General features: G+C 51.2%; 121 protein-coding genes and 11 tRNA genes (1 of these 132 running past the window's edge). 59 read left to right on the forward strand and 73 right to left on the reverse strand.

Annotation, left to right across the window (positions count from 1 at the left end; genetic code table 11):
- Positions 1–4 precede the first annotated feature (4 nt).
- Positions 5–829 carry an AraC family transcriptional regulator gene (locus tag ACO0LN_RS10455; protein WP_422973447.1) on the reverse strand — a complete coding sequence of 275 codons (825 nt, stop codon included), beginning with the start codon at positions 827–829 and terminating at the stop codon, positions 5–7.
- A gap of 182 nt (positions 830–1,011) precedes the next feature.
- Here ACO0LN_RS10455 and ACO0LN_RS10460 point away from each other — a divergent pair, with 182 nt between their 5' ends.
- From ACO0LN_RS10460 to ACO0LN_RS10475, 4 genes are all read left to right on the forward strand, one after another.
- Positions 1,012–1,170 (forward strand): hypothetical protein, encoded by a 159-nt coding sequence (locus tag ACO0LN_RS10460; protein ID WP_422973449.1) that lies wholly within the window; start codon positions 1,012–1,014, stop codon positions 1,168–1,170.
- A gap of 55 nt (positions 1,171–1,225) precedes the next feature.
- On the forward strand, positions 1,226–1,627 hold the full coding sequence (locus ACO0LN_RS10465; RefSeq protein WP_422973451.1) for a DUF3224 domain-containing protein: 402 nt from the start codon (positions 1,226–1,228) through the stop codon (positions 1,625–1,627).
- 200 nt (positions 1,628–1,827) lie between these two features.
- Entirely contained in the window at positions 1,828–2,328 is a 501-nt protein-coding gene (locus tag ACO0LN_RS10470; RefSeq protein WP_422973453.1) for a phage tail protein, read from the forward strand.
- Between the two features lie 141 nt (positions 2,329–2,469).
- The gene (locus ACO0LN_RS10475; RefSeq protein WP_422973455.1) at positions 2,470–3,264 is read left to right on the forward strand and encodes an ImmA/IrrE family metallo-endopeptidase; all 795 of its coding nucleotides are present in this window, start codon (positions 2,470–2,472) and stop codon (positions 3,262–3,264) included.
- Positions 3,265–3,431: 167 nt separating this feature from the next.
- Here the strand turns inward: ACO0LN_RS10475 and ACO0LN_RS10480 are convergent, their stop codons facing one another.
- The 8 genes from ACO0LN_RS10480 to ACO0LN_RS10515 all read right to left on the reverse strand — a co-directional run bounded on the left by ACO0LN_RS10480 (position 3,432) and on the right by ACO0LN_RS10515 (position 13,391).
- Positions 3,432–4,586 (reverse strand): DUF1624 domain-containing protein, encoded by a 1,155-nt coding sequence (locus ACO0LN_RS10480; RefSeq protein ID WP_422973457.1) that lies wholly within the window; start codon positions 4,584–4,586, stop codon positions 3,432–3,434.
- Positions 4,586–6,670 carry a TonB-dependent siderophore receptor gene (locus ACO0LN_RS10485; protein ID WP_422973459.1) on the reverse strand — a complete coding sequence of 695 codons (2,085 nt, stop codon included), beginning with the start codon at positions 6,668–6,670 and terminating at the stop codon, positions 4,586–4,588. The genes ACO0LN_RS10480 and ACO0LN_RS10485 overlap by 1 nt, the downstream gene beginning before the upstream one ends.
- Positions 6,671–6,940: 270 nt before the next feature.
- On the reverse strand, positions 6,941–7,642 hold the full coding sequence (locus tag ACO0LN_RS10490; protein ID WP_422973461.1) for a DUF3299 domain-containing protein: 702 nt from the start codon (positions 7,640–7,642) through the stop codon (positions 6,941–6,943).
- 12 nt (positions 7,643–7,654) lie between these two features.
- Positions 7,655–8,965: an ABC transporter permease gene (locus tag ACO0LN_RS10495; RefSeq protein WP_422973463.1), complete on the reverse strand. Its 1,311-nt coding sequence runs from the start codon at positions 8,963–8,965 to the stop codon at positions 7,655–7,657.
- Complete coding sequence (locus ACO0LN_RS10500; RefSeq protein WP_422973465.1) at positions 8,965–9,690, reverse strand: ABC transporter ATP-binding protein; 726 nt, start codon at positions 9,688–9,690, stop codon at positions 8,965–8,967. The genes ACO0LN_RS10495 and ACO0LN_RS10500 overlap by 1 nt, the downstream gene beginning before the upstream one ends.
- Positions 9,684–10,199, reverse strand: coding sequence for a DUF2796 domain-containing protein (locus tag ACO0LN_RS10505; RefSeq protein ID WP_422973467.1), 516 nt, complete (start codon positions 10,197–10,199; stop codon positions 9,684–9,686). The genes ACO0LN_RS10500 and ACO0LN_RS10505 overlap by 7 nt, the downstream gene beginning before the upstream one ends.
- Positions 10,196–11,458 carry a zinc metallochaperone GTPase ZigA gene (gene zigA / locus ACO0LN_RS10510; RefSeq protein ID WP_422973469.1) on the reverse strand — a complete coding sequence of 421 codons (1,263 nt, stop codon included), beginning with the start codon at positions 11,456–11,458 and terminating at the stop codon, positions 10,196–10,198. Before zigA ends, ACO0LN_RS10505 begins: the two co-directional genes overlap by 4 nt.
- Before the next feature lie 1,066 nt (positions 11,459–12,524).
- The gene (locus ACO0LN_RS10515) at positions 12,525–13,391 is read right to left on the reverse strand and encodes an oxidoreductase (RefSeq protein WP_422973471.1); all 867 of its coding nucleotides are present in this window, start codon (positions 13,389–13,391) and stop codon (positions 12,525–12,527) included.
- Positions 13,392–13,566: 175 nt separating this feature from the next.
- Between ACO0LN_RS10515 and ACO0LN_RS10520 the strand changes: the two genes are divergently transcribed.
- The gene (locus ACO0LN_RS10520; RefSeq protein WP_422973473.1) at positions 13,567–14,529 is read left to right on the forward strand and encodes a LysR substrate-binding domain-containing protein; all 963 of its coding nucleotides are present in this window, start codon (positions 13,567–13,569) and stop codon (positions 14,527–14,529) included.
- A gap of 258 nt (positions 14,530–14,787) precedes the next feature.
- Here the strand turns inward: ACO0LN_RS10520 and ACO0LN_RS10525 are convergent, their stop codons facing one another.
- Positions 14,788–16,398: an FAD-binding protein gene (locus ACO0LN_RS10525; protein ID WP_422973475.1), complete on the reverse strand. Its 1,611-nt coding sequence runs from the start codon at positions 16,396–16,398 to the stop codon at positions 14,788–14,790.
- Between the two features lie 571 nt (positions 16,399–16,969).
- Here ACO0LN_RS10525 and ACO0LN_RS10530 point away from each other — a divergent pair.
- The 11 genes from ACO0LN_RS10530 to ACO0LN_RS10580 all read left to right on the forward strand — a co-directional run bounded on the left by ACO0LN_RS10530 (position 16,970) and on the right by ACO0LN_RS10580 (position 19,371).
- Entirely contained in the window at positions 16,970–17,215 is a 246-nt protein-coding gene (locus ACO0LN_RS10530) for a hypothetical protein (protein ID WP_422973477.1), read from the forward strand.
- A gap of 118 nt (positions 17,216–17,333) precedes the next feature.
- Positions 17,334–17,410 (forward strand) — tRNA-Pro (locus ACO0LN_RS10535).
- 156 nt (positions 17,411–17,566) lie between these two features.
- Positions 17,567–17,641: transfer RNA gene (locus tag ACO0LN_RS10540), tRNA-His, on the forward strand.
- 23 nt (positions 17,642–17,664) lie between these two features.
- Positions 17,665–17,749 (forward strand) — tRNA-Leu (locus ACO0LN_RS10545).
- Between the two features lie 266 nt (positions 17,750–18,015).
- Positions 18,016–18,092: transfer RNA gene (locus tag ACO0LN_RS10550), tRNA-Pro, on the forward strand.
- Positions 18,093–18,284: 192 nt separating this feature from the next.
- Positions 18,285–18,359 (forward strand) — tRNA-His (locus ACO0LN_RS10555).
- Between the two features lie 24 nt (positions 18,360–18,383).
- Positions 18,384–18,468: transfer RNA gene (locus ACO0LN_RS10560), tRNA-Leu, on the forward strand.
- 14 nt (positions 18,469–18,482) lie between these two features.
- A tRNA-Ser gene (locus ACO0LN_RS10565) sits at positions 18,483–18,569 on the forward strand.
- 47 nt (positions 18,570–18,616) lie between these two features.
- Positions 18,617–18,701 (forward strand) — tRNA-Leu (locus ACO0LN_RS10570).
- Positions 18,702–18,966: 265 nt separating this feature from the next.
- A tRNA-Pro gene (locus ACO0LN_RS10575) sits at positions 18,967–19,043 on the forward strand.
- A 245-nt stretch (positions 19,044–19,288) separates the two neighbouring features.
- Positions 19,289–19,371, forward strand: a tRNA-Leu gene (locus ACO0LN_RS10580).
- 277 nt (positions 19,372–19,648) lie between these two features.
- Here ACO0LN_RS10580 and ACO0LN_RS10585 read toward each other — a convergent pair.
- From ACO0LN_RS10585 to ACO0LN_RS10630, 10 genes are all read right to left on the reverse strand, one after another.
- The gene (locus ACO0LN_RS10585; protein ID WP_422973479.1) at positions 19,649–20,356 is read right to left on the reverse strand and encodes a hypothetical protein; all 708 of its coding nucleotides are present in this window, start codon (positions 20,354–20,356) and stop codon (positions 19,649–19,651) included.
- Positions 20,357–20,492: 136 nt separating this feature from the next.
- Positions 20,493–21,086, reverse strand: coding sequence for a DUF6988 family protein (locus ACO0LN_RS10590; RefSeq protein WP_422973481.1), 594 nt, complete (start codon positions 21,084–21,086; stop codon positions 20,493–20,495).
- A 112-nt stretch (positions 21,087–21,198) separates the two neighbouring features.
- Complete coding sequence (locus ACO0LN_RS10595) at positions 21,199–21,990, reverse strand: DNA adenine methylase (protein WP_422973483.1); 792 nt, start codon at positions 21,988–21,990, stop codon at positions 21,199–21,201.
- On the reverse strand, positions 21,950–22,147 hold the full coding sequence (locus ACO0LN_RS10600; protein ID WP_422973485.1) for a Com family DNA-binding transcriptional regulator: 198 nt from the start codon (positions 22,145–22,147) through the stop codon (positions 21,950–21,952). The genes ACO0LN_RS10595 and ACO0LN_RS10600 overlap by 41 nt, the downstream gene beginning before the upstream one ends.
- A gap of 121 nt (positions 22,148–22,268) precedes the next feature.
- Complete coding sequence (locus tag ACO0LN_RS10605) at positions 22,269–22,490, reverse strand: hypothetical protein (RefSeq protein WP_422973487.1); 222 nt, start codon at positions 22,488–22,490, stop codon at positions 22,269–22,271.
- Positions 22,483–24,393, reverse strand: a complete 1,911-nt coding sequence (locus ACO0LN_RS10610; RefSeq protein ID WP_422973489.1) for a hypothetical protein — start codon at positions 24,391–24,393, stop codon at positions 22,483–22,485. Before ACO0LN_RS10610 ends, ACO0LN_RS10605 begins: the two co-directional genes overlap by 8 nt.
- A 3-nt stretch (positions 24,394–24,396) precedes the next feature.
- A complete protein-coding gene (locus tag ACO0LN_RS10615; protein WP_422973491.1) occupies positions 24,397–24,786 on the reverse strand; it encodes a hypothetical protein in 390 nt (129 codons plus the stop codon).
- Positions 24,783–25,607: a LamG domain-containing protein gene (locus ACO0LN_RS10620; RefSeq protein WP_422973493.1), complete on the reverse strand. Its 825-nt coding sequence runs from the start codon at positions 25,605–25,607 to the stop codon at positions 24,783–24,785. Before ACO0LN_RS10620 ends, ACO0LN_RS10615 begins: the two co-directional genes overlap by 4 nt.
- 161 nt (positions 25,608–25,768) lie before the next feature.
- Entirely contained in the window at positions 25,769–26,938 is a 1,170-nt protein-coding gene (locus ACO0LN_RS10625) for a hypothetical protein (protein WP_422973495.1), read from the reverse strand.
- An 11-nt stretch (positions 26,939–26,949) separates the two neighbouring features.
- Positions 26,950–28,923, reverse strand: a complete 1,974-nt coding sequence (locus ACO0LN_RS10630) for a hypothetical protein (RefSeq protein WP_422973497.1) — start codon at positions 28,921–28,923, stop codon at positions 26,950–26,952.
- A gap of 296 nt (positions 28,924–29,219) precedes the next feature.
- Here ACO0LN_RS10630 and ACO0LN_RS10635 point away from each other — a divergent pair.
- From ACO0LN_RS10635 to ACO0LN_RS10665, 7 genes are all read left to right on the forward strand, one after another.
- A tRNA-OTHER gene (locus ACO0LN_RS10635) sits at positions 29,220–29,355 on the forward strand.
- 216 nt (positions 29,356–29,571) lie between these two features.
- Complete coding sequence (locus tag ACO0LN_RS10640; protein ID WP_422973499.1) at positions 29,572–31,716, forward strand: SMP-30/gluconolactonase/LRE family protein; 2,145 nt, start codon at positions 29,572–29,574, stop codon at positions 31,714–31,716.
- A gap of 546 nt (positions 31,717–32,262) precedes the next feature.
- Positions 32,263–32,679 (forward strand): hypothetical protein, encoded by a 417-nt coding sequence (locus ACO0LN_RS10645; protein ID WP_422973501.1) that lies wholly within the window; start codon positions 32,263–32,265, stop codon positions 32,677–32,679.
- 324 nt (positions 32,680–33,003) lie between these two features.
- The gene (locus ACO0LN_RS10650; RefSeq protein ID WP_422973503.1) at positions 33,004–33,573 is read left to right on the forward strand and encodes a hypothetical protein; all 570 of its coding nucleotides are present in this window, start codon (positions 33,004–33,006) and stop codon (positions 33,571–33,573) included.
- Complete coding sequence (locus ACO0LN_RS10655; RefSeq protein WP_422973505.1) at positions 33,542–34,333, forward strand: transglycosylase SLT domain-containing protein; 792 nt, start codon at positions 33,542–33,544, stop codon at positions 34,331–34,333. The genes ACO0LN_RS10650 and ACO0LN_RS10655 overlap by 32 nt, the downstream gene beginning before the upstream one ends.
- 414 nt (positions 34,334–34,747) lie before the next feature.
- Positions 34,748–35,314, forward strand: a complete 567-nt coding sequence (locus ACO0LN_RS10660) for a hypothetical protein (RefSeq protein WP_422973507.1) — start codon at positions 34,748–34,750, stop codon at positions 35,312–35,314.
- 20 nt (positions 35,315–35,334) lie between these two features.
- Positions 35,335–36,081 (forward strand): transglycosylase SLT domain-containing protein, encoded by a 747-nt coding sequence (locus ACO0LN_RS10665; protein WP_422973509.1) that lies wholly within the window; start codon positions 35,335–35,337, stop codon positions 36,079–36,081.
- A gap of 303 nt (positions 36,082–36,384) precedes the next feature.
- Here ACO0LN_RS10665 and ACO0LN_RS10670 read toward each other — a convergent pair whose 3' ends face one another.
- The 6 genes from ACO0LN_RS10670 to ACO0LN_RS10695 form a co-directional block, all read right to left on the reverse strand.
- Positions 36,385–36,942: an NUDIX hydrolase gene (locus ACO0LN_RS10670; RefSeq protein ID WP_422973511.1), complete on the reverse strand. Its 558-nt coding sequence runs from the start codon at positions 36,940–36,942 to the stop codon at positions 36,385–36,387.
- Between the two features lie 228 nt (positions 36,943–37,170).
- Positions 37,171–38,121 carry a hypothetical protein gene (locus tag ACO0LN_RS10675; RefSeq protein WP_422973513.1) on the reverse strand — a complete coding sequence of 317 codons (951 nt, stop codon included), beginning with the start codon at positions 38,119–38,121 and terminating at the stop codon, positions 37,171–37,173.
- A gap of 483 nt (positions 38,122–38,604) precedes the next feature.
- Positions 38,605–40,281, reverse strand: coding sequence for a hypothetical protein (locus ACO0LN_RS10680; protein ID WP_422973515.1), 1,677 nt, complete (start codon positions 40,279–40,281; stop codon positions 38,605–38,607).
- Positions 40,282–40,686: 405 nt separating this feature from the next.
- The gene (locus ACO0LN_RS10685; protein ID WP_422973517.1) at positions 40,687–41,466 is read right to left on the reverse strand and encodes a putative DNA-binding domain-containing protein; all 780 of its coding nucleotides are present in this window, start codon (positions 41,464–41,466) and stop codon (positions 40,687–40,689) included.
- A gap of 11 nt (positions 41,467–41,477) precedes the next feature.
- Positions 41,478–42,320, reverse strand: a complete 843-nt coding sequence (locus ACO0LN_RS10690) for a DUF692 domain-containing protein (RefSeq protein ID WP_422973519.1) — start codon at positions 42,318–42,320, stop codon at positions 41,478–41,480.
- A gap of 199 nt (positions 42,321–42,519) precedes the next feature.
- On the reverse strand, positions 42,520–42,789 hold the full coding sequence (locus ACO0LN_RS10695; RefSeq protein ID WP_422973521.1) for a hypothetical protein: 270 nt from the start codon (positions 42,787–42,789) through the stop codon (positions 42,520–42,522).
- 407 nt (positions 42,790–43,196) lie between these two features.
- Here ACO0LN_RS10695 and ACO0LN_RS10700 point away from each other — a divergent pair, with 407 nt between their 5' ends.
- Both ACO0LN_RS10700 and ACO0LN_RS10705 read left to right on the forward strand, forming a co-directional pair.
- The gene (locus tag ACO0LN_RS10700; RefSeq protein WP_422973523.1) at positions 43,197–43,940 is read left to right on the forward strand and encodes a ubiquinone/menaquinone biosynthesis methyltransferase; all 744 of its coding nucleotides are present in this window, start codon (positions 43,197–43,199) and stop codon (positions 43,938–43,940) included.
- Positions 43,941–44,682: 742 nt separating this feature from the next.
- Complete coding sequence (locus ACO0LN_RS10705; RefSeq protein ID WP_422973525.1) at positions 44,683–45,252, forward strand: hypothetical protein; 570 nt, start codon at positions 44,683–44,685, stop codon at positions 45,250–45,252.
- A gap of 129 nt (positions 45,253–45,381) precedes the next feature.
- Here ACO0LN_RS10705 and ACO0LN_RS10710 read toward each other — a convergent pair whose 3' ends face one another.
- Both ACO0LN_RS10710 and ACO0LN_RS10715 read right to left on the reverse strand, forming a co-directional pair.
- Positions 45,382–45,609, reverse strand: a complete 228-nt coding sequence (locus ACO0LN_RS10710; protein ID WP_422973527.1) for a hypothetical protein — start codon at positions 45,607–45,609, stop codon at positions 45,382–45,384.
- Positions 45,610–45,972: 363 nt separating this feature from the next.
- A complete protein-coding gene (locus ACO0LN_RS10715) occupies positions 45,973–46,917 on the reverse strand; it encodes a LysR substrate-binding domain-containing protein (protein WP_422973529.1) in 945 nt (314 codons plus the stop codon).
- Positions 46,918–47,069: 152 nt separating this feature from the next.
- Between ACO0LN_RS10715 and ACO0LN_RS10720 the strand changes: the two genes are divergently transcribed.
- Positions 47,070–48,293, forward strand: coding sequence for a YbfB/YjiJ family MFS transporter (locus ACO0LN_RS10720; protein WP_422973531.1), 1,224 nt, complete (start codon positions 47,070–47,072; stop codon positions 48,291–48,293).
- A 700-nt stretch (positions 48,294–48,993) separates the two neighbouring features.
- Here the strand turns inward: ACO0LN_RS10720 and ACO0LN_RS10725 are convergent.
- From ACO0LN_RS10725 to ACO0LN_RS10735, 3 genes are all read right to left on the reverse strand, one after another.
- Positions 48,994–50,295: a dicarboxylate/amino acid:cation symporter gene (locus ACO0LN_RS10725; RefSeq protein WP_422973533.1), complete on the reverse strand. Its 1,302-nt coding sequence runs from the start codon at positions 50,293–50,295 to the stop codon at positions 48,994–48,996.
- A 53-nt stretch (positions 50,296–50,348) separates the two neighbouring features.
- Positions 50,349–51,782: an aspartate ammonia-lyase gene (gene aspA, locus ACO0LN_RS10730; RefSeq protein ID WP_422973535.1), complete on the reverse strand. Its 1,434-nt coding sequence runs from the start codon at positions 51,780–51,782 to the stop codon at positions 50,349–50,351.
- A gap of 388 nt (positions 51,783–52,170) precedes the next feature.
- Positions 52,171–53,100, reverse strand: a complete 930-nt coding sequence (locus tag ACO0LN_RS10735) for a hypothetical protein (protein WP_422973537.1) — start codon at positions 53,098–53,100, stop codon at positions 52,171–52,173.
- An 867-nt stretch (positions 53,101–53,967) separates the two neighbouring features.
- On the opposite strand from ACO0LN_RS10735, the gene ACO0LN_RS10740 reads away from it, so the two are divergent.
- From ACO0LN_RS10740 to ACO0LN_RS10755, 4 genes are all read left to right on the forward strand, one after another.
- Entirely contained in the window at positions 53,968–54,876 is a 909-nt protein-coding gene (locus ACO0LN_RS10740) for a hypothetical protein (RefSeq protein ID WP_422973539.1), read from the forward strand.
- Between the two features lie 142 nt (positions 54,877–55,018).
- Positions 55,019–55,618: a hypothetical protein gene (locus tag ACO0LN_RS10745; RefSeq protein WP_422973541.1), complete on the forward strand. Its 600-nt coding sequence runs from the start codon at positions 55,019–55,021 to the stop codon at positions 55,616–55,618.
- A gap of 232 nt (positions 55,619–55,850) precedes the next feature.
- Complete coding sequence (locus ACO0LN_RS10750; protein WP_422973543.1) at positions 55,851–56,648, forward strand: lysostaphin resistance A-like protein; 798 nt, start codon at positions 55,851–55,853, stop codon at positions 56,646–56,648.
- Positions 56,649–57,003: 355 nt separating this feature from the next.
- The gene (locus ACO0LN_RS10755) at positions 57,004–57,303 is read left to right on the forward strand and encodes a hypothetical protein (protein ID WP_422973545.1); all 300 of its coding nucleotides are present in this window, start codon (positions 57,004–57,006) and stop codon (positions 57,301–57,303) included.
- A 236-nt stretch (positions 57,304–57,539) separates the two neighbouring features.
- Here the strand turns inward: ACO0LN_RS10755 and ACO0LN_RS10760 are convergent, their stop codons facing one another.
- Entirely contained in the window at positions 57,540–58,445 is a 906-nt protein-coding gene (locus ACO0LN_RS10760) for a LysR family transcriptional regulator (protein ID WP_422973547.1), read from the reverse strand.
- Between the two features lie 185 nt (positions 58,446–58,630).
- Between ACO0LN_RS10760 and ACO0LN_RS10765 the strand changes: the two genes are divergently transcribed.
- Both ACO0LN_RS10765 and ACO0LN_RS10770 read left to right on the forward strand, forming a co-directional pair.
- On the forward strand, positions 58,631–60,106 hold the full coding sequence (locus ACO0LN_RS10765; protein WP_422973549.1) for an aspartate/glutamate racemase family protein: 1,476 nt from the start codon (positions 58,631–58,633) through the stop codon (positions 60,104–60,106).
- A gap of 43 nt (positions 60,107–60,149) precedes the next feature.
- Positions 60,150–61,055, forward strand: a complete 906-nt coding sequence (locus ACO0LN_RS10770) for an amino acid ABC transporter substrate-binding protein (protein WP_422973551.1) — start codon at positions 60,150–60,152, stop codon at positions 61,053–61,055.
- A 29-nt stretch (positions 61,056–61,084) separates the two neighbouring features.
- Here the strand turns inward: ACO0LN_RS10770 and ACO0LN_RS10775 are convergent, their stop codons facing one another.
- Both ACO0LN_RS10775 and ACO0LN_RS10780 read right to left on the reverse strand, forming a co-directional pair.
- Positions 61,085–61,546, reverse strand: coding sequence for a hypothetical protein (locus ACO0LN_RS10775; RefSeq protein WP_422973553.1), 462 nt, complete (start codon positions 61,544–61,546; stop codon positions 61,085–61,087).
- A 470-nt stretch (positions 61,547–62,016) separates the two neighbouring features.
- Positions 62,017–62,547 (reverse strand): hypothetical protein, encoded by a 531-nt coding sequence (locus tag ACO0LN_RS10780; RefSeq protein ID WP_422973555.1) that lies wholly within the window; start codon positions 62,545–62,547, stop codon positions 62,017–62,019.
- A 639-nt stretch (positions 62,548–63,186) separates the two neighbouring features.
- On the opposite strand from ACO0LN_RS10780, the gene ACO0LN_RS10785 reads away from it, so the two are divergent.
- The 3 genes from ACO0LN_RS10785 to ACO0LN_RS10795 are packed head-to-tail and all read left to right on the forward strand — an operon-like array spanning position 63,187 to position 64,263.
- Positions 63,187–63,492 (forward strand): hypothetical protein, encoded by a 306-nt coding sequence (locus ACO0LN_RS10785; protein WP_422973557.1) that lies wholly within the window; start codon positions 63,187–63,189, stop codon positions 63,490–63,492.
- Positions 63,493–63,532: 40 nt separating this feature from the next.
- A complete protein-coding gene (locus tag ACO0LN_RS10790) occupies positions 63,533–63,880 on the forward strand; it encodes a hypothetical protein (protein ID WP_422973559.1) in 348 nt (115 codons plus the stop codon).
- A 20-nt stretch (positions 63,881–63,900) separates the two neighbouring features.
- Positions 63,901–64,263 carry a hypothetical protein gene (locus tag ACO0LN_RS10795; RefSeq protein WP_422973561.1) on the forward strand — a complete coding sequence of 121 codons (363 nt, stop codon included), beginning with the start codon at positions 63,901–63,903 and terminating at the stop codon, positions 64,261–64,263.
- Positions 64,264–64,302: 39 nt separating this feature from the next.
- On the opposite strand, the gene ACO0LN_RS10800 is transcribed toward ACO0LN_RS10795, so the two are convergent.
- On the reverse strand, positions 64,303–65,850 hold the full coding sequence (locus tag ACO0LN_RS10800; protein WP_422973563.1) for a methyl-accepting chemotaxis protein: 1,548 nt from the start codon (positions 65,848–65,850) through the stop codon (positions 64,303–64,305).
- A 179-nt stretch (positions 65,851–66,029) separates the two neighbouring features.
- Here ACO0LN_RS10800 and ACO0LN_RS10805 point away from each other — a divergent pair, with 179 nt between their 5' ends.
- On the forward strand, positions 66,030–66,746 hold the full coding sequence (locus tag ACO0LN_RS10805; protein WP_422973565.1) for a hypothetical protein: 717 nt from the start codon (positions 66,030–66,032) through the stop codon (positions 66,744–66,746).
- Positions 66,747–66,799: 53 nt separating this feature from the next.
- Here ACO0LN_RS10805 and ACO0LN_RS10810 read toward each other — a convergent pair whose 3' ends face one another.
- The 4 genes from ACO0LN_RS10810 to ACO0LN_RS10825 form a co-directional block, all read right to left on the reverse strand.
- Positions 66,800–67,531 carry a carbon-nitrogen hydrolase family protein gene (locus ACO0LN_RS10810; RefSeq protein WP_422973567.1) on the reverse strand — a complete coding sequence of 244 codons (732 nt, stop codon included), beginning with the start codon at positions 67,529–67,531 and terminating at the stop codon, positions 66,800–66,802.
- Between the two features lie 103 nt (positions 67,532–67,634).
- Positions 67,635–68,495 (reverse strand): hypothetical protein, encoded by an 861-nt coding sequence (locus ACO0LN_RS10815; protein WP_422973569.1) that lies wholly within the window; start codon positions 68,493–68,495, stop codon positions 67,635–67,637.
- 272 nt (positions 68,496–68,767) lie between these two features.
- The gene (locus ACO0LN_RS10820; protein ID WP_422973571.1) at positions 68,768–69,610 is read right to left on the reverse strand and encodes a hypothetical protein; all 843 of its coding nucleotides are present in this window, start codon (positions 69,608–69,610) and stop codon (positions 68,768–68,770) included.
- A 41-nt stretch (positions 69,611–69,651) separates the two neighbouring features.
- Positions 69,652–70,281, reverse strand: a complete 630-nt coding sequence (locus ACO0LN_RS10825; RefSeq protein ID WP_422973573.1) for a hypothetical protein — start codon at positions 70,279–70,281, stop codon at positions 69,652–69,654.
- An 827-nt stretch (positions 70,282–71,108) separates the two neighbouring features.
- Between ACO0LN_RS10825 and ACO0LN_RS10830 the strand changes: the two genes are divergently transcribed.
- Complete coding sequence (locus ACO0LN_RS10830; protein ID WP_422973575.1) at positions 71,109–71,555, forward strand: hypothetical protein; 447 nt, start codon at positions 71,109–71,111, stop codon at positions 71,553–71,555.
- Between the two features lie 212 nt (positions 71,556–71,767).
- Here ACO0LN_RS10830 and ACO0LN_RS10835 read toward each other — a convergent pair whose 3' ends face one another.
- Positions 71,768–72,058, reverse strand: coding sequence for a DUF4148 domain-containing protein (locus ACO0LN_RS10835; RefSeq protein WP_422973577.1), 291 nt, complete (start codon positions 72,056–72,058; stop codon positions 71,768–71,770).
- A 244-nt stretch (positions 72,059–72,302) separates the two neighbouring features.
- Here ACO0LN_RS10835 and ACO0LN_RS10840 point away from each other — a divergent pair, with 244 nt between their 5' ends.
- Both ACO0LN_RS10840 and ACO0LN_RS10845 read left to right on the forward strand, forming a co-directional pair.
- Positions 72,303–73,301, forward strand: a complete 999-nt coding sequence (locus tag ACO0LN_RS10840; RefSeq protein WP_422973579.1) for a LysR family transcriptional regulator — start codon at positions 72,303–72,305, stop codon at positions 73,299–73,301.
- 284 nt (positions 73,302–73,585) lie between these two features.
- Complete coding sequence (locus tag ACO0LN_RS10845; RefSeq protein WP_422973581.1) at positions 73,586–74,152, forward strand: hypothetical protein; 567 nt, start codon at positions 73,586–73,588, stop codon at positions 74,150–74,152.
- 155 nt (positions 74,153–74,307) lie between these two features.
- Here ACO0LN_RS10845 and ACO0LN_RS10850 read toward each other — a convergent pair whose 3' ends face one another.
- Both ACO0LN_RS10850 and ACO0LN_RS10855 read right to left on the reverse strand, forming a co-directional pair.
- A complete protein-coding gene (locus tag ACO0LN_RS10850) occupies positions 74,308–74,910 on the reverse strand; it encodes a DUF4240 domain-containing protein (RefSeq protein ID WP_422973583.1) in 603 nt (200 codons plus the stop codon).
- 198 nt (positions 74,911–75,108) lie between these two features.
- Positions 75,109–75,573: a hypothetical protein gene (locus ACO0LN_RS10855; RefSeq protein WP_422973585.1), complete on the reverse strand. Its 465-nt coding sequence runs from the start codon at positions 75,571–75,573 to the stop codon at positions 75,109–75,111.
- Between the two features lie 365 nt (positions 75,574–75,938).
- Between ACO0LN_RS10855 and ACO0LN_RS10860 the strand changes: the two genes are divergently transcribed.
- The 3 genes from ACO0LN_RS10860 to ACO0LN_RS10870 all read left to right on the forward strand — a co-directional run bounded on the left by ACO0LN_RS10860 (position 75,939) and on the right by ACO0LN_RS10870 (position 77,375).
- Positions 75,939–76,364 carry an ExbD/TolR family protein gene (locus ACO0LN_RS10860; protein WP_422973587.1) on the forward strand — a complete coding sequence of 142 codons (426 nt, stop codon included), beginning with the start codon at positions 75,939–75,941 and terminating at the stop codon, positions 76,362–76,364.
- Positions 76,365–76,404: 40 nt separating this feature from the next.
- Positions 76,405–76,782: a hypothetical protein gene (locus ACO0LN_RS10865; RefSeq protein WP_422973589.1), complete on the forward strand. Its 378-nt coding sequence runs from the start codon at positions 76,405–76,407 to the stop codon at positions 76,780–76,782.
- A 101-nt stretch (positions 76,783–76,883) separates the two neighbouring features.
- A complete protein-coding gene (locus ACO0LN_RS10870) occupies positions 76,884–77,375 on the forward strand; it encodes a hypothetical protein (RefSeq protein ID WP_422973591.1) in 492 nt (163 codons plus the stop codon).
- 305 nt (positions 77,376–77,680) lie between these two features.
- On the opposite strand, the gene ACO0LN_RS10875 is transcribed toward ACO0LN_RS10870, so the two are convergent.
- Entirely contained in the window at positions 77,681–77,815 is a 135-nt protein-coding gene (locus tag ACO0LN_RS10875) for a hypothetical protein (protein ID WP_422973593.1), read from the reverse strand.
- A gap of 1 nt (position 77,816) precedes the next feature.
- Between ACO0LN_RS10875 and ACO0LN_RS10880 the strand changes: the two genes are divergently transcribed.
- Positions 77,817–78,431: a hypothetical protein gene (locus tag ACO0LN_RS10880; RefSeq protein WP_422973595.1), complete on the forward strand. Its 615-nt coding sequence runs from the start codon at positions 77,817–77,819 to the stop codon at positions 78,429–78,431.
- A gap of 367 nt (positions 78,432–78,798) precedes the next feature.
- Here ACO0LN_RS10880 and ACO0LN_RS10885 read toward each other — a convergent pair whose 3' ends face one another.
- Both ACO0LN_RS10885 and ACO0LN_RS10890 read right to left on the reverse strand, forming a co-directional pair.
- Positions 78,799–79,209 (reverse strand): pilus assembly protein PilP, encoded by a 411-nt coding sequence (locus ACO0LN_RS10885; RefSeq protein WP_422973597.1) that lies wholly within the window; start codon positions 79,207–79,209, stop codon positions 78,799–78,801.
- Positions 79,210–79,231: 22 nt separating this feature from the next.
- The gene (locus tag ACO0LN_RS10890; protein WP_422973599.1) at positions 79,232–79,798 is read right to left on the reverse strand and encodes an NUDIX hydrolase; all 567 of its coding nucleotides are present in this window, start codon (positions 79,796–79,798) and stop codon (positions 79,232–79,234) included.
- A gap of 184 nt (positions 79,799–79,982) precedes the next feature.
- Between ACO0LN_RS10890 and ACO0LN_RS10895 the strand changes: the two genes are divergently transcribed.
- The gene (locus ACO0LN_RS10895; RefSeq protein WP_422973601.1) at positions 79,983–80,366 is read left to right on the forward strand and encodes a DUF3592 domain-containing protein; all 384 of its coding nucleotides are present in this window, start codon (positions 79,983–79,985) and stop codon (positions 80,364–80,366) included.
- 79 nt (positions 80,367–80,445) lie between these two features.
- Here the strand turns inward: ACO0LN_RS10895 and ACO0LN_RS10900 are convergent, their stop codons facing one another.
- From ACO0LN_RS10900 to ACO0LN_RS10955, 12 genes are all read right to left on the reverse strand, one after another.
- Positions 80,446–81,174 carry a hypothetical protein gene (locus tag ACO0LN_RS10900; protein WP_422973603.1) on the reverse strand — a complete coding sequence of 243 codons (729 nt, stop codon included), beginning with the start codon at positions 81,172–81,174 and terminating at the stop codon, positions 80,446–80,448.
- A gap of 44 nt (positions 81,175–81,218) precedes the next feature.
- Entirely contained in the window at positions 81,219–81,935 is a 717-nt protein-coding gene (locus tag ACO0LN_RS10905) for a hypothetical protein (protein WP_422973605.1), read from the reverse strand.
- Between the two features lie 118 nt (positions 81,936–82,053).
- Complete coding sequence (locus tag ACO0LN_RS10910; protein ID WP_422973607.1) at positions 82,054–83,166, reverse strand: hypothetical protein; 1,113 nt, start codon at positions 83,164–83,166, stop codon at positions 82,054–82,056.
- Positions 83,108–84,190, reverse strand: coding sequence for a hypothetical protein (locus ACO0LN_RS10915; protein WP_422973609.1), 1,083 nt, complete (start codon positions 84,188–84,190; stop codon positions 83,108–83,110). The genes ACO0LN_RS10910 and ACO0LN_RS10915 overlap by 59 nt, the downstream gene beginning before the upstream one ends.
- A gap of 114 nt (positions 84,191–84,304) precedes the next feature.
- Positions 84,305–84,472, reverse strand: a complete 168-nt coding sequence (locus ACO0LN_RS10920; protein WP_422973610.1) for a hypothetical protein — start codon at positions 84,470–84,472, stop codon at positions 84,305–84,307.
- 193 nt (positions 84,473–84,665) lie between these two features.
- Positions 84,666–84,977, reverse strand: coding sequence for a hypothetical protein (locus tag ACO0LN_RS10925; protein ID WP_162042819.1), 312 nt, complete (start codon positions 84,975–84,977; stop codon positions 84,666–84,668).
- Positions 84,974–85,126 (reverse strand): hypothetical protein, encoded by a 153-nt coding sequence (locus ACO0LN_RS10930; protein WP_422973612.1) that lies wholly within the window; start codon positions 85,124–85,126, stop codon positions 84,974–84,976. Before ACO0LN_RS10930 ends, ACO0LN_RS10925 begins: the two co-directional genes overlap by 4 nt.
- Before the next feature lie 107 nt (positions 85,127–85,233).
- Complete coding sequence (ssb, locus tag ACO0LN_RS10935; protein ID WP_422973613.1) at positions 85,234–85,671, reverse strand: single-stranded DNA-binding protein; 438 nt, start codon at positions 85,669–85,671, stop codon at positions 85,234–85,236.
- Between the two features lie 43 nt (positions 85,672–85,714).
- Positions 85,715–85,843, reverse strand: coding sequence for a hypothetical protein (locus ACO0LN_RS10940; protein WP_255431517.1), 129 nt, complete (start codon positions 85,841–85,843; stop codon positions 85,715–85,717).
- Positions 85,840–86,154 (reverse strand): hypothetical protein, encoded by a 315-nt coding sequence (locus ACO0LN_RS10945; protein ID WP_422973615.1) that lies wholly within the window; start codon positions 86,152–86,154, stop codon positions 85,840–85,842. Before ACO0LN_RS10945 ends, ACO0LN_RS10940 begins: the two co-directional genes overlap by 4 nt.
- Positions 86,151–86,498 (reverse strand): hypothetical protein, encoded by a 348-nt coding sequence (locus ACO0LN_RS10950; protein ID WP_422973617.1) that lies wholly within the window; start codon positions 86,496–86,498, stop codon positions 86,151–86,153. The genes ACO0LN_RS10945 and ACO0LN_RS10950 overlap by 4 nt, the downstream gene beginning before the upstream one ends.
- A gap of 589 nt (positions 86,499–87,087) precedes the next feature.
- Complete coding sequence (locus ACO0LN_RS10955; RefSeq protein ID WP_162042814.1) at positions 87,088–87,303, reverse strand: hypothetical protein; 216 nt, start codon at positions 87,301–87,303, stop codon at positions 87,088–87,090.
- A 202-nt stretch (positions 87,304–87,505) separates the two neighbouring features.
- Between ACO0LN_RS10955 and ACO0LN_RS10960 the strand changes: the two genes are divergently transcribed.
- Positions 87,506–87,787 carry a hypothetical protein gene (locus ACO0LN_RS10960; protein WP_422973619.1) on the forward strand — a complete coding sequence of 94 codons (282 nt, stop codon included), beginning with the start codon at positions 87,506–87,508 and terminating at the stop codon, positions 87,785–87,787.
- A gap of 59 nt (positions 87,788–87,846) precedes the next feature.
- On the opposite strand, the gene ACO0LN_RS10965 is transcribed toward ACO0LN_RS10960, so the two are convergent.
- From ACO0LN_RS10965 to ACO0LN_RS10975, 3 genes are all read right to left on the reverse strand, one after another.
- Positions 87,847–88,413 carry a GNAT family N-acetyltransferase gene (locus ACO0LN_RS10965; protein WP_422973621.1) on the reverse strand — a complete coding sequence of 189 codons (567 nt, stop codon included), beginning with the start codon at positions 88,411–88,413 and terminating at the stop codon, positions 87,847–87,849.
- A gap of 481 nt (positions 88,414–88,894) precedes the next feature.
- Positions 88,895–89,587, reverse strand: a complete 693-nt coding sequence (locus ACO0LN_RS10970; protein ID WP_422973623.1) for a S24 family peptidase — start codon at positions 89,585–89,587, stop codon at positions 88,895–88,897.
- Between the two features lie 700 nt (positions 89,588–90,287).
- Entirely contained in the window at positions 90,288–90,437 is a 150-nt protein-coding gene (locus ACO0LN_RS10975) for a hypothetical protein (protein ID WP_422973625.1), read from the reverse strand.
- A 356-nt stretch (positions 90,438–90,793) separates the two neighbouring features.
- Here ACO0LN_RS10975 and ACO0LN_RS10980 point away from each other — a divergent pair, with 356 nt between their 5' ends.
- From ACO0LN_RS10980 to ACO0LN_RS11005, 6 genes are all read left to right on the forward strand, one after another.
- On the forward strand, positions 90,794–91,642 hold the full coding sequence (locus ACO0LN_RS10980) for a hypothetical protein (RefSeq protein WP_422973627.1): 849 nt from the start codon (positions 90,794–90,796) through the stop codon (positions 91,640–91,642).
- Positions 91,629–92,417, forward strand: coding sequence for an ATP-binding protein (locus tag ACO0LN_RS10985; RefSeq protein ID WP_422973629.1), 789 nt, complete (start codon positions 91,629–91,631; stop codon positions 92,415–92,417). Before ACO0LN_RS10980 ends, ACO0LN_RS10985 begins: the two co-directional genes overlap by 14 nt.
- A 188-nt stretch (positions 92,418–92,605) precedes the next feature.
- Positions 92,606–93,031 carry a hypothetical protein gene (locus tag ACO0LN_RS10990; RefSeq protein WP_422973631.1) on the forward strand — a complete coding sequence of 142 codons (426 nt, stop codon included), beginning with the start codon at positions 92,606–92,608 and terminating at the stop codon, positions 93,029–93,031.
- A 434-nt stretch (positions 93,032–93,465) separates the two neighbouring features.
- On the forward strand, positions 93,466–94,092 hold the full coding sequence (locus ACO0LN_RS10995; protein WP_422973633.1) for a hypothetical protein: 627 nt from the start codon (positions 93,466–93,468) through the stop codon (positions 94,090–94,092).
- Between the two features lie 54 nt (positions 94,093–94,146).
- Entirely contained in the window at positions 94,147–94,581 is a 435-nt protein-coding gene (locus tag ACO0LN_RS11000; protein ID WP_422973635.1) for a hypothetical protein, read from the forward strand.
- A 36-nt stretch (positions 94,582–94,617) separates the two neighbouring features.
- The gene (locus ACO0LN_RS11005; protein WP_422973637.1) at positions 94,618–94,962 is read left to right on the forward strand and encodes a hypothetical protein; all 345 of its coding nucleotides are present in this window, start codon (positions 94,618–94,620) and stop codon (positions 94,960–94,962) included.
- 55 nt (positions 94,963–95,017) lie between these two features.
- Here ACO0LN_RS11005 and ACO0LN_RS11010 read toward each other — a convergent pair whose 3' ends face one another.
- Positions 95,018–95,629, reverse strand: coding sequence for a DUF6624 domain-containing protein (locus ACO0LN_RS11010; RefSeq protein ID WP_422973638.1), 612 nt, complete (start codon positions 95,627–95,629; stop codon positions 95,018–95,020).
- Positions 95,630–95,679: 50 nt separating this feature from the next.
- Positions 95,680–96,192, reverse strand: coding sequence for a hypothetical protein (locus ACO0LN_RS11015; protein ID WP_422973640.1), 513 nt, complete (start codon positions 96,190–96,192; stop codon positions 95,680–95,682).
- Between the two features lie 187 nt (positions 96,193–96,379).
- Here ACO0LN_RS11015 and ACO0LN_RS11020 point away from each other — a divergent pair, with 187 nt between their 5' ends.
- Positions 96,380–96,634, forward strand: coding sequence for a hypothetical protein (locus ACO0LN_RS11020; protein WP_422973642.1), 255 nt, complete (start codon positions 96,380–96,382; stop codon positions 96,632–96,634).
- 272 nt (positions 96,635–96,906) lie between these two features.
- On the opposite strand, the gene ACO0LN_RS11025 is transcribed toward ACO0LN_RS11020, so the two are convergent.
- The gene (locus ACO0LN_RS11025) at positions 96,907–97,620 is read right to left on the reverse strand and encodes a GNAT family N-acetyltransferase (protein ID WP_422973644.1); all 714 of its coding nucleotides are present in this window, start codon (positions 97,618–97,620) and stop codon (positions 96,907–96,909) included.
- 636 nt (positions 97,621–98,256) lie between these two features.
- Between ACO0LN_RS11025 and ACO0LN_RS11030 the strand changes: the two genes are divergently transcribed.
- The 3 genes from ACO0LN_RS11030 to ACO0LN_RS11040 all read left to right on the forward strand — a co-directional run bounded on the left by ACO0LN_RS11030 (position 98,257) and on the right by ACO0LN_RS11040 (position 99,640).
- Positions 98,257–98,592 carry a hypothetical protein gene (locus tag ACO0LN_RS11030; RefSeq protein ID WP_422973646.1) on the forward strand — a complete coding sequence of 112 codons (336 nt, stop codon included), beginning with the start codon at positions 98,257–98,259 and terminating at the stop codon, positions 98,590–98,592.
- Between the two features lie 115 nt (positions 98,593–98,707).
- Complete coding sequence (locus ACO0LN_RS11035; protein ID WP_422973648.1) at positions 98,708–99,028, forward strand: hypothetical protein; 321 nt, start codon at positions 98,708–98,710, stop codon at positions 99,026–99,028.
- Positions 99,029–99,277: 249 nt separating this feature from the next.
- Positions 99,278–99,640 (forward strand): phage tail protein, encoded by a 363-nt coding sequence (locus ACO0LN_RS11040; RefSeq protein WP_422973650.1) that lies wholly within the window; start codon positions 99,278–99,280, stop codon positions 99,638–99,640.
- 679 nt (positions 99,641–100,319) lie between these two features.
- On the opposite strand, the gene ACO0LN_RS11045 is transcribed toward ACO0LN_RS11040, so the two are convergent.
- Positions 100,320–101,093, reverse strand: coding sequence for a hypothetical protein (locus tag ACO0LN_RS11045; protein ID WP_422973652.1), 774 nt, complete (start codon positions 101,091–101,093; stop codon positions 100,320–100,322).
- Between the two features lie 173 nt (positions 101,094–101,266).
- Here ACO0LN_RS11045 and ACO0LN_RS11050 point away from each other — a divergent pair, with 173 nt between their 5' ends.
- A complete protein-coding gene (locus tag ACO0LN_RS11050) occupies positions 101,267–101,755 on the forward strand; it encodes a hypothetical protein (protein ID WP_422973654.1) in 489 nt (162 codons plus the stop codon).
- Between the two features lie 629 nt (positions 101,756–102,384).
- Here the strand turns inward: ACO0LN_RS11050 and ACO0LN_RS11055 are convergent.
- Together ACO0LN_RS11055 and ACO0LN_RS11060 are read right to left on the reverse strand one after the other, a co-directional pair.
- Positions 102,385–102,540, reverse strand: a complete 156-nt coding sequence (locus ACO0LN_RS11055) for a hypothetical protein (RefSeq protein WP_422973656.1) — start codon at positions 102,538–102,540, stop codon at positions 102,385–102,387.
- Positions 102,541–102,797: 257 nt separating this feature from the next.
- Positions 102,798–103,172 carry a hypothetical protein gene (locus ACO0LN_RS11060; RefSeq protein ID WP_422973658.1) on the reverse strand — a complete coding sequence of 125 codons (375 nt, stop codon included), beginning with the start codon at positions 103,170–103,172 and terminating at the stop codon, positions 102,798–102,800.
- 427 nt (positions 103,173–103,599) lie between these two features.
- On the opposite strand from ACO0LN_RS11060, the gene ACO0LN_RS11065 reads away from it, so the two are divergent.
- From ACO0LN_RS11065 to ACO0LN_RS11075, 3 genes are all read left to right on the forward strand, one after another.
- Entirely contained in the window at positions 103,600–104,367 is a 768-nt protein-coding gene (locus ACO0LN_RS11065) for a hypothetical protein (protein ID WP_162042794.1), read from the forward strand.
- 44 nt (positions 104,368–104,411) lie between these two features.
- Positions 104,412–104,984 carry a hypothetical protein gene (locus ACO0LN_RS11070; RefSeq protein ID WP_422973660.1) on the forward strand — a complete coding sequence of 191 codons (573 nt, stop codon included), beginning with the start codon at positions 104,412–104,414 and terminating at the stop codon, positions 104,982–104,984.
- 81 nt (positions 104,985–105,065) lie between these two features.
- Positions 105,066–105,803, forward strand: coding sequence for a hypothetical protein (locus ACO0LN_RS11075; protein ID WP_422973662.1), 738 nt, complete (start codon positions 105,066–105,068; stop codon positions 105,801–105,803).
- Positions 105,804–106,060: 257 nt separating this feature from the next.
- Here ACO0LN_RS11075 and ACO0LN_RS11080 read toward each other — a convergent pair whose 3' ends face one another.
- From ACO0LN_RS11080 to ACO0LN_RS11110, 7 genes are all read right to left on the reverse strand, one after another.
- Complete coding sequence (locus tag ACO0LN_RS11080; RefSeq protein WP_422973664.1) at positions 106,061–106,555, reverse strand: hypothetical protein; 495 nt, start codon at positions 106,553–106,555, stop codon at positions 106,061–106,063.
- A gap of 334 nt (positions 106,556–106,889) precedes the next feature.
- Entirely contained in the window at positions 106,890–107,312 is a 423-nt protein-coding gene (locus ACO0LN_RS11085) for a hypothetical protein (protein ID WP_422973666.1), read from the reverse strand.
- A gap of 305 nt (positions 107,313–107,617) precedes the next feature.
- Complete coding sequence (locus tag ACO0LN_RS11090) at positions 107,618–108,448, reverse strand: hypothetical protein (protein ID WP_422973668.1); 831 nt, start codon at positions 108,446–108,448, stop codon at positions 107,618–107,620.
- A gap of 118 nt (positions 108,449–108,566) precedes the next feature.
- Positions 108,567–109,097 carry an REP-associated tyrosine transposase gene (locus ACO0LN_RS11095; protein WP_422973670.1) on the reverse strand — a complete coding sequence of 177 codons (531 nt, stop codon included), beginning with the start codon at positions 109,095–109,097 and terminating at the stop codon, positions 108,567–108,569.
- 76 nt (positions 109,098–109,173) lie between these two features.
- Entirely contained in the window at positions 109,174–109,599 is a 426-nt protein-coding gene (locus tag ACO0LN_RS11100) for a hypothetical protein (protein ID WP_422973672.1), read from the reverse strand.
- Positions 109,600–110,498: 899 nt separating this feature from the next.
- Complete coding sequence (locus ACO0LN_RS11105) at positions 110,499–111,107, reverse strand: PqiC family protein (RefSeq protein WP_422973674.1); 609 nt, start codon at positions 111,105–111,107, stop codon at positions 110,499–110,501.
- Positions 111,104–112,013 carry the 3' portion of an intermembrane transport protein PqiB gene (locus tag ACO0LN_RS11110; protein WP_422973676.1) on the reverse strand. The gene runs 860 nt beyond the window's last position, so the window shows 910 of its 1,770 coding nt (coding positions 861–1,770); the start codon falls outside the window, past its right edge; its stop codon occupies positions 111,104–111,106. Before ACO0LN_RS11110 ends, ACO0LN_RS11105 begins: the two co-directional genes overlap by 4 nt.

A 112,013-nucleotide genomic window follows, 5' to 3' on the forward strand; every position in this document is an offset into this window, starting at 1 on the left:
CGCTTCATCCCAGACTCTTTTCATATTCCCCTGGCGTCATCCCCACCAACTGCCTGAAGTCGCGCACAAAATGGGCCTGGTCAAAGTAACCCAGTTCCAGCGCCAGGGCTGTCCAGCTCAGGCTCTTGCCTGCCTGCACCTGGGCCACGGCTTCATGCAGGCGGTAGCGTTGTATGACCCACTTGGGGCCTATGCCCACGTATTTCTGGAAGAGTCTTTGCAGGCTGCGTTTGTCGATGCCAGCGATTGCCATTACATCTTCGACGGCAACGATATTGCGGTCTTGTTCTATTTGCGTCATCCAGGTGCTGATGCGGTTTACCTGTTCATCAGCGGGTGGCTGATGGCGCAGCAAGAATAGTTCTGCCGCAGCGCACATGGCTTGTACATCTTCTGCTGCCAATATCTGCGCGCAAAAGTCTGCACCGTCTTTGCCAAAACAAGCGCTCACATCAATGGACGTATTGCCCAGTTGCGCCACCGCCTGCCGGTAAAATGGATAAAAACCGCCGGGCTTGAACTTGATGCCGAATACCCTGTCCTTGCCTTGTAGCGTGCGCATGAAGCGACCGCAATGTATGCCGTAGATACGCGCCTGACCATTTTCCACCACCAGGTGCACATTCGGATGTGGCAGGGTGGCCTGCTCCTGCGCTGGCAGGCCGCGCAAATCCCAGGCCACATACCAGTAATGCGCGACTAGGTTGACCAACGCGGGCGAGGGCAACTGCCGGTGGTGCTGGAATTCACCTTCGCTAAAGGCCGGGCGCAGCACACCGCGTGCCTGGCCGGCGTCTGTGCTGGTGATTGTCGAAGCAGGCTGGTTCATCTCTGTGCCTCTTTTTCTTCTTTTGCCGCTTGTCGCGTTTTTACTATCCTGTGCATGATGACTCTGGTGTAATCCTGTTCATGTAAACTTCCATAGGGAGCAGAGATGAAAACCATACTAACCAGCGCAATCGTTATTATCGTCGCCAGTACGTTCTGCCTTTATATTAGTGGACTGTAACAGTGAAAAGCGAAGTGCCTGCCATGCGCGCGACGACCATGGCGGCGTTGCAAATACTCGCGATAGCCCCGCTATCGCTGTGTGATTATGCAAACCCGGCCTTGCCCTGGTTCGCCGGGCACATGTACTTCACTTTCGCTTTCACTGTTACAGTCCACTAGCACGTCCCGGGCACAAACTGCAGCATCCCCATCCACCATTGTAAAGGAGCAGCGCATGCAACACGCACACAAGGTCAGCGGTACATTTGAAGTCAAACTCAGCCCGCAAGCCGCCGCACCCGGTATCGAGGCTGCAAAGCTGGGCCGCATGACGATAGACAAGCAATTCCATGGTGATCTGCAAGCCCATAGCCTGGGCGAGATGATGTCTGCCATGGGCGAGGTCAAGGGCTCGGCAGGCTATGTCGCGATAGAAAGGGTGAGCGGCACTCTGGCAGGCAAAAAGGGCAGCTTCGTGCTCATGCACACCGGCACCATGAACCGTGGCCAGCCACAGTTGACGATACAGGTCGTGCCTGATTCGGGTACTGACGAGCTGACAGGCATCAGCGGCAACATGGGCATCGATATCAGGGAAGGGCAGCATTTTTACACTTTTGATTTCAGCTTGCCTTGAAGATAGTAATGATCATCTTTCCCAGGATTTGCACGCTAATTGCGAATTAAGCTTGAAATTTAATTAATTAACAATTATTGTTATGTCAATTAATGGCGCTCGCTCTGGTCGTCCAGAGTGTTCTGATGCCTGATGCCTGATGCCTTATACCTTATGCCGCTTAACCCCTCGCTGTGCAACTCAGATAAAAGGACTGGGTGATGACATATACACTCGATGCCGAACTCCCCGCAGACAGCAGCTCGGTAGTTGCCCTGATCGCCATGCCGGTTGGCACGGTCATCAGCTTTCTGGGACAAAGCGCGCCGAATGGCTGGCTGTTATGCGATGGCACACGCATCGACCAGGCAACTTATCCTAACCTGTATCCCATGTTGGTTAACGGCACACTGCCAGACCTGCGCAGCCGCTTTGTTGTTGGCGCAGGGCAGGGCGCTGGCCTGAGTAACTACCCCACCAACGCAACCGGTGGTCTTGAAACCGTAACGCTCACCACAGAACAGATACCATCCCACTCGCACACCATCAACAACGGTGATTTTGGTTTGCATAACCGTTCATTTGAAGGTAACAACGACTCTGACCTGCCTTATGAGACCAGGTATAACACCTACATAGGCGGCACAGACAAAACCGGCGGCGGCCAGGCCCATGAAAACCGGCCACCGTATTTTGCGCTGACGTATATCGTCAAGTATTGAGCTGGGAAGAAATTACCCCGTATGGTGCGTCTTGACGCACCATATCCGTGTCAGGAAAACGGTGCGCACGGCGAGTCCCACAAGGTGATATCACGCGCATTGCATTAGAATCGATGCTGTTTTCAACATCATTCAAGATCTATGCACCGTGCCTGGAACCCCACCCGCAGGAATAAAAACATAGGCACCAAAGCCCAGGGTCATGGCAATGACAACCGCGTGGTTGTGCCAGAAGCCTGGGGCGAAATTTTTTACGAAAAGCTCACTACGCATGTGCTGGTCAGGCGCGACATTGCCGGGCGTGAAATGCGTTTCTTTGTCGAACCAACCCGGTCTGACTGTTTTTATGCCTGCAGCATCGATGATATCTGCAGGGTAATTGCGCATTGCCCGCCAGAAGTTTTATCTGCTTTTGATTTCATCGTGCTGCGCCAGCCAACGCGCAAACAGCGTATCCTGCGTCCGTGCTGGGGACGGGCGATATTCTCGTTTGAGATAAGCAGGCAGCTTGGTGCCGCCATTGTCATCGAGGCGCATAATCTGGCTGGCTATACATGGCCAAAATCGCTGAGCCAGGAAAGCCAGCGTGAGCTGGCCCGTCTGCAGCAAGATGGCCATGCCATCACCCGAACTCGCCAGGGTTATTCAATTTCATCTGATGCCCAGGCCATGCGCAATACCATTTTGTACCGCACACTCTTGCATGAGACTGGCCATCACGTCGATTACAAACGTAGCACGACTGAAGAGTGGTCGGGTAAGACCAAAGCCACCAAAGAAGACTATGCGCACCGCTTTGCGGCAGAGCTGTATGCCAGGCTGGAGCAGCAGGCTGTCGTGCCATTTGCCCCCATTCTGGATGAGGCGGCTATTGCGCGGGATGGGCTGGAACTTGCGTGGTTTTGTCCGCCGGCTCCTGTAGATTCTGCATCATAGCCATCAGCGTAGCCGTAAGGTAGGGCGCATTGCAATGCGCCTCCCGTTATGGTTAGGTTACAGCCTTGACATGCGATGTTTGCGGGTTTCGTAGGGGGCGCCATGCGCACCGTTTTTGTACGCGACGACGGTGCGCACGGCGCACCCTACTGGGCAATCCCTATCTATCAAAAATACCTGACCCAAGCCTTCCCGCTTTGCCGTTTGTAACGCGCAAAGGCGCGGCAGGGGTAATACAGTACGGGTATCAGGGCCGCAGCAATCAACCAGATTTTCCAGAGATGATCGACACCAAAGCGTTGCCCATGGTTGGCTCCATATACGGCTAGCATCAGCCTTTGCAAGGCCAGCAAGACATATAAATGCAGCAGGTAGTAAAACATGGGTGCGCCACCAAATACGCTGGCGATGCGGCTTAACTTGCCGGGGTACTTTTCCAGCAAGGCTAAACAGCATGTGCCTATGCCCAGCGTCAACAGGGCAAAGTCCAGCGAGGGCGGGTACTTGGTCAGGTTGAAGAAAGACATCAGCGTCAGCAGGCTATTGCCATGATCCTGCCAGGGCTGGGTTTCGCCATAGCCATTGACGCCGCGCAGCGCAGCAAACATAAGCAAGGCAGTGAAGCCCAGGATAGTCAGCAGGCGCTGGCGGCGTGCTGCGCTGATATCTGCCGCATACAAACTACCAGCAACATAACCCAGCAGGATGATGCCTATCCACGGTAGCAGAGGGTAGCTGACCTTGATCTTGATTGCCGCATCACTGATGAGATAGCCACGGTGCAGCAACAAAGTCCACAAGGCATGCGACACAGTGCCTGGCGCAAAATTCAATTCAGCCAGGGCATTGTGCCCACCCACTATCAGCATACCTACCAAGCCCAATAACAAGGGCGGCAGCTTGTGCAACAAGCCCAGTGTGATCATGGCAAGGCCGATGACCCAGATCACTTGCAGGTAAATCGTCGCAGGCGGGAATTGCCCGGCCCAGGCAAAATTGACTACCGTCAGCTCCAGCGCTACCAGCAGCAAGCCGCGCTTGATCAGATAACTACTGGCATCGCGCGGGCCAGATGGCGGGTTTGCATATAGCCAGGCCGACAAGCCAGTCAGGAACACAAACACCGGTGCACACAGATGCGCCGCCAACCTTGTGAAAAAAAGTGCTGGCACAGTCTGGCCCACATCCATGGGGTCGCTGACTTGCTGATGCAAAAAGAAAGTCTCACGCACATGGTCAAACATCATGATCATCATGACCAGGCCGCGCAGCGCATCAATGCTGCTGATGCGCTGGCTGGTTTTTTGAGCGACCAAGTTCATTAGAATTGCTGATGCAGAGTGAGGTTGATGCTACGCTCTGTACCTGTTGCCACCCACAACTGGCTATACGAACTGGCGTAGTAGCGCTTGTTGAACAGGTTCTCCACATTCAGCGACACCCGCGTGGTTTTGCTCGGGCTGTACGAAGACATGAGTTTCACCGTTGTGTAGGCTGGCAGCACAAAGCTGGAAGACGCTGCCACATCACCCAGGCGTTCACCCACATAATTGATACCTGCACCCACGCTGGCCCTGGCTGTGCCTATGGTGAATAACTGGCTCAGGATGAGGTTGGCGCTATGCTTGGCCACATTCGGGAAGCGGCTGCCAGTGATGATGGTGTTGTCGCCTTTGGTCACGGTCGCATCGGTATAGGCATAGGCGGCAGACAGGCGCAGGTCAGTGGCGATGTCGCCCGCCACATCCAGCTCCAGCCCCTTGCTGCCCACTTCACCCGCTGCGATCGAGAAATCGGTATTAGCCGGGTTGGTGGTTAGCACATTGGTTTTCTTGATACGGTAGAGCGCAAGGGTGGCGCTGGTCTTGTTGTCTGGTGTATCAAATTTGAGGCCCACTTCATAAGAGCGGCTTTCTTCTGCCGGGAAGGCGGTGTTACTGATGCTGATGCCGCTATTCGGGCGAAAGCCTTTTGCGACATTGGCATACAGCGATATGCCCTTGGCGGGTTGATACACCAGGCCAGCACGCGGGCTGGTGGCACTGAGTGACTGGCTGCTGGCGACTGATGCGCGGTAGTTCGTCAGGGTCTGGTCATAGTGGTCGCTGCGCAGGCCCAGCAGCGCCTTCCATTGTGTGCCCAGATCAAGCTGGTCTTGCAGGTAGAGGCCACGTGCACGCTGGTTTTCCAGGGTATTGATGGACAGGGTCAGCGGATCGGCAGTCTTGCCATACACAGGATTGTAGATGTCGATGGCATAGGCGTTGGTGGCCGATGGATTGCGGCGCAACTGCAGGCGGCTGTCATCAAACTGGTAGGTATCCACACCCAGCAAGACATGATGCCTGATGGCCGCGGTGTCAAACTTGCCCACCAGTTCTACCCGCGCAGATTTGTCCGTCGCAGAAAAATCACGGTAGCGGCGCTGGCGACGCAAAGTGCGTTCATCTGCCAGCAGATTATTTGCCTCGCTGGAGTAGCCATTGAGCGCACTATCGCGGTAAGAAAAGCCACTTTGCAGCGACCATTGCTGGTTGAAATCATGCTGCACAAACACCTGGTGCCCCAGTGACTTCACCGTCATCAGGCCGTCCCCTGGCTCACCCAGAAAGCGTGAATTGGGTATTAGACCCAGTTTGCCATTTACTGCCAGCACACCGCGGTCAAACGGTGTTTTTTGCTCACTGGCTTCTAGTTCATATGAGAGTGTCGTACGATCACCTATCAGCCACACCAGCGAAGGCGAGACAAAGCTGCGTTTGCTGCTGATGGTGTTGCGGTAGCTGTTGCCCTGTTCTGCTGCGGCATTGATGCGGTAGGCGATATTGTCGCTGACTGGCCCGGTCAGGTCGGCAGCGATGCGGTAAGTCTGGTGGCTGGCCAGCGTCAGATCGACATCATACTCAGGCTTGAAGCGCGGTTTCTTGGTCATGATATTCACCGTGCCGCCGGGTTCACCACGGCCATACAGTGCGGATGATGGCCCCTTCAATATCTCTATCGATTGCGTACTCGCAGTATCACGCAAGCCATTGTAGCCACGGCTGGAGCTAAAGCCATTGACCATATAGTCAGACCCAAAATTAGGGTCGCCGGTAAAACCGCGCATGGCATAGCTGTCCCACAAACCACCAAGATTGCTTTGCCGCGCAATGCCGCTGGTCAGGTCCAGCGCATTGTTAAGGCTGGTCACGCCATTGTCCTTGAGCAGGTCAGCCGTCAATACCCGCACGCTTTGCGGCAGGTCGGCCAGCAAGGCATCGGTCTTGGTGGCACCGGTGGCGGAGATGCTGCGGTAGTTTTGTCTTTGTGCTTTGATGAGGACTTCGGTTTGGGTTGATTCCTGTGCGTGGGTGAACGCGGGGTATGCGGCGGCGATGAGGAGGGCGAGGTGTTTGTAGTGCATGGGAGTTCCTGGAAGGATTGAAAATGAAATTGATTGGTGATGATTGGAGCTGTTATTCCCTCCCCTTCAAGGGGAGGGTTAGGGTGGGGATGGGGTTCGATTGATTAACCTGTCATCAAATTTCGGTAGAAACCCATCCCCATCCCAACCATTCCACCGCGCAGCTTGCAGGCTGCTTGGAAATTTGTGGCACAAAGCTTCGCTTTGCGAATTCCCACAAATCTCCCCTTGAAGGAGAAGGAGCCGGAAGATTTTTTAAGCACGGGAACCCTACTTCGCATAAACATAAGCCTCCACCTTCACCCCCTTCAAGCGATACCCCGCACTACCCATGGACGTATCACTGCGCGTCGTCTCCAGCACACCGCTGACCCATACCGCATCCATCATCTGTATCTTCGCAGGCTTGTCGAGCACCACGTCGATGATCTGGTTGGCAGGCGGTGGCGGGGTGTGGATGCAGCCGCCGAAGTAGGGGACTAGCAAAAATTCGCGCAGCTTGCCGCGTTCACCATCCAGCGGCACGATGAAGCCGGGTATCCTGATGCGCGTGCCGTTCAGGCTGGCTTCGACTGGTGCCTTGTCCCAGGCTTCGCGCATGGTTTGCAGGGCGGCCATGGCGCGTGGGTCGCCATCGTTGAGGAAATTCATGTCCAGGTTCTTGAAGTCCTTGCTCGGGTCCCAGTTCTTGGGGATCAGGGCTTCCCAGCGGATTTCCTTGTAGCTGTCGCTGGTGGCAGGCGTGGCTGCTGGTTTGCTGGCGGGCGCTGGTGCTGGTGTTGCTGATGCCGACGTTGATGCTGATACTGCGGCAGCCTTGTTTTGCGGCAGCCTGTCCCCGACCTTGTATTGCCCGCTGGCCTGTGCAGACCCGGCAGACATCAGCAGCCAGGCAGTCAGCATGAATAAAATACAGCAGGCGCTGCCCAGCCAGAGTTGAACGGCGTAACGAGAATTTTTTACGGGTTTCATGAATTTCCTTTTTTACAGGCGCGGTGTCAGACCATCAGCCAGCGAATTACGGTAAGCCAGCCATGCCGGTACCAGGCTGGTCAGCATGCCCATCAGTACCACCATACCTAGCAGCGGGATTTCTGTCGCATTGAGAATGCCGGGTTTGATGAGGATGCCGTAATGCATCTGTACCCAGTCCTTGCCCGCCAGCGTCAGTACATCAAGCAGGAGCAGGCCGCTGATGGCCCCTGCAATGGTCAGGCCCAGGCTCTCAGCCATCAACATCAAAAACAAATGACCAGGCCCGGCACCGGCAGAACGCAAAATCGCCAGCTCACGCCTGCGCTCATTAAGGCTGGCCAGCATCACCGCCAGCAAACCTGCACTGCCCAGCAGCACCAGAAGGGACGACATCGCCAGCAAGACCCGTTCAATGATGCTGATGACTTGCCATAACTGATCCAGCGCCACACCCGGCAGCACGGCCAGCAAGGCATCACCATTCTTGGTATTAATTTGCCTTTGCAGACGAAACACCATGCTGCGCTTGTGCAGGCCCACCAGCACGGCGGTGATTTCTTTTGGCTGCAAATCAAACTTGCGCGCATGCTCGGCGGCGATAGAAAATCCAGGTACAGGCGCACCGCCTTGCCAGTCAAGATGGATAGCCTGCATGGCTTGCAGGCTGATATGCACGCTGCTATCGACTGGTGTGCCGGTGCGTGCAAGCACACCCACTACCTTGAAAGGTTTGTCGGTATGCTCAGCCAATGCAGCATCGCCAGTACCATGACTGAGCGTGATTTTTGTGCCGACCTGATAACCGAGATTGTCTGCCACATCTGCCCCAATGACGGCGTCAAACAAATGATCTGCATCCCCAACAAAAGCCTGCCCCGCCCGCAGTTGCAGGCTTTGCGCATCGCCATAGCGAAAACGGCTGAAATAATCTGGCGTGGTACCCACTACCGCAAAGCCGCGATGCGAGTCACCCAGCGACAGCGGCACGGCCCAGGCCACGGCCGGGTCATGCAGCAAATCCTGGTAACTTTGCCAGACAATATTATTGGTCGCCGCACCGATACGAAACACCGCATACAGCATCAGTTGCACCGGGCTGGTACGCGCACCCACGACCAGGTCAGTGCCGGAGATGGCATGCGAAAAGCCTTCACGCGCATCATTACGCAGCCGCTCAACCGCCAGCAACAGGCAGACCGACAGGCTTATGACAAACAGCATCAGGCCCAGCGTCAGGCGGCGGTTCCAGGCGCTTTTGCCTGCCAGTCGCAAGAAATAAAATAACTGCGAAGATAACTGCGAAAATAACTGCGAAAACATCAGTGCTGCTCCACGCGGTTAATTTTTTGCAAGTCCAGTTCACGGCTAAACTGGCTGGCCAGCCTGTGGTCATGGCTGACAAACAGCAGGCTGCTGCCATGGCTGGCGCATTGCTGCAAAATGAGTGCGATAAAATCTTTTTGCCTGTCAGCATCCAGTGCCGATGTGGGTTCATCAGCGATGATGATTTCTGGCTGTCCTATCAGCGCACGCGCCGCCGCCACGCGCTGTTGCTGGCCTATGCTCAGTCCTGTGACATGGCGCTGATACAGGTTGGCATCCAGTCCCAGCGTATCGAGCAAAGCCACTGCTGCCTCGCGCGGGCTGCCATGTGCTGCGCTCGCACGTTGCTGCCGTCTCACCGACAGGCGGCAAGGCAGCAAGACATTCTCCAGCATCGACAGATAAGGGATGAGGTTGAACTGCTGGAAAATAAATCCCGCATGATCAACGCGAAAGCGGTCACGCGCCGCGCCAGACAAGACACCCAGGTCACTACCCAGCACCGTGACCTGTCCGCGCTGCGGTGTGATAATGCCACCCGCCAGCGACAGCAATGTGCTCTTGCCACTGCCGCTGGGGCCGTACAGAAACACGCTTTCACCCTTGCTGATGCTGAAGTTTTCTATGTCCAGACAAGCTGCATGTCCGGCCTGCCAGTGAAACTGTACGTTGCTCAGGCTCAGCGCGGGGCTACTGTCTTTTTCTATTGCAGACATCACCATGCCAGCATACGTTGTTTTGGTGTCAGTGTTGCGGCAGCCTGCCCACGTACGCCAGCCATTTGTGCATCGACCTTGTGTATAGACGGGAAGGCATCAAACAAACTCAGTTGCAGCGACTTCAATGCGGTGACTTTGGTACAGGCATATTCATATTCTGCATGCAGGTTTGCATGTTCATCTTTGCCTGTACTAATAGCTTGTAAAACAGGCACAACTATTTTCAATGTGGCTAACTGGCAGTCTGCCTCTGCATTGAGCTTCAATAAGGTATCCGGCTTTTGCATGAGATCAAGCAAAGCCTTGGCTGCCTGTTTTTGCTTGTCCGTGCGCGGCGCATGTTCAAAGCCCAGCAGGTTATCCAGAGGGCTGTCAAATTCCAGCGTCAGCTTGTTGCCGTCCTGCGCCAGCAAGACAGTCGCGCTGCCGTGTACATGGGCTTCATGGGCGTTGCTGCTGATTGCCAGTGCTTGCAATGCAGCGAGCAGGGCGAGGGGGATCAGTTTGTTCATGCTGTTACTTCCATGTGCTGTGTGACTGTGTCCTCGGCTTCCTCGTCTTCGCCATCATCCATCTCCATCCACGATGGGAAAGGATCGTCATAGCTGGCCCAGTCTGCTGGCCCTTGCGCCATTTCTACATTCGTCAGCAGACAGGCATCCAGCGTTGCTTCTATTGCCGCCTGATCCATATCTAAACCAATGAACACCAGCTCCTGTCGGCGGTCACCATGTGGCTCTATGCACTTGCTTAAAATATGCTGCTGGTAATCTGCATCCTGCGGCCACTCCGCCTTGCTGACGGCAGACCACCACAAACCCGCTTCATGGTGACGGCAAATGCCACCCGCCTGTGACCATTCGCCAGCGATATCCATGCGCGTCGCCAGCCAGAAATAACCTTTTGACCGCACCACACCCGCAAAGCCCTGGTGTATGCAGGTCCAGAAACGCTGAGGGTGAAACGGCCTGCGTGCGCGATAGGCAAAGCTGCGTATGCCATATTCTTCACTCTCAGGCACATGCTCGCCGCGCAGTTCCTTGAGCCAGCCTGGTGCGGCAGAGGCCTGTTCAAAATTGAAGCGGCCTGTGTTCAATATCCGCTCCAGAGGCACATTCGAAAAACTGCAAGGCACGACATCCGCACGCGGGTTCAGCGCCTGCAAGATCTGGCTCAGCCGCTCAAACTCGGCAGCACTGACCATGTCAGCCTTGTTAAGCACGATGACATCGCAAAACTCTATCTGCTCGACCAGCAGATCGACCACGGTGCGTTCATCCTCTTCCCCCATGGAAGTACCGCGCTGGTTCAGGCTGTCGCCCGAGGCATAGTCGCGCAAGAAGTTATAGGCATCCACCACCGTGACCATGGTGTCGAGCCGCGCAATGTCAGACAGGCTGCGGCCATCTTCATCACGGAAAGTAAAGGTCTCGGCCACCGGCATGGGTTCGGATATGCCGGTTGATTCTATGAGCAGATAATCAAAACGCTGCTCACTGGCGAGCCGCTGGATTTCAATCAGCAAGTCTTCCCGCAGGGTGCAGCAAATGCAGCCATTGCTCATCTCGACGAGTTTCTCATCCGCCCGCGATAACTCGGCCCCACCTTGCCGCACCAGATCAGCATCGATATTCACCTCGGACATGTCATTGACAATCACCGCCACCCGCCTGCCTTCACGGTTGTTGAGGATGTGATTGAGCAGAGTAGTTTTACCTGCGCCCAAAAAACCGGAGAGCACGGTGACGGGCAAGAGCGTGGGGTTTGGCATGATGGATCCTGTGTCTGGGTTTGCAGTAGGTGGCAGATGTGTGACTGAGTCTTGATAGGGATGGCACCAGGCCAGAGTTTTCAACGACAGAAGTACGGCGTATCCGGTCTCGTCTTATTTTTAAATGCAACTTTGTTGCATTATTGATTTAAAAAAAATAGACTGAAATCAGTCTGTGCTTATCTTTGCATCTCTCAATTTTCCGGCTCTTAGCAACGCCTGCAAAGACGTGCGTGCAGCTCAGCACCTCAGCAGTTCAGCACCTCAAGCAAACAGACAGCATCCACCATGCATCAGGCGTGCACATGGTTTGCGTGGTTTGTTATCTCAAGTCTATTTGCAACACAATTGCATTTTTCAGGATCATAAAGTAATTCAAAATATTTTGCAACAATGTTGCAATAGATGTGGTTGTCAGTAAATGGAAGGATGAAGATGGCGGCACTGCAGGGATATTTCTGCCAGCCTTGGTGTAGGGCGCATTGCAATGCGCCGCATGGCTTCACACCATCCCGGGCAACATATCTACGCCGTGCACGATACTCAAGCATGAGGTTTACATCGCAATCTATCGTGCAGTGATAAAAGAAAATGAGCCGTGTGTAGGTACGATTAGCGCAGCGTAATCGTACGCATGCCAACCGCCGCTAACTGATGAGAGTGAAAGTCATCACGACTTCAATGTAGTGTTTTCAGCAAAGGCCGTAATGTTGTTGAAGCAGGTATTTTGCGATGCTCAGATTTTCTTGGGGCTGTGATTATTTGGGCGCACATCATGCGTACGATTACGCTGCGCTAATCGTACCTACGTTTTCTGAGGGCGACGCGTACCCAATTCTTTATCAGCCCCGTGACGTAGGTTGCATTGCAATGCGACGCATGGTTTCACACTATCCTGGGCAACATATCTGCGCCATGCCCCACGCGTACATGCGACGCATTACAATGCACTTCCCATTACGGCAACGATGATTCCTTTTGTCAAGATATCTGCATCATCAAACGATCATCGCCAGCTTCGGCCAGTCTGATCAGGCACTGGATGAAGCTGGTTACTCATTTGCTTTTACATACTATTCAACGCCACCAGCGCCGCCTCATCAAGTCGCAACGCACCTGCTGCGACGTTGTCATGCAGATGTGCCACTGATGATGTACCAGGGATGACGAGAATATTAGGTGCACGTTGCAGCAGCCACGCCAGTGCCACTTGCATGGGCTGGGCTTGCAGTCTTGCTGCCACCTGCGTCAACACGTCCGACTGCAAAGGTGTAAATCCGCCGAGAGGGAAAAACGGTACATAGGCGATACCCTGTGCAGCCAGTGTATCTATCATGGCATCGTCACCGCGATGCGCCAGGTTGTACTGGTTTTGTACGCAGACGATGTCGGTGATCTGCTGTGCTTCTGTCAGTTGCTGCATATCGACATTGCTGAGCCCTATGTGGCGGATCAGGCCTTCCTGTTTCAGGCGCAGCATGGTATCCAGCGCTGCGGCGAGAGATGAGCCGTCCGGGCCAGCCACACCAGGCGCACGCAGGTTGACCACGTCAAGCACATCCAGCTTCAGGTTGCGCAGGTTGTCGTGGACGGCGTCGCGCAATTCCTGGGCAGATGCTGCGGGCAGCCATGACTGGTCATCGCCACGCTTGAAACCTATCTTGGTGACGATAGTCAGCTCATCGCGGTAGGGATGCAGGGCTTCGCAAATGATCTGGTTGGTCACATGCGGCCCATAAAAATCCGAGGTATCAATATGGTTGATGCCCAGCTCTATTGCCGTACGCAGCACTGCCACGGCGGCGGCACGGTGTTTGGGTGGTCCCCACACATGCGGGCCTGCCAGTTGCATTGCGCCGTAGCCCATACGATTGAATGTAATGTCGCAATGCGCAGGTGTGAACTGGTCGCGGGAGGGGAAATAAGTGCTCATAAAAACTCCAGGGTGATGGTTGACAGGTTTGCCAAGCCCCTGTTTTGCGCTTGTTTCGCGTTTGTCGCTTATTGGGGCAGGGCATGGAGACATCATAGCGAGAGTCGTACTGTGTGATAATCAGGGCAATTCCGCACGGCTTGTACGATATTCCGCACAATGGAGCATTCCAATCATGACCACAGACCTGCATTCCCTGGCTGACCTGTCCACCTTTGCGCTGGTCGTGCAGCATCGCGGCTTCCGCCAGGCTGCGCGTGCCAGCGGGCAATCCGCTTCGGCACTGAGCGAGTCAGTTAGGCGGCTGGAAAGCCAGCTAGGCATACGGCTGCTGTTGCGCACCACCCGCAGCGTCACGCCAACCGAGGCCGGTGCGCTATTGCTAAGCCGCCTGCAACCCGCACTCAACGATGTTGCCAGTGCACTGGATGTGCTCAACGATTTGCGCGACAGCCCGCGTGGCACCTTGCGACTCAATGTACCAGTCAGTGCAGCGCTTTTTTTCTTGCAGCCCATCGTCGATCAATTCATGCGCAAATACCCGGATATCCTGCTCGACATCGTCATTGACAATAATTTTGTCGATGTCGTGGCAAGCGGGTGTGATGCTGGCATACGTTATGGCGAACGACTGGAACAAGACATGATCGCCGTTCCCATCGGCCCGCTGACGCAACGTTTTGCTGTCGCCGCTGCACCTGCCTATCTCGCCAGGCGGGGCATACCTGAGCACCCGCGTGATTTGTTGCAACATGCCTGCCTGCGTGGAAAATTTCTCAGCGGTGCTATTTTTCCGTGGGAGTTTGAGCGCGATGGGCAAAAATTAAGCCTTGACCCCAGCGGTCCCCTGATCGTGACACCCACCGTGATGGATCTGGCAGTCAATGCTGCAGTGGCTGGCCATGGTGTGATTTATCTGTTTGAAGAATGGCTTGCTCCCTACATCGCATCAGGACAGTTGCAACCCATATTGCAGGATTGGTGGCTGAGTTTTCCGGGGCCGTTTTTATATTATTCAGGGCGGCGACACCTGCCTGCACCCCTGCGTGCATTTGTTGATTTTATTCGTGCGCCGGATGGTGCTGATCACAAACTTGCCACCGCTGTCAAAAAGAAGAAATCCAGCGAAAAGCATTGAATCTGATCGCGCATACGTCGCCCATTTTCCATCATCGCCGTGATGTAGGGCGCATCGCAATGCGCCGCATGGTCTCACAACACACGGGCAAATAATCTGCGCCGTGCACGACGTTCATATGCGGCGCGTTGCAATGCATCTCCCGTTACGGCTACATTTATTCTTTTGCGCTGAGGGAGGGCAAGCGATAAATGTCTTTCTCTGTGCCTCTCTGCGGTGAGTGGCTGTGTGTTCACATGCTGCATGTGAACACACAGCTCACTCCCCCACCAGTCTCGCCACATAGGCATTCACAAACATCCCGGTAGGGTCACAACTCTGGCGGTAATCATCAAAGGCCTGCACGCGCTCTGCACGGCGGCTGCGTAACTGCTTCAGAAATGCCGGGTTGAAGGGCTGCGTGCCCGTACCCGGCCCGGTGGCGGGATCATAGAATCCATACATCTTGCCATTGTGAGGCCAGCCACCGAGGGCGACCCATTCGCTTTCTACCTCCGCAAAAAAATTCAACAGCTTGGTCGGGTAGTCGAGACCGCTATTATCTTCATGCACGGCGACAAAGGCGATCAGGTCAAGGTTGACGAAATAGGCCTCGGCATTACTGGTGTAGGTACCTGCCATGGCAGTATTGCCACCTTTGATGAAGCGAAACTCCATCGGTGCAGCGATGTGAAAGTTGCTGCTCTTGTTGACCTTGTCGCTGACTGATTTCAAGGCTCCCCAGACTGTGGTTAAACTTTCTGCGCCCAGGTCAGGCAACTCGATAAAGTAAGACATGAAAATGACCCTGGCGGCCTCATTCAGCCAAAGGTCGGAATTCTTTTGCGCTGCTTTTTTGACTTCACCCTTGATGACAGATATCGCGGTCGATGTGATCATCGCTGCCGCTGCGGTGCCGACGATGGGCGCATCAAAGCTTTGTGCATAGATGGCGGCGTCCTCGGCGATTTTTTCCGCATAAGGCAGATAGGGCGCACCGAATTCATCTTTCTGTGCGAGCTGGCAGGCATCTGTCGTGGGCTCTGCCGTGGATTCTGCTACCGGGACTGCACCCGAGCCGCTTTCTACATTCCACCAGGCGGCGGTGAAATTGTTGGTACCAGTCATGGCATAGGGATTGAAGAAAGTTTCCACCCTGGATTTGGAGGCCAGCAGGGCAGACAGGCCAGCACCAAAATTGGCGGCATTCTCCCACACAAAATCACTGATGCCCGCCGCCAGACAATTCGCAAACGGGCGCGGCAAAACGCTGATGGTAACGGCAGTCACAATACCCAGGCTGCCCAGTGACACGCGGGCAAATTGCAGTGGTGACCATGCGCCTACTTTGGGTGTGCTGGCGTCAATGGTATTGACGATGCCACTGGGCCCCATGATGGCAAAGGCGGTCACGGTCTCGGCAAAGATAGGAGCCTGCACCGTGGCACCATGCACATCCACCGCTGTCATACCACCCAGGCTGAAAAAGCCGCCGGCGGTCACGGTTTCCAGCATCAGTTTGTTTTGCGTCAGGAAGGCATCGAGTTCATCTTCACGCACGCCGGTGTTCACGGTAACGCTCTTGCCATCGCTGCTGATTTGAATGCGCTGGTCACCTTCGCGGCCCAGGTCTGCATAGCAGGACAGATCAAGGATAACGACGCCACTCGCAGGCGTCTCGCTGCTGGCCACCAGCGGGGTTTGTGAATGGCGCTGGCCGGACACACGCAGTTGTTTGTTTTGTGCAGCGGTTGTGCTGACGATGGCTTGTAATTCTGCACGCGTGCGTGGCGTGTAGTAATAATTATCGCCCTGGTAAAACAGGTTCTGGCTCCAGTTCTGCCAGAGTGGCGAGGCGGGCTTGGTGTTGTCCGTGCTGATTTGTGGCATGGTTTATTCCGGTGGAAAATGCAAGGGGGCAGTTTTTGCTCCCTCTTCTTCAAGGGGAGATTTGTGGAAATTCGCAAAGCATAGCTTTGTGCCACAAATTTCTAAGCCGCATGCAAGCGGCGCAGTGGAACGGTTGGGATGGGGATGGGTTTCTGTAGCAAATTCATTTTCCGTTGATCGATTGAAACCCATCCCCACCCTAACCCTCACCCTTGAAGGGGAGGGGACTAAAACAGCAAACTTGCGATGGGCATCTGTAAGTCAAGCGCATGTGTGACGCTAAAAATTCTGTCCAGTTACACCAAATTTCAAGCATTTAAAAAATATTTCAATGCAATTTACTCTAGCATAAATCTCAATAAAATAAGCCTTTTTCATAGTGCGGACATGCGCATATTCGTAGTTTAATTCCCTAGTAAAATGTCCGCCTGTTGCAAAAATATATCAATTAATTGAATAAAATCGTCATGCCATGCTTGTTTTATTTAAAAAGCTGTGGCAAGATACATCCATCGAATACAGCAACACCCGCTTGAATACCAACATCAATTTTTAAAGAACAGGACCTATTGTGAACGCAACGCTACTCCAACAACTGCACCAGAACCTGCGCCTCATCGCGCAGGGCATGGCACAGGCTGGCGCAGCGCTGCTGGATGCAGTATCGCTCCCATCCCATTTAGCCACTGACCTGCAGTTGCAGCCAGCACTGCCAACATTGCCCAGCCCGCTCTTCGCCTTGCCCTTGCATCATCTGGGCGCATGCGTGCAACTCAACATCCGGGGGGAAACCCCACAGGCAAGCCTCACCAGTTAATGGTCAGGCCACCTGTAGCGACCAGCCCGGATGCGATGAACGCACCGGGCTTTTTGGTTTTTATATCGCAGAATTTTTAAACCTGATTGCAGTTTGCAACAGGCCTTAACAGTCATATCGGAGTGTGGCGCAGCCTGGTAGCGCTACTGCCCTGGGAGCAGAAGGTCCGAGGTTCAAATCCTCGCACTCCGACCAGTTTGAACGTTGCATCGTTCCGTAGAGAGCGTCGTGGTAAACGGCGTTCTCTACACCTTGAATTAGCAGCTTGGCAGGGTGCGCCATGCGCACGGCGCACCCTACAAGACCAGGTAAAGGTTCAACAACGAAAGGGAAAAAACAGCCTGCTTTGGGGTGGCCATAACTTAATGGTGAAAGTCGTGGATTGTGAATCCGCTTATCCCGGTTCGACTCCGGGTGGTCACCCCAAAGCAGGTTGAATAATGAATGAAGCGCATGTGGTGGAATTGGCATACACGCTGGCCTCAGAAGTCAGTGCCGAAAGGATTGAGGGTTCAAGTCCCTCCGTGCGCACCAGTTATATAGGGGATTAGCCAAGAGGCCAGGCACCGGAATTTGAGTCCGGCATATTAGTGAACTGTGAAAGTGAAAAGCGAAGTGCCTGCCATGTGCGCGACGATCATGGCTGCGTTGCAAATACTCACGATAGCCCCGCTATCGCTGTGTTTTGCGCCTTGCCCTGATTCGCCGGGCACATGTCCTTCACTTTCGCTTTCACTTTCACAGTCCACTGGGTTCGAATCCTTGATCTCTTTCCAGTATTGAGTAGTGAAAAGTTTTTTCGGAGTGTAGCGCAGTCTGGTAGCGCAACTGCTTTGGGAGCAGAAGGTCCGGGGTTCAAATCCTCGCACTCCGACCAGTTAGAACGTTGCATCGTTCCGTAGAGAGCGTCGTGGTAAACGGCGTTCTCTACGCCCTGAATTTGCAGCTTGGTAGGGTGCGCCGTGCGCACCATCGTAGATCAACGAAACGGGTGTGCTGGTGCGCACGGCGCACCTTACGAGAACAAGTAAAGGTTCAGCAATGAAAGAAAAGATCAGCCTGCTTTGGGGTGGCCATAGCTTAACGGTGAAAGTCGCGGATTGTGATTCCGCTTATCCCGGTTCGATTCCGGGTGGTCACCCCAAAGCAGGTTGAAGAATGAATAAATGCGCATGTGGTGGAATTGGAATACACGCTGGTTTCAAAAACCAGCACCGCAAGGTTTGAGGGTTCGAGTCCCTCCATGCGCACCAGTATTTAGAAATTTGGAAACGTGGCAGAGCGGCCATTGCAGCTGTCTGGAAGACAGTAGGGCTGAAAGGTCCCGTGAGTTCGAGTCTCACCGTTTCCGCCAGTGAGTAAGCGCATCTGCATACATGCCGGTGAGCGAGAGAGTTGTATGCGCGTGTGGTGGAATTGGGATACATGCTGGTCTTAGAAACCAGTGCCGAAAGGATTGAGGGTTCAAGTCCCTCCGCGCGCACCAGTTTTACAGGGGATTAGCCAAGAGGCCAGGCACCGGAATTTGAGTCCGGCATATTAGTGAACTGTGAAAATGAAAAGCGAAGTGCCTGCCATATGCGCGACGATCATGGCTGCGTTGCAAATACTCGCGATAGCCCCGCTATCGCTGTGTTTTGCGCCTTGCCCTGATTCGCCGGGCACATGTCCTTCACTTTCGCTTTCACTTTCACAGTCCACTGGGTTCGAATCCTTGATCCCCTTCCAGTATTGAGTAGTGAAATTTTTTTCGGAGTGTAGCGCAGTCCGGTAGCGCAACTGCTTTGGGAGCAGAAGGTCCGGGGTTCAAACCCTCGCACTCCGACCAGTTTGAGTCTTGCATGATTTTGTAGGGTGCGCCGTGCGCACCATTGTTGATCAACGATGCGCGCGTGCCGGTGCGCACGGCGCACCCTACCAGACCAGGCAAAGGTTCAGCGATAAAGAAAAAAATCACCCTGCTTTGGAGTGCATAAATAACGGTGAAAGTCGTGGATTGTGACTCCGCATATGTTCACTTATCCCGGTTCGACTCCGGGTACTCACTCCAAAGCCGCTTGAAAAATGATTTATGCGCGTGTGGTGGAATGGTATACACGCTGGTCTTAAACACCAGCGCCTCTGGCATGTGGGTTCGAGTCCCACCACGCGCACCAGGATAGTCGTCAATATTACTGCCGTCATGCCAGACTTGATCTGGCATCCAGCGACGTTCGCTGCCAAGCAGGACGAGATTGGGCAGAGATAAAATTTGCGCGTACCGAGTGTGTGGCAATAAGAATTTTGAAAACGTGGCAGAGCGGTTGAATGCACCTTGTAAGGGCGCGCAAAACTTTGCACAGGTTTGCAAATAAGATTGAATTTTTTAAACTTAAATAAGGAGCACAATGTGCTCCTTATTTTTGCGGATCGACCGGACTCGCTGTGTTTGAGTTACTTTGTCGGGATTGAAGGTCTGGGATTCGATGCTGGAGTTGCTTCATTAACTCCCACGTTGAACGATATATTGGTGCCACCGTTTGATTTCATAGATGCGTTTCCAAGGATGCCGAATAGAATGAGTCCAACGAGAAGCACACTAGCTACTGCTAGAACTATCGAAGATACTTTCACCGCTCGCCGATACTCTACTTCCCCTCCTTTTACCGTTTCCCATTCACTCTTGAGTACTTTCGCTGCTTGCTCGGATGCTAATTTCAATAAATTCATCACTTCATTAATATCCGCTGTAACATCTGAAAAATACTTATTTTGTTCATCTATTACTTTATCTATGATCTCTAGTAAATTTGCGTGATCTTCTTGTGAAGAATTCAATCGAAATATAATTTTGTAATACGAATCAGCGGCAGCATGTCGGATTGCTGTTATTTGTTCGTGATTTATATAAAATTTCGAGTTTGCATCAAGAGTTGCATCTGGCGGGCGACTTCGAGTTTCTTGCATGGAGCGGGCCATCATCCGGGTATTTGAAAGAAACCTTGAGAACTCTTCACGTAACGCATCAATCCATGCTTGCCGAAATTCAGAAGTTTTCGTTTCTTTCGATACAATTAAATTTGATCTTGCGATTCCTCCTGCAACAAGTGCTGCCGTAAGAGAAGTCAACGCTGGTACGAGAAGGTTAAAAGTGTTTTCCATAGCTGCCCAATACGATAGTAAGATGTAAGCGCGCTTCCGTTTTGCTCTTCGTTTGCACGTTATTTTCCGCAGATGCTTTATAAAAACTGACCTGCTGTAGCTTAAACAGTTTTTAACCCGTCACTGCTGCCTAGACTTAACCTTCCTTAATCAAATTCTCTATCCACATTATCTTGGATGAATCGCCCACCAACAATGCATGCTGGTACGCAGTAAGCTTAGCCGTCCGCATCGAAAATTCCAACGATTCTGCAATCTCAGCGGCAGAATAGTTCGGACCTACCTCATTCTTTGCGTTAATTCTTCGGCTTAATTGCAGCATGCCAGAATGCGTATAGCTATTTAATATTCTCCAAGCTTTATGGTGGCCGCTCGAAAGCATTCCTGCAATATCCTTATTATCGTCCTCAATTTGAGTAATTAGGCCCGCCATTGTCTTTTTCAAACGATTCTTTTTGAATTGCTTCAACTGAGCTGAAGTTGCACAATTCAGGATCCAAACGCTATAAATAAATGACTCATATTGCACCCGAAGCAAGGCAAATGCAGATCCAGGTAAATTCAACTCCACTAAGGAAACCACTGATTTAAAATGCTCCAATGAGATGTCTATCATCAACATCCCCGAATAATGCCGCTCATCAGGATTGTATTGGACAATTGAATTACTGTATGAGTCCTCTATTTTTTTTATGAGTTGTTTGGCTATTTCCAACGTTGGTATATTCATTATCGATCCTCTCTTTAGTGATTTGTCTCGCTAAGGTATATCATTTGCATAACAACAAGCGGCTTGGATAAGTATTTTTTTGCAACGTTGTTGTGAAATAGCCATTGCTCATTTAAAACAAGCTGTCCATGCTGCTGCCTTCCCAATTCATTATCACCAATTCCTTACTTATCTCTGGCTGGCCATGTGTATTTGAGACGCAATACTTTATGTCCAGCCCTAGCATGTGCAAACCGTTAAATGCCCCCCTAATAGCTGGGTGATCATTGATGCTTACCATCACTTTACCCTTGCAAGTCCGCATGAATTCAGCCATCTGCACATAGTTCTCATAGGCAAATTCAACTCCATAGCCCTCTGTCTCCCAATATGGCGGATCACAGTAAAAGAACGTATGCGCCCGATCATATCGCTTCATGCAGTCGAACCAAGACAGGTTTTCGACATACGTTCCTGCCAGGCGCAAGTGAGCGGCGCTCAGGCTTTCTTCTATGCGGCAAAGATTAATTGGTGAACCTGTAGTGGCCGTGCCAAAGTTCTGACCACTTACCTTGCCGCCAAAGGCGTGCTGCTGCAGGTAGTAAAACCTGGCCGCACGCTGGATATCCGTTAAAGTTTCCGGGATAGCTGCCTTTTGCCATTTGAATATCTGGCGGCTGCTAATCGCCCACTTAAACTGCCTTACAAACTCTTCCATGTGATGCTGGACGACCCTATACAGGTTCACCAGTTCGCCATTGATGTCGTTGATGACCTCGGTCGGCGCTGGCACTGGCCGCAAGAAATACAATGCAGCGCCACCACAAAACACCTCGACATAACATTCATGTTTCGGGAAAAGCGGTATCAGCTTATCCGCCAGCCTACGTTTGCCACCCAGCCAAGGGATGATTGGATTCGTCATTCTCTGTTGCTCCTGGTGACGCTCCTGGGCGTTCAGGTATGGCGCTCGTGGCGCTCAATTCATTTAATGCTTTACATCTGGGACACTTGATACTGAGCCTGGTGTATTCACCAGCCCCTAATTTTTTACTACACTTTCCACATCGTATTTCCTGCATTTAACGCTCCGTGCTAACATTCGCCCCACCTGTACAGGTGGCAGGGCCGTGGTTTGAGCGCAGTGCATGCTGCAATCAGATGACTTGATCAGTGTTAGCGCACTGGTCAGGTCGCTCTGTTCTAAACGTCGATATTCACTACCGTTAAATCTGGGGCTTCCCCCTCTATCACTCCATCCTTAAAAAACACTTTCGTATTCAATGTTGCCGGGCCTCTGGCCATCACCTGCGCACCTCCTGGTAACTCAATGATGTTGTGACCTGGCCGGACTGCAATCACCTTACCGACTAGTAGCAGCGGCGCTGGCATCAGGTCTTTGAAGACCTTGTAAATATTAGCCATGGGTTTGCACCTCGATAGTCTGGCGAAGCTTTGACTGTTCAGCGCTGATTGAAACACCTTTGACGATGCCCATCACCTCGGCGCTGTCCACATAGCGTGTCATTTTGCCCGGCATGATAATTCCCGCCTCTAGCAATACAGGCAGGCTCAGCGAGTAGCTTGCGTTGCGACCTGTGTTAGCCAGGATAGAAATGCCGCGCTGCCTGGCGGGTGCGCTATCAGTAATCAGGGCATCTGTGATCATAGGGGCCAGCTTGTCACCAGCCGAACCAGCCCGTTTAACGTAAGCAAGGATGCCGCCTGCCGTCGCGCCACTCACATACACGGCGTTATACTCTGGCCTGTCCGTCCAGCTTATAGACTCCCTTGTGACTACTGCGGACGGCAATTCAATATCCGGCGTGGCGCTGGCCCATTCCCAGGGTTTCACTGGATAGCGCGGCATTATTCGCAGAGTCAGGGCCGTAGGGTCAGGCTGGATGAATGCGCCTGCCGCATTGGCGATAGTCGTCAATGCAGACATATAGCTGCCCTGGTGACTCCAGACGCCTGCAGGGACTAACCAATCATCGATACGCCAATCAACAGACCAGCCTATAGGAACACCGTTAATCATCAGCGCGTCATTCATCAACTGCTGTGCTGTGCGCTCAATGTCGTTCTTAAAAGTCAGGATCGGGCTGTATGGGTCTGCCAGCATGGCGGACAGGCCACGGCCACTAATTGATATGGTGGATTTTCCGAACACCTTTTCACGTTGGATATCCTCGGCCAGCAATGAAAACTTTTGCCCGTTGACTGATGCCTCCAGGATCACCTTATCGCCAGCGTGGCCAGGCTCGACCAGCGCCAATGCAGATGCTGGCATCGATGTCGAAAACGACCATGTCCAGCTATCCATATCAATCTGCATTTGCAGCGTTGTTGCGGGCAAGATGTAATTGCCTTCGACTCGTCTTAACTGTACGTCGTTAAGCATGATGTAAGTCCTTTTAACGGGTATCACGATGGTGTTTACTGGCGGCGCTGTGCGCTCACAAGAAAACACCAGGCTTGTGGAATTCGACCAGGCTGCAGCAAACAGCAAGTCAACAGCGTTGCCAGGTGGCGGCACGTAGCAAGGGGGTTTAACGGGTGGCAGTACCTCTGCCGCTTTCCCTGGCGGCGGTTTCCTTGCCTTCTGAAAACCTGACCTACCTGTCACCTGCAATGCGTCAGCGTCCTGGAAGCCGTCCCGCGCCTGCACCAGGTTGCGCCTTGCATCTCCCCATCCCGATAAGCGGCTGGCCCTTGCAACAGGTTGCATAGACTGGAATGCGGACAGCCTTTCCGTCTTCACAGACCGTGCCTCTTGCCAGCTTGTCCTGGTCGTCGTCCTTGCCACTGGTGACATCGATGCGAAGCTGGTCAGCCTGCCGATCTCGACATGTATCGCTTCTGCATGGCTGGCCGTTGTACTGGCTCGGTTCCCTATCAAGGTATGCGCCAGTTTGACCTGGCCACGCGCAAACAATGGCCTGGCTACCTGCCAGTTATCCTGGCTCATTGCATGGCTGGCCAGCATCACTTGGTAGATGGTTTTAACGCTTGATTCTGTTTGCTCGGCCTTTTGCCACGCGTTGCTGATTCTGCCCACCATTGGTCTGGCCGTGTCAGATAGATAAACGACTGCGCCATGGCAAACCATCGCCGGGAACGTGCCTGCCAGCGTTCCATGCAGGTCTGGCACGGGTGGCAAGGAAATATCCACGCCACCAAACACCAGGTCTGCAGGGTTCTCTCCAGGGCTTTCTGAAAACACCAGGTCAACTGGCACGTATGGCGCAGCCTCGCCGCCGAACACCATCAGCGACGGGTTGCCAGACGGCGCATCAGAAAACAGAAGCAGGCTAGACTCAGTCAAGGCTTATCCCAGATTCAAGGCTGTCAAAAACGCTTTGCCGCCTGCATACAGTTGCGTACTCTCAAGCTGGATCACGCCATTGCCAGCCGTGTCGGTCACGTCGCAATCAAATGCAGCCTCGCCGTTACCATTCACGACACGCGCCCAGGTAGCCTGGCCAGTAACAGCTATCAGCCCAAAATTGCTGGCTGTCAGACTAAGGACACCAGCCGCAACAATGCCAGCGGGCTTGGTCAATGCGACCTCTACCAGCAATTGCGTCTCAGGCCCACCAAAAGCAGGCTGTACGCCGTTATAAATGCGTACCCTGGCATGACCTGAGCCAGCGTCCAAATGAGTCAAGGAGCCTGCTTGCCTGGCTTCCAGGTGTTGTGGCGATATGCTCAATATCATGGCATCAGCTCCGGCGTTAAATTGTCTGCAACCACTGCGCGGAAATTGTGCGTATGGTCATAGGTCAACACCGTGTATTTAACGTCCATAGAAATATGGTCGAATACATACGCCCCTGTCACCGGGTCACTCCAGGTCTCGCGTATCATCATTCCGTCACGGTCTTTGAATAACCTGACGCGGGTGGACACCGCAACGTCTGGCGGGCCTTTCTTCTTGGTCACGCCAGAAATTCTCCCGTTGCCGCCATAGAGTAGATCAGCCTCTTTCCGGCTCGGCGTTGCCAGGTGTGGGTGTTTAAAATTGGTCGAAGGAATACCCACTGAAACCACTCTTTTGACGACATGCACGCCAGTTGCGAAAATCGCTGGCTTGGTCGCGTCAAATTCTCCGGGCGGCGTGAAGTTCCCAACGTACCTGGCGACACCTGCGGTCATTCTCAAGTCATCGATGTAACACTGAGAACCCTGCACACCTGAGCCATCCGCCCCAATCGTGTTAATGATCGTTTCGCCAGGATACGTTGCAGTATTCGGCAAAGCGACGCCATCGACGTATAAAGACAATTGATTTGACGAGCGTACAGCGCAAACGTGGTGCCAAGTGTTAAGGCTCAATGCGGTAGTGGTGCTTGTAATGTATGGGTAAAAAATTGGATATGTTCCGTACACATATAGACCACCACTTCCTGTCCTGACCATGAGGGCGGCATAAGTGCTGGGCGCACTGCGCAGATATACCCAACATTCTATTGTCCAGTCGCCGCTACCCAGGCTGATGTCCGGGAACGTCAGAAAATCTGAATCCCCATTCAGCTTCATGCTTGACCCACCATACACACTTTGCTCAGTGCTTAGTTTCGCGCTGCCATGGATCACAGGCGCAAATGATTTTGCTCCTGCATTCTCAATTGAAGTGCTGTTATTTGCACCGTTAAACGGTAGTAAAACCGGAGTGTTATAAAAATACTGATCGGCCATTACTATCTCCAAGGCCCGGTTACATCAAAGAACATCGCTGCATTGAGGTATCCGGTTGAGGTCACAGCACGCAATGATCGGCCAGCCAGGTCACCCTGGCCTACGATTAAATCCTTGTTCGCCAGGATGGTGTATGCGTTTGATTGCGGAATGGCCAGCGCTCCTGGCAAGACTCCCCGATACGCTTTGCTACCGAATTCAACCAAATTAAAATTAACCGCATACACGCCGCCGTCTGCCGGGTTAGGAAAGGACGTCGCACTGGGAACCGCACCTGAATACACGTTAGTATCCGAGTACATAAGCGGGAAAGTGCGGCCCATCTGTACGGCGCTTCCCAGTCCTGAATAAGACCTAGCGCAGTAAAATTCTGCCCCAGCTACGGCTGAATACATAAGTTGCGCGGCAGTTGCTTGAAACTGACCAGGGTGGCTATATGCATTGCCAGTGATACCGCAGGCATAAGCGTCGCCGCTCTTCGTAGGCACAATATCGCCAAAGTATGTAATCTCTGCCACTCCAGGGTAGGAGGACATAGCAGGGTAACGCACCAGGTAGAATGCCCTGGCGTCGGCAAAGACCAGCCATTTAACTTGTGTGTTGTCTGCAAAAACGCTTTTTTGCCAATAGTAACCGCCAGCTAATTGGTTATTAGTCGGAAACTGTCCTGTCCCCGTGTTGATGTCGGACATGGACTCATAGCCGACTACGCGGGTCATTGTCGCGTTTGTGTCATCTATGCGGCAGTAACATCCACTGGATGCGCCATCTGCAGATTTGTACGCGGCGGTGCTGGTGGCGTTGAAAGGCTTCAACCATCCAGCGCCAGCCAGCTTGGCCGTGATCGTGCCTGTGGCAGTCTGGTTAGAAATGCCAGCGGTTGCAAACGAAATGGAATTGGCAGTAATGGATGTAACCCTGGCCTCGCCATTGAGTTCTGCAGGAGACGTTACACCCGCCACTAGTGCCACAGTGCCGACCGTGAAACTATGGCCAGCGCCGACGTTTAAGGTGGCCACGTTTCCGGCCACGACTGCAGAAGTCACTGAAACAAGGCCAAAGCCATTAATCAGGCAAGCGTCCAGGACGGCGATCTGACTACCAGGTGTGCCAGTCAGCGTGGGCGCACCTGGCATCTCTGAATGAAAATATTTTACTGTCGTGTCAGTCATGTTTAACTCTCTTAAGGTTGGTCAATATCACCACGCACTAACAGCGTGAATTTGTCGTTGATGGATGATGGTGGCCCCTGCAGGATTGTCCTGGCCACCCACACTGGGTTAGTTGCCCCGACAGTGTTAAACCGCAGTACATTGCCCACGGCCCAGCCCGATCCCCAGCCGACAGCCTTCAATGTGAAGTAAGGCACGCTTGCTGCTGGGTTGATTGGCGAAGAATCCGCCGTGGTCGTGCCTGTGCCTATCACACCCACATGCTCGCCGATGATGTCAAAGGTGGTTGTATTGGTAAACCTGATTGCCCAGCGCTCTGTCAGTGCGCCTTTGTTCGTGACCACGATAGGTGCAAGGGTGTCGTTGTATGTGCCTTGTGCATCTGCACCGTTGACCGTGTCCTGCCAGGTGTTATTGAATGTGGTCTGGTCAAACAGTACAGAGACGCGGGCATGGGTATCGCCAATAATCATGGCGCTGGACACATACGAGCCCATCGGGAAGTTATGCGTCAATGCCCTGGACAGCGTTAATTGCCCGTTGATCTGCGCGTCTGTCACCATGGCCATGTCTTCGATACGATGCTCAACGGTCACAGGCATCACGTAGCTGGACACGTCCACAAATGTCACTGTCCCGGCTTCCAGGTCTTGCGTGTAGCCTGTGCTGATCACCTGGCCATTGCCATCAATGACGCGTATGCGGGACAGGCGAACCCTGGCACAGTTGATCGTCTGGCCGTTGACTACCGCACCAGGGCTAATCGTCGCGCTATGGCCTACTACCACAAAACTACCTTGGCGGAAGATAGGCACTTTGCCATCCGTAGGGAGGCGCACTGGATCAAGGCCCAGGATGTTCTGGTCTAATGGTAGGTAGGAATAGCCCACTGCGTTATAGCGCAATGAGTCAGTTTTAACAGCGCCTGTCTTGACGTACTTAACGCCAGCGATGCCCAGGTAAGACAAGTTCATAACGCCTGGATCATTGGCGTGAGTGTCGTCTACCGCCGTGCCAAAGCGCAGCGAGCAAATGCCGTTGTTAAAATCAACCGTTCCAAAAACGCCGGATGCAGGATTGTTGATGATGCCATTGATATCTGGCGTCACTGAGAAATTGTCGCCGTTTTGCTTTGTGCCATCCAAAGAGAAACCGCCGTTAAACAATGGGGCGACGGCTGTCCTGAATGTAATCGCATCCGTAAGCGCGGTTGTGCCTTCAGAATCAATGCCAGCGATATTGCTTGGCGTGTTGTTGCTTCCTGCGGCCCAGTCGGTCAATACAACCCCGTTCATGCTTGACACCGCGCCAATGGAACCACAGAGCGTGCCTGTGCCTGTCGTTACGGAAACATCCTTGACCAGACGATTATCGGTGGTGGCGAAATGCCGCTTACCACTCAGGGTGAAAGCAGAAGGCGCAGGAGTGCTGGGCATAAACAAGCTGTCCAGCGTGAAATTGTAGGTCTGGCCAGTGCCGTCTGATCCCACATACATGAGTTCGGCGGCGTTGTGCTGCAGGCCCACCCACCAGGCCCAGGACACGGTTATTTCTCCAGGTGGTGTGGTTGCGCCGTTTTGAAAGTTCAACGTGCGCGTATACATGTTCTTGCTGATGACCTGGCCAGTTTGAATAGAACCATCTGGAAGCAGGCTAGTGCTTTGATAGTTGTTTTCTTCTTTCTTGACACCTCCAATCGATTTAACCAGCGTGCATTGGCCTGTGGTGTAGTTGATTGTTCCTACCGTTAAATTGCTGTCGTAATTCGCAATCTGCAGATGGCCTGCGCCATCGTCCACGACTTGCAAAAGCTCTTGCTTAAAGATGGTGGACATATACCAGGTAAAGCCGCTGTAATTCGTATAAACGGACATCAGGAACGTTCTGGGGCGCACTGGGCCAATAACTGAAAATGCCCAGTTGTCACCGCTGTCAGTGAACAATGCAACAGCGCCGATGACTGCTGTAGCATTCGTGGTGGACATGACCACGCCTGCATTCTTTGTTGGCAGTGTCTTAGGGCAAAACAATACTTTGCCTGTCGCGTAGTTGACAGTGCCAGTAGCATCCCCAGTCAGTGCACCATTGTTATCGGTAGCTGGCTTTCTGTTTGATGACGAAGTTAGGCGTAGCAATAGTCTTCAAGAACTGTACTCGCTCTATCAATCTATGGTCGCGATCACTTTCTAATCACAAAGTGCAAAGTTATTTGCAAACTTTGAGCATTAGTTTGCTATTTTTAACTGAGAATGTGCAAATCGAAAAAAAGCCCGGAATACGCGGAAACGTAGTATTGACGGGCTTTTCTGAGGTTTTCTGGCTTAGGCTCGATATTCAATATTAAGTACTCCCCCACACACCTGTCTAAATACAGCGACCGCTGTCGGGGGCCGTGAGTTCGAATCTCACCGTTTTCAGATATTTTCTTGGTGGTAGATGAACACCACCGTGTTCGTGAAATACTACCGCCAATATAGTTGCTTGCGATAAAGATATTCAAATGTGATAATATGTTTGCAATTTGGCATTCTTGTGCCGCTGCCTCAGCGCTTGGTGCACCCGGACATGGTTCAGCTTAAACCCATGCATGGACCGGCCAGTCTGCTTGCTTATTTACCCTCCCGTATCTGCTCATGATTACATTCAAAGCTTTTAGTCATTCTCTTTCTGGCATTCCTTTTCGCGCCTCCCTGAGCTGTCTCATCACCGCAGCCATACTCACTGCCTGTGGCGGTGGTGGCAGTGCGGCTCCTGGTGCCACTGCTCCTGGTACGACCGGCGGTAGCACAGGCAGCACAGGTAATACGACAGGCACCAACACAGGTACCAACACAGGCACCACAACTGGCACAGGCAGTATTGCTCTGCTTGCCGGTAATGTCGGTGGCCCTGGCATTGTTGATGGCACGGGGACAAACGCACGCTTCAGTGGCCTCAATGGCATCACGCTCGATACCAGTGGCAATCTCTATGTCGGTGACGACAAGCGTGTGCGCAAGATAACGCCAGCAGGCGCGGTCACGAGCTTTGCCGGAGGCGAATTTGGTTATGCAGAAGGTAGCGGCAGCAGTGTCAAGTTCTTTAAGGCGCAGCACATGGCAAGCGATGCTGCCGGCAATATCTATGTACTTGACCCTTACGCCTGCGTGGTGCGCAAACTGACACCCGCAGCTGTCTCATCGACGCTGGCTGGCAGTGTGTGTTCCGCCGCGATGGCAGACGGGCAGGGCAGTGCTGCCAGCTTTGGCATGCTCTCAGGCATGACCATAGACAGCGCAGGCAACCTGTATATCGCGGATGAGCACACCATACGCAAGCTGACACCGGCAGGCATGGTCACGACTATCGCAGGCAAACCCGGGGTCAGTGCGGCAGATGATGGCCAGGGTAGCAATGCCCGGTTTTTCTGGCCCTCTGGCCTGGCGACCGATACTGCTGGCAATGTCTATATTGCAGACAGCTACAATCACAGCATACGCAAGATGACACCCGCAGGCGCAGTCACTACCGTCGCTGGCCGTGCCGGTGAGACCGGCAGCGTCGATGGCACAGTCGCTGTATCCCGTTTCAATACCCCGCGTGCAGTGGCTGTCGATACGGCTGGCAATATCTTTGTGGCCGACACTTTCAACAGCATCATCCGCAAAATCACACAGGCGGGCATGGTCAGCACCGTGGCCGGTAGCAGCGGGCAGGTTGGGATAGACGATGGCAGCGGTGCGGCCGCCAGATTTGCCCAGCCTGTGGCCATCGTCAGTGACAGCGCGGGCAACCTGTATGTAGCAGATGCAGGCAATTTCAACGTGCGCAAAATCAATGCAGCCGGTGTGGTCACGACGCTGGCGGGTGCCATCAACATCAGGTATGCCCTCGATGGCGTAGGCGCCGCTGCCGGGTTTTATGCGCCTGGCAACCTGGCCGCAGACATCAACGGAAATCTTTACCTCAATGATTTTATGTCTGGCAAACACATCGTGCGCAAGGTCACAGCGGCAGGGGTGGTCAGCACCATAGCTGGCGTGTCTGCCAATTTTGACCAGATCGGTGGCCTGGCAACAGATGCCAATGGCAATGTGTATGTCGCCGATACCGTAGGCACCATCCGCCAGATCAACCCCGCCGGTGTGATCACGCCAGTGGCGGGTGTGGAGTGGAAGTTTGGTCTGGTCGATGGCAAGGGCAGCGAAGCCAGATTCAAATCTCCCAATGGTATCGTCAACATGGGTAATGGCGACATGCTGGTGGCTGACATGGTCAACCAGGCCATACGCAAAGTCACGGCGGCTGGCCAGGTCAGCACCTATGCCCGCATCCCGCTGACGCAGTCAGCCAGCTTCAAGCCTTTTGGTGAGGGACGTGGAACACCTTATATATCCAATGGCATGGCGATGGACAGCAGTGGCAATCTCTATGTGGCAGACGGCGGCAGCCATGTGATCTTCAAGATTTCCAGCGCAGGCGTCAGCAGTGTTTTTGCCGGTGCCGAATTTCAGCCCGGCAGTGCCGATGGCACAGGCACCGCCGCCCGCTTCAACCGCCCGCAAGGCATGACTATCGACACCAAAGGTAATTTGTATGTGGCCGATACCGACAACCATACCGTACGCAAAATCACCCCGGCAGGCGTGGTCACAACCCTGATCGGCACCCCCGGCCAGGAAGGCTTTACCACCGGCCCCTTGCCAGGCGCATTGTCAAAACCGCAGTCTGTGGTGTTTAGCAATGATGCCTTGTACATCACGACTTACCAGGGCGTGGTGGTCGCGCGTAATTTTTGAGTGTTGTTAGATGTCCGTGGCTGATGTTACTCACACGGGTAGCATCAGCCAGACTGTAGGGCGTATTGTAATGCGCCGCATGTGAGCGTCGTGTACGGCGACGATGATTCATTTGAGCAGATGGCAATTTCATACGGCGCATTGCAATGCGCCCTACATTACCGCCTTGACCACATACCCTGTTGCCCCTGGCATCTCGAACTCGCTTTACATGAGGGTGGTTTTCATCGCCTTGAATTGCTGCGCTTGACTAATCTGTCAAGCGCAGCAAAAAACGCCCGCCAGGCCCGGACATTTTCTCCCCCTGCTCAACAATCATTGATAAAATGCGCGCTGTTTTGCGCGATGGGTTTGCGATTGCTTTCCATTAATTTTGCTCTCTATCGCCATTCTCATACTCGTATTAAAAACCATAAAACTGATACGTCCATCTACGCATGCGCACCTGTAAGGCAATGCGTGCAGGTTTGTATTCACATAAAACAAAAAGCCCACGCGCCATGATAGAGGCATGCGCAGGCACTTTAACCCGGGAAGGTTTGCACCATGTTTCGTTTTTTATCCATGCTACTGGTACTTGGCGTTGTGGCCAAGCTTGTCTATACGATGAGCAAGGGCGACATCAAGGCAGCATCCGATGATGTAGAGATTAAAGCTCAATTTGACAAGGTGCAGCAAAAACTGCCGATGACGCTGGAGAACGGTATCCGCATCGATAAGGCAGAGTACGTTGACCGCGTGGCCCGCATGTATGCCACAGAAGCATTCAAGTTTGAAGCGACTGACAGCCAGAAAGAGAAATTCAAAAAAGAAATGATCGCGTCTTATTGCAAGGGGAATATGCAGCCGTTTTACAAAGCCAAGGCCAGGGTGGAATACAATTTTAAAACCCAGCCACATTCACTCAATGACCTCTCCAGCGAAACCTGGAAAGTGATGCTGGAACCGGCTGATTGCAGGTGAGACGCAGCTAAGAATAAAGATAAGAGTACAGATAAGACAGATGTTCTTGAACGCAGTCACCATCAAAAGAACCCGCTTGTGTAGCGGGTTTTTTTATTCAGCAAACATGGCGCATCACGCCGTACCCAAGCTTTAGGAGGTTGATGCCAAAGAGTTTGCAGCGCTGATCCTGGCACATCTTGAAATGTTCATGACCAGCTTCATGGACAATGCAGCATGATCACAACGCTTCAATAGACATCATGTTCGAGATAATCAAAGCGAAACATGACGTTGTACAATAGTCATGTCTTGAAATTCGATAAGCACCTTGGAAGCCCTATGATGAACAAGTATTTGCCAGGTTTTTGTGTACTGCTCGGTCTGAGCCTGGGCTGTGCTTTATTTCCCCCTGTTGCCCATGCCGCAGGGCCAGCAACGGGCGGCCCTTATGTCAATGAGGCCAAACTGCATTGCGAGCAGCTTGATGTCAAAGTGGAGACATTTTGCCAGTTGGATAAAAGCGCTGAAGAGCAGTGCTTTTTGCAGAGGGCACAATTACGCCATGGTATTACAGGTAAGTTGACTGAGAAATTCTACCTCTATGAAAATTACCTCAAGGATCAGTCACTTATTACTGGAATGTTGTGTGTCAAAGGAAGTAATAAGAAAAACAAGGTCATACTACGTTCAACCAATCTGGGCAATTGCAAAGGCTGCGAGTGGAGTGATTATTTTTCTGAGACTGGCGAATTTCTCGGGTCTGACAGGACTATGTTTGGCGCAACAAATAGCAAGCCAAAAAAAATGCCGCATAACTTTGATGAAAAGATTGGCTACGCAACAGATGCGGCTGGAAATATGGTGACGATAGAAGAAGTGTATGTTGATCGTCGGCTTCGTAAGGAAAAGTAATATGTCAGGACATTCAACAAACTTGAGCAAGCATGGTGTGCCCATGACACCTGAGTCATTAGGTAATAGCCGAGACTGGGGGGACGCAAATGATCATGTCAAATTTGGAGTGCAAAAGGAAATCATCCAGCAAGCAACGGAGGCCAGGTTGCCGCAACATGATATCGCTAATTTATTAGCGCTTGCTGAAGTGGAGTCAGGATTTAATCCTGATGCCGCTACAACTTCTCGTATTTCTTCTGCGTCCGGCATCTTTGCCATTACTGATGAAACTGCTAAAGACACAAAAAACCGGCTTAGTGGTACTCAGAAAATTGATGGTTTTACAGTCAATGGCAATTACGATCGATTTAAACCTGAATCAAATGTGTCATACGGTATTGCAACTTATCTCGATAAAAAGAAACACGCACATTCTGAAAATATTGGCACTATTTACGAGAAGTGGAATACCAATGCCGACGAAACTGCCAAGTACAAAGACAGGTTGCAGCAACATGCAAAGAAGTACGAAAAAGACTTGAAAAATAAAGTCTGGGATGGCCCAGGGCCACTACCACCAGAAAAATCCGTGGTTTTTCTCAAGCCAGAACCTGTTGGCAGCACGGCTTTCGAGAAGATGTCCCCTGTACCCAAGATGTCTATTCCTGCGTTTGATCAGCATCAATGTCTGAACATGCCAGACACACCTTCCAGCCGTCTTCTACAAAGTGTCAAAGAGCCCCCTAAAGTCAGCACCGACAAACTGGGTTTGAAGTAATTTCATCAAGCTTGGTCTGGACAATGATTTTTGTCGCTCGCTGATCTTGGGTAAGGCTGGCGACATTCCAGAAAAACATCCTTCAGCCCGCGTAGATACAATTAGCAGCGCATAATCGTACGCATGATATGTCTGAGAAATTGCGGTTTTTCAAAGACTACGCAGAATGAAATACCTTCTCGATGAGATATCGTTCCCCGAAAAAGCAATGCATAAAATTTTTAATCTTAACGACTGGCAAACGCTGACATGCGTACGATTACGCTTGCGCTAATCGAATCTACGTCCCTTCATGGGCAATGCAACATGATCACGACGCTTCGATAAACATCATGTTTAGAATAATAAAAGTAAAACACCACATTGTATAATGGTCATGTCTTGAAATTCGATAAGCACCTTGAAAGCCCTATGATGAACAAGTATTTGCCAGGTTTTTGTGTAAGGCTCGGTCTGAGCCTGGGCTTTGCTTTATTTCCCCTTGTCGCCAATGCCGCAGGGCCAGCAACGGGCGGCCCTTATGTCAATGAGGCCAAACTGCATTGCGAGCAGCTTGATGTCAAAGTGGAGTCATACTGCCAACTTGATCCACGCCTTGGTGGAGCATGCTTCCTGCAAAAAGTCCAGATGCGGCACGCTGGTACAGGTAAGGTCACTGAGAAATTTTATCTGTACGAGAACTATCTGAAAGACCAGTCAATGATTACTCAACTTAGCTGCGTCAAGGGACACGAAAAAAATAGAGTCATACTTGAATCCACCAATCTGGGTAATTGCAAGCGTTGCGAATGGCGCGATTTTTTTTCTGACACTGGTGACTTTATAGGCTCTGACAGAGCAATATTCGGCGCTACAAATAGTAAACCAAAAAATTTGCCCGCCAATTTTTATAAAAAAAATGCTTACCTGAATGATGATGCCGGTAACCTGATCACGATTGAAAAAGTGTGGGTTGATCGTGAGCCACGTGTGGCGAAATGACATGAAGCAGGAAACTGAAAATGACTAACTATAGTAAACACGGTGTCCCTATGACATCCGAGTCACTTGGCAACAGTCGCAATTGGGGTGACGCCAATGATCATGTGAAGTTTGGGGTTCAAAAAGAAATCGTTCAGCAAGCCACCAATGCCAAGTTACCGCAACATGATATCGCTAATTTATTAGCACTCGCTGAAGTCGAGTCTGGCTTTAATCCTGATGCATCAACAACTGCTAGCTGGTCTTCAGCATCTGGCGTCTTCGCCATTACGGACCAAACAGCGGGTGACGCGAAGAACCGTTTTAGTGGGAATAAAAGTATAAATGGCTATAAAGTTGATGATGAATATGATCGCTTTAGTACGAAGTCAAATGTTTCCTATGGCATAGGAGTCTATTTAGACAAAAAAAGAATCGCAGACTCTGATGATGTGGGAGCCATTTACAAAGTGTGGAATACCAATGCCGACGAAACTGCCAAGTACAAAGACAGGTTGCAGCAACATGCAAAGCAGTACGAAAAAGACTTGAAAAATAAAGTCTGGGATGGCCCAGGGCCACCAGCACCAGAAAAATCCGTGGTTTTTCTCAAGCCAGAACCTATTGGCAGCATGGCTTTCGAGAAGATGTCCCCTGTGCCCAAGATGTCTATTCCTGTGTTTGATCAGCATCAATGTCTGAATATGCCAGACACACCTTCCAGCCGTCTTCTACAAAGTGTCAAAGAGCCCCCTAAAGTCAGTACCGACAAACTGGGTTTGAAGTAATTTCATCAAGCTTGGTCTGGGCAATGATTTTTGTCGCTCGCTGATCTTGGGCAAGGCTGGCGACATTCCAGAAAAACATCCTACAGCCCGCGCAGGTACGATTAGCAGCGCGTAATCGTACGCATGATATGTCTGAGAAATTACGGTCTTTCAAAGACTGTGCCGCATAAAATACCTTCTCAAGGTGATGTCGTTCCCCGGAAAAGCAATGCATAATAATTTAAGTATCAACAACTGATAAACGCTGACATGCGTACGATTACGCTTGCGCTAATCGTACGTACGTCACTAATTGAACCTGCATCATGACGCTAAGAGCTTGTTATTTTCCAGCTTGGTAAGGAAGCGTTTCATATGCGGGTCCGTGCGCTCAAGTGGAACTTCGTCGAACGGAAACCAGCGTGCATCCCTAAACTCACCCTCCTCAGCTTCGTCAAATTTGAAGCTGTGGTGACGGCTGGCGCGTACTACGTACCATAGCGAAACATCCGTATGTCCCGCCGTGAGCCCAACAGTCGTCGTGATGGTCACGAATAGAGGTGGCTCTATGGGATGTGATGCTACAAAGCCGAGTTCCTCTTCCAATTCACGATCAACTGTGACGCGCGGGTGCTCTCCTGGCTCAACATGGCCACCTGGTGGAAGCCACAACTGCGCATTCCTGTGATCGACCAGCAGGATATGCCCGTCATCTACAACGACAACATAGGATACAAGATGCATGGGCGGCGTGGCTGGCTTTGCTACGCGACACAAATCAGTTCCAGAGTCTATCCATGCAAGGCAACGATAAATATCATCACGCTCGATGGCGTCGACGGGAGTGATAGAAATAACTTCATCTCTGATTTGCTTGCGCATAGTAGCCTTGGTTTGTAGTCCGCGTAGGTACGATTAGCAGCGCGTAATCGTACGCATGATATCTCTGAGAAACTACTGTCTTTCAAAGATTGAGCGGTATGAAATACCTTCTCAATAAGATGTCGTTTCCCGGAAAAATAATGCATAAAAACTTTAATCTTAACGAATGGCAAATGCTGACATACGTACGATTACGCTTGCGCTAATCGTACCTACATCCTGTATTGCTCAGAGCGACGGCACTTTCATCGCCGTCATGGGTGGTTCTGGTTTTTCCAGCAGGGCAGTGACAGCTTTCACAAACGCATCCTTGTCCGGCACTGGCCCCAGGCCGTAGTTGCTGCGGCAGCCGTCCTGTATGCCGGTCAGCATGGTGAAGGCTTTGCCGCCGCGTGGCATGATGCTGTATTCAAGGCTGAAGGTCTGGTAGCCTGAATCCTGGCCGCTTGGGGCTATGGCCATGAAGTGGGCTTCTCCTCTGGCGATGGCTCTGGGCATCTGTATGGTGATCAGCTCTTTGCCGGATGGGGTTTTGTCCGTATAGACGGCGATACCGCGGCAGGGTACGATCTTGTTGGCGTCGCTGATATTGCTTTTGCCAAAATTAACCCAGATGCGGGTGAAGATGGCCGTGCCATCCTGCTTGAGGCTGGCAACAAAACTAGCGGCACCCTCACCCTGCAACAGGCGTGGCAAGACCACGCGGGTCATGGTCCAGTGGTGTTCGCGGCTTTCCTGCTCGCTGCTGTTGCCAGCTTCACCATCTTCACCATCTTCAGCTTCGTCATTGACCGTGCGGATCTGCACCACATCCTTTTTCCACAATACCAGGGCATTGATTAAAAACCCCAGGGCAAAGGGTATGCTGATCCACAGGCTGATTGGTTCAAGCACTTTTTTGGCTGGGAACATGCTTTTCACTGCCATCAGCAAAAACAGCAGATTCAGCAGCACCGCAAGCAGGCGCCTGAGCCTGCTGCTGCCCTCTGAGCAAGCCCTGAGAGAGACGCCTACCGGTATCATGAACATCATGATGGACAACATGTCTGCGCTTGCATAGTTGGGGCGGAACAAATACGCCAGGAAGCGGATGACGCAATATAGCACCAGCAGCAAATTGGCGAAAAAGGCGATGCTGATAAGTGGATGGTTGACGCTGACTTTTTCTGTCGTGGGCATGGGTAATCTGCTGGTAAGGCCTGGTCAGGATGGGAATGTCCGGGCGTATTTTACCGGACGCACATCGCCTGAGCTACTGCGATATCAGTTCTGGGAGGATGCCACATGAGCATGACGTGAGGCGCAGGGTGCGCCGTGCGCACCGATCTCTGACGAGAGTAATATCAGCTACGGCAATATCAACTACAGCAAGATAATCGCATGGTGATGCATTAGTGAACTGTAACAGTGAAAATCGGAGTGCCTGCCATGCGCGCGACGATCATGGCTGCGTTGCAAATACTCGCGATAGCCCCGCTATCGCTGTGTTTTGCGCCTTGCCCTGATGCGCCGGGCGCATGTCTTTCACTCTCGATTCCACTGTTACAGTCCACTTGTGCGCACGGCGCACCCTACTCAATGACGCGATATGGCTATCGATGTTAAACGTGGGCTGTAGAGCGCATCCCTGTTGATGGAACGCGCCTCAAGCAAGGGCGATGCCTAATTCGTATGGAAAGACTCAAAAAACGCTGCAATCTTGGGTGAATTGGCCATCTCCTTTGGTGCGCCCGCTTCGATGATGTACACGGTTTTTCCGACCAGGAAAAAATCGACCTTTTTCACTGCGCCAGGAGCAGAGAGGGTGACGCTGCGTCCGGCATTGCCCTCTACCTGTATGCTGTTCTCGTTGATGACGCTAATCTTGCCTTTGCCCTGGCCCACCATGCCTGCCTTGATCGTATCCAGGAAATAGGTAGGGTCGGCGGGCCTCACGGCCAGGTCAAAAGACGTGATCGCATACTGTATCTTGCCAGAGGTCACGGAATAGGTATGATTGTTGAACACACCTTCAGCCGCTGGCGCCTCTTGTTCAATTGGCGTGCCCGGCATGCTGATGGAATAGCGGTTGTCAGGCGGGGAAAACTCGGCGACCGGATCTTCTTTTGGTGGTTTGATGATTTTACCCGACACCGCAAACAGACATGCCGTCAGGGCGAGGCTGACCAGGAAGATATTGCGCAAGTCATGGTTATCATCCGGTATCGCCTCACGCGCACCCAGAAAGCCGACCTTGTAACCATCTTCCTTGATACGCGCAGTGGCCTTCATGTTATAGGACACCATCAGGATGATATTCACCAGCGGTATAAAAGACAGGATGAACATGAAAAGCGTCTTGACAGCCGACCAGCCAAAACCACCAGCCAAACGGAAAAAACCGAGCAGGCTGGAGAAGATGGTCATCAGGCCCAGACAGCATAAGCCCAGTATTTCTACGCGGCTGGAGAAGTCCATACTATTTACCCAGGCAGCCAGGACAAAGTAGAACAAGATACCCAAAATCAACAGGCGCTGGCCTATGGCAAGTCGGCCCACGTCATGGCCATCGGCGCTCGCGTATTGCACCGACGATACGCTGTCTGCCAGGGTAGTGCTTCGCGCATTGCCATTACTGCTGCCTGCACTGGCCGCCGCGCTGCTTTTTGCTGCGGCAGAGCCCGCAGCCACGGGCATCACCATATCGCTGCGGCTAAAGATCCAGTTGTATACCGGCCGCTTGATGGTAAACACCGAAGCCTTGGCCGTAATGGCGATAGAAACCAGCATGCTGTCGGTGCGCATGCAGCAGATCAGCAGATGGCTTTCTTCAGTATCGCCAGGCTGTATGCCCTTGTATTCGGCCACGATGCCCTGGACGCGGCTGCCCCAGTTCTCGCCCTTGATGACAGTGGGCTTGGTGACCTGCTTGAAGTGCGGCATCTCTTTATCGACAATGTGCAGGCGCATGCCCACCCATTTTTCTATGGAGATGCCTTCGCGCGCAAAACCATTCGCTTCGAGTTTGGTGCCGGTGGCCGCGTCCAGCAAATGCAGCGAGCGGCTGTTCTTGACCTCTTTCCAGCTACCCGGCGCATAAAACTCCAGCCCCAGATGGGCATTGCGAAATTCTTTGGGATTGAGGTAGGCAATATCATGTCCGGTCAGCTCTTGCTGGCTAGGCGGCGTTGGTGATTGCGATTGCAACGGAGCAGCAGGAGTAGCAGAAACAGCAGGGGCAGGCGTTGTTTTTTTGGCGACGGGCTCATCCCATTCTTCAAGACTCAACGCACCTGCATTGACATTGATCTCAGGGAAGGGCGTGGCAGATGTTTTCCGGTTCGGCGGGTCAAATGTCATGGGTGATCTGTGAGGCAGTTAGGCTGGGATGTCGCCGTAGCAAAGCATGGATTAGAACATTGCCGCGTGAATTGTGTCAAATTGTTTCACTGCTTTACAAAGCGACAAAATTTCTCTGTGGGAATATTGCTTGCAGGCTTAGCTGCGTGAGGGGGATGAAGGGGCAGGCTGACGGCGATAGTTGCAAGAAGATAATCGTAGGGCGCATTGCAATGCGCCGCATGTGGGCGTCATGTACGGCAATGCTGATTTGCAGGAGCGGTGGCCTGATGTCAGAAGTAGGGTGCGCCGTGCGCACCGTTTGATGGTCTTGGCAATATTAATGTACGGCGATGCAGCGGTGCGCACGGCGCACCCTACTAAATCCCCATTGTTTTTTACATGACGGCAATGGCAAAAATGAGGCTACGTCCCCACCACTTCCACCGCCTCCACCAGCATCTCATCCACTACCCAGGTCTGCAACCAACCACCTATTTCACCGGCGATCTCTGGATTATTTTCTGACGCCTGCTCACAGACATCGGCAAAGCGCATGCCTGCACCGAGTTGGGTTAGTGCCTGCGCTTCTGCCGCATTCAAGGACCTGAAATGCGCCTGCAACTGTTTGCGCCAGACTATCCAGGTCGTTGCCTGTTCTGTCGATACCGGATCGGGCGGAGCGCTGTCTTCATTCAGGGCCAGCCAGATCGCCACGCTATTCCACTGCATGGGGATGAATTGCAAAGAGCCACTGGTGCGCAAAGCCACGGTTTCCCAGTCCTTAACTGCTGCCAGATCAGGCAGGCTCAGGATAGCGTGATCTGGCGCATCAAAGGCCAGGCCCAGCGCCCATTCAAACTGCGCCAGCTCAGCGACTTGCGGGTGTTGGGCAAACTGCGTGCGCAACTGCTCTGCAAATGCATCACCAAACCAGCGCAGATTGCGGTACGACGAAGGGTGGGCGTCTATGTATGTCGCACAAGCCTGGTAAAACAAATCATCACCAAGATAAGCATGGGTCTTGCCGTAAGCCTCGGACAAGGCATCGCGCAGGCGCAGGCGGTAAGCCTGGTAATAAATATCCAGCCTGGCATCACGCCCCAGGCCTGGTGTCTCGGCCAGGTGCTTGTGCATGCTCAGCGCATCACGCTGGCCTAAAATAAATTGCTGGAAATCAGTTTGCAGGGTTTGCGTGGTATTCATCATCGTCACCTTTATGCTGCGATGGCTGGTGAAAGTATGTCAGCGCAAATACGGCGAGCTTGCTCCAGCTCTGCCACCAGCTCAGCAAGTGGCGGGATATTGTCATCGCGCTCTATCATGCTCGGCACCGCACCAAAGCGGCGTATTGCCTGTGCATATAAATCCCACACCGGGTCGGCAATCGGCTGGTCATGGGTATCAACGATATGCGTGCCATGGTCGCTATGGCCTGCGAGGTGGATTTGCTGCACGCGGCCCAGCGGTATGCCGCGCAGATAATCCATCGCATCAAAACCATGGTTGATACTGCTGACGTAGATGTTGTTCACGTCCAGCAAAATCATGCTGTCTGCCTGCTCTGCAATGGCGGTGACAAACTCCCATTCGGGCATGCTGTCACTGCTGTATTGCAGATAGCTAGATACATTCTCCAGCACCAGCCTGCGCCCCAGCACATCCTGCACACGGCGCACATTGCCCGCGACCAGCCTGATGGTTTCTTCGTTATACGGTAGCGGGAACAGGTCATGCATATTCTTGCCATGCACACCCGTCCAGCAGATATGGTCAGATACCCACATCGGTGAGACTCTATTGATGAGCTTTTTCAAGTCACGCAGATAATCGTCCGACGGGCCTTCTGGTGTGCCGATAGACATCGATACGCCATGCATGACAACCGGGTAATCAGCGCGTATGGCATCGAGCATCGCCAGCGGTTTACCACCGGGCACCATATAGTTTTCAGACAAAATCTCAAACCAGTCGACTGCCGGTTTATCGGCCAGTATGGACAGATAATGGTCGGTACGCAAACCCAGGCCAAAGCTGGAAGAGGTGAGGGGATTTGTCATGATGAAGATATATGGAGTGAAAACAGAAAATGCGCGGCTCCAAAGAACCAGGGAACCTCTGAGTAAGTGTAGCGAGCGGCGTTAGTTTGGGTTAAGAAGCGCAGTCGTACGATAGTACGGCGAGCATCGCAGGCCCAAAATAGCGTCGCGCAGTAACTTAATCAGAGGTTCCCTAGCGCATTTCACCGATTACGCTAGATTATTTATCCAGATCAATGATCTTGCCGCCTTTGGCCAGGCATTGACCAGCAGCAGTTGCTACAAAACCATGGCCTTTGCATGAATTTTGGCCTTTGCATGCGTTTTCTGCTGTTTTGCAGTCGCTGGTACCTTTGCAGCTATTGATGCCAGAACAATGCACCTTGTCACCAGCACTGATTGTGCTTGTAGCAGCAACAGCAAAACCAGACAAAGCCAGAGTAGCGGCAGCAGCAGCGATCAGGGCACCAGTTTGGATAGATTTTTTCATGATGTGTTCTCCGTAAAATATAAAATAAGTGAAGGTAATTAAATACTGCCAACTACTTTTGAAGCTCTATTGAAAGTTAAACCAAGTCCTTTGCTTGCCTTGCCGTAAGCATCATCAAGCAGAACTTAAGCATCAGTCGGACGGATTTCAGATTACTTACACTTCTTTTTAAATATTTTTAAAAAACTTTGAAAGGCATGAATGAGGGGGAGCAGGGTGCGCCGTGCGCACCAATAGATGCCGCACGTCAATATTAATCAGAAACTGAGCCGGTGCGCGCGGCGCACCCTGCAAAATGCTTATGCTGTGAATCAAGGCCATCACCTTACATTACGGCGATGATGAAAAAGTGTTTTGGCCGGAGCTATAAGCTACACTCATGCCTTACTTCTATTCTCATTGCAAGCATGCCTGATCAGATACACACACCACAATCCGGCAACGCCGCCGAATTCGCACCTCAAAGTGACGACGTCTTTGGCCGCATCGCCAGCCGCTATGACAGGCTGTGTGACCTGTTCAGCTTTGGCATACACCGTACGTGGAAGCGCCGTGTCGCCGACATCATCGCGCAGGAAGAATGGCAAACCCTGCTCGATGGCGCAACCGGCACAGGCGACATCATGTTGCGTGTGCTGGCAAAGCAGCTACCTGCCAGCCGCCGCATCATCGCCTCAGATATCAGCCCGCAAATGCTGGCGATTGCCCAAGGCAAGCTGGGCCAGCACGGCGAGCAAGTCCGCGTCTGCCTGCTGGACATGCACAGCATGCCTGACATCGCCAGCGACAGTGTCGATGCCTATTCGATTTCGCTGGGCCTCAAAATCTGCCAGCGCCACCTGGCCCTGCAAGAAGCCCTGCGCGTACTGCGCCCCGGTGGCCGCCTCATCATCCTGGAGGCTTCCAATATCCGCCCGGCCTGGCTGCACCGTGCCTACCTGACCTACATGTCCATCTGCACCCCCGCCATCGCCTGGCTGGCCACAGGCGGCGATGCATCCGCCTATAAATACCTGCTGCAAGGCGTGCGCGAATTCCCCGGCGCAGAACAGCTCGCCAAAGAAATGCAGGATATGGGCTTTAGTGACGTTCAGTTTGAAAGGCTGTCGCTGGGGATAGTGGCAGTGCATACGGCGCGGAAGCCGGGGTAGCGAGTGGCAGGATTAGCTCAGCGTAATCTCACGCATGTCAGCAAAATTCTGCTTTTCTCGAAGTTTGTTTTCGCGGGAAATTGTAGAGTAAAATCTTTTTCTTCCGGCAGTTCAGGACAGGGCAGGTTGATGTGTTTCTGTAATTTTCTGGCCGGGCATACGTACGATTACGCTGCGCTAATCGTACCTACGGCACTTCGAACTTGATCCATCCCTATTTAATAAAACAGAGCCCAGAGTTCATGAATGATAGCGTAACTCAATGTGCCAATTGCGGCGCTCGTCTGGCTACGCCGAATATGGTTTGCCCACATTGCGAACCAGAATTTTTAGCACCAAACACGGCACAGCATACCGGCAAGTACCGCTGCCCGGATTGCGCCTGCCGTTTTGACCAGGTTGGCACTGGACTATGGCCGCCCAATGTCAAATGGTACTGGCCACAATCTTATAAGCCGCAATGCCCACATTGCCAGGCTTTTATAAGGGACAGGACTATTCCGTACAGGAGCAGGGCAGAATTGACTGCGCTTCCGCTTCTCATCATCGCGTCTGCTTTCTCCCCCTGGCGACCCGGTACGCAGATTGTCCTGCTGGCTCTGCTGATGGTGGTAGAGTTTATACGCTGGCGAGCATTAAAAAAGTCAGTTTTTGCGGAAGAGGACAGATATCTCAGTGACAAACCTAGGGCGCCAATGTAATCGGCGGGGCGTAATCGCACATAGCTAAGGCTTATTCAAACATGGCCGTGACGCATGGCGCATTGCAATGCGCCGCAAGTGGGCATGGCGCATGGCTTTTTGCTTTCTCAGGACATGCAATAATCTCAGGTTTTGTGCAAGACATCCCAGCATCCACGATTAACCACAAAGGCGCTCACATGCTTACGATTCCAGAAAATATTGCTAACCTGATGATATTGGGATTGACTCAGGAAATTGCACAGATCCATGCGATTGGCGAAACTTGCGGAGATGACTGGCCAGCTGATTATGATCCAAATGATGTGAGTGTGTATGATAGCTTTCGTCAGATGTTAAAGAAAAACGCCGGAAAAAGTACTATCTTGGACTGCAAGAATTACTCAAAAACGGTGGCGTTTTCCATGGGCTTACTCCCTCGATTTGTCAGCGAAAATCTGAGTCAACTCTCAATGGCTGATATAGAGTCAGCCTGCCGTGTCTATGCGCAATATGCTGCACATAGATGTGCTGCCATGCTGCAGACCAACAATGAACACACGTCAGAGCGCAGACAGGTTATATACATGTTGTCGCAAGTGATGGCCTTTCCGGGGATGGATAGCCCGTAGGGTGTGTCTTGACGCACCGTTGTTCTTCACGTTGTTGATTATTGGCGATTTGGTGCGTTGAAACGCACCCTGCAGAAAAACCACACCAGATATTCGCCATACTTGCGGCGGCATCTGTCTGGAAAAATTTCAATCTCCAAACCCTAATTGATAACCCGCCCAGCATGTAAAAACGTAAGCGAGTAGTGCCAGCATCATCACTAACCAGACTGGTGGTGGCCAATCGACGTACCTGTCGAGAAATTCGCGGCTGATGTCCAGTTTCAAAAACAGTGTCAACGGTATTTCTCCGACGAAGCCAGCGCCAAGATAAAAGCCTGCAGACTGTTCCCAAAAAGATGCTCTTGCTTTTTTCATCATGATCCTGGTCGCGTATCTTCTGCAAGACATCTTACGCCCTCAAATTCCTGCCTGCAACCAAAACAGCAGCACACTGTAAAAGCGGCTTCAGGCGCGAATGGTTGTTGAGCAAATCATTTGCAAGTTTTGGCATTGCATTGTCAACATCAGTTAAAAGTCGTTCGGGGAAAACCTTCGCGGCTGAAGCCGCTCCTGCGATTAGCAAATACCCGGTCGTAGGGCGAATTGCAATGCGCCGTATTTATGCGTCGTGCACGGCACAAATATTTTCCTGCATTATGCGATGGCCTCATACGGCGCATTGCAATGCGCCCTACGTCACGGTGATGGTGCAGTTCAGCGCAGATCAATGCCCTGGTCTCAGGCGTCCACCAGGTTTTCAGCTGTTTGATCCGCTTGCTTTGCCGCCGCAATAATCCAGTCCCTGAACACCTGCACATCAGCACGCGGTGTAGTGGATTCAACGATGAGCCAGTAGGCATAGTCGCTGTTGCCCAGGCGCGGGTCTTCGAGGGCTATCAGGCGGCCATCCTTAAGCATGGGTTGCAGCAGTGCGGCGCGGCCCAGGGCGATGCCGTGGCCTTCAAGCGCGGCGTGGATGACCTGGTCGTACTGGTTCAGGTGCAGATAAGCCTTGGGCTTGGCGTCGGGCTTGATGCTGAGCAGGCCGGTGGCGGTCAGCCAGTCTGACCAGCGCAGCCAGGGCAGGGCGCGTTCATCAAGTTCTAGCAAAACTTCCCTGAGTAAGCCCTCAGGTTCACCAAAGGCGCGGGCAGCAATGGCGGGGCAGGCTACCGGCATGATTTTTTCACCAAACAGCCTGATCGCCTGCGCTGGCACATCCGCCGCGCGGGCATAGCGTATGGCCATGTCCAGACCTTCTTTTTTGAGGTCCAGCATACGGTTGTCGGCGGATACCCGCACGTCGATATTCGGATGCGCCGCCTGAAAAGCACCGAGCATGGGTAAGATCCACAAACCAGTCACGCTGACTGCTGATGTCATGGTGACCGGGCGCGACTGTAGTTGTTGCCGCTGCGCAGCTGAAAATTCAGCGAGTTGATCCAGCCACGGCGAGGCCAGTTTTAGCAGTTGTTCACCCGCCGGGGTCAGGGCGATGGCGCGGTGCTTGCGTATCAGCAGCTTGCTGCCCAGATGTTCTTCCAGGCTTTGTATCTGGCGACTGACGGCAGATTGCGTCAGGCACAGGTCCTCTGCCGCAACGGTGATGCTCATGCGCCGGGCGACGGCGACAAAACCACGGATGGCATCCAGCGGCGGCAGGTGGAGTAGCGGGTTACTCATGAATTTAGTTCATGCAAGGCATGCACAAATTACGTTTGTAGTTGGTAAGCTTGTCTATAAAATGGGGAGCAGGACTATACTCACACGCATTCTATCGCAGGAAGCTAAAACTTGTTGCCTGGTTGCCAGTAACTTCACTTGAATTGCTTACCATGACCTCTATCACCATGCCCAGGCTGTTCAGTCATTTCCCTGCGCAACGCCCTGTCCTGACTGCTTTGGCATTGTCACTGGGGGCGGCAATTGCACTGGGCCTGTCGCGCTTTTCTTACGGACTGTTACTGCCACCAATGCGCGCCGACCTCGGCTGGTCTTATCTGCTGGCAGGGGTGATGAATACCGGTAATGCGCTCGGCTATTTTTTAGGTGCCCTGATCACGCCCCTGCTGATGCGGCGCTACCGGGCGCATAGCCTTTTGACTGGTGGCGCGGTGCTGACGGGCATATTCATGCTGGTGTCGGGTATGGTCACTGCCACCGGTTTTTTGCTGTTGCAACGCATACTTGCAGGCATATCGAGCGCGCTGATTTTTATTGCGGGTGGCGTATTGATCTCGCGCCTCGGTGGCTTGCATGCAGCACGGGCGGGTCTGCTGATAGGCCTGTATTACGGCGGCACTGGTTTTGGCATTACCCTGTCTGCCTTGCTGGTACCTGCCACCTTGGCTGCTGCACAGGCGCAGCATGTTGAACATGCCTGGCAATGGCCGTGGCTGGCGATGGGCGCTGCCTGCCTGCTGGCGACCATCGTCATGAGCTTGCCCGTCAGGGCGATACAGGATTTGCCCGGGCAGGCGGGTGCCAAAAGCGCGTTCAGCATCAAGGCATTTGGCTTTGGTCTGGCGGGTTATTTCATGTTTGGTGCCGGCTATATAGGCTATATGACCTTTGTCGTCGCGCTGTTGAAAGAACAGGGTATGCCTGCGCCAGCCATCACTGGCTTTTATTCCCTGCTGGGGCTGGCCGTGCTGGCTTCATCACGCATCTGGGCAGGCATGCTGGACCGCTACAAGGGCGGCCAGTCACTCGCAATTCTGACTTCGCTGGCGGGCCTCGCGGCCTTGCTGCCCGCATTGAGCAGCAATGTCTTTGCCGTGTTTGCATCCGGCATTTTATTTGGCGCGGTATTTTTGTCCGCAGTGGCATCCACCACCGCGCTGGTGCGGCATAACGCCAGGCCTGAGGCATGGTCAGCCGGCATCAGCGCCTTCACCACCGTGTTTGCATTAGGCCAGATTGTCGGCCCCACCATCGTAGGCTGGATAGCCGACGGCCAGGGCGGGTTGGAACGTGGCCTGATATTTTCTGGCCTGACGCTGCTGGTGGGTGGGATTCTGGCGTGGCAGCAAAAGCCTTTGGAGAGTGGAGATGCCTGATCATGGATGTGACGACGATGCTTGAAAGGGATTTCGCAGGGGGCATTGCAGTGCCTGTGATGAATGACTAGTCGCACCCTTTTAATGAGTTTGTAGAGACTGATTTGGTTAGTATAGAATACTGACTGATAGCAAATATTTTACATTTGCAAACGACACATTCTTAATACATGACTCAGCGTTCTATAGTAAATAGCAAATTTCAATGTGCTAACTGCAGTGCCCCGTTGGCGAGTGTAAATGCTATTTGCCGACACTGCGAATCAGAATTTTCAGCACCGGACAGACATACAGGTAAATACCATTGTCCGCAATGCGACTGCCGTTTTGATCAACCTGGCATAGTGCTATCGCCTGTTGATGCGAAATGGTACCAGCAACAAATCCAGAAGCCGCAGTGCCCGCATTGCAGGACGGTCCTCAGAGACAGGACTGTCATTCAAAGAAGCAGGACTGAAGATGTAGTGATATTGCTCGTCATCTTCCTCTCTGTTTTCTCTCCCTGGCGATATGGACAGATCATAGTAATGTCTATTTTGCTGGCGACAGAATGGTTGCGCAAGCGGGCATTGAACAAAGCGCTAGTCGCTGAGGAGGATAGATATGTCTGTGAGGGTGCGTTATAACGCATCCTACAAAAAAAAAGAGACGGCACACTCACGCGCGCCATCCCTGCAAGCACTACCAATATTTCGCTACCTTAACTATTCGCCACCCTCGCCAGCACTGGCTCATGTTCCTCGTAAGCCTCGTTCGCCGGCATGCCACTGGCAACAGGCTCTTTGCCTTCTTCCCATTTCGCCACGACCGAGGTGGCGATGCTGTTACCCAATACATTCGTGGCAGTGCGCCCAATGTCGAGGAACTGATCTACGCCCATGATCAGCAAGAGACCGGCCTCTGGCAGGTTGAACATGGGCAGCACTGCGGCCACCACCACCAGTGAAGCGCGTGAGACGCCTGCCATGCCTTTGCTCGATACCATCAGCACCAGCAGGATCGTGATCTGCTGCGACAGGCTCATCTCTATGCCATACGCCTGGGCGATGAACATCACGGCAAACGCCTGATACACCATGGAACCATCGAGATTGAAGGAGTAACCCAGTGGCAGTACAAAGCCGGTGATCTTGCTGCTGACGCCAAATTTTTCGAGCTGCTCTATGGTCTTGGGATAAGACGCTTCACTGCTGGCGGTAGAAAAGGCAATGATCATCGGTTCCTTGATCAGACCGATCAGGCGGAATACCTCACGCCCAAGGAACATAAAACCGACCGCAATCAAAATCACCCACAGCAAGGCCAGTGCCAGGAAAAAGCTGCCGAGGAACTTGCCATATGTGAGCACCACTTCCAGCCCCTGCACGGTAATCGCCGCAGCCACAGCAGCAAACACGCCTATCGGTGCAAAGCGCATGACATAGTCTGTGATCTTCAGCATGGTGTTGGCGGTTTCTTCTATCGCGCTGACCAGCACACGCGGGCCGTTGCCTTTGAGTGAAGACAGGGCAAACCCAAAGAAGATGGAAAACACCAGGATTTGCAAAATCTCGTTATTGCCCATCGCCTCAAAGAAACTGCGCGGGAATACATGCGTCAAAAAGTCCTTGAAGTTCAGTGATGAAGTCGCCAGCTTGGTGGTCGCATTCACATCTGGCAAAGTCAGCGCCAGCGAGCGGCCAGGTTCAAACAGGTTAGAGAACAGCAAGCCTATCGCCAGCGAAATCAGCGATGCACTGATGAACCAGGTCATCGCCTTCAAACCCACCCGTCCTATGGAACCAGAATCGCTATGCGCCATGCCCGCCACCAGGGTGGTGAACACCAGTGGCGCGATGATCATCTTGATGAGGCGCAAAAAGATGTCGGTAACGATGCTGAAGTAACCGGCAATGGTCTTGGCCTGTGCTGCATCTGCCGCATAGCGGTGGCAGATATAGCCAGTGATCAGCCCCAGCACCATGCCGGTGATGATCCATGTGGTCAGTCTGTTTTTTTTCATGTGTGTCTCCTCAGGTTTTGTTTGCTCAATTTTTTGTGGGATGTGGTTGCGCCTTATTTCGTCATCAGCGCTCCACCTATTTCGACCTGTCTCGGCATCGTCAGCCTTTGCGGTTGCAGGATTTCTTTCAGCTGTGCTTCAGTCAGCAGTTTCTTTTCCAGCACCAGGCTATACACGCTCTTGCCACTCAGCAGGGCTTGTTGCGCCACTTCGGTGGCGGCGCTGTAACCGATGTAAGGGTTGAGGGCGGTGACGATGCCTATGGAGTTTTCTACGATCTCGCGCAGGCGTTCATGGTTGGCGGTGATGCCATCGACGCAGCGTTCTGCCAGCACCATGCAGCCATTACTGAGGTGCGACACACTCTTGAACAGGCTGTGCGCGATAATCGGTTCAAAGGCATTCAACTGTAATTGCCCCGCCTCTGCCGCAAAGCTGATGGTGACGTCATTGCCTATGACTTCAAAGGCAATCTGGTTCACCACTTCAGGTATCACAGGGTTGACCTTGCCCGGCATGATGCTCGAACCAGCCTGCACCGCAGGTAGATTGATTTCACCAAAACCTGCACGCGGGCCGCTGGACAACAGTCGCAAGTCATTGCACATCTTCGACAGCTTGACCGCAACACGTTTCAACACGCCGGACAACTGCACAAAAGAACCCACATCCTGTGTTGCCTCAATGAGGTTGGGCGAAGTGCTGACCGGTATACCAGTGATGTCCTGCAAAGCCTGGCAGGCCAGGCGCGCATAATCAGGGTGGGTATTGATACCCGTGCCTATCGCGGTTGCTCCGAGGTTGATCTCGCACATCAGCTTGGCCGCTTCGCGCAGGCGTTCCTGATCTTCGTCTATCATCACCGCATAGGTGCTGAACTCCTGCCCCAGTGTCATCGGCACTGCATCCTGCAATTGCGTGCGGCCCATCTTCAGCACATCCTTGAATTCCAGTGCCTTGTTGTGGAAAGATGTTTTCAACACCTCCATCGCACTCACAAGACGCAAGATGCCCTGGTAAGCAGCGACCCGCAAGGCCGTGGGATAGACATCATTGGTACTCTGGCTCAGGTTGACCTGCTCATTCGGATGCAAGATATTGTAGCTGCCGCGCGCATAACCCAGCTCTTCAAGCGCGATATTGGTGATGACTTCATTCGCATTCATATTGGTAGAAGTACCCGCACCACCCTGTATCACATCGACCACAAAATGCGCATGAAAACCACCCTGACGAATTTTTTCACAGGCGCTGATGATGGCTGTTGCATGCGCATCACTGACCAAGCCAAGGCCACGATTAGCGACTACCGCCGCCTGCTTGACACTCGCCAGCGCCGCCACCAGCTCAGGGTAACTGGAGATCGGCGTGCCGGTAATCGGGAAGTTTTCAATCGCGCGCAAGGTATGCACGCCATAATAAGCATCCGCCGGTACGGCACGGTCGCCGAGCAAATCATGCTCTATCCTGGTCGCTGGTATGGACAAAATAAACTCCTGGTGGTTGGGTGGGTCTGGTTTGCGTGTATGGCACCCGGCCATGAAAGGCAGGTGAATACACTTCGCAACGCAGTGTAGATAATTAAAACGGCCTACTTATTCTGATTACGCATACTTTGATGCGGTGGCGGCATGTGGGGGGAAATGGCAGGGTTTGCTACAGGAGTAGTGGTGGCGGTGGAAAATAATTTTCAGGTGTAAGGTAGTACGGTTTTCACGCCGGAAGAGCAGGGCGCGCCGTGCGTACCATTTATACCCTGAAATGCGGGCAGGCCCGAAGAGGCTGATTGTCTCTGGTAGCCAGGCACCCGGTGCATTGCAGCGCTCCGGATGCCCGCATCACTACCTTATGATAAATGGGAATCTACGGCAAATCTCAATGCACGTAGTTATACAACTGTGTCATTGAAACTTTCACGTTTTCCAGTGACCCTACAATGACATAAGACCTGAAGTGATAGGTGCCAGATGGATTGTAGATGCGAAATACATTATTCCATTTCACCGTATCTGGAAATCTGAAGCGACCATAGCCCAGGCCTGCGAATGTGGCTTGTGGCGCTTCGGGCGAATAAATCCCCATTGCCCATCCACCGTCTGGCGTAGAAAAAATGATGGGCAGGTTTTGCTCACCAGGCCCATCGCTCAAAGGGGCTTCCATGACGGCATTGTTCCTGACATCGAATGTATAGAACCTGGAAAACTCTGGCGGCATATAACCTGTCAGGGCCTCAAATACGCCGAAAGAATGTGTTTCATTACTCGGGATGGTAAATTGAGTCAGATACTCAATCACATGCGGCATATTGGGCAGACCAATGGTGATCCGCTTGTTGAGGATATGATTTGATACCTGGCTGCCACCTACCGGATACCAGAATGCCATTTTTGTCTGTGTCGCCAGCACATTGCTGGTTGCCCATTCTCCTTGCAGGATACTGCTGCTCGCGCTTGGATTGACGCCGTTGTACGGTACCGCTGCGCCAGCTTCGGTTGGATTAAAACTTTCCCCTAAATTGTCAAACGATGACGCGGATTGCAGTTGCCGGCCATGATCATAATCGTTGATAAATTCTTTCCCTCTCCATGTCAGCGAGCAGACGGCACCGGCATCATAAGAGCATGTTCTGATCGTGATAGGCCAGGGTCCCGCCATTGCCGATATCGTTTGATCAGCCTGTGCCTGTGGCAGGAAAAACAGGTTTGCGCAAAGTGCTAAAAGTACTGGGCTAAAGTAAGCCTTGCGGTTGATTTTTTTCAACTTCGTTTCAGATCTCGTGTTGAGTTGATGTGCTATTGAAGTCATCGCATTTCCTTTTTAGGTAATAAATTGACATGATTGACAAGATATAGACTTTCCAAAGTGCATTAAAAATATAACATTGACATCAAATCTATTAATATAAATTTAACTTTGTTACATTATTTACATTTATTTAGGGTAAACGTATCAAGTCGCATTGCCATTCACGGAAATTGAATTCAATCCTCAGCTTGTGTTTTCAGTTTGTCTTGATTTGTGTAAAAAATCGCGTCTGGCTAGCGGGCCATCGTGTTTTGAAGGCATATTGATGATGGTTGCGAGGCTGGATTTTGCAGGAGCAGGATGGTGAAGGCATGCTTTAAATCAGCTACCTCAGGCACATTACAAGGTGCCCGATAATGGGGGAATAAATGAAAGCCCGGCTATCAATATTCATGTCATCCCAGCGCAGGCTCAATGCTGTCCGGAATAATGTCCTTGACAAACAATAACGAGTAAATTCCCTCCCTTTCAAGGGGAGGGTTAGGGTGGGGATGGGTTTCGGTCGATTGGCTGTACATGATTTTGCTACAGAAACCCATCCCCATCCCAACCTTCCCCTTGAAGGGGAAGGAGCTTCAAGCATGATCGCTGACAAAAATTATTCAATTGCAGAATTAAGTCTTCGACGTAGAAGAATCGCCGGGACGCTGTTCGTACTTGACTCTCCGAATGAGTCAAGATAATTATTCCGGACAGCAGTGAGCGCAGGCTGGGATCTATCTGCACATATTCCGTGACCGCAAAGCGAAGCTGATGATGTGTGAGCTTATGTGTAAGTCCACGCGCAGTTAACCGCCCCTGCACGAGCTTCGACAAAGCTCTCAATCTGAGCTACATTAGCAATCATTTTTTTACAAGAAACATGCCATGAAAATTTATGCAATGCTCTTACTGCTGGCGAGTAGCGTAGCCGTAGCAGGTGAACAGCCGGACAAAGACGCATGGAGGCTGGGCGTTGTTGCGTCTGCTGCGACCCTGGCCAGGGAAGGTACATTTTCTGTGGTGGACGAATGCGAAAAACGCTACCCTGACTTGCAGGAAAGCGGCAAGTCCGTCAAGGCCGCATGGGTAGTCAGAAACCAGGAAATGGCAGACAAGCTGGCAGTGCTGACAGCAAAGCTGACTGCAAAAGTTCAGGCCAAGGACAAGGCTGTTGATATCAAAGCACTGCTGGCAGATGCAGAAAAAGTCGCACGCAAGCTCGGTGGTGACATCCTGGTCAAGCAGGTGATTAACGCGCTTGACAGTGCGCCACCGGCGCAACAGCCAGGTATATGCAAGGCCATGTTTGCCGGAGTCAATCAGGGCAAGATGGATATCGCCAAGATACAGACATCTACAATGAGCGTCATGCAAGAGTGTGAGATCATTGATTTTGTCAGCGCATATCACGGCTTGACCTATGAAGACCAGGGCAACAGCATCAAGGCATCCGGCACCTGGTTAGACCTGCCTTTTCCGGTCAACGAGTCCATCATGACCGTTGATGGCACAGAAAAGAAAATTTACGTCAGCACCACGGTGGTCGTGCAATTGGGTGACAAGGTACCACCTTTCATGAGATCCAATAAAGAGACTCTGTCCATCATTGCCTGGGATGATGAGGTGATAAAGTCAGAAGTCATGCGCGCCGGGAAGTCAGAGCGATTCTTTCAGTACGTCATCAACAGAAAATCCAAAGAGATTACCAGGATATTTACCGGACAATCACCAGCAACACATGCGCTCGGTGACGGCAGTAAACTGTTCAGTGACATGCTTGCTAAATTTAACTAAGGAGTAGTGTGATCATCTCGATCTGAACTGGGATTGCTTTGTGAAAATTCCATCAAGATAACGTTGCACTGACTATGATTGAAGATAAATCCAGATGATAAAAGCGTATATCCCTTTAATAGCGAATATCCCTGTTGCGGCAGTGAAAGAAGATATCTCGTATCCTGATCGTGATACGCGCCAGGTTTATGATCATCTGAAATACACGCTGTCACGGCCAGGCCCGTTTCCGCTTCCTGCCATCGGGGTAAGCTTGGCAGATGAGTGCATCGTTGTCACCAGAGGCCATAAATATTTACGTATTGCGCGCGAACTTGGTGTTGCCAGTATCAGGGCTTTCCTTGATGCCAAAAAATTTGTATCGTCAGACTCTTTGGAGTTGCTACCAGAAGGTAGCGAGCTGGTCTCAGGTGAGGAATTGGAAGAGGAAGGCAGGATGCCGGTTGTACGGTGTTTTCATGTCTATTTTTTCGATAGACCGCTGAACGAGGTTCAACAAAAAGAATTTATCAGTACAGTCGGAAGTTTTTTTGAAAACCTCGATACCCCATTGCTACAGAATTCAGATAAGCGATTGTTGTCCTGGGGTTTTCCCTGTGAAGGACGGTGTGTAGAATTTGAGGCCAATTTCCCGGTTGGCGACAGATCCTGGGCGAATGATTATTTGAAAGTGACTCTGGATTTCAGCAGGAATGTGGCGCGTATTCTTACTTTTCAAGGATCGCTTTTTTCCCAGAGTTGAATGCATGACAGATTATTGATGCACAAAGATTGATATGGAGTAGGGTGCGTCGCAACGGACCCTACAGTGAGAGTAACAAGCGAAAGTGTGCTCTTGCAAGCTTATCGAAGCCCGTCAGGTTGCGCCCAGCGACCCATATTCAGGTCATCCCAGCGCAGGCTGGAATCTATCCGGGAAAATTGCGTGACAGAAAAATGTACCTGGCCGTGGGTGCGACTACGCAAAGTTAAGTATGAATCTTGAGAACTCAAAGGCACTTAATTTGAATCCAAAAAAGCTGTTCACCCTGGCTTTAGTTTTTGTTGCGGTATCGCTTGCTGTTTTTGTACTGACGATAATTTTTTTTAAATTATTTGGCGCACAGAAAAATTCTACAGCACGTGTTTCGGTTCAAGCTATTACCTGCGCGGTTGCGTTGGTGGCGTATTTTTTTCTACGAAAAAAAATTGTCGGAGAAAAAATACCAGATTTTTCGCTTCCTAAGATTGGGAGGCTACTATTATTGACATCAGCAGGATTAGTCTTTTCGATTGCTCCCTATTTCATAGCATATGATTTTGATCGCATCATTTGGGGAAATTTCCGAGCAGAGTTAATTTTTGCAGCCACAGTTTTTTCTTTGAATGCAGCAATATTTGAAGAGATACTTCATAGAGATTTGCTTTTTAGATTTCTTCTATCCCGGTTTCACTTATGGGTTGCTTTTTTTGGGCAACTCTTTTTGTTTGTCGGAGTGCATTTTTTCATCTATAAGATTACATGGATCAATTGCTTGTCGCTTGGCATCGCAGGAATTCTGTTTTCGTTGCTTTGGTTACTTACAAAAGATTTTATAGCTTCAATGCTCGCGCACTTCATAAGTAACTTTGTAATCATGATGTTTAACGGCGTTTTTACACAACAAGTTGCGCGCGCCGGACTTTTGTCGGGTGATCCATCACTGTTCGCAGTATTGCTTCATATAGGCTGCGAATCAATTATGGTTTTTCTCGTTTTATACATTTTGATCAAGAAAAAATTTTTCGCATGAGAATTTTTCAGTTTTTGATATTCAGAGCTGTACCTACGATTAATGCTAGCTTAATCGTACATAAGTCAGTAAAGGCCCAGCTAATATAAAAACTGCGTTAACGAAAAATTACATCCCCAAATTTTTTCTCTCCCCGTAGATTGAGGCGAAGATGCTTTATGCATTCATGTCATTGCATGCAGCATGCGTACGGCGATGTGCTATCAAATGTGCCTGCGGGTTTCAGCGATTGATATGAAAATTCCTTGCGCCTGCCTGACCACCTTCAGCAAAAAGTGGATTGGCATATAATGTCTGTACGGCCATGCAAGATGAACGCGATTGTAGAAAAAATTGACTGAGAAAGCAGACTAGCATGCCATATGGATTTACCTTGTTTATATTGGGTGTGATTTGCGGTTGGATGACTGAGTTGCGGGCACGACGTTACCATCCGGATATCATGCATGCTTCCGTGCAGTACGCAGACCGATTGTATCGCCATGGCACTTTCGAATATCTTTTTTGGAGAAGCTCAATCAGGAAATTAACTTTGGTTTTTGAGCGCGAGCCAGAGGAGGTGAAAGAGTATGTCTCATCAATGAGAAAAACCGAATTGATGAGCTGGGCATTGGTGATTGTGGGGACCGCCCTTATGATGTGGGGAGGGCGCTAAAGGGACGTAGGTACGATTAGCGCAGCGTAATCGTACGCATGATGTGCGCCAAAATAATCATAGCCTCAAGAAAATCTGCTCATCGCAAAATACTGCTCTCGTCGGCGTATCGTTCTTGGCTAAAAATATTGCGTAGCCGCCGTGGTGACTTTCAATCTCATCAAGTGGTCACGGCACATCATGCGTACGATTACGCTGCGCTAATCGTACCTACAAGAAGATGGCCGCAATACCTGTCACTCCTCCTGACGCCCACCTAAAGCCCCCCACAACTTCAACAACACCGGATTCTTATTATCCACCGCCCGGTACAGGCGTATGTCCATCTCCATAGCCCATTGCTCTCCACCTGCACGCACGAGTTTGCCTTCGGCGAGTTCGTTGATGACGCTGCTGTGGGGCAGCCAGGCCAGGCCGTGGCCTTCGAGGGCCATGCGTTTTAATAGTTCGGCCATGTCGCTCTCGTAGGCATTCACAAAATAACAGGGCTGGTCTGAGCGGGCCAGTACGCGTTCTACCACACGACCAAAGAAAGATGCCTTGATGTTGTTGAGGCGGGGGATGGGTTTGGCCTTGCTGCCGGGCAGGCTGTACAGGGCCGTGCCCTTGCGGTTGGGTACGGATACCGGCAAGACAATTTCGGTGCCCAGACTCACATATTCATAACGCAGGGCATCAAGCTCTACGGGCAGGTCGGCATGGTAGTAGGACAGCAGCAGGTCACAATTGCCTTCAACGAGGGACAGCACAGAATCATGCACATTGGCTGGCAGGATGCTGGCGTGGATTTCACCGACCTGCGAGCGCACGCTCTTGAGCCACATGGGGAAGAAGTTCAGCGACAGTGTGTGGCCGGCAGAGATGCGCAGCAGGTTTTCATCCGGGCCGCGCACCCTTAGTTGTGCCCGCGTATCGTTCAACAGGCGCATCGCCTCTTCTGCCGAAGCGCTAAAAATTTTACCGGCTGGCGTCAGCACCAGGGGATAAGTGCTGCGGTCCACCAGGTCGGCACCTACCCAGGCTTCCAGGCTGCGGATGCGGCGGCTCAGGGCGGACTGGGTCACATGCCTGTCGTCTGCCGCACGAGAAAAATTGCGTGTCTGCGCCAGGCTCAAAAAATCTTCCAGCCATTTGATGTCCATGTATCGTCCTCAATGCGTCCCTCAGCGCTTCCCCAAGCACTTTGATGACTGCCATTGTAGCTCCGTGCGCGGTACAAAATACCATCTATGTAGTATCGGCATAGAACTAGACCGATTTTGCATAAACATTTTCTGACTATCCGGTATCTTTATCGGTACGCCCAAAAAAAGAAAATCAAGCTGCCATGAACATGACCATCAAACCAGAAGCACATCAAACCCGGCTCGGCATTATCGGCGGCCTGGGCACGCTGGCAGGGGTGGATGTGTATTTCAAGCTCGCCCGTGCACTGGCGCGTGACAGTATTTCTGAGCGCTATGAGCTATTCTTTGAACAACACCCGTTTGAAGGCAATGAGACCTCAGGCGGTGAAAACCCCAACCTGAATGCGCGCAAACTATACATTTTCGACATGATCAGGCGCTTTGAAAAAAGCCGGGTAGAGCGCGTGCTGCTGCCTTGTTTTATCAGCCACACTTTCATCCGGGAGTTGCAAAGCGAGCTCTCGACACCCATCGTCAATATCATGGATGCCTTGCTGGCCCATTTGCAGCAAGAGTTCTCCGCTGGTTGCAAGGTCGGCGTGCTGGCATCGACTTATGTCAAAAACAAGAAACTGTTTGACCAATACTTTGCAGGTTCAGGCATCACGGTAGTGTATCCTGAAGATGCCGTGCAGGACGGCTGCGTCATGTCGGCGATCTATGGTGAGCAGGGTATCAAGGCCGGCAATCTGCAGGGCGATGCCGTCAATCGTCTGCATGAAGCCTGCGTGCATTTGCTGGCACGCGGGGCCGACGTGATTGTCTCGGGTGCTACCGATGTTGCCATCGTTGCAGACCTGCTGCGCAGCCGTGGCATACCCATCGTTGATACCAACCAGGTGTATGTCGAATATGCGCTGCGCAATGAGCAGGCACCGCAGCCGCGCAGCTTCAAGATAGGTGTGGTCGGTGGCGTGGGGCCAGCAGCCACGGTAGATTTTATGGACAAGATCATCCACAACACCCACGCCGCGCGCGACCAGGACCATATCAAGATCATGGTCGAGCATAATCCCCAGATACCCGACCGCACCGCCAACCTGATTGCCGATGGCGAAGACCCCACCATCGCCCTGTATTCTGCCTGCAAGCGCCTGGAAGAAAACGAGGCGGCGCTGATTGCCATCCCCTGCAACACCGCGCATGCCTACGTCAAGCGCATACAGGCGCACCTGTCCATCCCCATCGTCAACATGCTGGAAGAAACGGTCAGCTACATCCGTGCGCATTTCACTTTGCCTGCCAAAGTGGGCCTGCTGGCGACATCCGGCACCATCGCCAGTCGCGTTTATCATGATGCCGCCGTTGGGCAGGGCTTTGAACTTATTACTCCAGATGCGGTGCATCAGGACAAGGTCATGAACGCCATCTACGGCCCGGTGGGCATCAAGGCGGGCCATACCGATGGTGTCGCCCGGCAGGATTTGCTTGATGCGCTGGCACACCTGGTGGAGCAGGGCGCAGCGGTCGTCATCCTCGGTTGCACCGAGTTGCCGCTGGTCTTGCAGCAAGACCCGGCGTTTGTCATTGCTGGCAAGACAGTGGCTTTGCTTGATCCTACTACCATTCTGGCGCAAGCCTGTGTAAAGCGGGCCGAGGCCGCGCAGCTTCATTAACGCCGCAAATATTTATTTGAAGTAATTTTTGGGAAGGTATCTCATGGTCAAGCTCGTCCTGCAATTTGTCATCCTGCTGCTGCCATTGTCAGCCATGGCCAGCGATACCCTCGCCAATATCCGTGAACGCAAAACCATCATCATTGCGCACCGTGAATCGTCGATTCCGTTTTCTTATCTCGATGCGCAACAGCGCCCGGTTGGTTATGCGCTGGACATCTGCCTCAAAGTCGTCGATGCCGTCAAACGTGAACTCAAGCTGCCCGCATTACAAGTCAAATACCTTGCCGTGACCCCGGCCAATCGCTTACAGATGATTGAAGATGGCCAGGCTGATCTTGAATGCGGTTCCACCACCAATACCGCAGAAAGGCGCAAACAAGTTGATTTCAGCATCGCCTATTTCATCGCCGGTGCAAAGATGCTGGTGCGCAGCGATTCTGGCATACGCAATTGGGGTGACCTGCGTGGCAAGACCGTGGTCACTACCAAGGGCACGACCAATGCGCAAACCCTGGCAGACCGTGGCCAGGTGCGTTCATTGAATTTAAACCTGATAGAAAGTAAAGACCATGCAGAAGGTTTTGCCATGGTCGCACAAGGCAAGGCCGCCGCCTTTGCGATGGATGACGTTTTGCTCTACGGCCTGCGCGCTGCTGCTGCACATCCGACAGATTTCCAGGTAGTCGGCGATTCGCTATCGACTGAACCCTATGCCATCATCTTCCGCAAAAACGATACCGCCTTCAAACACCTGCTGAATCAGGAACTCAACCGCATCATGCTCGATGGAGACATCTACCGCATGTACGACAAATGGTTCATGCAAGCCATCCCGCCACATAACATCAAACTGCAATTGCCGATGAGCCAGCTACTGCGCTCGTCCCTGCGCTTCCCGTTGGCGGATGTGGCGGATGTGGCAAATATAGCAGGCGCCGCACCTTAGGCACGGCCTGGCCAAGCAAAACGAATACCTCAGGCAACGGGAATATTATTGAGCAGCGAAAAATGCTTGAGCCTGTTGACAAAAGCCTCTGAAGAAACAAGCACGGTAAACACACTAAGAGCGCCATCACGTATCCAGAACGTGACATGCGAAACGCGGCCTTCTTTGACTGAGAGAGCAACATTGTTGCCCGGGTAATTTGCCACAGTACCCATTATCACGTCGCCAGCCTTGCCGGTTTCCCAGCGCATGATCTGCTCTGGCTTGAGTGCAATCTGATGTTGCGCGTTCATCAGGTAGATGGTTTTGCTGTCATAGTCCAGGGAAATGGCGCTTTTATCGCCTATATCTATGCATTTATCATCCGTGTATTTGCAAAAGGCATAGGCCTTTTTTTCAAACTTCTTGCGCTCACGCCTGTTGTGTCCCAGGCCAATGATGACATTGTAAGCCATCCACAACAGCACCGGCAGGCCCAATATGTTTCTCATATACTGGGCGCTAAAGTTCACGTTGATCAGATAAAGCAAAAACCAGGCGATCAACACGTTCCTGACAAAACTGAGCTTTAAAAAAGAAAGCATCTTGAATAACCCCGCGTGCGCTAAAGAAATGATGGTGGATTGATAAACTATTATAAGTGTAAGGGCAAGAACATGATTCTACCAAGCGGACTAACTGTGTAATCAAACGTTACAGTCCTCTCACGAACATACAGGATAGCTACTCTGGAATTGCAGAGGTGCAACAAAATTGAAGGTAAGCAGGCGGGCTACGTGGGACATGCCTGGGCCACTATGAGGGGGCAACAGGATTTGCAGGGGGCGCGGTGTGCAACTTCCTGAGTCGCAATAAGTGAGGGCGCTAGAACCGGAGGGATGTTGCATGGCGTGCAGATATTGCCCCGGTCTGCGGCAATTCATGTGTACGATTACGCAGGGGCTATTCGCACCTACGCGGGCTAATTCTTTGGTTTCATATCTTCGATAATTTCAAGTCGCGCGATGTCTCCCTCGCAGCGATGTATGCGCACATGCAAGCCATTTTTCAATTTTCCGCCATCGGCTGCTGTCGTCTTATAGGCCGCTGTGTTGCCTGGGCTTGGGTAAGCGAATTGCTTTGAGGCTATCTCGAAAGATTCTACCGAATCATATTTTGCATATCTACCAGGTACAAAATGCTCGATTGTTCCATCGGTTATTTCACATTGCCCTTTTTCATAGGCAGAACGGAGATTCGTGTAATCCGCATGGGCCCTCGTGGCGCTGAGTGCAGCTAAAGACAAAATCAGGGCAAATATAATGAATGGCAGGGCGCGAATCACTTTGTCATAGAAACTACTGAAAGTGTGCCCAGTCGATACTTTTCGCTTGCGCATTATGTTCACGACAAGTTGAACGCTGCCTAGTACTACATAGAATGTAACAGATATCCAATTTATATTGGACTGCCAGCTAGCTTGTGTGATGTCGAAAACGACGGTTGAGCTCATATTAATCCTGATGTGGCAGCCAATTTTTTGGCTCAATGCCACATTGTATCAATACCAACACCAGATAAAGAATTTTGTCTGTGTCTGGCTGGTGTATTGCAGCGCGCGTAGGTGCGATGAGTGAAACGTAATCGCATGCATGTCGATGCCGAAAAATATCAATATCCACCACTAAATCATGCGTGCGAATACTTGGGGCTAATCGCACCTACACGCCAAACGTCGATTAATTTTGTAGGGTGCGCCGTGCGCACCGTCCTGAGCTAGTGGCAATCAGCGAGCGAGCCAAAACTCCGGTGCGCATGGCGCACCCTACTGGAGGGAAATACCTGGCCCGCATGTGAGCAACCCATGCGGCGCATTGCAATGCGCCCTACTTGACGGCCATGCTTGACGCTACGATAGCTGCAACGCGCAAGGGTGTTCTCAGACTAGCGTCAATCACAAATATTTCCATTCTTCACACCCACCACACACTCCCTTCATCTGGACATGACATGCTGTGTACTCAATGGCGGCGCGGGCTTGCATAAGGCTTGATCCCGAGGGCCACCATCTTTGCTGAATTCAGGTATGACATTTCTCATGAGCTTTTTATTTTCTGTATTCTTGCCCTTCTACGCTTTACCCTTCTGCATCATGGCATTCATGCCTGACCGCCGTGCACTGGCCATTGCAGGCTTTGTTCTTGGCTTACCCATTATCGCATTCACCATCTTCGCATTCAGGGAGGTGAGTAACCCGGACAATAATGCTTCGTCATTTGGGGCCGCCATACTTATGTGTAGTGTCGCTTTGGTGAGCACGGCTTTGGCTGCGGGTGCCATTACCCGCCTTATCCTGCTGCGCAGGCAAGCTGCGGCGGCCAGCCTGCGGGTGCGGGCGGGGATCATGCTGGGGGGCTTTTTGTGCCTGCCTGTATTGCTTGTCATGATTGCGATCTAAGCTGCAGGCACAATACAACAATTCTGGAGTATCAGTCCACATGGGACCTTATCTGTTTTTTGGGGGATTTATTTATGTGATGCTGTTCATCATCACCTTGATGTGCAGCCGCCGTACCCTCATCATCAACACCAGCATCCTGAGCTTGCTTGCCTGCGTAACCCTGAGTGCACTCAATGATACCCAGGGCAATTCATTCGCGCTGGTTTACGCAGTTTTGCCGCTGGTCTATACGATGCCAGGTTTTCTGGCAGGTGCTTTTGCCCGCTTGTTGTTTCTCCGTAAAAAAGGCTGGATGGGCTTGCCCGATGTACGCTGTGCGATTTTCTGGTTATGCCTGTTACCTTACCCTGCCATGGTGTACTGGTTTATCTGGCCTCGTACTTGAACTTTTTCCAGAGTACATCTTTGATGAAATTTTTCCTTTTCTTATGCGTCTCGTTGTATGCAGTTCCGTTTCTAATAACGGCATCAATGCATACCCGCCGCTCACTGACGATAGCGGTTTTGGCCCTGATTTTTCCTGCTATCGCCATCATTATTTATATATTCAGAGAGATGATTGATCCAGACCATCATGCTTCGTCAATCGGGGTAGTCATATTGTTTTGGAGTCTTGCTTTGGTCTGCGCAGGTCTGATTTCTGGTGCCACTTCCCGTCTTATCCTGCTGCGCAGGCAAGCTGTGGTGGCCAGCCCGCGGGTGCGGGCCGGGATTATGCTGGGGTGTTTTTCCTGCCTGCCTGTGTTGCTTGCCGTGCTGGTGATTTAATGTGCTGCTTTGATTGGCCTGATCGCTCCTGCAAAGCCATCAAGCTGCCCGCACAGCACCGCCACTCTGCCGTGTCCTGAACACCGACACTGCATTCATCAATTCACCCGACTGGTCATTGAGGCTGGATGCGGCGGCGGCCATTTGTTCTACCAGGGCGGCGTTTTGCTGGGTGGTCTGGTCCATCAGGGTCACGGCCTGGCCGACCTGGCCTACGCCTGTCGATTGTTCTGCGCTGGATGCGCTGATCTGGGCGACGATTTCGCTGACCTTGCGGATGGAGCTGACTACTTCTGCCATGGTGCTGCCTGCCAGATCGACTTGTTGCGTGCCTTTGCCTACGGCTTCTACGCTGCTGCCTATCAAGGCCTTGATCTCCTTGGCGGCCTCGGCGCTGCGGCCTGCCAGTGAGCGCACTTCGCTGGCGACCACGGCAAAACCACGCCCCTGTTCACCGGCGCGTGCGGCTTCTACTGCAGCATTCAGTGCCAGGATATTGGTCTGGAAGGCGATGCCATCAATAACGCCGATGATGTCCTGGATTTTTTTGGATGATTCATTAATGCCGCGCATGGTGCCCACGACTTGCTCGACCACCTCGCCACCGCGGCTGGCAACTTCAGACGCCTGGGCGGCGAGCTGGTTGGCCATCTTGGCGCTGTCGGCATTGTGATTGACGGTGGAATTCAACTCATCCATCGCCGCCGAAGTTTCTTCCAGCGAGCTGGCCTGGCTCTCGGTACGGTTACTCAGATCCATGCTGCCAGAGGCAATTTCATTGGTGGCCTGGGCGATGCCGCTGGCCGAGCCACGCACGCCATTGACGAGGGATTCAAGCGAGGTCTGCATCTCTTGCAGTACACCCATGAGGCTGTCGTCACCTGCATTATTGTCTATGTTTTGCGCGAGGTTGCCCCTGGCGATATTCGACAGCGCATTCCTGGCTTGAGACGGGTCACCACCGAGTTCTTTGTGCAGGGTTTTTTGGCAAAAGAAATTCAAAAACACAGCGACCAGGCCCGCCAGCACAGCGAGGCATAACGAGAGCGTGATGGTGAAACTGACCTTGCTGTTGACATTCGCATGTTCCTGCGCCGAGCGCTTGCCCGCCTCATCACGCTGCTTTAATAATTCAGCCCGCAGGTTGCGCCAGGCTGGGGTTTCTTCTGCATTTAAGACTGGCGCGGCATCGCCTTTTTCTTTGAGGATGGCGACTATTTTTTCTTGCGCCTGGGCATGGGCGGCGCGCAGCTTGGGCAGCTCAGCCAGGCTTTGCGTAGTGTTATTGCTGGCCGATATTTTCTTGGCCTCTTCATAGGCTTTTTCATAGGCAGTTTGTGCAGCCAAAAAATTATCCACACCCTTTTTGTTCGACGGGTCCAGTACGACATTGCGCAAAGCCTGCCCCATCTGCAAACCCTGTGCATACATCTCAGAAATACTGCGTTCCAGCGCCTGTTCGGTTGAAATATAGTTATCAAACTGGCTGCGGGTCGCCATCAACGAGGTGATGGCAGTGGCCAGGCCTATGGCAAACAAGACAGCCGGGATGGCAGAGCAGAGGACGATCTTGGCTGAGAATTTCATGCTGACTCCATTATCTTGCCCGTTTTTGGCAGGCAAGTTTTAAGTGTGTATGGTATTACAGGGAATGTGCGTGCCCAAGGAACGGCAGACGTTTGCTGAGTGTAACTGATGAATGTGACAAGAGGTGTTGCGGAGATGTGAAATATTTTTCCAAGGCAATAGTAAATAGCAGGTCATGATTGTCTCTGGATCCATGTTGTCCGTGTTGGGCATTTGGTACAATGAAACTTCTCCAGACAAGGATTTTTTTCGAAAGACCAGGCATGCGCTCAGACGACTATACCGCCCATCATATTTGCCAGGCGATGGGTATGCCAGGTTTTGCTGTGGACCCTGTCCTGCAATCCGCTGGAGAGGCATTGCGCTTATTACTGAAACCCTCTTTTGATCCAGAAATCTGCATCACCATCATCAGTGATGGGCAGCGTGTTGAGGCAAGGGTAGTCGCTGCCCGATGGATGATATGGCACCTGTTTGAAATGGCTCCCATGATGACGTATAGGGATCAGTGTGAGTTACCCATCGCGTGTTTTCAGGAATGGGTAAAAAGTGCAATTGTCTCTGGCAAGAGTGCCGACGCCTCAGGCATAGCTATAGACGGGATGTCAGTCGAATCCATTCTGATAAAAAATGGAGAGCTTGTCGTACAAACGGGGCGTGATTTAGGAGAACCCTATTTTTCGCGTAAGCTCACAGGCCAGATCATTCAGACAGTGTGGGCCGCCTTGCAAGATGTGAACTGTAAAAATGCATTGGCCCTGGCAGCAAGGTATGAGCAAGTCAGCTTGCCCAGTTTGCCTGCTCCAGCACCTAAAATGCCGATTCAAACAGCCATCATTGGGACAAAAGAAGACAAAATAGAATTGCTGAAGGCGATGAAAAAGCAATTTGGTTGATGGGCAATACCTTTCCATCAAAGATAGGGGCGCGCAAAATTTAGTGACTGCATTCAGCCTATATCGAATACAGCAACCCCTTCTTGCCCTTCTGCCACACGGGCAACGACACGACCATCCGGCGCGACAATGCAGGTACAACCATGGCTGATCTTGCCCTCGTGCTTACCGACCACATCGGCAGATGCCACCCAGCAGCCAGTCTCCTTGGCACGCTGGCGCAGGTTATCAACACTCTTGCTGCGCCATTTTTCTGCCGTAACGGGTGCCAGCATATTGTTCAGTGGGTAGCACAGCAGGCGCGCACCTTGCTGGCTGAGTTCTGCGGCGCAATCCGGGTAATTAGCGTCATTGCAGATATTGATGCCGTAAGACCAGCCTGATCTGTTGAATATCAGGGACGCGGTGCCAGCCAACACGCCGCGTTCATTGGAGTGACGCTTTGCATACACACCCATGAGCTGGCCTTGCCTTAACACGGCGGCAGAATTGTAGATGCCAGCCATTCGCTGATCAAAAAGTCCCAGAATGAGGTCAGTGTCAAACGCAGACAATGCTTGCAACATGCGTTTGAAAGCCAGGCTATTTGTGGATATGGCGCGTTGTGCAATCGTCTGCGCATCGGAGGAGTAGCCTTGCAACCAGCACTCAGGGAAGAGGGCGAGTTCAACGCCTTGTTCCTGGCACCATTGCAGATCAGTATGTAACTGAGCTATTGTTGCTTGCAGGTCGTCAAATATAGGGTGACGCTGGAAGGCTGCGATGCGTAGTTTGGTGGCTGTCATTGTGTATGTGTTAGTAGGGTGCGCCGTGCGCACCGGTTTGATCGCGCCAGACGGTGCGCACGGCGCACCCTACTTTACGCGATGTTTGCTCGTAGTTGCATCTTCACTCACCCGGGCTCAACATCGTTACCGTCGCATCATCCGCCTTCTTCACCGTCATGCCGCCCGCCTTGCCCGCTTTTCCTATTTCATGCATGCGCAATTCCTGCATCATCGCCTCTAGCCCACGTGTTGAGCAAGCCTGCATCAGGCTTTGGTCGTCGTAGAGATGGTAGCTATCAACCAGCCGGTAAAAACCATCCGTCATCAGGAACAGGCGCTCATCGGCTGCCAGACTGAACCTGTATTCACGCGCCACAAAACGGCCCTGTGGGTGCAGGCAGAGTATCGATGGTTGCGGGCTGTTGTTCTGTGCCACGCGGCGCTCGCGCAGCATGGGCAAGAGCCTGGCCCAGCGTGCCTGCTCATCAAGGCCTTGCTGTTTTAATTCTTCTATCGCTGTCTTGAGTATGCCTTCCTGCGGATTTTCATACGGGTCAAGGTCGCTTGCCTTGCCCTGTGCATCCAGTAAAAAACTTTTGCAGTCCCCCAGTGCATACAGGTTGCAATCTTCGCCATTCGCCGGCATGCGCAGCCAGCTCAATGCGGCAATCGGCCAGGCATAGGCGGGCATGGCAGCGGCTTGCAACAGGCTGCGGTGCTGTGTGCGCAAGGTTTGCAGGGCATGTACGATGCAGTCTGCCTGGGTGTGTGCCGGGGTGGCGGTTTGTTGCAGCGCCAGCGCAAATTGCTGCACAAACCAGGCTGGGTCACCTAGCTCGGTATCAAGATAATGCTGGTCCGATACCGAACTGGCACCATCAAACATCAGCACATCGAGCGTGCCGTCAGCGTGTGTGAAGTGGCAGGCCAGGTCTTCGTTAGGCTTGATGCCAGCGGCGGTGGAGAGGGTATTGATCTGCATGTTTGTGAAGCCTGGTTTCTGCATTTTTATTGATGGCAGAATATAGCATTGGTATGACGTGGGTGTGGCAAATTGTGAGAATGAGCCTCACATGCAGCTTCTGTGCAAAAACGTCCGTTTTAAAGCGATGCCGCCAAACCCGTCATGCCGGACTTGATCCGGCATCCAGCGGCGTTGCTTGCGTACGGTCAGCGAAAAAAGGGGAGACAGTCCGAATAGATACTGGCGATCTATTAGCACGCGACAAGTATTGGAGACAACACTTGTATATGTCAAGGTCGCAACCGCATCTCCGCAACCCATACCAGCATTTTATTTATGGTGGCTTTAATCTTGGCTTCTTCCTGCCCGTTCAACATATCGTAAGCGAGTCTTTCTTCAGCTTTGGCCACCGTAACGCGCTGTATTCTGGGACGTAAATTTGCCAGCTCGTCTTCATTGAGCAGGACTTTGTATCCGGCAATTTTATCGCACGTATACTCATCTAAGGGCTGGTTTTTGCGTTCATAATAAATCAGCATTTCGGCAGCATGCCATTTTTCCCTAGTCCATGCGCGGGACTCATCGTCAAGTATTGACTTCCATGCAGCGCGTCTCGCAAATAATTGTCGGATCAAGTCTATGTCTGGGTGGGATACATCTTCAATTTCTTTGCCGCTCCCCTGAAGAGCTTCAACGACATCTTCGTTCCTGTGCCAGATCAGATTATGCGCGACTGACTGGTTTGATAAATATGGATAGCACCTGACCTTTCCAAGCTCTTGCAATATGGCTGGAATATTATCAGCATCCATATTCGAATCGAGACCGAAGCGATAGTCCAGATAACCGAACATTTGCAAGTACCCCGCAGACCTCAGAAAATCTTGTCGATTCAAAGGTATATTGCCATTGGTATCTGGTCCAAGTTCTGGATTCAGAAAGAAAATAAAATTTTTCCCGCGCAAAATGGAGCCTTTATACCAGCTATGGTCGCGCATTACGTAGTAGCAGAATTGATCAATCTGCTCATCACTTGGCATGGGCAGCGACGCAATTTGAGCCAGATAGTCGTCAAGTGGCCGTACAGTGCGGTAAATAGGATCGGCACTAGAAAAAATCGGGGGAAGGCTCATTTTGTAAACTCATTTTTTCTCAGTTATTTTATTTACGCATGCTATCCGAATCCGAAAACAAAACGTACTTTACCGTGAAGTGTTTTCAGACGGCGGACTTCATCAACGAAATAGGCAAAATCTTGAGTGAAATCATAATCCCATTCAACGACAACAAATTTTGTATCTGCATCAACTTTGTCTGGCCTGGCAAAGCCTTCTTTATCCCAATCACTACACCATGCCTGCCATTCTTCTGGCAATGACTTTCGATCCCATCGACTGAATATGCCAATTGGCACACTTATACAGCGCATGCATCGGGGTGTGGTGTTCAGAATTTCATCAGCATATAGCCATGAAAAGCTATGAAATCCCATGAACATTTTCAAGTACCAAAGGGAACTGGGATTAGCAAACGATGCATGTGCTCTTTTCCAGGGAGGGTGTATGTCATTGTGTAATATGGGATGTGTATTTTCAAATTCATCGTTGTTGAGAATTTCAAAATCATCAGGGAAGCCGCGTAGCTCATGTAATGGCTTTATAAAGAATGTCCCGGCCCTATCCCCTGAACCAAGTGCGAGCCAAGCGAAAAGAGCTGAGTCACGATTTTCGTTATACTCACTTGAGATATCAATCCACCGTCCATTTTCATTTTTCTGAAATACTCCTGTGATGTCAGTTCCCAATATTTCTCCCAATGTTATTAAAGTCGCGAGGTTGCAGATGAATGAATATTATATTTTGCACCGTTCCATTGTTTTAATAATCCCTACCTGATTTTACCGGACTATTGTGGTGGTAAAGATCACGAGCCCGCGGAGGTGCATAGTGTAATCGTGCGCATGATAAACCTGAAATAATGATAGATGCCAGAAATATCCAGGCAACATTCCCCGCTTATTTCAGCGCGCAGGTGGCCTGTACCTGATGCTTGATTGTCTGCTCTACTTTAGCAATACTTTTCAAGAAAGACGATAGTGACGGCTGACATGCGTACGATTACGCTGACGCTAATCGTACCTACGCTTGCTGAATTCAGGAACAGAAGCGCGTAGCACCAGTCGATCTGGCGAGCAGCGATCAAGCATCGCAACTGCCCATCCTTGTTTTTCTCTGGCCAGCATTTTGGTTATTGTCTTTTAATATAACTATTTATGTAATATTGAATGAGTACCTCCGCAAAAAAACAACCAAAGGCTTTTCGCTATGAGAGCTGGAGCCGACGTGGCGAAGCTGGCGGCCTTATAAGGAAGTATGGAGTTTTTCGGGGGAGTAAGGTGTTACATGCTGAAATTGAATAAATGTAGCAATATCGGACCTGACTCTGCCTTCAATGCAGATAAGATAAGAGTTCAGTGTGGGATGTTATTATTCATACTGGAGGACCTAAGGGGAATCGAATAAGTGAGTAAAGATACCTGTTCCGTCCGCAATTAATTTGAATTTATTCATTCAGGCTTGCATAAGCCTACGTACACTTAAAATTACATGGGCCCCAAGCTAGACTGCTGCTTTGGAACCAGGCTCAGGAAAATTATCAAAATACCTATTTACTATGTCGCTAAAAAACAGAATACAAGTTATTTCAGTTGGATTTCTAATTGTGGGGTTGTTCGAGGGTATAGATGGATTTTTCGAAAACTATGCTTTCAACAATCATGGAAAAACCGGTCTGGTCGAACCACTTAAAAAAATATCTGAACCAGCGAACAATGAAACTGGCGTCCGTTTGACTTTCACTACTGAACAGGGGCGGAAAGTAACTATAATCACAGATATTGATCAGGCAACATCCCAAACACTGCACGGTGGGCAAGGAATGAAGATCATGTATTTAGAAGACGATCCTTCACGTACCAGATGGCCATGGCAATCCAGGAGCGTGAAATCGGGGCTATTACTTGCTTTGTTGGGTTTTTTCGTTTTGGGCGGTGCCCGGATATTTACGTTTAGTCGGTAAAACTAAATTAGCAATGCGCAGAAAAGTGATTGGAACTCATTTCATCAATTGGTGTGTTATGACGCACCCTGCACATAGTGTTGAGAAGTCTTCCTTTTTAAGATCAACGTTTGAAAAAACAAAACCCGGCTGATCATCGATCACCGGGTTTCATCATTTCTGCTGCCAGTCAGGTATCAACTGGCCATCACATCAACACATGACCAACACAATTAGTTCTGTGTCGATTTTTGTGTTTTGGATGTCGCTACTTTGTCGCCATTGGCTTTATCAGCAGCCAGGCGTGTTTCATTGGCTTTGACGAGAGCTGCTTTCTGGGCTGGGTACCAGGAATAGCCTTCCATGCCGATTTCTTCGCCGTTGGCGCGGGATTCTTGCAGTTCTGCCAAGACTTGGGCGCGGGTTTTTGGTGCAGTGCTTTCAGCGTTGTTGTCAGCAGCAAAAACAGAAGTTGCTGTCAAAAATGTCAGGCTGGTTGCCAAGAAGAGTTGTTTCGCATTCATGATCGTTCCTATCAATAAGTAAGTTTCAGAGATAGCCGCCTCGGTGATCTTGCTCAATTGTCATGAGAAGTGAAATTTCACTTCCGATAACAACTGAAACAAGTCGTCGCCAGCGGCGCGGTGTAGAGCTTGATTTATGTTGCACTGCACCGATGGAGAGAAGTGTAGACTTTTCGGATTCAACAATAAAGTATGTAAATGGGAATATACTATTGCTGAATCAGGAACAATAAGGGGCTTGAAAATGGACAGATTGCAATCAATGCGTACTTTTGCCAAGGTTGTAGAGCTGGGCAATTTTGCCAAGGCAGCTACGGCACTGGACATGTCTAACGCTGTTGTCACCCGTTATATCGCGGATCTGGAGAGCCATCTGGGCACGCGATTGCTGAACCGCTCTACCCGTAAATTGTCGCTGACAGAGACGGGTCTGGTGTATCTGGACAGGGTGCGTGCCATCCTGAGCGATATTGACGATGCCGATGCCATCGCCTCATATGCGGCCAAAAAACCCAGCGGCACCTTGCGCATCTATTCTGTACCGCATTTCGGTAAAGCGCAACTGGCGCAGCTGTTGCCCGAATTTGCCAGGGATTATCCCGACGTCATGCTCGACATCAAAATCACTGACCACCAGGTTGATCTGGTCGAAGAGGGCATCGATGTCGGCTTTTACCTGGATTTGCAAAAGATAGACGGCAGCATGATCTCGCGCAAGCTGGCCACGTCTGAAGTACTGCTGTGTGCCTCGCCCAGCTACCTCAAGGAACATGGCACGCCCACCAAGCCTGAGGATATCTCTGGCCACCGCTGCCTCAATTTCAATTATGATTTTTTACGCGATAACTGGATGGCCTTTGACAAACGCGTAGGCCGCGACTCTTACCGCAGCATCCCTATCCAGAGCAAGGTCATCAGCAATAATGCAGACGTGTTGCGCGCCTGTGCCCTGGCGGGCATGGGCCTGGTCTTGCGCACGTCTTTCCAGATTGATGATGACCTGGCGCAGGGCAGGCTGGTCAGGCTGTTTCCTGAACACTGCTTTGGTGCGGTGTCGATTTCCATGGTCTATCCCAGCCGCCGCCAGTTGTCGGCCAAGGTCAGGCGCTTTGTCGATTTTGTCGCCAGCAAATTCCCGCGTCCAGAAGAAGACATGTGGCTGGGCACTTGCCCTTTCCGCATCCATGAAGAAAAACTCAGGGAGCTTGGCATACCGCATCCCGGCAAGATGCGTATAGGCTGAGACAGTATACGCACCCCTGCCACAGATGCGCGCGACGCAAAGGCATCATCAGCAATTTACATGCTTTTAAGCAATTGTAAAATATCGTCGTCATATTTGTGTAACATTAATCCGATATCCTATGATTGTTGTGTCTCCTTAGGTATTTTGCCGCCACGGAATTCCCCCTCCGTGGCGGTTTTTTATTTGGGGATGTGATTTCGTGCGCGTTATCATGCAGACATTATCATTTGCTGATTTGCTGATTTGCTGATTTGCTGATTTGCTGATTTGCAGGGTGCGCCATGCGCACCGAAGAATGCCTATCGCCAGACTCCAGACCGGTGCGCACGTCGCACACTACGCATCCACATTTTTACAAGATGAAATTCTTTGAATCACAGCAGGTTGGGGAATATGACTTCGATTTCTCGTCTTATCAACGATACTTGCAAGAGCATCGTGATCTTTTTCCGCCAGACGTGTATGCCTTCGCTATAGACACGGGCAATTATGACCTGCGCAGCCACCAAAGCCTGCATGATGCCTGGCTGGAGCGATTCTGTATCTCTGAACCGGCAAGTGGTGAACGTTCAGAGATTCGCGCCATCCAGATAGAGGCAAGTTTTCTGGGGCCGTATCATGACCTGAAAATCCACCTTGTTTATTCGGGCGTGATTGAATACAGCATCGTGACACCGCAAGACTTTGCTCATCCCCCATTTGCGACAATTGGCCACGGCGATTTATTGATACATGAAGTGAGCCTGACAGACGATAATCAGGCCGTGGTTCATGAATGGTATTTTTCACGCGGCAGCGTGTTCAGGATAGTCTGCGAAACTTTCAGGCACTCGGTTGAGATAATCTAGTAGCAGGGATATTTGCATGCCTGGTCAAAATGCCCATGCGGTACAGGATACCTGCATGCGGCGCATTACAATGCGTTCTACGAACCGGCGCTTGCCAAATGTAGGAACGGCTTCAGCCGCGAACAGGAGCACCATAGCAGCCAAAGACAGGCGGTTTAACCCTCACCGCTGATGCCTTCACTACTGACAGTAAATACCTTTCGGGCCGCGTCCTTGTCAAGCTGGCCAGCCAGGTAATTTTGCCAGAGTATGGGGAATTTTTCTGCCATCACTTCATGCGTGTAATAGGCCCAGTCAAACCAGACAGGTTCTGCCAGGTTTGCGGGATCGCTTTCACGGGGAGCATCAGTTATGCGCTTGCCGGTGACTTTTTCATAGGCCTTGTAGATGGCGTAACAATAGTCTTCATCAGAAACATCGGGGCGGCCATCCCGGTCATGGACAATATCGAGCATTGCCATGCTGTCTGGATTGCGCAATGCCTCTTCATACGCAGCCTGACCCATGGAAACCAGCCAGTAACGGAAGTATAAAAATCCATCGTCGCTCATATAGTCCTGATGCAACAGGCAACCAGCACCATACACGTCACCAATATCCGCCTGATATACAAGCTTGTGGAAAAGAATATCAAACTCGATGATGAGTTCAGACGATAATTTGCTGAGGTGGTATTCCAGGTCTTCGGCACGATAGCGCTGGTAGCGTGCCGTGCGATTGGTGACGGCAACGATGTGCCAGAAATCAGTGTCATTCATGAAGATACTGCTTGTTTAACGTATCGCTATTGTAAAGCAGCTTTGATATCGTTAGATGACGAATGCGGTAACATAACGAAGCCGTGGCACCGGCAGTAGGGTGCGCCGTGCGCACCGTTTTTTATCTTTCGTGATTTATGGGCGTGGGGACATGGAGGCATGGACGAACATGGTGCGCACGGCGCATCCTACAAAACATCAATCCACAAACTCCGTCTTGAAATCCCACGCATCAAAGCCGCCCACATTGGCAGCGATACCGCCTGTGTGTTCGAGGAAAAAATGCACGGTGCGTAAAAATTCGCGGTAGTCTTCCAGCGAGGCGGCCTTGATTTCAAGCGAGGCTACGCACAGGTTTTTGGCTTCCTGTACATTCTTTTTTTCTTTGTACTGGCCATCATTGCGGTATTGAAAATAGCGGGCCAGCTCATGTGCGGCATCGCCACTTTTTTCGCGATGTACATACAACTGAAAGTCACTGTTGCGGCCATTCGCATAATGCTTGGTCAGCTTCAGCGTGGTCCAGTCCTTCGATTCATCATCGCCATAAAAATCGCCATCTGAATCAAACTCTTCTGCCTGCCAGAACGCCGGACAAAAATCATCTTCGCCAGGCATGGCGACGTGGTCATACAGAACGATGATTTCCGAATAGATTTTCATGCTTCGCGCCTTTACAGGTGTGAGACTGGCTTATTTACTTCAGGGCTACTTATGCTGTGGTTTTAGTCTACTTCTCAATTACTTCTAAAATATAATGCCACAGTCCCCAGAACTTGTCTTAGAACATCAAGATGAATTTCTTTTGCCTGCCGGGCTGATGCTAAAAACGGACAGGCATGGGCAGGTTTATTGCCCGATAGTACAATGGTCTTTGGCGCTGGCAGTCAGGCTAGCCTTTCTCTTTACTTGAGCTTGCTCACTTTGCAACAGCTTTACAAAATGTGTACTATGACTGCAACAGCAAATATGGCAGTAATCCAGCAGTAATCCAGCAGTAATCCGGCCGTAACAACGAGGACAAAGACATGATGCAAGCACAGGCAGCCCAGGGCAGGCAAAAAGAAGATGAGGTCTTGCTGACTATGGACAGCACGCCCATGATAGGTATCATGCTGGCGCTGATCGCCATGCTGGTCATGACTGTACCGCCAGAAAGGCATCTGATCGAATATGGCGCAAGCGGCTGCGCTTTTTTTGACCAGAATGCGAATGCCAATTTTGTTGACATTGATTTTGATGGCAGCTTGCAATTGAATGGCGAGGTGCTCACGAAGAGACAGTTGGAGCAGCGTTTTCAGGCACTCGCCCTGCGCCAGGACCGTCGCCAGTTTATCTTTCTGCGTGCCAGCCACGCTACTACTTACCAGCAAGTGACCTCAGTGCTGGCATCGACCCGGCGTCATGGGCTGGACTACGTCAACATCATCAACGACGGCCTGCTGCCTTCCTGAGTACAGACAAAAATTTCATCAATCACGGAGAACACACATCATGAGCATGGTCTTATGGATAAAACTCGACAGCGATAGCGACGACATGGCACCCGATGACCTGGGTTACCTGCTCGACGAACTCGAAGACATCGATGCCCAGTGTGAAGAACTGGGCGTGCAGCCATTGAGTGAGTTTGTTGATTATTCAGACGTTGAATACAACATGAGCGAAGACGATCTCGATGAAAGCTGGCTGGCCGAAAACGCCAAATGGGTCAACCCCACCGAATTGCTGACCAGCATACGGGCACTGGAAGCTGCCCTGACAGAATCTGGCGACAACAATGAAGTGCTGGAGGAGTTGCAAATCATCCTGTTGCGTTGCATCGAAGCAGAAAACAAAGCCGCACAAGTGCGCCTGATTGCGGTGATGTAAAAAAGTGACCGCGGATACTCAGCAGGATGCGCACGGCGCGCCCTGCTGGTTGGTTGACGCTGTTTGCAAATGCAAACAATTTTTTAAAACACCAATAAGCTATGCGTATCTTTAAACATACCGTTCAATTCATGACACACCTGCTTGTCGGTATAGCCCTGTTGTATTCATCATCGGTACCTGCCAATGAAGTGCAACTGTCGCTGCAAGAAGACAAAGATCAGCAAACCCATTACACCGTCAACATACCCGACATCAGCCTGCATAAAATCGCCTCCATTACTGGTTCTGAATTGCCCCAGATAGCAAAGTATGTTTCAAAGAACCGAAAATTAATGTTTGACGATGCCGTTCTCGCTGATGCTGATACGATCTTGTTTCAATGCGAGTTGGATGGAGTGGATATTGTTGTTGTCCGCGAAGAATATAATTCATACTTCGGCCCGCTCAAATTGCTGAGTGCCATGAGTGGACATCCTATACAAGTGAGCAAGATCATTTTGATCGTCATAAAAGACAAGGTCATTGTCGATAAAAAAGAAATCGAAAGAAAAGAGTCCGCATATGTTTGGTTAGTCCATATGTACAAATGAAAATTTGGTAATGTCCGACAAAATTGATATCCTTGCTCAGGGGTTTTTTCAACAAGCTGACCAAGCGGTAAGAAGTGTATGCTTAAAATTTTTGTTGCCATGAGTACTCTTTTCCATCAAAGAACGCAGCTCGGTGTACTGGTGCTAACAAACTCGCCAGCCCAGGAGACTGCTGGCGTCACTACTAGTGCCGCAGCAATGGCAAGATACCAAATGGTCGCTGAGTTGATTTCATCACTTAAAAATAAGTGACAGATAGTGTACGAATTGACATAAAATTAGTTTTTTAGTCACATCATGCATCTCTAGTCTATGCGCCTGCTTTTCACTCTTGCTTTATTCGCTTTATTCGCCACCCTGGCCAGCACAGCCCACGCCGCCAGTTTTGACTGCAGCAAGCCCAGCAAGCCAGTGGAACGCATGATATGTGAGACAAACAACTTGTCCATCCTTGATGAGCAAATGGCCGGTGCCTATAAGGCCGCAATGAAAGCAGCCAGCCCTGCCACGGGCACCAATACCAGTGAGTTACTCAAATCCAGCCAGCAGCGCTGGCTGCGCACGACGCGTGATGCCTGCAAAAATGTGCAATGCCTGGCAAATGCCTATGTAGCCCGCATCGCTTTGCTCGTGCAATGGAATGAAGACGCACCGGCAAATAGCAAGATCGATGGCAAGGTCGATGGTAACTACGAAGTCAGCCATGACATGGAATTTGCCAATGGCACACATACGATAGTGCAAGACTGTCTGACCATCAAAAGCGCAGGCAATGACCAGGCACAGGTGAATACCATACTCGTACAATCCAATGGCCACAATTGCAGCCTCAATGGCAAGTTCGCGCTGGCTGGTAATGTGTATAGCTATCTGCCAGGAAAAGGCGATAATGATATCCAGAATTGCCAGATCAAGCTGACTGTCAAACAACACCAGCTCGTCTTGTCAGCAACGGGTGATGGATGCAGTTCACACTGCGGTGCCCGCGCCAGCTTTGCCAGTGGTGCGAGTTTTTTGCGTACTGACAGAGCCAGGCGGGTTTGTGTGGCAGGTTAGGTTGGATTGAAGTGCAGATGCTGCGTTCTGGCAAATGATCAGCAATATCGTGTTGTCGCCGTAAGAAGGACATCACGGCCCTGTGCCAATCAGTGTCGCTTTAATCTCCTGCCCGCAAACCCGTCATGCCGGACTTGATCCGGCATCCAGCGGCGTTGATTGTGAACGGATTAGGTGTTTTGCTATGTGCATGAAAACCGCGCTTTTTTTGCGGGTACTGTTACACGGGGAGTACGGTCAAAAACCCTGGATGCCAGATCAAGTCTGGCATGACGGATTTGGGGTTATAGGTAAAATGAATATATAGATCGGCGACCATGAAGTACCGCGTGATATGTGTTGTACGGTACAGCACAAATCCGGCGAGTTAATCTCTGAAATGAGCAGGATTATTCCATTTTTTGTCTGGTGCAGCTGTCCACCTGCATTTTGCCCGCAAAGACTGGTCACTCACCACTGGCCAATACCATTTTCTTTCTACCCATTCAGCAAAATTGAGTTGCACCGTTTCAGACACATGGATGCCTCTGGCATCAATTTTCTGGATGAGGCCAAATTTCGGTCCTACATAGTCGCCCTTTTTGACGTTGACCTGTTTGCCGTCCATGGTCGTGATACAGGCTATCCATGTCTTGCCCGATTGTGCGGTTCCTGTCAGCAGCATATCGCCGTAAGCGAGTAGTTGAAGTTCGCTAATGAGGAAAGTGGCCCCGGACGGTGTTGCTGCCATCAACAAAGTCAGTGCCACCATGAGCCGCAGTGCAGGTCTGAATGTCATTGCCATATTGTTCCAGTGCCTGTCATTTGATATCCCCCATACCCGCAAACTCGGCCATCCCCAGACTCTTCTTCGCCATCCTGGCAACCGACGCATTGCCATCTTCTGCCGCCAGCGTAGCCAACGGCACCCAGGCCAGGGCATGTGACTCTTCGCTGACATTAAAATTCACATGCTGTGCCTGGAATAAAAATCGCACGTCGTAATGATAGTGTGCGGGCTCGCTGCCTCGGGCGGGGATGGGGTGTACATCAACGTCAAACAGCGCATCGCTCAACAGGCGCAAGTCTGCTATGCCGCTTTCTTCCCGCGCTTCGCGAGCGGCAGCGGCCTGTATGCTGGTGTCGGCATCGTCGGCATGCCCGCCGAGTTGCAGCCAGCGGTTGAGTTTCTTGTGATGTGTCAGCAGCGCAGACTGGCCGTCGGGGTGCAGTATCCAGGCGGATGCTGTGACATGTCCGGCCAGGGTGGCACGGCTGGTGCAGCGGGCGGTGGTGCGCACAAAGTCCAGCGCGGTTGTCAAATGCATGGCTTCTGTGGCGTCGCTGGCCGTATGTGCCAGTAGCAGGGCGGTGAGCTGGTTTTGCATGATGCAGTGTATGTTTCAAAACGCAGATTATAGCGGAGGGCTGCCCACCTGCATCTTTGGACTGCCCTTGCGCAGCATAGCGGCATACATTGCAATAGAGGGATAGCACAATGCAGATGTTGTTGCCGTCATCATCATGATGCTACACTGGCATGATCATTGTGGATTAAGCAGGGGTCTGGGCATGGCAAAAAAGAGCATAGTCTTCAAAATCCTGGGCGTGGTCGCCGGTCTTGCATTCATGGCGGCGGGTTTCTCTGAGCGCTCATCCCTGGCACATATGAAGGCCATAGGCAAACCCGCCGTGGTTGATCCCATCAAGGACTACACCAAACGCAAATCGATTTACACTGCCGAGTTTAGCTTCACTACTGAAAAGGGTGAAAAAATCACCGCCAAACATTCTTTCCCTTCTGAGTTGATCGCCGATTTTGAAGCAGGCAGACCAGTCAGCGTCTTGTATGACCCCAATCGCCCACATGAGTTTGTCTTTGAAAAAGAAAAAGCATCCTGGTATATGGTCATTGGTGGAATTGTCTTTGCGATTGCCGCGTTGCTGTTTGCGTGAGTGGCGGTATTGCAGTAGTAAAGAATTTCCCCAGGCATGAGGAGTAAAATACTTCACCTTCGCAGTGTTGAGCAATATCTCACTTACCCCGGCCAGCAATATATACCAGCGTTTTAAGGTCGTCTTCACTGGCAATGGTTCTTTCAAAAATACTGTCACTACCAATGACACAGTTGGTATTTCTATTGTAGTAAAGCATGAGGTTGATCTCACCTTGTGCAGGACATTCTGGCGCAGAGTCATATCTCCTGCCCAGCAGGGTAGATGTACCTGCATGCCCCCAGGACCATAGCGCCCCAAATGCATGCGTCAGTAATGGATGGCCGACTTCATGCGCCGCTGTCATGGCATACGAGCGCTCAGGGTCTGCGCCATCCGTTTCATCGTAATATAAAGTACCGGTAAAAAACGGGTAGGGATTGCGCGAGCGCCTGCTCAGGTTGCCAAGCAGGCGGCTGCCCGGGTTTGCCAGGGTCAGGGGCATGTCTTGCGCTGATCTTTCCGGCCTTACCCTGACATCCCATGCTTCACCCTTGAGCGTGATGGTTCGGCTCCAGTATTTTGCTATACCCTCATCGGCCAGCCTCGCATGGTATTCAAACTGCGCGTCGTCGGGCTTTTTGGCGAGTCCCAACAGACAGGTAAGCAGTGATGGCTTGCCATAGTTCATGCTCAAGCAGATGTGGATGATTTTATGCTCGTCATCCACGCGTGCGATGGCATAAGTCAAAGCTCGCTTGCGGCCTTTCAGTATATGATGTTCATCTACTGTACTAACAGGGTGTGACATGGCGAGGGTGGGCTGCACTGCGCGTCAATATTCATTGTCGCCAGGATTAGAATTGTCTGCCATCATTTCTCTTCAGCTCGTCTTAGCATTTCAATTTCTTCTGATCGTTGATTAGACCGTTCCCGCGTTTGTGAAAATATGATTTGTACCGAGTAAGAAGGTTCGGTTTTTAACTCTGCTGGCGTCAGGCTTCTGATTTCGCGGGCAATCCTGTCTTCGGTAGGTGCATAATCCTTATCATCTGCGTCGGTACGGCTCCCATATTTTCTCCTGAGGTTGACAATATCTATTTTGATCTCGATGCTATTCTTTTTTAATACAACTGCCCTGATTTGTTTGACGTAGGATTGAGAATTGAGGAAAAGAGATTCCAGGCCTTCCAATGACGTCAAATATTTCTGCGGTTGCTCACTACTGATGACATAAGAGTCTAGCCATGGTTTATCTGTCGATATAAAGCCTTGGGAGATAAAAACATCCCTGAATTTTTTTATCTGTTCAACGGCGGTGTGCGCATCGACGTAGTCATCAATGGGGAAAAACGAGAAATGTGAAATCAGTGATTCGGGGGCACCTTCAAAATGACGTATTTCATAACCCAGATATGTCGCCAGGCTGCGGATATCCCCCTTTTTTTCTACGCGAAATTCCAGGTCCGTATCTTTGTAGAGAAGTACATGCGGCGTGGTGATATATTCTTTACCGGGTACGCCCTTCAGGAATTTTTGATCAAATTGGTAACTTGATTTGGCTTGCACTTCACTGACGGGTGCGTCCATGCGTAACTGTATGACAGGCAGGACAGGCTTTGCCTGGTCAGCGCAGGCAACGGAAAAATGAAGCAAAATCAGGCATGCACACAATTTGATGATTTTCATGATTATCCTGTGACGTGTTTTATGTATTGAATTTCCACCAGTCGGGTTTAAAGAAAGGTTTTATCAGCCTGCTGCCACTGCCCAATTGCCGCGGGTGGAAGTTGAGTAAATTATTTCCCTCAGGCGTCTGCCGCATTTCATTAATTGCATTAAAACCATTACGTGCGATGTTAACACGGTTCTCAAGCGAGGTCAGGTCTTCACTGCCTTGTGGAACGGTAATATTCCTGCTGTTTGTTTTGTCGGTGTCACGATTGGTGCCAATGTAGATGTCTGGGTGAACCAGTGCCATGCCCGTTTCTTTCAATAACATGGCATTCAATTTTGAAAATGCTGCCATGGATGGTTTGTCCCACATTGTTTGCAAATTACTTTGTTCGTGACGCCCCATCTCTATGGCTGCATCGGTCTGCAGCCGGTAAAAACCTTGCATGTCGCCACGATCACGCGCCTCTTCAGCTTGCCTTTGCAGTTTAAAAGAATCTCTGGCGGCATCAGACATGCTTTCAAAAGCAGCATCCTTCATGGCGGCTGATCCATACATCTTGTGCATGACTGACAAACCGCCGACATCTTTGAGTACATTGATCTGGCCTTTCAGGGTTTCGTCTGCCATGGCACGCGTTAATTTTGCGGCTTCACCGACGCTCATGCCGCCCAGTATTCCCGATGCGCCGGACATCAATGGGAGGATGGGGCCAAGTCCGTCAAGGGCATCTGCAGAATTATGGGATTGCACCAGGCCGTGGCGAACCGTATTGGCCGCAAAGATGCCTAATTTCGTCCACATGAAATCTGGATTGTCTTTGTTTAATGCACCGTAACGTGCCAGCGCATAAGTGTTCTTCAACATGGCTCTGTTTGCCGCGCTATAGCCTTCACGATCTGCTATTGCATCCAGTTCGTTTAGTTCGTCCTCGGTATTTTTATTGAACGTGGCACGGTCGGCCTTCATATCCTTGCCGGTCATCCCCTTCTTCATGCGGGCGACATCCTGTCCCATTGCAGCGGCGATTGCTTCGGGGCTGTTGTTGGCGCGCGCCCCTATGGGAGTCAGTGCTTTGTCGCTGTCTTCACGTGCCTGCAATAGTCTCGCGCAAGAGTTTGGCTGTGCGCCTTTCGCCTTCTTCATCGCTCACCTTATTGTCAGTGGCAGGTTCATTGTGGAGTCTTAAGCCTTCATCCCATGTCTTGTCTTGCCCCTGATTTTCTGCATCTCCCGGTTCTCCCGACATTGCACGCCCATCAACACCATATTCAAGGCGCATATCAGGGGGCATGTAAGGATCGTGCGGAAAGCGCGAGGGATTGATATCTACATCCTCATCGAACAATGGCAGGGCTGAGTGCGTGCGTGCATAAAGTTCAGATTGCCGGATGAACGAGGCTGGTACAGATTTGACCGCGCTTGACTGAGGAAAACTGAACTTGTTCAATAAGCCTAATTGATTGCCGATGGTGCCCTGTGCGCCGGAGCCAGGTGACATGTCATCATCTGCACGGCGGCTTTGCCCAGTCAGATTTTCATCTGGACCAATATCATCATTCGCCGCCATGGCACGCAGGAGCAAGCCTCTCGTCGGTGTGGCCGTTTGAATGCTACCCCCACTGCCCTCTAGCGCGGTCAGCTTTTGCTCGTCATCCAGGTTTGGCCTTCTGGAAAATTGGAGTCCGGCAAATGGATCTGCGTTTCCGCTCATCGTGCCTGATAACAAGCGTATGGCTTTGCGCGTCTCTTCAGGACTTAGCTCTTTATACATGGCGGGACGCAAATCTAATGGTGTCAAACCCTGCATGTCAGGCAGACGTGAGAGAAAGGCAGGGCCACGAATTTGCGCGTCGTCTGCTCCAGGCGTGGCTCTGTTGATGGTATCGGGAAGGAACTGGGTCAAGCCATTGTTGTCTGTGCGGGGCCAGTCCCTGCGCAGATAAGGGGGCAGCTCAGTTGGCGTCAGGCCTTCTTCTCCTGGTGCAGCCCTGTTGATGAAAGCTGGCAAGAGCTGGGCAGCATTCTTGCTGTCTGCCCCACGGGACCAGCCCCTGCGCAGATAAGGGAGTAACTCAGATGGTGCCAGGTTTGGCATATCAGAAGGGAACTTGGGCACCAGATGATCAATATATTGTTCCTTGTCTTCGCTGTCTGTGGCCCTGTTCATTGCACTCGGAAAGTATCTCATGAGATGGTCGAGTTTCTCGCTGCTACGGGGTATGCCAGAAATTGGGGTCAGACTGCTGCTATCCTCCAAGGCTGACAGAAAATCAGAGTTGGCTCAGTTATCGGATTGCTCGTCGTCTTCTTGTGTATCGATGAGGTAGGGCAGGCCGTCCGGGCCGGTGATGCGTTTCATTGGCATGATGTTCCTGTGGTGATTTTTATTGGTTGGTGTTTTTGCTGCATCTTCCAGGCAGGTTTGGGCATGCGGAATGGGGCGCCGCATTTTTTTCAGAAATGATTGCAAAGATAGCGATGAGAAATGGTGCGCATGGCGCACCCTGCTGACTGGCATTTTTTCTCTGCAGGAGCGGCTTTAGCCGCGACCCAGCAGGTCGTGGCGACCATTCGCGGCTAAAGCCGCTCCTACGGTGCAGTTACTGCTTGCACCGCAAGACCATGCGTGCGATGGATGATGCTCAGGCCTCACCATACAGCGCAATCATCAGCGGATCAGTGCGGCGTATCTTGTCGGTCGGTGGTTTGATCTGGCGGGTATAGATGGTCGGTGCGGGCTTGCCGCTGTGCCAGCCAAACTGCAGCTTGCTGCGGCCACGGGGCGTGGGCGTGGCGCGTTGTACGACATGGCCTGAGAAACACAGGTCACTAATGAGCTTGCGCGCATAATTTTCCGAAGTGCGCAGCTCGCGCATGATGTCTTCGATGAACAGGAATTTGTCACTCAGGATTTGCGCCACCTGGGCATAGCGTACGGCGATGTCGTTTCTCATATTGTGTCCTTTCGGCGGTTGTTTGGCTTGTTACTTCTTTCCCTGGCAAGGGAAATTGCTGCAGTTTCGCAAAGCTCGCTTTGCACTATCCATTTCCAGGCCGCCTGCTGGCAGCGCATTGAAATGGCGGGGATGGCGATGGTTTCCATTTGATTGACTCATCATCACATTGCACAAGAAACCCATCCTCACCCTGGCCCTCTCCTTGAAGGAGAGGGAATTACTAGATTGTTATCCAGGCGGTTTTTACTGCTGATTAAAACGGTAAATCATCATCCATGTTGTCCCAGGTCTCAGGTGCGCGGGCGGGCTGGCGGGGTTTTTGCGGTGTGCCATCCGTGCCATCTGCCTGGGTTGCGGATCTGCTGCTGAGCATCTGCATGGTGTCGCCGCGTACTTCAGTGATGAATTTCTCCTGACCATCCTTGTCTGTGTATTTGCGGGTGCGCAGGCTGCCTTCTACATAGACGGTCGCGCCTTTCTTGAGATGCATGGCGACCACTTCTGCCAGGCGGCCAAAGAAGCTGATGCGGTGCCATTCACTGCGCTCCTTGCGTTCACCACTGGTTCTGTCTTTCCAGTTGTCGGTGGTGGCAATGGTGATGTTGCTGACGGCTTCGCCACTGGGGGCGTAGCGGGTTTCAGGGTCGCGGCCCAGGTTGCCAACGAGGATCACTTTATTGACGGATGCCATTCGTGTTATCGCCTTGTGTGAAAATTTTTAAAAATTTCAAAAATCAATGTTGCAACGCTGTCTTGCATGCCGCCAGACGGCTGTAACCGAGGTCGCGTATCATGCGATATACGGCGCACTTGATGCGCACACGCATGTGCAGGTGGTTGATGAGAGCATGTGTATCGTTCATGTTGTGGCTTTCTCTAAAGACAGGCAAAGTTCGCGCAGGGCTTGCGCTTCATGGGCAGCAAACCAGTGATCATCTTGTGGCAGCCTGGCTGCCAGGGCCTGCGCCTTGTCCAGCAGCTCGGGTGCTTTGGCCCACAGGCGGGCATTGGCAATGGCTTCGTCAGACGGTTGCAGGGCATCGGGGTTGCAGATATTGCCGCTGGCATCGTAATGCGCCTCGGCCTGCCAGCCGTAAGCGATTGCCATGCACTGGCTACTGCGTGTATCGAACAGGGCATTGCCCACGGCATGTAACTGGCGGCTATGCTTCATTGCACCCTCGCGCCAAAGCCTGTCATGCGTTCTGCTTCTTGCGCCAGCTGGCTCAGCTCGCTGCGCGCAGTGCCTTGCTCAGGTATTTTTTTGGCGAGCTGTGTATTCATTGATGCATTCGCAGATGCGGTCATTGAGGTAGCCACTGAGGTAGTCGCTGAGGCAGTCACTGAGGCATGCAGTCTCGCCGCCGCCCGGCTGGCGGGTGCCGCCTGTTTTTCAGGCTGTTCAAGCTGCTCAGCGCCTGGTATTTTGTCTTCTTCATTATTGATGATGCTGAGCACAGTGCAGATGACGATATACGCCAGGGCAGTGACCAGCCAGTCTGTCAGGGATGTTTTCATACTAGTCCTCACAAAATTTTGGGCGAGCGCATACGCACAGAAAAACGCACTCGTTCTCGTGTTAATCAATGTAGTTTTTGGGTGATACTGTAAGAGTGATGCTTGAGGGTGATACCTGGTGATGCCGGGTGATACTTCATCGTTGATACCGTACTGCTCATGCTGTGCTGCTTTAGCTGGCCATTGCGGCTGGCTGTTGATGCCGGAAAAAAACAAGTACCAATGTGATGCGCTGGCCTTGCCCGCCGCGGGTGAACGCGGCAGCAGAAGGTGCAAGGCCAGCGCAGACAAGGTGCCGGACGCTACTCCGGCAAGTGTGAAATGGGCCGCGAACCGATTTCACCAGCGTATTCTTTTTGCGTGCTATGCGATTACATGCTTAGGTTCTAAGGGGCTGACGCAAAATCGTTCCAGCAAGGCTATCGCTCTAAAAAACTACCCTTTGCAAGGGTAGTTCGTTTCATTGGCAGACAACGCGTTGTCTGAAACCCCAATTACACCGTCAGCGACGAAGACAGTACTTTAGTACCGAATCTTGCGAAATGCGGGAGCTGCAACGCAGCTGGGGCGGTTTTTCGTCGGCCCCTATTTATTGCTGCCAGTCCTGCATGACCTTCGCCATCATCCTGCCAAAGTTTTCATACCGCCCCTGGTCCAGCAGGCTGGCCATTTTGTTGCATTGTTCCATGCTGCATTCAGCAAAGGCGTCGATCAGGTTTTGCCCGTTGATCAGCACCGCAGTGGATGCAGTGGCCGGTTGGGCGTAATAGGTTTTGGGTAATCCAAAATAAGTTTGCGTGCTCATGTGTCGCTTTCTTTGTTTGTCTGACCATGAGTAGAACTATACGCTTTTGTATTAATCGAGTCAATACGAAAATGCATTAAAAAGTATGATTTCGTATGGAATTGTTGGTTATATGTAAACGTGGAAAGTGCTGGAATTGGTATAAGGCGGTTTGATTTGACGTAAATGATGGCTGCAGCAATTTGCGGGAGTAGGGTGCGCCATGCGCACCAAATGGCAGGCTGCGCTTCTTAAGCGATGTCACAACCCATATCACAAGCAATATCACAAGCAATGTTACAAGCAATATCGCAACCCATATTGCCAGGCTATGCTGCGCACGGCGCCCCCTGCTTGTCTGGCATTGCTTATTGCCGGTAAATTAAATTGCCGCGTGCGACCATGCCATAAGGCGCATTACAATGCGCCCTACAATCTGGAAATGACATCCCACATGAGCGGCTTTAGCCGCGAACAGCGTACCGTGGCGGCCATTCGCGGCTAACGCTGCCCTACGCGTAAGCACGCATCATTTCAGGTTTGTCATGTCCGTCAATTGCAAAGTCAGCCTGGCCGGTTCGCCGCCTGCCATTCATCGCGCAAGAGCCCAAACATCCAGGTATCCTTGATTTCGCCCTTCATCTTCCAGCGCTGGCGCAGCAAGCCTTCCTGGGTGAAGCCCAGTTTGCGCAAGAGCTGGGCAGAGGCGGGGTTGCGGGGATCGACTTCTGCCTCGATGCGGTTGATGCCCATCTCGCCAAAGGCGTGCGTCAGCAGGGCGCGCAGGGCTTCGGCCATGTAACCGCCACCCCAGTGCGATTGCGCCAGGGCATAGCCCAGCTCACAGCGTTCACTGTCAGTATCAAAGCGAAACAGCAGACAGGAGCCGATGACCTGGCTGCTTTCTTTATCGACCATCACGCATTGCACGGCTGATGCCTGCGCTGCCATTTCCTTGACGCGCGCATACCAGCTATGGGCAGCGAGGGTGTCTTCCCAGGTGATATACGGTAAAAAGCGGGTGACGGTGTCGTCAGAAAATACCTTGAACAAGTCAGGCAGGTCGTCTTCTTGTATGGTGCGCACGATCAGGCGCGGGGTGTGGAGGGCTTGCGAGAGTACAGTTTGCATGAAGCTTGATCATCCATCATGGTGGAATTACAGGGAGCAGGGCGCCGGGCGCATCACCCTGCATACAAGCAGCTATCATAGCAAATTGGCATGGGCGGGTGTACAGATATGCTGCCGCCATGCCAGGGTCTGCGCATCGTCCACTGCTGTCCGGAATAATGTCCTTGACAAACAATAACGAGTAAATTCCCTCCCTTTCAAGGGGAGGGTTAGGGTGGGGATGGGTTTCGGTCGATTGGCTGTACATGATTTTGCTACAGAAACCCATCCCCATCCCAACCTTCCCCTTGAAGGGGAAGGAGCTTCAAGCATGATCGCTGGCAAAAATTATTCAATTGCAGAATTAAGTCTTCGACGTAGAAGAATCGCCGGGACGCTGTTCGTACTTGACTCTCCGAATGAGTCAAGATAATTATTCCGGACAGCAGTGGCGCACCGTCACAAACCCACCACGCAACCATCCAGCAACCAACGCGACGGATCAGCCGCCTTGCCTGTAAACAAAGCGGCCAATGATTTTCAGCAAGCCCACATTTTCAGGCGTGATGCGCTCATCGGGATAAGTGCGTTTATCGGGATTGCGGCTTTCCAGCACCCAGGTGCCGTCGATTTCGCGGCGTAATTGCTTGATGCGCAGGCCATCAGGATGCTGGATGGCAAAGATTTTGCCGCTCTGCGGCTCAGTCTTGGTCTGGTCGATAATGACCATGTCGCCATCGACGATAAAATCAGCCATCGAGCTGCCATCAGCATAGATGGCCGCCAGGTTCTCAGGCTTGACGCCATATTTCTTGAAAAAGCCCAGCTCTTTAATCAGTTGGCCCTTGGGTTCGGCATCTTCATTGTGCGCGCCGCCGCCGCAAGAGCCCTTGGCCGCATAGTAATTAATAGCAGCAATGCTGATCTGTTCATCGTTGGCAGCGACAGGCTGGCTGCCCTCATGCCCGCGCAAATCCTTGCTGCGCAAGTCAGACAGGGTGACATTAAAGAACTTGGCAATCGGCGCCAGCGACGAGGTGCGCGGGTCCTTGGTGATGCCCTCGACGATACGGAATATCGTCGCCTGCGGCACCCTGACTTCATCAGGGAACATTTTTTCCAGGGCAGTTGCCAACGAAGTCGGGTTCATGCCCGACTTATCCATGAGATATTTGATATTAGTTTTAGCGTCCATGACTGCATTATGCGTTATCGCATTAAAAATGCCAAGAATTAGTGAAAAAAACTTGGATGGCAATACGAAAGTGTATATAATTGAACTTGTGGGGAGGCGCTCGCTTACTTTAATCAGGTATGCATCTGGCAATGTAGCGACGCTATCAACCCACCTATCCTTCAACCTTAAACATACTAGCCGTTCGCCTGCCTTGATCTGTTACCGCGCGAATACTGTTTAACCATCTACTTACTCCACCAGGATTCCCTGGTCACCATCAGCCGCCTGTGGTTTTGGCTATCCGGCTGATGATTTTGTCGTCTTTCTGGCGACCGAAGCCCCGCATGCATGGGGCAAAAATTACGATGAAGACCTCTCGACACTGAGGTACAGAGGGTACAGAAAGCAGCCGAGAGGGCAGATTCTGTAGGTTGGGCTACGCTTTACCAGCCCAACACTCGGCTTTGAAATAACGTACTCGTTTAACAAAGTCCGAGTGTTGGGCTGATAGACCGTAGCCCAACCTACGCACTTGCCAACACTCTCGTTTCCCAACCCTTCGCTTTTCTCTGTACCTCTCTGTGTCGCTGAGTTTCTGTGTTGAGAAGTCTTCCGGTTTTATACAACCGCACCATTAATAAGCTGCCCACGCAGCCACACGACAACAACATGACAATACAAAATGACATCCTGCGTCAGGTGTCCGCACGCGCATGCACTATGGGGCACGCCTGCGGAAAAAATCAAGCAACAACACAAACAAGGGCCTGCCCATGCTGAGCCAGTCACCCGCAACCACCGACTGGCAGCACCTGGACAACCGGGTAATTTCGCCCACCCACACCATCACACCGCGTCGTTTATGCAAAGGCCCTCGCTGTCGTCACGGGCGTGGGCAGATGCGATCAACACGGCAGTTTTGCAATGCGCAGAATCAGCCTGTGTATACGTATTGCAAATTGTGCCGTGGTGGCTAGAAGTAATAGATAAGTCTGGGACCAGACTTAAAACCACTCACCACCGAGACACAGAGGAAGGAAAGGCTGCTTGCAGGCAGCCTTCGTTACGCAGGCATGTGGCATGCACATGAACCTTCCTGCTACACCACAGAGGTTTCACAGAGAAAGCGAAGTGTCGGACAGATACCTCCTAGCCTGGCGGGGCCCGGCTCAACCTGCAGGTCCTGTGTGGCCAGATTCAATCAGTATTAAAAGGAATTTTTACATGCCCCGCGCAAGAAATATCAAGCACAGCTTTTTCAAAAATGACTTGCTGGCTGAAATCCCTCCTCTTGGCCGCTTGCTGTTCGCAGGTTTATGGACTATGGCTGACAGAGAGGGCCGGCTTGAGGATCGCCATAAAAGAATCCGAAGCGAGATCATGTCTTATGACGATTGCGATATCGATGGCCTGCTGAACTCATTGGCCAAACATGGCTTTATCGAGCGTTATGTGGTGGATGGCATAGGCTATATTCAGATATGCAAGTTCAAATCCCATCAGCATCCGCACAGGAATGAACCTCCCAGTGCGCTGCCAGCACCAGGTCAGCACAGTGCAAGTACTGTGCAAGCTACCAACCCTGCACCAGAGTTAACGGATGCTGCTCCGGCTGATTCATATAATCTGATTACTGATTCCTGTAATCTTATAAAACCTGACACGACTTCGTCCTGCCAGGAAATCGATTGTGAAGAATCAAAACCTGCCAAACAAAAAAAACCAGGAAAATTCGACGAATGCCCTGCTGAATTCGAAACCGCCTGGCAAGCCTATCCACGCCGGCCCGGTGCCAGCAAAAAAGAAGCCTGGCAAGCCTGGTTGGCACGACGGCGGGATGGTGTCGATGCAGCACTCATGGTCGATGGCGTGAAGCGCTATGCTGCCTATATCGCCGCCAGCGGGCAGGCCCCCAAATTCGTCAAGCATGCCGCCACCTTTTTTGGCCCCTACGAGCACTACAAGGCCGACTGGAGCATGCCTGCCGACCACGCACCACCTGCCAGCAGCAAGCACACAGGGTTTGCCAACACCAACTACGCACAGGGAATAGCCCAGGATGGTTCATTCTGACACCAGCAGTTTTGTCCGCATCGGCGGCATACAGCTTGGCAGCGAGCAAAGGCATTGCCAGCAGCATGGCAGCTACACCGCCTACTCGCACAAGAGCGGCATCTGGTCCGCCTGCCAGCAATGCCAGCAAGCCAGCGATGCGCAACAACGCCAGTCCAGCATGCGACAACAGCGGCAGGCACAACAAGCCGCGCTGTGGCAAAAACGCCTGGGCCGTGCCGCCATACCGGCACGCTTTGCAGAACGCAGCCTGCAAAATTATCGCCCCACTTGCGCCGCCGCAGAGCAGGCATTGAGCACTTGCCAGGCCTATGCGCAAGAGTTTGATGTTGTCCTCAAGTCTGGCCGCAGCCTGATTTTTTGCGGCAGTGTCGGCACCGGCAAAACCCATCTGGCGGTGGGCATTGCCAGGCACATCATGGATGCAGGCAAACAGGCCGTGATGAGTTCCGTTTTAAAAGCAGTACGCCGCATCAAAGAAAGCTACCGCCGCGACAGCCCGCACACCGAGGCGGAATTGATACAGGAATTTGTCGAACCAGACTTGCTGATACTCGATGAAGTTGGCGTCCAGTTCGGCAGCGACACAGAAAAAATGCTGCTGTTCGACATCATCAACGGCCGCTACGAAGTCATGAAACCCAGCATCCTCATCAGCAATCTGGGCCTGGCAGAACTCGAACACTACATCGGCACCCGCGCCATGGACAGGCTACGCGAAGGCGGCGGCAAGGCCGTGGTGTTTGATTGGGAATCTTATCGGCGGGTGGTTTGATAAAGATCGTTCCACATTAAATCTCCCTCCCCTTCAAGGGGAGGGATGGGGTGGGGATGGGGTTCTCTCGCGGACTGAGTGTCTGCATAAGCAACCGAAACCCATCCCCCACCCAACCTCCCCCTTGAAAGGGGAGGAGTAAAAAAACAAGCAACACCTCTACAGCCCATGCACAACAAGGAGCAAGCATGAACGCACGTCAGAATTTTGCACACACAGTCACTAAAAGCAATGACCCACAAAAGGAACAAAAAGACCTGCTGACCTATTGGCTAGACCAATGGGCCATGTGGATGAACAACAACCACGCAGAAATCGCCCGCGACACCGGCATCGGTGGCGGCGTCATCGGCAAGAACGCCCTTAGCAATTATTCCGTTGCTGCCGATGATTGTCACGCCGTCTGGGATATAGAAAGGGATAAAAAAGTCAAAGAGATCGACGCCCTCATCAACGATCTGCGCCTCGAACAACCCTGGACCTACTGGGCCATCTGCAAACACCTGGGCCTCATGAACTTCTGGAAATACCCCAAGCTCGACCCGCAAGAAGCTTTTATCAATGCGCTCGATGAACTGCAATACCTGGTCGAAGAACGCAAGCTGGTTTTGTAAGCGCAACACAATAAACCGCGCACCCTGCACATTACCGTACTGTGTGGGGTGCGCCATGCGCACCGTCTTTCACGCATCTTTCTGCAATTTCCCACATCAAAACCTGGTGCGCGCGGCGCACCCTACTAATCGACAAACATCGCTGTATCACGATCGTGATGGTGGGCAAGATTTTCTGCGGATGCGGCTTTAGCCGCGAATGCTTGCAAGGGCCGCGATGCTCGCGCCTAAAACCGCTCGCACCAGTAGCAATTGCGCTTGCACAGAGTGCATGGCCATGCGCAACATGAGCTTGGCTGTGCGATATCAACAAGGCGACGAGCCTGCACCTTCCGCTCAAAAAACTCAAACATGCATGCGAGCTTGCAAAAACTGCCAGCCGCCCCCCTAAGACGCTCGGCTATAATGTGCAAAAAACTACTCAGGCACACTTTATGCGCATCATCAGCACCCTCATCTCATTCATTATCCTTGTCAGCGGCCCTGCATGGTCCGCAGAGTTCAGCACAAAAGAAAAAGAAATATTGTTTGGCCCTAATGGCGAACTGATGAGCGCTTGTCAGCGCGAGATGCAGACATTGGAAAAAACGCTCTTTGCGCCTGACAAATTTCCAACCCAGATGGTGGAATTATTGAAATGGACTTCCGGCATGGTCAACCCATCTGAATATTGCACTTGCGTTGTTGATCGCGCCAGCACCAAGCTGACCCCGGATATACTCAAAAATCTGTCGCCAGAAGATGGCAGGGCTTTGGGCAGACTGACAGGACAGGAGTGCGTGCTGGCAAAAATGCAGACGCAGAAATCCGGCTTTTGTCATGCCATCATGAGCGACGTCATCTCGATCAGCCCGCCAGGCGCATGGGATGAATCAAAAATGCCCGAAGTCTGTAGCTGCATGCAAGACCGCTTTAATCAATTGACCCCGGCAAAATTTGAAAAATTCTTCAAATATACCCCTGTCGATTACAACGCCTACATCAACTCTGGGCTATCGCCAGACACCGATACCCTCAATGGCAGCATGATACAGTGCGGGTTTTTAAAAATGAAAAGATAAGCTACTTAATGCTGATTTGCTGTTTTCACCAACGCTGTTTTGAAAGGCAATAAAATGAAATTTTTATGGACATTGTTTTTGTTCATGGCATCCGGCTGGGCTTGCGCCGGTGATCTCGATAAAATTACAGGTAAATATAATTATGAGCAATACCGGCTCACGATGGCCAACGGTAAGACTTTGTCGATGAGTGATATCGGTGCAAAAAGCATAACCATAGAAGTAAAAAAAGATTCGACCATCGCAATGAAAATGTTCATGATCGATGGAAGAACCATTGCATCGGATGCGCTCATCAAAGAAATCAAGATCAACGGAAATAAAGGATACTGGATCGCACAGTGGCCTGAAATGAACTATCCAGTCAAAAAGCTTTTTTCAATCAATGGCAGCCAGATTGAATATGACATCAAATTTGAAAATGCACAGGATTTGTCACGCTACGGCATGCATGAACATGCTGTTCTCAGAAAAACCAATGCCTCCTGATCAGGTTTAACTGCCGTACCGGTAATATGTTCATCTATGGCTGCTCTTGATAAACCAATGCTTAACCTGGAACGAAAGACACTTGTCATGGATGTACTGAATAACAACGGTAATTCAAAAAAATCATTTACCCAGTTCGTATTGCTTATGATTTCGATAGCCTGCCTGGGTTGGTCCTTGTATTATTTTTTTGAATTTTCCCCGTCAAGTGACCGGCCTTTTCGCTTGACTGCTTTTATACTGTTGTGGCTCAAGGAAATCATAGTGCTGGCACTGGGTTTGCTCGTGCTTGTTTTCTGGCTTGTGGATCGTGCTATCAAATTCATCAGGCCATCAAAAAAAGGGCACACAAGTCTTGCTAAACGCAGCCAGGAAAATTAAACACTTCTGGCAGTGACAAGGCCATCCTCTTCAATTTGAACGCAACCGGCTGCGGTCAGCGTTTGCCGCACATCTTTGCTTCGTAGGTCTTGAGGTCTGGTGTCAGCCCCACTTCCTGTCTAAAGATGTCGGCTTTCCCGGCATCTTCCAGTTGATAGACGCCACAGCCATCTCTATTGTTGACGATCTGGGTGCCATATTTTTGCGGCTTCCCATGCAGCATGTTAATGCGGTCATACATCAGCGCGTAGTTGCGGCCCGGGCTCTTGCCCGCGCGATAATCTGCCTCAACATGTATCAGCGCAAATTCCATGAGTGGCCAGTCAGTGACTGCATGCTGGGCGATGAAAAAAGCTCCCTCACTTGCCTTTGCCCCTACTTTGTCCACCGAGGGCCAGCCTATGGCCTTGATGATTTCCTTGAGTCTGGCCAGATTGTTTTTATCCGTCTCTATCAGATTGTCGATGGTCCTGGGGTCATCCCTGTCAAAATTCTTCCTGGCATCTTGGTCTTTTTTAAACATTGCAATAAGTTCTTCGCTGTACGCGCTGACATCTTCAAGTGCCCAACCTTGTGAAGGCAGTGCACATACCAGCAGCGCCAGACCAGCCAGTCTGCGCAAGCTCTGTCGCGTGCCAGGTCGCTTCAGTAGTGTAAATCCATGCATGGCAGTCTTACTCCCTTTGTTGGGCAATGCTTAACTCATGTTGCCGCAGCTTATTCTTTTTTCTTTATCGTAGGCAGGTCATAACCCAGTTCATTCAGAACAGAACATGTCAATTTGCCGCTTTGATACAAGGCCAGCATCTCATTTTGTATGTTCAACTCTTGTGCAGTTTCTTGATTCACGCAAAAACCGTTGCGGGCGAAATTCCACCACATAGTTTGTAATTTCCCTTCCTGATCCTGGCGCGCGAGTAAGTAAAAATCATTCTTTTCCCAGTGACGTTCCATAGGCATGTGCCAAGCCGTCAGTAAAGCCGGGCCACGGGTATTGCTGACATGGCCGACGAGGTTTTCTTGCAGCATGAAATCGACCCAGAAATAACTGGTAAAGTCCACGGTGTTGGGTTTGCGGGACCTTGGATAAGGCGGCCCGTCTCGGATGTCATAAATCGCTGCCTTGAACAACACCACAGGAGTAGGTGGAATGCTGGTGCACGCGGCAAGGCCCGCGAACATCAGTCCCGATGACAGGTGTTTGGACCAGGTTTTGAGAGGATTTTTCATATAGCTATGTTACCTAAAATATTGTGCTTGCAATATCTTTTTCAGGACAGTAACCTAAATGGCTCGTAACGAGCGGTGCATTACAATGCACACTAGCTGACGTTCACAAAAAAGCGGCATGCAATTTATTATGATTATTTCTGTATAAGCAGGACAGCAAACATACCTGTGCCAAAAGGAAACGAGAATGAACAAGACAGATGATGAAACCAGATTTCAAGATGGCGATAAGGTGACCTGCCTTGAATGCGGTCAGTTCCTCGCTGTTATTTCGGAAGAAGGTATTGTGCCTGGACCTGAAGAGCTCTTGTTGGCCAAAGCAGTTCCTGTTCCGCATGTAGGGTGGTTTTGTGGACAGCAATGTGGAAACGCTTTCGAGCGCAAAATTGGATGTACCTTCGAGCGCGATCTTGACGGTAAGATTAATTATTACGGGGTTTAGCACCATCGTGCAGGTGCCGTAATATAAGCGTGAGGTGTGGCGCAATGTATAGTAACCTGAGCACCCTGCATCACGTCATTTTGCAAAAATACGATTTGCAAAAAACGATTTGCCAAAACCGACACCATGCCGCCAGTAGGGTGCGCCGTGCGCACCGCTTCACACGCAAAATTCTGCAATCATCCAATTCAAAGCATTCAATTCAAAACCCGGTGCGCACATTGCACATGTGTGTTTGCACAGTGCCGTTTGTCCCGGCACCTGTAATAGTTTCAGACTGGCGCCTGGATGACGGCTGTGCTGTACAGTGAATGCAATTCCCAGCCCAGGCTGGCATACAGTGCCCGGCCCTGGGGTGTTGCCACCAGTGCACCGCCGTGAATGCCGTGCTCTGCCGCGATGGTTTCCAGTTGCTTCATGAGCAAACGCCCCAGGCCGCGCCGCTGGTGTGCCGCTTGCGTTTCTATGCTGTCATAGATGGCGAGCCCATCGACCAGCACGATGCGCCCGGACGCGGCCACTTCATCCTCTGTCGTCAGCACCCGCACCGTGGAGATGGACTGTGCCGGTGCGATATCGAGTTTATATCCCGCTGGTAAATCCGGCGCTTCTGGCATGCTGGCTGCCAGCGTCATCATGTAACCGGGGCGCTGTATGATCCAGTGTGCAGGCAGCATGGCCTGTAGTGCGGCAGCGGACGTGCAGGTTTTCAAAAAAATCCAGGGTTCGTTGATGCTGTGGGCCAGCTCTGCGATATCTGGCAACAAGCCAGGGAAAACATAACGTGCCTTTTGCTCAGGCCAGCCTACATCAACACGCCAGCCACCATGCGCAGCGACAGGCTGGGCCGTGTCTCGTGTCAGCGCCCAGCCCTTGAGCCAGCGCCCGACCAGCTCAGGGTTTGCCTGTAGCGAGGCTGCATGGTCTTCTTCTGGATAACGCAGATACTGTTGGCTCGGGTGTTGTGTACTGAGGTGTGTGCTCATTGGTTCGTCCCTGAGTGTGGGTTCTTTATTATACCCAGCTCGTATTGCCCATGCTTGTTTCCTGGCTTGTGGGCCTTGCTGTCAAATCCATCAGGCTATTAAAAAAATGGACGCACAGGTCTTGTGAAACCCGGCCATGAAAATTGTGTACTCCAAGTCCGATGTACCCGTAAAGTAGGGAGCGCCATGCGCACCGCTTTCTGCGCAATATTTTGCAAGCATCCAATTCAAAACCCGGTGCGCATGGCGCACTCTACCGGACGTCGAACACACATATCAGGTCAGGCCGCTCCTGCAGTTGATAGCAAACCAGTAGGGTGCGTCTTGACGTACCGTCTTTCTGCGCTTTCCCTGACCATTGACCATATGGTGCGTCAAGACGCACCCTACAAAAAAACGACGCCTGCTTGCTGCATGGCGTCGTTTTTTATGTCCCTGCGCGCGTAACGCATGAACCTGGCTATCGGTTGACAGGTGACATGCCGTTTAGAACAACAACACTAAGCCCCATGTTCTGTGGTTTTTTGCGTCAACGCAATGTAGCCGGGCGGCGTTTTTGGCTTACGTAGCGACACTACGGAATGCAAAACGAAACGCAAACCAAGCAAGCAACCTAAACATAAAGAGGGAAATATCATGAACAAACTGATCATCGCCATCATCGCTTCCACAGTTGTTATGGGTAGCGCATTTGCGCAAACTCCAGCTTCTGCATCTGCTACTGCTGCCTCCAAGCCAGCAACAGCCGCTGCCTCAGCGAGCGTCGCTAAATCTGCACCAGCCGCTAAAGTGGTCGCAGCTTCGGCTTCATCTTCAACATCTGCCAGCGCAGCAACGCCAGCAGCAGAAAGCAAACCAGCAGCTTCTACACCAGAAGCCAAGCCAGCCAAACATGAAAAACATGTCAAGCATGGTAAAAAAGAAGTGAAAGCAGCAGGCGCATCTGCCGCAGCAAGCGCAGCATCGAAATAAGTCTTAAATAAGCATCAAATAAGTATAGCTTCAGATGGCATGCCGGCAGCCAGACGCTGCCGGTGAATCAAGTAAAACAAACAAACCGCTCACAGACATATTAAGGATTATCACCATGAACAAGCTCATTACCGCCCTGATCGCTTCTACTGTTTTGATGGGTAGCGCATTTGCACAAACGCCTGCTGCACCAGCCAAGGCAGCTTCTGCCTCTGCTGTTGCCAGCACACCTGCACCAGCTGCAAAAGCCGCATCGGCATCGGCCATGGCTTCTACTCCAGCAACACCAGCAGCAGAAACCAAAGCAGAAGTCAAACCTGCGGTAGAGAAAAAAGCAAAGCATGTGAAGCATGCCAAGAAAGAACATACGGACAAGAAAGCGGACGATGCCAAGGCAGCTGCACCAGCAGCATCCACGCCAGCAGCATCGAAGTAAGCCGCTAAGACTGCACCCGGGTGGGCTAACACAGCCGCAAGGGTTGCAATTAAAAAAATCGACGTGCCTCCGGTTTGGAGCGCACGTCGATTTTTTTTGTTGCCGCGAAGTGTCCTGGGTAAAATTTTTAGTTTATTATTCACTAGAACTCAACAGGCATTTCCCCTGAAGCGATGGGAAAATTGTGGATGGGGCACCTCGCCGGGCGACAGATTTGCCGATTCAAACTCAACAGATAAAGGACGCACGATGGAAGTACATGGCATGAATAATCCATTCCCTATACGGTCTACCTTTGGCGATGCTCCGGTGGGATCAGTGCTGATTTATGCAGGTGAGACCAGCTCACCTGAAGGTGAGCCACGAAATATTTCGCCCATCGAACCCTTGGGCTGGATGGTTTGTGATGGACGCACGCTTGAGCCTAGCCATTACCCCGAATTGTTTGCGGTGCTTGGTTACCGCTACGGTGGACAGAATGATCAATTCCGCATCCCCGACTACCGCCCTGATCCCTCATCCGGCACAGGTACCGGAACTTCCAAAGGCAATGACATAAGAGATGCCGCTTACATCATTAAGTTTAGCTATGGTCATACTTTTGTCAGGTAATGTAGTCAGCAGATACGATCAGCACAGCGCAATCGTATGCAGGACTAGTGGACTGCAACAGTGGAATCGAGAGTGAAAGACATGCGCCCGGCGCATCAGGGCAAGACAAAGGTGGAACAAATGAGCACAGCGATAGCGGGGCTATCGCGAGTATTTGCAACGCAGCCATGATCGTCGCGCGCATGGCAGGGCCAACAGCGCTACCAGGTAGGGTAGATGGTTTTTGTTGAGCTGGAGTTTCATCTGCGGACCTCAATAGAGTGGGCAAAATAGCGCAAGTCATTATAGAGCAAAGGTGTAACAATGTTTTTTTATGTTCTTATAGTCAAAATCAGTGTTCCCAAGTGTGGGTAAGCCACTCCGGCAAGCTTGCGCAGAGAGCCAGGCAGCGTGCCCCAATTCTGCGCACCCAGGGAGGTAGTCGTAGGTACGGTTAGCGCAGCGTAACCGTACGCATGGCAAGTGTCGCTATCTGAGGAAATTGAAAGTCACGGCGGCGACGATGCAGTGTTTTTGGCAGATCGAGAATGTCATGTTGTAGAGATTGTTTTTTTCTTCGCTCATCTTTGGGGAGCGTATTTATTTTGAGACATTCATGCGTACTCACGGGTACGATTGCGCTGCGCTAATCGTACCTACGAGAGTATGGCTGTCGTGAGTTTTTCAGGATGGATTGCATTTACTCCCCGCCCTGACAGGTCTGCGCCGCGCTGTCTTTTGGCCACGCATCCGGCTTGCTGCCAAGTGTGAATTCATGCAAGGGCAGAGGGGCGGGTAGTTGGGCAAAAGCGTGGGCAAAAGCGGCAGACTTTTCTTCCACACGGCGCTTGCCATTGTATGACCAGCGCACCTGGCTGTTGCCGAGATAGTTGATACTGCATCCGGCCAGCTCTTGCAGGATGCGCTCTATCTTGTCATCAGTCCTGATTTGCTTAGCCTTCATGCCGGCGAGTATCAGCTTTTCTCCTTTTTTCCTGAACTGGTAAGAATAGGTGATTTGTTCGCAGCAATCCTGAAAATCGATGGCATCGATAAACACACTGCCATTGTCTATTCTCGCATACGTGCTGGAACTGTTGATACCCCGTCTTGCGCCGAACAGGTCTGGCCAAAGCTTTGACCTGCCCAACAGGCTGATATCGCTCTTCCGGTTAAGGTCGGTGTCTTTCGCACGCTTGTCTGTGTTTTGAAGTACCACCAGGGCAGAATGACGAACCAGTTCATCATCCCTGAAGCTGACGATCAGCGCATGGGTAAAATTGCCCGCCACCTTGCCTTCACCCCGGTACCGCTCAACAAATGGCCGGGCATCTTGCCATTGCTGCGTCTCAGGAAAAGCCGAGCGGATCAGCTGGATGATATTTTCAGGCGGGCTCTGCTCGTACAAAACCGTGTCTGCCCAGCTTGCAAGCGGCAGCAGGGTGCAGATCAATAACAACAGTACCCGTGTCATCCAGCTTTCCTTTTTTTATGTTTTGATCGCTTATTTTTAATCGATTATCTTGGATGGCTTTTTTTGATAGCGCAGATCAGGCGTAGCAAAAAATCATCCAGATCGTGCCAAGATAAAGACCTGTTATCATGTGCTGATTTTATCCCTCATTTGAATAAAATGGAGTGCATCGCATGAAAATTCCTTATCTCCTGTCGCGCCATCTGTTATCTACGTGCCTGCTGGCGACGATCGCCTTGTTTGCGACTGCTGCTGCGGCTAAAACCAAGGCGAAGGCCCCCGAGCAGGCACTCGACCTGTCCCTGATCAATCTGATCGCGACGCCAGAGCGCTATCACGGCAAGCTGGTGAACGTCACAGGCTATATTTTCGTCGGCACGGAAAACATGTCCATCTGCCCTTACCCGGTCGAAGTGTCCAGCAAGGACTGCGTCTGGATCAATATCGATTCTGGCCCCACGGCCAGTGATGCTGATCAGGAGAGAATTTTCAAGAAGCTGGCAGCGCTAGAAAAATTCAATAAAAAAACCGCGACCATCATCGCCAGATTTAATAAGAACCATCAAGGCCACTTTGGCGGCTGGTCTGGTGAGCTGACAAAGATAGTTGATGTGTATGATTACAGGGATCAGTCAGCGCGGGAAATCAGTGTGTGGAAATAAGCGTGCGGAAATCTCTTGCAAGGAAATAAAATCACAGCCCACGTTCACCGACACTGGATGCAGCAAGTAATAAGTAGGTACGATTAGCGCAGCGTAATCGTACGCATGCCAACCGCCACTAACTGATGAGATTGAAAGTCACCACGACTTCAATATAGTGTTATCAGCAAAGACTGCAAAGTTGTTGAAGCAGGTATTTTGCGATGCTCAGATTTTCGTGAGACTGTGATTATTTTGGCGCACATCATGCGTACGATTACGCTGCGCTAATCGTACCTACGAGGCTGACAAAGATAGTTGATATTTATGACTACAGGGATCAGTCAGCGCGGGAAATCAATGTATGGAAATAAGCGTGCGGAAATACCTCTTGCAAGGAAGCAAAATCACAGCCCACGTTCACCGACACTGGATGCAGCAAGTAGCAAGTAACAAGTAGGTACGATTAGCGCAGCGTAATCGTACGCATGCCAACCGCCACTAACTGATGAGATTGAAAGTCACCACGACTTCAATGTAGCGTTTTCAGCAAGGACTGCAAAGTTGTTGAAGCAGCTGTTTTTCGATGCTCAGATTTTTTTTGGGGCTGTGATTATTTTGGCGCACATCATGCGTACGATTACGCTGCGCTAATCGTACCTACGAGGCTGGCTGGCTTTTGCTGAAAATATTCCTTTGCAGGATGATGGCGCAGAGGCTGCTGCCGCTGCTGCAGCCGTATAGATGAACATGCCTAGTGCCAGGCTGATGCCAGCAGTGATGTGCAAGCGAGGTATGATCTTCATGCGATATGTTTTTGCGAATTTACGATGGATATAGGGCGGCACGTAGGTACGATTAGCGCAGCGTCATCGTACGCATGTTGGTCGTCAATGTCTATGGAGATCGAATGTCATCACGACTTCAATATAGTGTTTTCAGCAAAGACTGCAAAGTTGTTGAAGCAGGTATTTTGCGATGCTCAGATTTTCTTGCGACGGCGATTATTTTGGCGCGCATCATGCGTACGATTACGATTACGATTGCGCTTCACTAATCGTACCTACAATTGCCTGCGAGTCACTGCAGGTTCAGCCGCCTGGTAATAACGGCGCATGCCAGGGAGAAGAAACAGGCAGGCATAAACGCAGAGTGACACGATCAGTGTTTGTAGGGCCAGATCACCGATATTCAGACCTTCTTGCGCCATCCATGTCGATGGATATAAGGCCAGCATCAGCAACAATGCTGGCTGCATGAATACGAATACCCAGCGCGCCCAGGGTTTGCGTGCTGCCATACCCCATGAACCCGCCGTCATCATCGCTAAAAAAACTGCAAGCCCAACAACTGTATCGGTAGTCCAGAGCTCAAGGTAAGTCATTTCCTGGCCATTCACTTCCCAGTTAAACAGGGGCTGCAGCAATAACAGCAGCATCAGCGGACACACAAGCATCCATCCATGACACAAGATGCGTATCACGAGCGGAAGCTCTTTCGTGTTGTTGATCAGGTGTGAAAGCTTGGATATCATCGGGTTCGCAAGAGTAATTGATTGGAAACTGCCGCTATTTTATCGCAATCTGTTTCAAACCCGGTGCTTACCTATGCATCGATGATGCTGGATGCCAGGTCAGGCTCCGGCATGCCGGGTTTGTGCGAAATAGCAAAAAAGCCGCGATGTCATTTTACTCCGTATCGTAGGGCGCAATCTAATGCGCCGAAGGGGCAAGGGCAGAAATTTTCCCTTGCACAGAGCATCCTGGCGTCATGGCAGTTTCGATTGGCTTGCGACGCGGGCTCAATGCCATCGATCCAATAATCGCGTAAGTCTTGTTGCCCAATGAGTCAAAAAAACAGGCATCATGACAATTGGCGCAGCAGGTCTCACTGTGTGCCAATGTCTGCATCTTGCCTGCAAAACTCCTGCAAAGTGCCTTTATGTGCCGGAAAATTCATTTTTTGTGGAATGTGGTCTTGCTATAATCGCTGCTTTATATTTTGCAGTCATTACGCACCTCTTGAGACGGATAAGCTTCATGCACATTACAACTTCTTCTTTTTTACTTTCTACCGCAAGAAAATACCTGCTCGCCGTGATTGTGCTGGTCTTATCTGGCTGTGTCACACTGGAACCGGTACTTCAAGTTGCCGACAAACCAAAATCAGATGTTGGTTATGTCGCGGGTGCATTCGTCTTTTCGGGCGGGGGAAGCTATGCCCTGGGTGTTACCAATGTTAATGGCGGCGAAGAATTTGTTTTGCCATTTATTGACCCGGCTGTTTACAAGACAATGACAAGGGTAGCGCAACTCGACAGGGTGACAATGATCCAGCTTCCACCTGGCCGGTATCGTGTGTCCAGCTGGTTAATCTATGACTATTTAACGAAAGAAAAAGTTGCCAAGAAAACTTTACCTGAAAATGAGCGGGGCCTTGAATTTACCGTGACCCCAGGACGAGTGAGGTATCTGGGCAAATTTTCAGGTATGACCACCCCTAGTGGCTTTAGAACGCAATTCAGGGTTGAATCGCAACGCATTACTGCGAAAGACCTCTCGCTGCTGCTTGAAGTAAGTTATCCCAATTTCACGATGGACCTGCTGGATGCACAACCAGGCTCGGTATATTAAAACTTGATCGGTACGCTATGTTAAAGACTTCATTCCTCATACTTTTGCTGGCGCTGCTTGGTGGCTGCGCTCATACCATTACCATCCAGCCTGAACTGCGAAACGTTAGCTTGCCCGCCTCCATCGAACCGTTGTCAAGGCGAGTTGCGTTTTATCTGCCTGATGAGCTGCGCAATGTAAAGGTGACGACACCAGCGGGAGGTGGTGACAGTGCGTCCTATATGCCTTACCGCGACATGGAGCTCGGGCTCTATAAATTGTTGAAGAATACCTTCGTCAGCGCAATACGCCTGACAGATCCGCCTGACCTTGCCGACCTGAAGAAGCGCGATATTCATTACCTGGTGACACCGACTATTAGCACAAGTTCTTCATCGCAAAATAGGGCTTCATGGGCACCTACGAGTTTTACTTTGACATTGCAATTTAAGCTGGTCGATGTATCAAGCGGTAAGGTGTTGCTGAGGGAGGTTGTGGGTGAAGGCAAATTTGACCAAGAAAAAGAAGCAGCTTATTCCCCTGCTGCCCTGTACGGATCAGAAGCCGCACGCCGGGCTGCGCTTGCCGCCATGCTGAAGATGCAAAATAGCCTGCTGGCCGCTCCTGATTTTCGTTGATTTTTTTGTCAGTGCGCGCCCTGACATGGGCGCATGTCCAATTTTTAAAATCTCACCGATCATCCACCGTCCTGGGCCTGCATGAATAAAAATCAAAGTGGCACCCTCGCTTTTTGTTTACTATTGATTGCCGTAGACCTCTCTGCACAGGAAGTGGATACGCCTGTCCAGCAAGTCACGATTGCCACAATGCGTGACCCGCAATGGATGTCCTACCGGGACGCCTACAAGGCGCTGAGATGGCACGACGACTACAAGAAAGATAAGAATTTTGTCCGCGTGACTTTTGATCTCAAACCCAAAGATCGCCAGGCATCGTTAAAAGACCTGCGCCTTGAATTGATCGGTAAAACGACACGGATGGAATTGCCTTTGGATGAAGGTCTGACGACCTCCATACCAGATATTAAGCAGGCCTATGAAGAAGACGCCGAATTCAGGTTGAATCGTCAAGCTGGCACTTTTTATTTTCAATACACAGGATCGATTAAGCTAAATCTCAATGGCGTTTACCCACTAGCTGACCTGCACCAGGCTTGTGACCAGTTGCTAAACTACCTGCGCGATGCACGGTTGAGTTTTCGACTCAAAACCGCAGGCAAAAAATGCATCGCTGTCAAATTTCATTACCCTGAGCGTATTGCCAAACCACGACTTTTTTATAAAAATGAATCAGGCGAAATGGTGGCAATTAGCCTGATGAAGCCATTAGAAAAAATCCCTGGTAATGCTGTCGCGTTCCGCTTCCCTGAACAACAGAAAAATGTTGAAATCATCGCAGAAGATTTGCCCTTATCTATACACGGCATTTACGATTAAAGAAAGATGCAGCGACGACGAGTGCCGTATCGTTTTATGCCTGTTTACTTTTCATCATTTTGTTTTTTTCCGTCTCTTAGTTCTTCAAGATATGGCCCTACCCAATACAGGAAAACAAACGAGCCTATGCTGAGACAGGTATTCAATAAAAGTAATACAGGCCTGTCGTCCAAATAGTTCCCGAAGGCGATTATCCAGGGCAAGGCGGCACAATACAAGGCCACTGAAAGCCGGCTTTTCATATTCAATTTCATCTCTTATATGCCCTTGCCATCATGCTGGTATTGATCGGTACATCGTGGTGCTTCGTCATTGCGCCATGTAAATAGCAAGCCCAGGCCACCCATGCGCACGCATCGCTGATAATGTTCACCTACTGCGGCCTTGTCGTACTCGCCCTGAGTTACGTTCAAGGCTATCGGTTCTGGATTGTTCTCACCTCGAATGGTGAGTATGCGTGAAGGAAATTTACCGTGATAGGCTTGCTTGTAAATGATAGTTCCTTCTAGCAGGACGGTGGTTTTATCTGCGCTCAATGCATTCACCAAAAATACGTGGGGAGTGCTTAAAAATGTCAAGCAGGAAAAAACAAGGAGCATGAGAAAGCCTGTTGTCAGCAAACCGTAACGCATGAATTCCACGATGTGCTTGCGCCAATATGTGCCGCATATTGCCATCACAACTAACACGGCAATAGCTGCATAGCTGAAGGCAAGTGGCCAGTCCTCATTCATATCGTCCAGTTGCATCATGCATGCCATCCCGCTAAATGCATACGCAAGAAAACACAAGACCGGCGCGTTACTTTTAAACTTCTCTTTGGTGTATGTGTACATCATGTAAGCTAAGAATAATGATCAGCAAGTAGGCACGATTAGCGCAGCGCAATCGTACGCATGTCAGTAAAATCCTGTGATACCCAAAGCTGGTCTTCCTGAGAAATTGCAGAATAACATTTTTTGCTCTAGCGCCATATCAAGGCGAGGATTTTTGTGCGCTTTTGTAATTTTATGGACATCATACGTACGATTACGCTGCGCTAATCGTACCTACGCGGGTTGAGGGAAATGGAATAAATTTGCTAGCTTAGTAAAATTCAATACCTGAAAAACTGACATTCAACAATAGTGTTTCTTCCCAAATACCACTCCAATAGCATTGCGCGCCTGCAATAATCGCATCTTTGATGTCATTCAAAGTTTTCGTCGATTTTGTTGGTATCAGCACCTTTGTAATGGTGAATTCAAAAAAACTTCCTCCGTCGTCAGAACGTTTAATGGCATGGTAGGCTTCAAAAGCTATTGCACATCCTTCCCATATCAAGTTGTAATAACTTGGCCCTTCTCCTCTTTCCGGTGGCTGATTACCCTGACCGCCGAGACTCAAAAAAACGATGCCTCTATCCTCATCTTCAGCATAGGAAGTTTGAAATACAAATATGGGTCCGCATACCTGCTTTTTGTATTCTGTCCGCTTTTCAGGCGTAATATCTTTATATATGAATGTCATGGCGATATCATTTGATTTGAAAACCAGGTTACCACAGCTCGTGTAGGTACGATTAGCGCAGCGTAATCGTACTCATGGTCAGCAGCAATTTTCCAGGCTGCTTCAAAATCACGGCTGCTTTATGATGTTGAATCAAGTATACATCACACTTATGCGCAAAGCAGGACAGACAGCGATCATCGGATTTTCTTGACGTCTATAGCTTTTTCCGGCATCGCATGCGTACGATTACGCTGCGCTAATCGTACCTACGGGCCTTCAAAAACGAAAGTTGTAGCTACGTGCCTGATTGATTTAACCCACCATCATTGTTTAACAATATAAGTATTTAATTCTTTGACAAATGCATTGGTTATAAGAGGAATATTTTCCAAAAGATTGCGTCCATAAATATCCAGACGACCACCTGCACCTGGATAGAAACTGATCCAACCCATGCATCTCGTCGCTCCGTTAACGTAGGGAACATCGACATAAAGTAACTGATCTTTTTCTGTTACCTGGATGTCGTAGCACATGAATTTTGTGCTACTCCCATTAAAACTCCGTGCATCCTGAAACAGGAACATTGGGTCCCATTTTGCTCTGTCATTTAGGTTCTTCGGCAGATGTGATTCGGCCGCATATCCTCCGAAAGGCAGAAACAATATGTTTTCGTGACCTGGAAGCACAAAGGAACCCGTCATTTTCCATTTTGGAATTTCACTTTTTTTGTAAGATGCTTCTTCTGGCATTGCGAAATCTGCAAAAAAATCAACTTTTAATCCTTCGTATAACCGGTCTCCAGTGACTAAATCTACGGTGCGCACGAGCTTTCCGTTATGCCAATGGAAAAAAAACGTCCCGGTCTGCATTTCACAATTTGTATTTGGTTTGCCAAGCCCACCAACTAAAGTAGGTATCCGCATGCTGAATCCTGCAGCAGTTTTAAACTCATCAAAACTGTATATTTTCTTCTTTGGGCCGGACAAGTCTGCAACGTTTGGATATTCAATAACTGGTCCTATTTCTTTGAAAGCAGGCTTACAGTAGATATCCGGATTATTTTCGGCCGTGCTCTGGCTGTTCTTCCTGCAGCCGGATAGACCTGAAAATGCGATAGAAATCAACGCTGCAAACGCTATATATTTTTTCATGAGGAATTTATTACGATGCTTGCTCAATGTTGTAAACTTGGTCCCTGCTTAAGGAACGTCAATATGTCTTGGATGCAGACATGATTAGCGTAGCGTCATCGTTCATGGCACACACATATCAATCGCCACCACCAATCTCCACCGCCACGTCGCCACACCAATCTACAGGATACACGCCTGCATTCACATATTGGTGAAAAGTCGAATAAGGCCAGTCGCAAACGCGCTGGACCAGGCCATGTTTGAATGGATTGACATGCACGTAATCGACATGTCTTTGAAAGTCCAGCTCGTCGCGTATCAGATGTTCCCAATAGTGGCGCTGCCAGATACTGCGCTCACCTGCTGCCAGCCGTGCAGCGGAGAGGGATTCTGTTTTGGGCAGGGCGCGTGAGAAACCACTCTTGATGAGCCGCCAGCGCAGGCTGAAGTTGCTGTCACCTTCAGGCAGGGTGAAGATGCAATGCATGTGCTCTGGCAAGACTACCCAGGCATCTATATGAAAGGGATATTTACTGCGCACATTTTTGATCACCTGCCGCAAGAGTTCAATCTCGCGTACCAGCAGGTCATTGCCTTGCCTTTGCAGCAGATTGACGGTGAAAAACCATGTGGCTCCCGGGACGAATGCGCGGCGGTAATTGGGCATGGTATTTTTTGGTGGGTTCAGGTGATTTTGCGGGGATCATGCGTACGATTACGCTGCGCTAATCGTACCTACGAGCCTACTTCCATTTTACTAAAACTGCCAAAGACATCAACAGGAACAGCAAAGATAGAAGAGCAGGGGTTTTCATTTCGTAGTATTTCTTTGCGGCTTCATCCTCGTCAATGGGGGCTATCTGGGTGAAGAAAAAAACTCGTAGAAATACAACTGCATACAATACCAGCGACCAAAAAAAACTGGCCGGGAATATACTACCTCCGTCGTCCATATTCAGCACTCTTACAGGGATTTTTATGATTTCACCCGACAAATTGACAAGTGCGTTGGTGAAATCGTTGCCGCTGCCAACCGTTAAAATGATGCAGAGTACTGAGAAAAAGAAGACAGGAAGAAAAATGGCGGCATATAGTCCTGCTGCAATCAGGGCTTTTAAAATGCGTAAGGTCTTGAGCTTGCCCGACGGTGTCTGGTTTGAACTGGTCATTACTTCTTAGTTTCTATACTGAGTTATTTTTTTCCGCGAATCGGTGTGGCTGATTTGGTGATGGTCCGCTCGTGTAGGTACGATTAGCGTAGCGTAATCGTACGCATGGTCAGCCGTAATTTTTTAGGCTGCTTCAAAAGCATGGCTGCTTTATGATGTTGAATCAAGTATACATCACACTTATGCAAAGAAGGATGGGCGGTGATCATGGGATTTGCTTGAGGCCTGTAGCTATTTCAGACATCTCATGCGTACGATTACGCTGCGCTAATCGTACCTACGGGTCCTAGGCTAATCGTACCTACGAGTTGATGGCCTTTATTAATGAATTCAGCTCATTTTCAAAATTACATGCAGGCACAATTTTGAGTCCCTTCGCTTTTAGCGCAGAGAGCAATGACGCTAGCGAATTCAGATATAACTGATGGTCAATGTCTTGTGCATTATCTGGTTCTATCTCAAGATAAAATGGCCACTCAACGAAATCGTCTGGCTCGGTTATGAATTTTGCGTGCTTATTGACAAAAACGTCTGCGACAAAATATGTGCCGGATACCGATCTCCTTTCAACTCTTCCATCAAGTATCGTGGAAATGAGTGTGATGAGAGAAGCGTGGCTGACGTTCCCATCTAAATAAACTTTACAGTAAAGATCAGGTGACATTTTTCCCACTTAAATTCTGGATGCCTAGTAGGTACGATTAGCGCAGCGTAATCGTACGCATGTTTTCAGATCAAGTCGTTCTTTTTTTATGTGGCCGCCTTCCGATTTTCAATCAAAATAAACCATGTTCATGTTGAAATGCACAGGTGGTGATCATGTGATATGCCGGAGTTTTTAGGGCACAGCATGCGTACGATTACGCTGCGCTAATCGTACCTACAAAAAAATAGCTACCTCACTTGCGGGCTTCCTGCACACTCACTGTCACTCGTTCCGCCAACTGCCGCGCCGCCTCTGACATTGCGGGTGCCACGGCTTCATAAGCTGGGCCGTTCAGGCGCACGGTAAACACCTGGTGTTCGCGCTTGAGCAGTTTGCGGCTGCTGTCGAGTATGACCCAGCTGGCTTCGAGGGTTAATTGTTCGCCGCTGTTGATGATTAACTGATCGACTTGTACTTTGACCTGGTAGCGAGGCAAGGTGTTGCCTGGGGTGGCAGCTATGCCTGCGTTGATGCCGGTGTCGGAGGAGAGCCAGGCGTCGGGCAGGTTTTTGCGTAGGTGGGCGGTGAGGGCATTGGTGAGTTGTTCGTCTAGTGGGGCCAGCCAGCGTTGTTCGTCGCTGACGATGGATTCTGTGGCGGATTTTTGGATGACGAGTTGCTGGCGGTTCACTGCCTCTGGCAGTTTGATGGTGGCGACGACGAGTTCATACTGTGCCTCGGCCTGGCTGGCGCTGGCCAGCGGGTAGTCGAGGCGGTACAGGTGTTCTACGGGTGGTGTGGCGCAGGCGGCTAGTAAAAGAGTCGCCAGGGAAATCGTCAGGACGTGTGTGCTTCGCATCATGGTTTTACCTTTTGTTTGCCAAACACCAGGGCGTCTGGATGGCGCTCCAGCATGTCGGCCAGGTTGGCGACGGCGCGGGCGGACTTGGCGACTTGCTTCAGTGATTCGCGCATGTCTTGTTGTAGCGGTGCGTCTTCTGCCAGCAGGGCGTTGGCGCTGTTGAGGGTGTTGCGCGCTTCTTTGAGAGTGGAGGTCAGCTCGGGCGTGACTTCAACATCAAGGCGATGCACGAGTTTTTCTGTGCTGGCGAGGGTGGTGTTGAGTTTGCTGAGCGCCTGCACGAGCTCGCCAGAGATTTTATCGAAAGGCAGCTTGTCGATTTTCTTGGCGATGCGGCCTACGGTTTCCTGGATTTCGGCCAGGCCACCACCGACGGTGGGCAGCACGGGGTAGTCGGTGCGCCAGTCCATTTTTGCCTGCGGTGCATCGGGGAAGAAATCGAGGGCGATATACAACTGGCCGGTCAGCAGGTTGCCACTGCGTAGCTGGCCGCGCAGGCCGCGGGTGATGAGGTGGTCGAGCAGCGATCTTTCTTTGGCTTCGGTATCGTCATCAGGCAGGCGGGTGCCTGTCCTGACCCTGGCCTTGAGGCGGTCTGGGTAGAGGCTGATTTCTACCGGGAAGCGCGGCAGGCGGCCATTCTCGGCAAATTCCACATTCAGGGATTTGACTTCGCCAATGACGATGCCGCGCAAATCGACAGGGGCACCTTTGGACAAACCGCGCAGGCTTTCTGGGAAATACATGAGGAAGCTGCGCACCTTGGTATCCGGCGCGCGCATGGCATGTTCGCGGTCTTCAAACAAGGGGAAGACGCTGCCTTCGAACGCGGGTTTGCCACCGGGCAGGGCGTCATCATGTTCCTGGAAGGCGAGGCCGCCTTCTATCAATGAGGTCAGTGATTCT

Origin of the sequence: Undibacterium sp. TC9W, from assembly GCF_049339865.1 — a bacterium.
Lineage (GTDB): Bacteria > Pseudomonadota > Gammaproteobacteria > Burkholderiales > Burkholderiaceae_D > Undibacterium.

Coding starts and splice junctions, on each gene's coding strand:
- ACO0LN_RS10455 (WP_422973447.1), bottom strand. CDS start 829: ATGAACCAGCCTGCTTCGACAATCACCAGCACAGACGCCGGCCAGGCA.
- ACO0LN_RS10465 (WP_422973451.1), top strand. CDS start 1,226: ATGCAACACGCACACAAGGTCAGCGGTACATTTGAAGTCAAACTCAGC.
- ACO0LN_RS10470 (WP_422973453.1), top strand. CDS start 1,828: ATGACATATACACTCGATGCCGAACTCCCCGCAGACAGCAGCTCGGTA.
- ACO0LN_RS10475 (WP_422973455.1), top strand. CDS start 2,470: ATGCACCGTGCCTGGAACCCCACCCGCAGGAATAAAAACATAGGCACC.
- ACO0LN_RS10480 (WP_422973457.1), bottom strand. CDS start 4,586: ATGAACTTGGTCGCTCAAAAAACCAGCCAGCGCATCAGCAGCATTGAT.
- ACO0LN_RS10485 (WP_422973459.1), bottom strand. CDS start 6,670: ATGCACTACAAACACCTCGCCCTCCTCATCGCCGCCGCATACCCCGCG.
- ACO0LN_RS10490 (WP_422973461.1), bottom strand. CDS start 7,642: ATGAAACCCGTAAAAAATTCTCGTTACGCCGTTCAACTCTGGCTGGGC.
- ACO0LN_RS10495 (WP_422973463.1), bottom strand. CDS start 8,965: ATGTTTTCGCAGTTATTTTCGCAGTTATCTTCGCAGTTATTTTATTTC.
- ACO0LN_RS10500 (WP_422973465.1), bottom strand. CDS start 9,690: ATGGTGATGTCTGCAATAGAAAAAGACAGTAGCCCCGCGCTGAGCCTG.
- ACO0LN_RS10505 (WP_422973467.1), bottom strand. CDS start 10,199: ATGAACAAACTGATCCCCCTCGCCCTGCTCGCTGCATTGCAAGCACTG.
- zigA (WP_422973469.1), bottom strand. CDS start 11,458: ATGCCAAACCCCACGCTCTTGCCCGTCACCGTGCTCTCCGGTTTTTTG.
- ACO0LN_RS10515 (WP_422973471.1), bottom strand. CDS start 13,391: ATGAGCACTTATTTCCCCTCCCGCGACCAGTTCACACCTGCGCATTGC.
- ACO0LN_RS10520 (WP_422973473.1), top strand. CDS start 13,567: ATGACCACAGACCTGCATTCCCTGGCTGACCTGTCCACCTTTGCGCTG.
- ACO0LN_RS10525 (WP_422973475.1), bottom strand. CDS start 16,398: ATGCCACAAATCAGCACGGACAACACCAAGCCCGCCTCGCCACTCTGG.
- ACO0LN_RS10585 (WP_422973479.1), bottom strand. CDS start 20,356: ATGGAAAACACTTTTAACCTTCTCGTACCAGCGTTGACTTCTCTTACG.
- ACO0LN_RS10590 (WP_422973481.1), bottom strand. CDS start 21,086: ATGAATATACCAACGTTGGAAATAGCCAAACAACTCATAAAAAAAATA.
- ACO0LN_RS10595 (WP_422973483.1), bottom strand. CDS start 21,990: ATGACGAATCCAATCATCCCTTGGCTGGGTGGCAAACGTAGGCTGGCG.
- ACO0LN_RS10600 (WP_422973485.1), bottom strand. CDS start 22,147: ATGCAGGAAATACGATGTGGAAAGTGTAGTAAAAAATTAGGGGCTGGT.
- ACO0LN_RS10605 (WP_422973487.1), bottom strand. CDS start 22,490: ATGGCTAATATTTACAAGGTCTTCAAAGACCTGATGCCAGCGCCGCTG.
- ACO0LN_RS10615 (WP_422973491.1), bottom strand. CDS start 24,786: ATGATATTGAGCATATCGCCACAACACCTGGAAGCCAGGCAAGCAGGC.
- ACO0LN_RS10620 (WP_422973493.1), bottom strand. CDS start 25,607: ATGAAGCTGAATGGGGATTCAGATTTTCTGACGTTCCCGGACATCAGC.
- ACO0LN_RS10625 (WP_422973495.1), bottom strand. CDS start 26,938: ATGACTGACACGACAGTAAAATATTTTCATTCAGAGATGCCAGGTGCG.
- ACO0LN_RS10630 (WP_422973497.1), bottom strand. CDS start 28,923: ATGTCCACCACGAATGCTACAGCAGTCATCGGCGCTGTTGCATTGTTC.
- ACO0LN_RS10640 (WP_422973499.1), top strand. CDS start 29,572: ATGATTACATTCAAAGCTTTTAGTCATTCTCTTTCTGGCATTCCTTTT.
- ACO0LN_RS10645 (WP_422973501.1), top strand. CDS start 32,263: ATGTTTCGTTTTTTATCCATGCTACTGGTACTTGGCGTTGTGGCCAAG.
- ACO0LN_RS10650 (WP_422973503.1), top strand. CDS start 33,004: ATGAACAAGTATTTGCCAGGTTTTTGTGTACTGCTCGGTCTGAGCCTG.
- ACO0LN_RS10655 (WP_422973505.1), top strand. CDS start 33,542: ATGTTGATCGTCGGCTTCGTAAGGAAAAGTAATATGTCAGGACATTCA.
- ACO0LN_RS10660 (WP_422973507.1), top strand. CDS start 34,748: ATGAACAAGTATTTGCCAGGTTTTTGTGTAAGGCTCGGTCTGAGCCTG.
- ACO0LN_RS10665 (WP_422973509.1), top strand. CDS start 35,335: ATGACTAACTATAGTAAACACGGTGTCCCTATGACATCCGAGTCACTT.
- ACO0LN_RS10670 (WP_422973511.1), bottom strand. CDS start 36,942: ATGCGCAAGCAAATCAGAGATGAAGTTATTTCTATCACTCCCGTCGAC.
- ACO0LN_RS10675 (WP_422973513.1), bottom strand. CDS start 38,121: ATGCCCACGACAGAAAAAGTCAGCGTCAACCATCCACTTATCAGCATC.
- ACO0LN_RS10680 (WP_422973515.1), bottom strand. CDS start 40,281: ATGACATTTGACCCGCCGAACCGGAAAACATCTGCCACGCCCTTCCCT.
- ACO0LN_RS10685 (WP_422973517.1), bottom strand. CDS start 41,466: ATGAATACCACGCAAACCCTGCAAACTGATTTCCAGCAATTTATTTTA.
- ACO0LN_RS10690 (WP_422973519.1), bottom strand. CDS start 42,320: ATGACAAATCCCCTCACCTCTTCCAGCTTTGGCCTGGGTTTGCGTACC.
- ACO0LN_RS10695 (WP_422973521.1), bottom strand. CDS start 42,789: ATGAAAAAATCTATCCAAACTGGTGCCCTGATCGCTGCTGCTGCCGCT.
- ACO0LN_RS10700 (WP_422973523.1), top strand. CDS start 43,197: ATGCCTGATCAGATACACACACCACAATCCGGCAACGCCGCCGAATTC.
- ACO0LN_RS10705 (WP_422973525.1), top strand. CDS start 44,683: ATGGCCGTGACGCATGGCGCATTGCAATGCGCCGCAAGTGGGCATGGC.
- ACO0LN_RS10710 (WP_422973527.1), bottom strand. CDS start 45,609: ATGAAAAAAGCAAGAGCATCTTTTTGGGAACAGTCTGCAGGCTTTTAT.
- ACO0LN_RS10715 (WP_422973529.1), bottom strand. CDS start 46,917: ATGAGTAACCCGCTACTCCACCTGCCGCCGCTGGATGCCATCCGTGGT.
- ACO0LN_RS10720 (WP_422973531.1), top strand. CDS start 47,070: ATGACCTCTATCACCATGCCCAGGCTGTTCAGTCATTTCCCTGCGCAA.
- ACO0LN_RS10725 (WP_422973533.1), bottom strand. CDS start 50,295: ATGAAAAAAAACAGACTGACCACATGGATCATCACCGGCATGGTGCTG.
- ACO0LN_RS10735 (WP_422973537.1), bottom strand. CDS start 53,100: ATGACTTCAATAGCACATCAACTCAACACGAGATCTGAAACGAAGTTG.
- ACO0LN_RS10740 (WP_422973539.1), top strand. CDS start 53,968: ATGAAAATTTATGCAATGCTCTTACTGCTGGCGAGTAGCGTAGCCGTA.
- ACO0LN_RS10750 (WP_422973543.1), top strand. CDS start 55,851: ATGAATCTTGAGAACTCAAAGGCACTTAATTTGAATCCAAAAAAGCTG.
- ACO0LN_RS10755 (WP_422973545.1), top strand. CDS start 57,004: ATGCCATATGGATTTACCTTGTTTATATTGGGTGTGATTTGCGGTTGG.
- ACO0LN_RS10760 (WP_422973547.1), bottom strand. CDS start 58,445: ATGGACATCAAATGGCTGGAAGATTTTTTGAGCCTGGCGCAGACACGC.
- ACO0LN_RS10765 (WP_422973549.1), top strand. CDS start 58,631: ATGAACATGACCATCAAACCAGAAGCACATCAAACCCGGCTCGGCATT.
- ACO0LN_RS10770 (WP_422973551.1), top strand. CDS start 60,150: ATGGTCAAGCTCGTCCTGCAATTTGTCATCCTGCTGCTGCCATTGTCA.
- ACO0LN_RS10775 (WP_422973553.1), bottom strand. CDS start 61,546: ATGAGAAACATATTGGGCCTGCCGGTGCTGTTGTGGATGGCTTACAAT.
- ACO0LN_RS10780 (WP_422973555.1), bottom strand. CDS start 62,547: ATGAGCTCAACCGTCGTTTTCGACATCACACAAGCTAGCTGGCAGTCC.
- ACO0LN_RS10785 (WP_422973557.1), top strand. CDS start 63,187: ATGGCATTCATGCCTGACCGCCGTGCACTGGCCATTGCAGGCTTTGTT.
- ACO0LN_RS10790 (WP_422973559.1), top strand. CDS start 63,533: ATGGGACCTTATCTGTTTTTTGGGGGATTTATTTATGTGATGCTGTTC.
- ACO0LN_RS10800 (WP_422973563.1), bottom strand. CDS start 65,850: ATGAAATTCTCAGCCAAGATCGTCCTCTGCTCTGCCATCCCGGCTGTC.
- ACO0LN_RS10810 (WP_422973567.1), bottom strand. CDS start 67,531: ATGACAGCCACCAAACTACGCATCGCAGCCTTCCAGCGTCACCCTATA.
- ACO0LN_RS10815 (WP_422973569.1), bottom strand. CDS start 68,495: ATGCAGATCAATACCCTCTCCACCGCCGCTGGCATCAAGCCTAACGAA.
- ACO0LN_RS10820 (WP_422973571.1), bottom strand. CDS start 69,610: ATGAGCCTTCCCCCGATTTTTTCTAGTGCCGATCCTATTTACCGCACT.
- ACO0LN_RS10835 (WP_422973577.1), bottom strand. CDS start 72,058: ATGAATGCGAAACAACTCTTCTTGGCAACCAGCCTGACATTTTTGACA.
- ACO0LN_RS10840 (WP_422973579.1), top strand. CDS start 72,303: ATGGACAGATTGCAATCAATGCGTACTTTTGCCAAGGTTGTAGAGCTG.
- ACO0LN_RS10845 (WP_422973581.1), top strand. CDS start 73,586: ATGCGCACCGAAGAATGCCTATCGCCAGACTCCAGACCGGTGCGCACG.
- ACO0LN_RS10850 (WP_422973583.1), bottom strand. CDS start 74,910: ATGAATGACACTGATTTCTGGCACATCGTTGCCGTCACCAATCGCACG.
- ACO0LN_RS10855 (WP_422973585.1), bottom strand. CDS start 75,573: ATGAAAATCTATTCGGAAATCATCGTTCTGTATGACCACGTCGCCATG.
- ACO0LN_RS10860 (WP_422973587.1), top strand. CDS start 75,939: ATGATGCAAGCACAGGCAGCCCAGGGCAGGCAAAAAGAAGATGAGGTC.
- ACO0LN_RS10865 (WP_422973589.1), top strand. CDS start 76,405: ATGAGCATGGTCTTATGGATAAAACTCGACAGCGATAGCGACGACATG.
- ACO0LN_RS10870 (WP_422973591.1), top strand. CDS start 76,884: ATGCGTATCTTTAAACATACCGTTCAATTCATGACACACCTGCTTGTC.
- ACO0LN_RS10885 (WP_422973597.1), bottom strand. CDS start 79,209: ATGACATTCAGACCTGCACTGCGGCTCATGGTGGCACTGACTTTGTTG.
- ACO0LN_RS10890 (WP_422973599.1), bottom strand. CDS start 79,798: ATGCAAAACCAGCTCACCGCCCTGCTACTGGCACATACGGCCAGCGAC.
- ACO0LN_RS10895 (WP_422973601.1), top strand. CDS start 79,983: ATGGCAAAAAAGAGCATAGTCTTCAAAATCCTGGGCGTGGTCGCCGGT.
- ACO0LN_RS10905 (WP_422973605.1), bottom strand. CDS start 81,935: ATGGACGCACCCGTCAGTGAAGTGCAAGCCAAATCAAGTTACCAATTT.
- ACO0LN_RS10910 (WP_422973607.1), bottom strand. CDS start 83,166: ATGAAGAAGGCGAAAGGCGCACAGCCAAACTCTTGCGCGAGACTATTG.
- ACO0LN_RS10915 (WP_422973609.1), bottom strand. CDS start 84,190: ATGAACAGGGCCACAGACAGCGAAGACAAGGAACAATATATTGATCAT.
- ACO0LN_RS10920 (WP_422973610.1), bottom strand. CDS start 84,472: ATGCGGCGCCCCATTCCGCATGCCCAAACCTGCCTGGAAGATGCAGCA.
- ACO0LN_RS10925 (WP_162042819.1), bottom strand. CDS start 84,977: ATGAGAAACGACATCGCCGTACGCTATGCCCAGGTGGCGCAAATCCTG.
- ACO0LN_RS10930 (WP_422973612.1), bottom strand. CDS start 85,126: ATGGAAACCATCGCCATCCCCGCCATTTCAATGCGCTGCCAGCAGGCG.
- ssb (WP_422973613.1), bottom strand. CDS start 85,671: ATGGCATCCGTCAATAAAGTGATCCTCGTTGGCAACCTGGGCCGCGAC.
- ACO0LN_RS10940 (WP_255431517.1), bottom strand. CDS start 85,843: ATGAACGATACACATGCTCTCATCAACCACCTGCACATGCGTGTGCGC.
- ACO0LN_RS10945 (WP_422973615.1), bottom strand. CDS start 86,154: ATGAAGCATAGCCGCCAGTTACATGCCGTGGGCAATGCCCTGTTCGAT.
- ACO0LN_RS10950 (WP_422973617.1), bottom strand. CDS start 86,498: ATGAAAACATCCCTGACAGACTGGCTGGTCACTGCCCTGGCGTATATC.
- ACO0LN_RS10955 (WP_162042814.1), bottom strand. CDS start 87,303: ATGAGCACGCAAACTTATTTTGGATTACCCAAAACCTATTACGCCCAA.
- ACO0LN_RS10960 (WP_422973619.1), top strand. CDS start 87,506: ATGCGCACCAAATGGCAGGCTGCGCTTCTTAAGCGATGTCACAACCCA.
- ACO0LN_RS10965 (WP_422973621.1), bottom strand. CDS start 88,413: ATGCAAACTGTACTCTCGCAAGCCCTCCACACCCCGCGCCTGATCGTG.
- ACO0LN_RS10970 (WP_422973623.1), bottom strand. CDS start 89,587: ATGGACGCTAAAACTAATATCAAATATCTCATGGATAAGTCGGGCATG.
- ACO0LN_RS10980 (WP_422973627.1), top strand. CDS start 90,794: ATGCCCCGCGCAAGAAATATCAAGCACAGCTTTTTCAAAAATGACTTG.
- ACO0LN_RS10985 (WP_422973629.1), top strand. CDS start 91,629: ATGGTTCATTCTGACACCAGCAGTTTTGTCCGCATCGGCGGCATACAG.
- ACO0LN_RS10990 (WP_422973631.1), top strand. CDS start 92,606: ATGAACGCACGTCAGAATTTTGCACACACAGTCACTAAAAGCAATGAC.
- ACO0LN_RS10995 (WP_422973633.1), top strand. CDS start 93,466: ATGCGCATCATCAGCACCCTCATCTCATTCATTATCCTTGTCAGCGGC.
- ACO0LN_RS11000 (WP_422973635.1), top strand. CDS start 94,147: ATGAAATTTTTATGGACATTGTTTTTGTTCATGGCATCCGGCTGGGCT.
- ACO0LN_RS11005 (WP_422973637.1), top strand. CDS start 94,618: ATGGCTGCTCTTGATAAACCAATGCTTAACCTGGAACGAAAGACACTT.
- ACO0LN_RS11010 (WP_422973638.1), bottom strand. CDS start 95,629: ATGCATGGATTTACACTACTGAAGCGACCTGGCACGCGACAGAGCTTG.
- ACO0LN_RS11015 (WP_422973640.1), bottom strand. CDS start 96,192: ATGAAAAATCCTCTCAAAACCTGGTCCAAACACCTGTCATCGGGACTG.
- ACO0LN_RS11020 (WP_422973642.1), top strand. CDS start 96,380: ATGAACAAGACAGATGATGAAACCAGATTTCAAGATGGCGATAAGGTG.
- ACO0LN_RS11025 (WP_422973644.1), bottom strand. CDS start 97,620: ATGAGCACACACCTCAGTACACAACACCCGAGCCAACAGTATCTGCGT.
- ACO0LN_RS11030 (WP_422973646.1), top strand. CDS start 98,257: ATGAACAAACTGATCATCGCCATCATCGCTTCCACAGTTGTTATGGGT.
- ACO0LN_RS11035 (WP_422973648.1), top strand. CDS start 98,708: ATGAACAAGCTCATTACCGCCCTGATCGCTTCTACTGTTTTGATGGGT.
- ACO0LN_RS11040 (WP_422973650.1), top strand. CDS start 99,278: ATGGAAGTACATGGCATGAATAATCCATTCCCTATACGGTCTACCTTT.
- ACO0LN_RS11045 (WP_422973652.1), bottom strand. CDS start 101,093: ATGACACGGGTACTGTTGTTATTGATCTGCACCCTGCTGCCGCTTGCA.
- ACO0LN_RS11050 (WP_422973654.1), top strand. CDS start 101,267: ATGAAAATTCCTTATCTCCTGTCGCGCCATCTGTTATCTACGTGCCTG.
- ACO0LN_RS11055 (WP_422973656.1), bottom strand. CDS start 102,540: ATGAAGATCATACCTCGCTTGCACATCACTGCTGGCATCAGCCTGGCA.
- ACO0LN_RS11060 (WP_422973658.1), bottom strand. CDS start 103,172: ATGCTGCTGTTATTGCTGCAGCCCCTGTTTAACTGGGAAGTGAATGGC.
- ACO0LN_RS11065 (WP_162042794.1), top strand. CDS start 103,600: ATGACAATTGGCGCAGCAGGTCTCACTGTGTGCCAATGTCTGCATCTT.
- ACO0LN_RS11075 (WP_422973662.1), top strand. CDS start 105,066: ATGAATAAAAATCAAAGTGGCACCCTCGCTTTTTGTTTACTATTGATT.
- ACO0LN_RS11080 (WP_422973664.1), bottom strand. CDS start 106,555: ATGATGCAACTGGACGATATGAATGAGGACTGGCCACTTGCCTTCAGC.
- ACO0LN_RS11085 (WP_422973666.1), bottom strand. CDS start 107,312: ATGACATTCATATATAAAGATATTACGCCTGAAAAGCGGACAGAATAC.
- ACO0LN_RS11090 (WP_422973668.1), bottom strand. CDS start 108,448: ATGAAAAAATATATAGCGTTTGCAGCGTTGATTTCTATCGCATTTTCA.
- ACO0LN_RS11095 (WP_422973670.1), bottom strand. CDS start 109,097: ATGCCCAATTACCGCCGCGCATTCGTCCCGGGAGCCACATGGTTTTTC.
- ACO0LN_RS11100 (WP_422973672.1), bottom strand. CDS start 109,599: ATGACCAGTTCAAACCAGACACCGTCGGGCAAGCTCAAGACCTTACGC.
- ACO0LN_RS11105 (WP_422973674.1), bottom strand. CDS start 111,107: ATGATGCGAAGCACACACGTCCTGACGATTTCCCTGGCGACTCTTTTA.